This window comes from Rhodococcus sp. PD04, assembly GCF_035918275.1.
Taxonomy (GTDB): Bacteria; Actinomycetota; Actinomycetes; order Mycobacteriales; family Mycobacteriaceae; genus Rhodococcus; species Rhodococcus rhodochrous.
In genome coordinates this window covers 115,343-230,685 of record NZ_CP142145.1, presented here as the reverse complement: position 1 = coordinate 230,685, position 115,343 = coordinate 115,343, and the positions used below count along the sequence as shown (strand labels likewise).

Here is a 115,343-nt window from a genome sequence, read left to right as displayed (position 1 = left end):
CGCGACGACCGGTGTGATGCGGGAGGTCTGGTCCTCGAAGCTGCGGGGAAACGGCATGGTGAACGCGACGTCGATCAGGGCGGGGCCGTCGATCGGTCGCCACTGCACACCGAGTTCTCGGAGTGCTTCGCCGGTGATGTTGTCGCGCCAGGCGTACATGGTCGGGTCGGAGGCCTTCACGCGGCCTGGGGCGACAGCGACCATGGAACCTTGCGATTTCGGGTCACCGTGGACGACCAGCCAGATGGTGCGATCGATGCGCCCGGTCATGCCGCCGAGTGCGGCGTCGGTAAGGACAGCGTCACCGCGGTGATCGTCGGCGGTGGTGGTCTTACTGGCGGGGGGTCGTTGACGATCCGATGTCCTAGGGGCGGATCTGGTCGGTGTCGCGGTGTCGCGAGTGAGACTGCGTCCGCACTTGCGGCACGCGGGACCCGCCACGACGAGCCAGTTGCAGCCCGGGCAGATCACGCGGGCACCGCTGTCGAGTAGGTCTTGCGCCGAGAAGTGCGTCATGCGGCTGACGTTAGGGATCTGCTTCTCCGCTACGGCCGCGCACGTTGTGATGTCAGTTCGCTGATGACCAGTTCAGACGTCGCTCCGGATATGTGGCTGTTCACCGACTTGTCGATTCGCCGGAACATTCGCCATCCCTGCGCACTCGAACTAGGGAGCAGCACTCAACGCTGCGAATCAGCGCATGCCATGCGTGGCATGCCCGACCGTGAGAACACATGAACTGCAGGAGGATCATCGCCGCCGCGATGGCCGGCACCGCTCTTACCCTCGGGGCGGTTGCGACCGCCGCACCGGCATCGGCCGAGACCGTCACCGATTACCAGAGCAACGGCGTCAACATCCGTTCTGCTCCGGACGGCCGTTCAGCGGTGATCGGCCGTGGCTACATCGGACAGGGCGTCACGATGATCTGCGGGACATACGGACCCGACACCAGCGGCCCGCAATCCAACTTCTGGATCTTCTCCCGCAACCACGTCACCGGTGTCGAGGGGTGGAGCGCCGGCAGCAGCTTCAAGGGGGTCATCAACCGGTTGCCCGACTGCTGACAGGTCGACGGCCACGCCTTCGGGCATTGGTGCCCCCGCTCCGAACCTTCGGGGTGAGGGCATCGTCGCACGCAGGTGCTCGGGCGCTGGCTGGAAGGCACAGCGGTTCCAGCCTCTCGGGTTCGGTGGAGAACGCGGCGGTCACACTGCGCGGTGCGGAGTCCGCCACCAGTGGCGCAACGAGTGAAACACTGTCGGTGAGCGTCTCTAGCGTTGCAGTCACCAGTTCACGACGAGCACCAGGAGAGAGCTCCATGTCCCCCATCGCGTCTCGACCCAGCGCCAACGTCGCTCGTTTCGTTGCCTACGATCGCAACCCGATGCGGATCGGGAACCCGGAGGATGGCACCGCCATCACCGTCCGAGCCGAGACGTTCGTCGAGGAGTACGCCTCGATCGCGATCAAGGAGTTCGTCGAAAAGTCCACTGGTGACGGCTTCGACACCGTGTACGTCAAGTTCGACGCCTCGAGCGGCGCGCAGGGCATGCAGCACGACTTCGGTGCCTCCGCCGAACCCGGTGGGCCGCTCGCCCACCGCCTGCGCCAGGCCTACGAGACGGGCACACCGGTGTATGTGGCGATCGAGACCCGCCGCCGTAAGCACGTGGAGAAGAAGCGGGACGAGCCCATCGATCCGCGCACCCCGATCCACACCCTGCGTGGCGCCACGGGTGAATCCCTGTCGGGGCAGCCCCAGGCGACCAAGGCGAACTGCGTGAAAGTCATCGTCGCGGCCGGTTCCGTCGACGATCCCGCTGATACAGCGATCGCGTCGGATAAGGACCTGCGTTCCGACATCAGTGAGTGGACGCAGTTGCGCGGCAACAAACTCGGGGATCTGCCGCCGGAGGGCTGGCGATGCTTGGTGGCCGACGGTAAGCGCACCGGTGGCATCACCAACGCGACTCCGTCCGGTAGCGCTCCCGATGTTGACGCGATTGCCGAGGCGATCGCCGGGAAGATCGCCGGTGGGAAGAGTGCCCAGACCCGACAGTCGTCGTCTGCCGCCAACCCTGTCGTGCGCGGTCGGCCGGGTCTGGTCGCGGAGGCGAAGGCCTGGGAGCCGGTCAACAGCGATGGTCGCCCGAACATGGGCTCGTACCTCGCGGCGAAGCTGCGGGCCACCCACCAGTCGGCGGTGTACCTGTTCCAGGACGCTCTGACCGCGGTCGAGGAGCCCGAGCAGCCCGAGTTGACCGAGGAGGAGTCCCTCGAACACGTATGGCAGCTGACCGAATTGCTGCTGTGGCTCGCTGACCAGGTGCAGAAGCACGTCGTCGGCGCGGTCAACCGGAACGAGACGTCCCACAAGGAAGCGGGCCAATGGGTGCAGCAGGTGATCACGACCCGCTACCCGTACGCGGTCGAGCACATCACCGACGACCGCGCACGCCGTGAGTGGGTGAAGGTCGTCGGGAAGGCGGCAACAGAGGACTTCGCGCGCACGCAGCGAATGATGGCGGCTTACCTGAAGATTGACCTCGAACCGGCCACGGAGCCACAGAATCCACGTGCAGGGCGCGGGCAGAACACCGCGGCACAGCCGTCCCAGAATGGCGGCGACTCGCCTGCGCAGCGGCAGCCGAGCGGCGGCGAGAGCGCACCGGTACAGCAGATCCAGCAGCCCCGGCCAGTGACCGCCGGCGAGGATCCGGACGCGGTGACCGCGTGGAAGAACCTGGCGGACGCGTGCGGCATGAGCGACTACATCGACGACCTGCGCTTCATCCTCAAGGCCACCTTCAAGGTACCCACCGGCGTGCTCCGCGAGATCGAGGCCAGCGCCTTCACTCGCCAGGTCGCGCAGTGGGCCGCCGACCCGATGGCCTTCCGCCAGCAGGCGGGCCAGGCATTCAACAACGACCCGGAGAACCGCAAAGCCAGCTGACAGCAGCACCTTCCGGGCGTAGGTCGCCGGATCTGAAACACCCGCCACCTGCGCCCGGGACGCTCGACCCACTACCACCGCACCATCACACGAAAGGCACCACCATGGCAGGCGACACCGTCCTCACCATCGTCGGCAATCTGACAGCCGACCCCGAGCTGCGATTCACCCCTGCGGGCGCCGCAGTCGCGAACTTCACCGTGGCGTCCACGCCCCGCAACTTCGACCGGCAGTCGAACGAGTGGAAGGACGGCGAGGCACTGTTCATGCGCTGCACCATCTGGCGTGAGGCTGCCGAGAATGTCGCCGAGACGCTGACCCGCGGCTCACGGGTGATCGTGCAGGGGCGCCTCAAGCAGCGTTCGTACGAAACCCGGGAGGGTGAGAAGCGCACCGTCGTCGAGCTCGAGGTCGACGAGATCGGCCCCTCCCTGCGCTACGCCTCCGCGAAGGTCACCAAGTCCGGCCGCAGCGGCGGAACCGGGGGTGGTTTCGGCGGCGGGCAGTCCCACTCCGGTGGCGGTGCGCCGACCGACGATCCGTGGGGCAGTTCCCCGCAGAACGGCAACTACGCCGGCGCCAACGCCGGTGGCAGCGACGAACCGCCGTTCTGATCCGACCAGCCATTGCGAGGCGGCAGGCGCCGATCCTGGTGTCTGCCGCCTTTCCATGCGAAAGGAGCAGTCGTGACACGCACCACCAACACCGACACCGGGTGCCTCCACTGCGGCAGTACGGTCCAGGCACTGCCCGAGGGCATCGACGATGAGGACGGCCAGACCTGGTTCGCCGACGGCGACATCAGAGTCGACAACACCGGGCCCTGGGGACCGGCCGTGTACATCCACGGCGTCGAGACCACCGCGAACGCGCTCCGCGCGGAGGCGATGGAGAGGCTGGCCGCCGCTCAGGCCGTGGACCTCGCCGCCAGAAACCGCCGGTGAACCACCCAGCGGACAACCCGCCCCGATGAGCGAGCCCCGGTCGTCCAACGGATAACCGGGGCTCGCTTCGCCGGGATGTCAGCGCTGCACTCCCCTGGCGTGTTCGGTCAGCAACCGATCTCCTCATGTGACAAGGAGACGTCGCCGGCCGCTGGACGGACAGATTCAGTCGTCCTCCCAGACCAGGTTGTGCAGACGCATCGCTTCGATCAAATCGGGGTCGTGCTCCTCGACCGGGCCGTAGTCCAGCACCGTAACGTTCTTGCTGACCGGTCCGTCACCGGGACGCTCGTACAGCGCCCAGAGCACCAGCCCGTCACCGTGCCGGGACTCGAACTCGATGCCGGCCACCGGCTCACCGTCGGGATCGGGAAGAGTGTTGACCCACTGCGAGATCGCCTGGGTCAGGGCACGCGGGCGGCCGTCGCGGATCGCCGCGGTGTCGAGATCGAGCAGACCGAGCCGGATCGCATGCGGCCGGAACAGGGCTCGCAGGGTGGCCACCGACTCAGGGTCGCCGGGCACGACGAACCATCCGGTGATCGTGCCGCTGCCGGTCACCCGGGACGACATCCACGATCGTGGGACACGACCCGGCGCGATGGTGGGGAACTCACCCTCGTCGTCGTCGTCGATCTCGTCGAGCGCGGCACTGAGCTCGTCGCTCGTGCGGGCGTAGGCGAGGACCTCGAGATAGCAGGACAGGCGGGTCGCGCCGACGTACAGGGTTCGCCACACTCCCGCCGGGTCGTCCCAGCGGCCGGTGAAGCGCCCGTCGGTGGCGAACTCCCACGGTGTCCACTCCCACGAGGTCGGCGGGTAGCCCACCCGGTAGGCGGCCGCGCCGTCGACGTGGACGCAGCGGACATCACCGCGCGGAGTGGAGATCAGCGTTCGATCCGGTGCGCTCATCCGACCGCCGCGAACTGCCGGGCCGCGGCGAGGACCTTCGGGCCGACATCGGACAGCTCGCCCTCGCGCAGCAGCAGCGCCGGCGGGCGGTCGTCGAGGATCGGGTTCAGACCCTGGAACCAGGTCTGCGCCACGGCGGGGGTGTCGCGTTCGGCGATCAGCCGGGCGGCGCGGTAGGCGATGCGCAGGCGTTCGACGTCGGTGTCGTTGTTGATGGTGCGGGTGCCCTCGGCCCACTGGCGCACCGCGCGGGTTTCCTTGACCTTGCCCAGGTAGGCGACCAGCTTGGCGCCGAGCAAATCGCGCAGCGCGGTGACAAGCTCAGATTGGGTCATGCGGGCGGCGTCGTTGTAGGCGGCGAGGTCGGGGCGTGGGTGTGCGGTTGTCATAGCATCCACCTCCTGATCACATGGTAAATCACACGGTCAATGCCGTCCATGTTCCCGTCCGACCGACGGCTCGCAGGGAGGCATCGACCATGGGCCCAAACCGGAGAGGCCCGAATGGAAGAAATCAGCCCGTTCGCGGGAACCATTCCGGCTTCTCGCACCTCTTACCTAACGACACAGGCAAGCCCGCTCACAGTCCGCCGGGCCGAAGCGCTCGCTGGGCAGCGAGAAGACCTGCCGGTGTCACCGGCAGCGACCGCGCCGGTCCTCTGCCTCGGCTCGCCGGACCGAGGAATCATCGGATCTGCCCTGGATAGGCGTACGAGCTCGGCCCACCACCAAGTGGGGGGCCGAGCTCGTCGTTGCTACCCATGCTCCGGGCGGCCGTCCGAGGCCGGCGTCAGGCTGCCACGGCGCGCCTGCCACCGCGGCGAGCGTCGGCCCACCACTGATCGAAACGCTCGTGTTCCTTCTCGTGCGCGAGGGCGGGGGCGACTACGAAGAAGCGTTCGACCGTCGGGAACACCGGGCCGCGGCGGTACTGATAGATGCGGAGAATGCCATCCTCGCCGGTCTCTGCCTCGATCAGCCCCCTGCGAACGCCCTCATCGGCGAGCCGACGCAGCATGCCTTCCATCGCACTACGTGATCCTCGGCAACGGATCCGGACCGAACGTGCGGTGTGGCCCAGCTTCGTCGGGTCGGTTTTGCGGGGCCGCAGGATGCGCCGCACCTCGTAGAGGGCATGTTCGCGTTCGTCGAGATCGGCATCGAGTGCGTCCAGGACCACGTCGAGTTCGCCATGCGCGCGCCCACCACGTCGATCAGTCGGCGTCCGCCTACGAGTCCTTGGGTGGGATTCAGGGCCAGCGCTAGTAGGACTTTGTTAGGTTCACCACTTCCTGGTGTGAGGCCTCGAGATTCGGCGAGATGTCCGAGACGATAACCAGGTGGATGCCGCAGCCCTGACCGATGTCGGTGAACGTCTCGATGCGTTCATCGGCGAGGTGTTCTCCTCGCTCAAACGCAAGGACCAGCGAGCAACGGCCGGGGTATATGCGCGAGGGTTGATGCTCGACGGGCGCCGCAAGTCGATGCAGCCGATGGCCGACCGCCTCGGGATCGATCACCAACGCCTGCAGCAGTTCGTCACCACCTCACCGTGGGATCCGGTACCGGTCCGGAAAACACTGTCCCGCAAAGCGTGTGATTTGATCTCCCCGGATGCGTGGGTGATCGACGACACCGGATTCGCCAAGGACGGTGACGCCTCGCCGTGTGTGGCCCGGCAGTATTCGGGCACCCTCGGCAAGGTCGGAAACTGCCAGGTCGCGGTCAGTGTGCACGCCGCCACCGATACCGCGTCCGCACCCTTGGATTGGCGGCTGTATCTGCCTGAGAGCTGGGACGATCAGCGGTGCGACGATCCGGAGACGGCCTCGGCGATCACCGCTCGCCGGCGACGCAACGCGATCCCGACCGAGGAGCGCTATCGCACCAAGGCGGTGATGGCTCTCGAGATGCTCGACGAGCTGATCGCGTGGGGCCGGATCCCGCCGGTGATCGTCGCCGACGCCGGCTACGGCGACTCGGCGACCTTCCGGCAGGGCCTGACCGACCGCGATCTGGTCTATGTCGTGGCGGTCAAGGGCGCCACCCTCGCGCACCCCGCCGATGCAGTCCCGGCCGCCGCCGCGTACTCCGGGCGCGGGCGGCCTCCGACCCGACGCTACCCACCGGCCGTGACCTGCAGGGATCTCGTTCTGGCGGCCGGAGTAGGCGCGCTGACCGAGGTCACCTGGCGCCGCGGAACCAAGACCGGTCCGGGCAACCCGACCGCGGTGATGCGCTCACGGTTCGTGGCGCTGCGGATCCGCCCCGCGAACCGCACCATTCCCCGCGACGAGGACGGAACCCTGCCGCAGGCGTGGCTGCTCGCCGAATGGCCGGCGGGCGCGGCGCAGCCCACCGACTTCTGGCTGGCCACCCTGCCCGAGGACACCCCGCTGTCAGAGTTGGTGCGCCTGGCCAAGATCCGCTGGCGCATCGAACACGACTACCGGGAACTGAAAACCGGTCTCGGACTCGACCACTTCGAGGGCCGCTCCTGGCTCGGCTGGCACCACCACGTCATCCTCGTCACCGCCGCACACCTGTTTCTCACCACCCTGCGGCTGACCGACCCAAAAGCGGTCGGGCGGGACTGACCCTCTACGGCATTGTGCGCGAACTCCAACGCACACTGGCCTATTGGATCGGTACCTGCCCGACCTGCCATCACACCTTCCCAACCTAACAAAGTACTACTAGGCCGTGTTTCAAATGTGGATCTGCCGAGGAATTCACTGCCCCGCCTGGCGTGTCATGACAACTGAATGAGCGAGGTCTCCGGTAGAGGGTTAATCGACCAAGACAAACCTGAATACCGGAGACCTCGTGCCCAGCGTAGCGGTACCGGGGCGGGCGGATCTGACCGACGCGCAGTGGGCACGGTTGGAGCCGTTGCTGCCTTGGGGAAAGAAGGCGGGTCGGCCGCCGAAGTGGACGAAACGCCAGCTCATCGACGGGATCCGGTGGCGCATCCGCACAGGATGCCCGTAGCGGGACATTCCGGACCGGTACGGACCGTGGCAGACGGTCTACGGCCTGTTCCGGCGCTGGCAACGCGCCGGGGTGTGGGCGCAGATGCTCACCCGAGTGCAGGCGCTCGCCGACGCGGCCGGCGAAGTCGTGTGGGACGTCAGCGTCGATTCGACCATCGCCCGAGCACACCAGCACGCAGCCGGTGCCCGCAGGGACGGTGATCAGCAGGCCGAGCCGCCGGGCGGTGTCGACACCGAGCCCGATGATCATGCGTTGGGACGTTCACGCGGCGGTTGGACAAACCAAGATGCATCTGGCATGCGAGCAGGGCCGCAAGGTCCTTTCACTCATCGTCACTGCAGGTCAGTGCGGTGACAGTCCGCAGTTCGAGGCCGTGCTCGACGCGATTCGGGTGCCGCGGCGCGGTCGTGGTCGACCGCGCCGCCGCCCTGATGCGGTCCTGGCGGACAAGGCGTACAGCAGTGCCGCCAACCGCGCCTACCTGCGCACGCGAGGAATCAGGGCGACGATCCCGACCAAGACCGACCAGGTCGCGAATCGGAAGAAGAAGGGCTCGTCCGGTGGTCGCCCACCCGTCTTCGACACCGAGCACTACAAGCGGCGGCACGCCGTCGAGTGCGGCATCAACCTGCTCAAGCAGAACCGTGCTGTGGCAACGAGATACGACAAACTCGCGGTCCGCTACACCGCCACCGTGCGTATCGCCGCGATCAATCAGTGGCTGCGATCAGCCACCTTTTGAAACACGGCCTAGGTGTATGAGGCCATGACGTTGGTGACACCGCTCCGGAGCTTGCTCGCGGGCGGCCGGTTTCCGACGGCAGTATGCGGACGATGGTAGTTATAGTGCACATTCCACACCTGTAGTGCCTCGGCGCGTTGGTGTTCGCTGGTCCAGGTCCGGGCGTAGAGGAACTCCTCGGCAAGGATGCGGTTGTAGCGCTCCACCTTCCCGTTGTGGCGGGGCGTGTAGGGGGTGATCCGCTGATGCCGGCCACAGTGCAGCACCTTCGCGAAGTCCTTCGCGCGGTAGCACGACCCGTTGTCGGTCACGACGCGATGGATGTGCCCGATCCCGTGTGCGGCGAAGAACACCCTGGCTCGATGCATGAACCCGATTGCCGTTATGGCTTTCTCGTCGGCCAGAGCCTCGGTGTAGGCCAGGCGGGAGAACCCGTCGACCGCCGAATGCAGGTACACGTAGCCGGCGCGGGCACCTGCGGCCTTGGCGCGGTCGACCTTCTTCGCCTGCTCGCTACCTCGACCGTGGACCCGCCAGCCACCACCGGCGGGGATCCGGCCGACTTTCTTGATGTCGACGTGCACCATGTGCCCGGGCCAGCGGGCAACGATCCGGCGTGGTTCCCGGTTGCCTTCACCGCTGCGGTCGAGGAACTTCCGCCGATTCAGGCCGAGGTGAGCCAGATGCCGGCTGACGGTGCGCACCGAGATGGTGATGCCGACGAGGCCCAGTTCGTGAGCGATGCAGGCGGCGGACCACTTGTGGGTCCGCCGCAGCGTCTCGATCCGCGCCACCGTCTCGGCCGGGGTCGCGGTGGGCTGATTGTGCGGCACGCTGGGACGGTCGAGCAGGCCGAGCTCGCCGTGTTCGCGGTAGCGGGCCATCCATTTGCTCGCGCAGGCGCGAGAAATCCCCATCTCGGCGGCGACGTGGGACAGCGGACGGGTCTGACATCGCTCGACGAGACGGCGGGACAGCGGGGCGTTACGGTGCGCCGCTGTCGGGTTCTTTCGGTCGGCGGATGAATTGGTACTTCCCATCCTGCCGCCGGAAGACCCGTCCGCCTTCGTCAACCCCTGAGCTGGTGTCTACAACGTCATGACCCGCAACAGCTAGCCCGACACGGTGCCGACGTCGCCGTCGCCGCAGTACGCACCGTCATCCAGGACCTGGCCGACCACTCAGTGCCGAGCGGAAGCAGGGGATCGCGGTCTGGGGAGATCGACCACGCCATCCGGGTGTCGATCCGGTCGGTGCACACCGAACTCCACAGCGGCCAGCAGCCCGCAGACTCGAATAGCCTCTCCCCCACCGCACGGCTTTCTGCCGCCGATGCTGCGGTCGAGCTCGCCGATGTCCGCGAGCGCCTCGACGCCGTCTTGACCGCGCTCGACGGTCGGAGCCTGCTGGACACTTCGTACCGGCTGCGTGCGCTCGCGCCTACCCACAGCACCACCTCCCGAACGCCGAGGTGGTGATCGAGATCGAAAAATACAGCGACGGCACGCTCCTGGTGCTCCCCGCCCGTGCCTCCTGAATCAAAAGCCCTCTCGAACACTTCACCGGCACAACGCACCGCGGGCGGCTTACCGTCCCGCACCCCGCCGTTGCGGCCACCGCCCGCGCCGTGATCGGCCTCTGACCCCCACAAGTCCACCAGGGTCGGTCTGCACACACCACCCGGCCCAGCAGGGACGGCAGCCAGCACCGTCTCCGTCCGCGCGGAGACGTAGTCCGCGATAAGCCAGCGATGCGGGACTGACATGCAGGACAAGTAACCGGGACAGGTGCGGGATCGTTCCGCAAGGTCGAAATTTCCCGCTCGACCTTCGCAAACCGTCCCGTTTAAGGATCGTCAAACAGCACACCCCACGAATCCGCCATAGCGAGCCGTGCCGACTTCCGCCGCAACGGTCTCGCGGTTCGCAAGATCGCCCGCTTTTGCGTTTGTTTCGTTTGCTGCGTATATTTCATTTGGAGGAGGTGGTCATGTCCGCGATCGAACATCCCAGCGCCGTAGAGCAGGAACAGGCACGACAGGCGCTGAACGCTCTACGGGACGTGAAACCGGGCACCGACACGTTCGACGTCACCGTCGACGAGACGTCGGGATCCGTGCACTTGCCGAGTGCGGCCCTGGAGTTGATCAAAGACGTCTTGGCGAACATGGCCGCCGGCCAGGGCGTGACCGTAGTCCCTGCCCATGCGGAGCTGACCACTCAGCAGGCCGCCGAACTGCTCAACGTCTCACGCCCGCACGTGATCAAACTTCTCGACCAGGGCCTCATCCGGTACCGGCTGGTGGGCCGACATCGCAGGATTCTGGCATCGTCGCTTCTCGAGTACCGGCGCACCCAGCAGCACGATGCGCGTCGGGCTGCGGACGAGCTGGCCACGCTGTCCGAAGACCTCGGACTGTACTGACGTGACCTTCACCGTGCTCTACGACGCGAACGTGCTGTACCCGAACGTGCTGCGCGACGTTCTGATTCGCCTGGCGCAGACCGGGCTGGTGCACGCCCGGTGGACCGACCGGATTCTCGACGAGACGTTCCGCAATCTCGCCGCCGACCGACCGGATATCCTCACCGACACCCTGGCCAGGCTGCGGGAGCTTATGAACCGAGCGGTCCCGGACTGCCTGGTCACCGGATACGAGGCACTCATCCCGGCGCTCACGCTGCCTGACGAGGACGACCGGCACGTGCTCGCCGCGGCGATCCGCTGCTCAGCGCAGGTGATCGTCACCGCGAACCTGCGCGATTTCCCCGATGCCGAACTCGCCCAGTTCGGCATCGAGGCCCTGCACCCGGACGAGTTCGTCATGGACCTGTTCACGCTCGACGGTGCGCGGGTGCACCAGGCAATCAGCGCGACCGCCGCAGCATGGCGCAGCCCGCCAGGCACGCCGGCCGACGTCTGCGACCGCCTCGCCGCAGCGGGCCTACCGATCTCTGCGGCCGCGTTGCGCCGCTGAGAATCTACGCCCACGACCGCGTGGTTCCGAGAGTTGTTCTCGTACCGATGTTTTGACACATCGTTCCGGAATCAACTTGTGAGATGCTGCGAGCTGGGTCGACGCGATCCCGCCCACACTCCCGGTAACCGTCTCACTGCCAAAGAAAGTGAGACGTGGACAACGCCCTGTCGATGATGCCGAGGCACTCGATCAGACCTATCGTTCATTGGGGTGCCGCTCGCCCTCCCCAGCAGGCACTGTGGCTGACGAAGTCCACCCCATACCTCCGGTCGCAATAGCTGTGGTCATGCGGTCATAAGCTGAGAGAACGAGCCGTCGGGTGCGGTACTCGCCGAAGTCGCGTTCCTCGTACTTGCGGACGACCTGGAACGAGTCGAGAACATGCTCAGCTTCGGTGCGTGTCAGGCTGTACACGTGCAGGAATGCCGCATCAAGATCAGCGCGCAGCAAAGCACGGCGACAGGGGTCCCATCTAAACGGCGCTCCTTCGTCCCCGAGCTCGACCGCGTATGGCTTCAAACGCCATGATGTGTAAGACAGCTCAAGCACGTACGGGCGTAGCCAATCGGCGAGAGACTGCTCCCGCGCCCAGCGAGTGGACTCATCGAACAACCAGGGTGCAGGGCAAGCGAGCTGCTTGACGATGAAATACGTCATGCTCGTTCCACTGACTTTCTGCCGAGCAACGTAATCGAACACCATGCTCGACCAAAGCGCATGCAACACAGGCCCGTAGGCCGACACCGAAAGAAAAGCCAAGGGAAGTTTGTGCCCCACGGCAGATGAAGGAATCACGGCGGGGATGAAGGTGCGCTCGTTACTCGCATTGGTGGTGTCGCGCCATCCGAGCAACCAGTTGTGGTCCCAAGTTCCTTCCAGTTTCCTGGATACCTCGCGGCGGTCAACCCAGTACCGAGCGAGAGGCTCAACATCAATGGGCTTGTCATGCTCCTCTGACGTCACCCGAGGCAACGTGCCCTTGTTGAGTTGTGCTTGCGTGGCCCCGCGGTAGGTTGCGAATCGGTGGTCGAAGGGGCCCACCATCTTCCCCTCATACAGGGGCACATACACGGTACCGCCGCGTTCATAGGACCAGCCGTTGAAGTCCGCATCGATGAGGTCCTTGGGCTGGTGGAACAGTCCCGAGTCGTTGGCCATGTGGAAAAGAGTTCCGAAGGTCAGGCCCCACGGGTTGCCGTCAGGGTCGTCATCTCGGATCAAGACGGGGTGGCGCTTGTAGATGCCGAGGGTGAGATCCGCGTCAGTGCGGGTACGGAAAGTCGGCAACGTTCCCGTGTTGGGATTGAGGAGTAATACCTCACTTGAGGAAAGCTCGAATCGGCGGTTTGGGACGTCGGCTAAGTGGCGTGTATAAAAGGCGAATCGTGTCCGATCGACTGTTCGTGCGCTACCTGCCATCACAGTGACAGCAAATCTCATTTGGTTGTGAACCTTGAAGATCTTTGCTTCGTTCTCGAAGTCGTAGAACGCGATTAGTCGGTTCGACTCAAGAGTGTCGGCGAAGAACGGTGCTGTGGTCTTCCCTGTAGCCAACTGGGTTTCGGTGATGACGGCGGATGTTCCCGCCGGCGCACACATGGTGCGCATGGTTTCAGCAAAGACGCTGTAGGTGTTGACGTCGCCCTGCCCGGTTAGTGGGTACCGACCGCTCTTGAGCAGGAAATGTGCGGTGGCATCAGATTGACGTAGCGCATCGCAATAGGCGCGATACAGGTCCGGTTCGGTATCGGCGAGATCGGCGATCATCTTCTTGCGGATTGCGGCTGTGGCGGACTTTTCGATGTCGGTGCGGCCGAGGTTGCCGAAGAACTCCTTGTCTTGGATCTTCACCCGTTCCCATGGGGGATTGCCGACAACGCAGGAAAAACCGCCGGTCCACCCCGTGGCGGGGTCTGCGCTGCCGTCGGCGGGGACGGTGAAGATGCCGGGGAATTCGAGGTGCCAGTGGAAGAACCGGTACTGGCGCGCGAGTTGGCGAATCCGCTCGATGATGCTGTCGGGGAGGGTCTCCGGGTCTTCGGCAAGGCGCCGTAGCGTGTCGTGAGTGATGCCCTGACCGGAGGTTTCGAAATCGTCGAGCTGCGGTCCGACCTTCTTGGTTTTGGGTTGGACGAAGGCGGCGCACCACGCGTCGGCGACGAGTTTTGCAGCGACCAGATCGGGGTTGGCTTCCAGCGCCCGCCACGCGTCGGCGCGTGCTCGCATGGCGCGTAGGGTGCCGGCGTGGTCTGTGTCTGCTTCGCGGGCGGTTTTGGTGAAGGCTGTGGTTTCGACGTTGAGGGTGCGTGTCCCGAAATCGAGGGTGAGCTGGTCGAGGTCGGCGGTGCGTTCGGCCTTGTTGCGGGCTTTGAGTTTGCTGGTCCAGGTCTTGTCGTCGTCGCCGAGTGCGACGAATGCGGTGTCGGGGATGTTATGGCGCAACAACTCGGGGGTGGTTCCGAGCAGGGCGTTGCCGACTCGGAAGTGGGCGTCGAGGAACGGGAAGGGTCGGTCGGCGTCGAACGCTTCGAGCCAGAGAGCGACTTTGGTGATCTCGATGGCCAGGTCGTTGAGGTCGACACCGTAGACGCAGCGTTCGACAACATCCGCGGTGGCGGTACGTAGGGCTGCCGGGTTCGGTTCGGTGTCGCCGGTACGGACGGTGGCCAGCGCGGAGGCCAGCCGCCGGGCTGCGGCAACGACGAAGTGACCGGACCCGCAGGCAGGGTCGACGACGGTCAGCTCGAGGAGGGCGTGTTCGGGGTCGGGGCTGCGGAGCGCGTCGTCGATGAGGGGATCGAGGGCTTCGTCGAGGACGAGGTCGATCAAGGCGGAGGGGGTGTAGTAGGAGCCGGAGGTCTTGCGGTCGTGGCCGGCGGCGGTGTCGAGGGTGAAGGTGAGGGCGTCGGTGTTGTAGCGGGGGGTATAGGCCAGCAGCCCTTCGTACATGCCGCCGAGTTCTTCGCTGTCGAGGTTGCGGTAGTCGACGGCGCGGGGGGTGCCGGTGACCGGGTCGTCGATCTGGGAGAGGGCGCGGATCGCGGCGAGGAAGGCGTGGTTGGGCAGTTCGGCGCCGGCGAGGATACTCAGGTACTCGCGGGAGTACAGGCTGGCGCCGAGACCGTTCAGGCCCAGGTCGGGAAGGCCGTCGCCGGCGAGGGCATCGGTGACGATCTGGTGGGCCTGCCACAGGTCGGTGTGCCGGCTGCCGGCATGGGCGGTGGCCATGCGGCGGAGCCGGGCGGTGGAGAAATGTTCGGCATACAGCGCTCGTGCCTTCGGGTCGGCGTCGGAGGGGTGCAGCAGGCCCCGATCCTCGGCGACGAACAGCACGATCAGGCGATAGGCGATGCGCAGCAGGGCGCGGTGCAGGTCCTTTTCGGCCCCCGGTGTGGCGGCGAGGATCTCGCGGAGGGCGGTGTTGTTGCGGTGGGCGACGAATCCGGTGCCCAGGTGTTGCAGGGCCTGGGCGACCCCTTGTTGCAGGGTGGCCAGGGCGCGGGCGCCGTTGTCGATCGCGGCCGTCCGCCACTGTTCGAGCCAGCAGGTTTGCGCGGACAGGGTGGGGGCCTCGACGGCGGCATCTTTATCTTCCTCGTCGGCTTGAGGTGAGACGGCGGGTTGGTCGAGGTGTGGGGTGAATCGGCTGGCGTGTACGGTCAGGAACAGGAGCCGGAAGTCGGCGTAGCGCTGGTTGGTGAAGATGTCGTCGAGGTCGAATTCGACGTAGGACTGGCGCGCCAGGGCGGACGCGTCGCGCAGCAGCCGCAGGGTGTGGCCGTTGGACAGCACCGCCCACAAGGCGCGGTGTTCTCGGTTGAGGTAGTCCTGCAGCATCGATTGAGGGGCGCGGGCGCTGTGCCCGGCGGTTTTGGTATCGAGGTCGATGCCGGCACCGACGAGGTGAATCGGCACCCACACCTCTGGTGCGGATGCGTCGGGCCAGCACAGGCGATGCGAGATGGGGAAGTGCGGGGCGGCAGTTTCCCCGAGTCCGGGGGCAACGTCCAGTCCGCCGGGTATGACTTCCGGGCGGCCCCAGCCGAGTTCGTAGAGCAGCGGCAGCAGCCACTTGTCTCGGGTGATCTTGATAGCGGCGTCGTGTTCGGGCAGCCGGGTCAGGGCGTGTTGCCATTCGCGGTAGGTGGCGAGCATCGCTTCCCAGGCGCGGGCGATCGCGGCGCTGACCGTCATGCCGGGGGGCAATTGGTAGTCGACGGCGCTTTGCCCAGGCATGCGCAGTTCGGCGCCCAAGGTGAGGGCTTCGCTGGGCAGGACGGTGCCGACGGTGCGGGCGGACCGGAAGGAGGACAGCCCACTCATGATGCACTCCTGTCGGGAAGAAACACGTACACGCCCAGCACATCCGGTGGGGGGAGGAGTCGGGCTTTGGCGGCGCGCCCCCCGGTTTTGGAGGCGGCTCGGACGGCGCGGTGGTCGGAGACGATGTTGTCGGCGACCCGGTGACCGTGGTCGAGAAGATGCTCACGCGCGGTGTCGAGGCGGTGCAGTGCGCGGTCGAGTTGGGTGCGCGCCAGTGCGTCGGCGACGTTGCCGGTCGGGGGCAGCGACAGCAGCGCGTCCACGGCCTCGGTGGGCAGCCAGGTCAGCTCGTCCCCGGTGGTGTAGGCGAGGAACTGGGCGTCCTCGGCGACCTGGGTGATCGTGGCGCGGGAGCCGGGCAGGACGAGTTCGAGACGGAACCGCACGACCAGCAGCGTGGTGACCTTGTCCACCCCGGTGGTGCGTACCACCGACGCTCGGCGGGCAGGACGCAAGGCCTGGTCCAGGCCGGTGTCGAGTGCCGAATCGAGCACATACCGTGACAATGCGTCGACGGCCGCATCGGTGCGTGTGAGCACGCTGTGTCCGGGCGGGACCGGGAAGGACCGGTGGAAGACCAGCGTCCCGTCCTTCGTGGAAGGTAGTTGGTCGCGGGCTGCGGCCGGGACAGTGTCGAGGTGGGCGGTGAACCCGTCGCTGATGTCGCTGATCTGGGCGGACAGCAGCGACAGTGCGTCGCGGGTGAAGGTTTCGGCGTCGGCGGGCCCACCGAGTGAGCGGCGGACCTGCTCGAGGATGGGGGCGATGGTGTCGGGATGCAGACCAGCCTGCCGGAATCGGGATCGGGAGGCTTTCTCTCGTTCGGCGGCGTCGACCCACTGCAGGTCCACGGCCTCGGCCAGGGAGGCGGAGGTGGCCTCGGCGAAGTCGAAGGTGAGTTGCTCGGTGTCGGTGCCGCGCAGCAGCAGCGATTCCCAGATCGCTTTCATCACGGTCGTCGAGTCGACCGGGACCGGCACCGACACTCCGGTGCTGCGGCGAATGTTCTCGTGCCGGCGGATCAGCACCTGCAGTACGACGCCGTCGATGCCGTTGTCCTCGCCGTAGTAGGTGACGGTGCGCACCGTGTCGGCGCGCTGACCGAACCGGTCGACGCGGCCTTCGCGTTGTTCGTGTCGGGTGGGGTTCCAGGCCAGGTCGTAGTGCACCACGGCGGTGAAGCCGTCTTGGAGGTTGATGCCCTCGGACAGGCAGTCGGTGGCGATCAACAATCGGGGCCCGTCGTGGCCGGTGAGTTCGGCGACCCGCTGTTCGCGTTCTTCGGGGGGCAGGGTTCCGGTAATCGCCTCGACCCGCAGCCCGGGGTTTTTCTTGGCCAGAGCGGTGGTGAGGTGTTCGGCGAGGTAGTCGGCGGTCGGGATGTAGCGGCAGAACACGATCGGGTGGTACCCGTCGGTGAGGAGTTGCTGCAGCAGCGGGATCAGCCGTTTGAGTTTGGCGTCGGTCTTCGGGCCTTTGAGCGCGGCGGCGGCGGCGGCGAGTTCCCGGAGCCGACGACGTGTGGTGCTGGTGGCGGTGTCCGGGTCGGTGGTGTCCGAGCCCAGGGTGGTGTCGTCGCCTTCGAGGACGTCGTCGAGGTCGGTGTCGAGCACCCGCGGCGCGGCGAGCGCGTCGACCTCGTCCGAGTCGTCGGCGGTGGGCAGGGCGGAGCGGTTGAGCAGGGTTTGCTCGGCCGCGGCCGGGCTTGAGGCCAAACAGCGCAGCAACGCGATCGCCGACCACCAGCGCACCCGCTGATGGACGGTGTTCAGTGTCGGGTCGGCAACCTGCTCGCGCACGAATTCCATGACGTCGTCGAACAGAGCGCGGTAGGCGGGGGTGAGGGTGTAGCTGGTTTCGGTCGATTCCCGGGTGGGGAACGGGGTGTCCTCGTGCAGGTATTCGCGGATGTCGGCGCGTTGGCGCTGGATCATGAACTTTGCGAGCAGCTTGCGGTCGTCTTCGCGGTCGCGGCCGGACAGGTCCGCTGGCAAGGACGCGAGCCGGTCGTCAAGCAACCCGATCAACGATTGCCAGGCGCTGTCGTCGCCGCTGTGCGGGGTGGCGGTCAACAACAGCAGGTGCCGGCTCGGGTCGTCGGCGAGCTTGCGCAGCAGCGCATGCCGCAGGTGTGCCTGGCTGTGGCCGAGGGTGGTGGCGGCGACGCAGGTGTGAGCTTCGTCGACGATGACCAGCTCGGGGCAGTGCAGGGCGAACTCGTCGCGGCGGCTGCGCTGTTTGATGAAGTCGGTGGAGATCACCAGGTGCGGATAGTGCTCGTAGATGGTCGATCCCCACGGCACCTTCAGACGGTTCACCGTCGAGGGCAGCAGCAGCTGGGCGTCGATCCCGAACTTGGTGCGCAGCTCGGCCTGCCACTGGGGCGCAAGCTGCGGTGAGCACAGCACCGCCATCCGCTGCGCCTCGCCGGTGGCCAGAAGCTCGGCGGCGATCAGGCCGGCTTCGACGGTCTTCCCGACACCGACACCGTCGGCGATCAATAGTCGGGTGGTGTCCTGCGCTGCGGCCATCATCAGCGGCACCAACTGGTAGTTCCGTGGGGTCACCCCGAGGGAACCGAACGAACGGAACGGGCCGCCGGTGGCGCGGAACGACAGCCGCAGGGCGTCCCGGAGCAGGCGGGCCCGGGCAGCATCACCGCGGTCGTCGACGGTCGGTGGGGTGAACACCGCCGGGCGCGGATGGTCGAATGCGGGGAGCAGGACGGTGGTTTCGTCCTCGCGGCCACCGAGCGGACGCGCCAGGATCGTCCCCTCCGGGGCTCCCGGTAGCACGAGCCAGTCGCGGCCGCGGGCGTGCACGAGGGTGCCGGGAGGAAATTCGGTGGTGACGGTCATGCGCTGAACCTTCCGGGACCGAACACCTCGGTGTTCTCCTTGATCGTCTGCAACCAGCGGTCCTCGGCATCGGCGTGGTGGAATCGCAGGACCAACCATCCCGCCTCGTCCTCGAGTTTCACGCGGGCCTGTTCGTCCTTCTCCGCCTGATGCGCACTGTCGTGGACGGGGCCGTCGATGAACACCGCCACATCCATGTCCTTGGTATGGAATGCGAAGTCCGGGCGCACGTAGAGGCCGTCGACCAACTGCTGGGCCTGGTCCGGGAGCCGATACCCGTGCTCGTCGAGCAGCTCGAGGAAACGCTGTTCGAGGCTGTTGCTCTGCGCCGTGAGTCGGCGTAGGTGGTCGGAACGATCTTCACCGCCGGCACCGACGGAGACGGTGGCTCGGGTCAACCGGCGCAGCAGATCGGTGACGGTGTGCCGGTCCAGATGTTGGTGGTCCCACTGGTTGCTGTAGGACAGCAGGCAGTCGTAGCAGGCTTGGGCGCAGTCCTCCCGGGCGTGCTCGGCGCGGCGGCGGTCCGCGCCGGTGTCGGGATCGAAGTGCAACAGTTCCAGGGCGGTGCGGGCGACAGCGCGAATCTGGTCGTCTTCGGTGGCCAGGCGGCGCAGTACCCCCGCGCCGCCTTCGGCGGCTTCGAAGAACAACAAGCATGACCATGCCTGGTCCCCGGTGCCGCCGGGGAGGGGTTCGGCTGCCAGTTCGTTGCTTTCCAGCTGGTACACGGCCTCGATGGCGCGTTTGAGGGCGTACATCGCCGCCATCCGCACCTCGGTGGAGATCGCCGGATCCAGATGCACCAGCAGCGCATTGCGGTGGTCCTCGACATAGGGCACCACTCGCTGGATGCGAGGCACTTCCCCGGCGGTGTTCTTCTCCAGGTCCGCTTCTCGCGCCCATCGACCTTCGAGGGTGTCGAGCAGGTGCCCCTTGATGTCCTTGTTCTTGCGGCGCCGCAAACCGACGTTCATGCGGCGGATCAGCGCGGTGTCCCCGTAGGTCATGGTGCCCAGTTCCTCGCCGTCGACGACGATGCTGCTGGTCAGCTCGCCGGCTCGTTCGCCGTGCGGAACGAAGCGCACCGCGGTGACGATCTCGTGCCCGGCGCGCTGACGTTCTTCCTCGTCCGCGCTGATCCGGTCGCGGCGGCGGGTCTTGACCGAAACCAGCCGCATCATCCGGTCCATCGTCTCGAGTGACCTGCCGGTGCAGTGCTCGCAGACCTCCACGCTGGTCGGGCCGTTCGCCTCGTGCAGGTACCCGCAGTGAGTGCAGCGTTTGATCTCGGTGATGTTCACCCCGGTGCCGTCCTCGCGGGCGGGCAGGCTCACCCGGGTGACCTCGTAGCGGGCACCTTCGTGGTAGATGAAGGCGCCGGGTCCGAACTCGCTGATCGCCAGGAACCGTGGGCGTTGAACGTAGTCGCCCTGCCCGTTGCGGGTGCGGCGCTCGGCGGGGATAAAGGCAGCCAACGGTAGGCGCGGGAAGGAGTATCCGGGCAGGAACCCTTCGGAGGCGAAGTACCGGTAGGGATAGAAGTCGCTCTGGTTGATGTCGTCAATCTGGCCGCGCAGCAGGTCCAGGGCGGCGCGGGCCTCGGAGATGCGGCTGCGGGCCTGCCGTTTGGCGGGCTCGGACGCCCCGATGGTTTTGAGGACGTCGTTGGCGCCGTCGAGTTCGGTTTGAGCTTCGCGGTAGAGGGTGCGCCAGCGGTCGGCTGCCCGATCGAATCGGTCGGGTGCCTTGTCGACGGTGTCCGCGATCCAGGTGTCGGTCCACCACAGTGCCGAGGTCACCTCGTTGGTGGCTTCGAGCACGGCGGTGATCGCCGCGATCGCCTTGTCTCGGCTCGTCGGGTTGTTGATGGCCGAACGGACCTCGGTGCGCAGCGGCTGGCCGGGTTCGTCGATGTCGAGCAGGTCGACCATGCTCGCTTTGAGGTCGAGGTCGCACACCACCAGCCAGATCGAATGGGCGTGCGCGCGCACCAGATCCTGGTTGCCCAGTTCCAGGCGCGGGGGCGCCACGGCGCCGGCGACCATGTCTCGGCTGCGGCCGAAGTAGTAGGCATCGTGGGCGTTGCCGGTGGCGCAGTAGGTCAGCACCACGGCCGGTTGACCGGAGCGCCCGGCTCGGCCGGATCGCTGTGCATAGTTCGCCGGGGTGGGAGGCACGTTGCGCATCCCGACGACGTTCAGGCTCTTGATGTCGACACCGAGTTCCATCGTCGGCGAGCAGTACAACACCGGCAGATGGGCATCGCCGAAGCGTCTTTCCCGGTCCTGGCGCAGCGACGATTCGACCTGGGCGGTGTGCTCGCGGGCTTCGAGGCCGACCAGCGCGGCCGCGGTCTCTGCATAGAAGTCGCGGAAAAACGGGTTGACCCGACCCCGGGTCTGATTGCCGCGGATCGGGTCCGGAGCGCGGTACTCACCGCTGCCGGCGCGCCATTCGATCAAGCTCGCCTGAAGTCGATAACCGGTGCGGCGGTTCTTCTCCTCGATCTTGACCAGGATCCCGGCGTGGGCCATCACCGTCAGGAGCGTGTCGATGACGGTGTCCGCTTCTGCGGGTTTGAGCGGATGCTCGTGCAGCGGGAACCGGTCGGGGCGACGCAGCCACCGTCCATAGGCCCCCAACCCCGACAAGTACAGATCGGCACCGGAGCCGGGTTCGAACTTCGGCCGGCTGCCCGGATACGCCGTACCGGCATAGACCCCGGTCTCATCCGACAGCGCCCACGGAACCTTCAGCCAGTCCTGGCTCGCACGTTTGATGCTGTCGTACTTCTCCTCGGTGAGGAACTCCGATTCGATGCACAGGTTGCGGCGCAATTCGTCGAGCAGAACATGCATCAACTGGCGGCGGGTGGACGGCTCGGCGCCGGCCAGCGGTTGACCGACCGCCGTCCACTTCGACTCGTTCGCGGCGAGCTCGTCGATGCCGAAGTAGTCCAGCTGCAGCTGACCGGTCTGCTCGAGGTTGGGCATGGTGATCCGCCATCCCCGCTTCAGATCGGCCCACAGCCGGTAGGTCACCGCATCCCGCAACGCACGGGTGATCTTGCGGCGCGGCACCGGCTCGTGCGCGCTGTCGGGGTCTTTGGCGAAGTCGGCGAGATCACCGCCGAGGGCCGCCACCACCCGCGCTCCCAGATCCTCGTCCCCCAACGGCTCGTCGGGGTCGCGTTGCTGCTGGTCCCGAGCGGCGCGGTATTGCGCCGATCGCACCAAGCCGACCAGCACGAAGTCGTTGAAATGCCCGGCCTGCAGGCTCGCGTCCTGACGGTTGTCCGAGAACGCCAGGAACTTACGGGCCACGTCGTCGAGGTCGGTTTCCTGCCGCAGGGTGCGCACCACCGCTTGGGAGAGCACCGTGACCGCACTTGCACGGCCTTCCGTGCCCAGGCTGGCCACCCGGGAGAACTCCGACTGCTGGGTGCTTTCGTAACTGGTTTTGCAAGACGGGCAAAAATCCAGGCGCTCGAAGAACGCCACCGGCAGCCCGTCGTCGGTGATCGTGCCGAACACATCGACCCGATAGGCATCAGGGAGGCGGCTACGGCGAGCTTTGTCCAGCACGCGGCTGGTGCCGGCCTCGATCACCCAGTCCTCGGGGACCAGATCCAGCAGCGTCGGATCATTCGGTGCCGGCCACGGCTTGTCGGTCACCAGCAGCAGACCGGTCGCTTCCGCCTGCTCGCCCTTGCCGCCGCTGAGGATGCGGGGGCTGAAGTTTTCCCCACCCTTGTCGAGGTTGACCACGAGAAAGTCCTGGCCGCATTCGCGGCAGAACGCCAACGGGAACAGCGGCTGACCGGTCGTGCCGACCGGTGCGCTGCGCTGATACTGGGTGGTCAGATAGCGGTTCTCCGGTCGCTCCAAGGTGGCGTAGGCCGTGTCGCCCTTGCCGATGAATTGGTGCAGTTTGAAGGCGAACAGCGGCCGCCCTTGATCGTCGCGTACCCGTGATCCGGCCAACAGCAGCTCCCGCAGTCGGTCCTCACACACCGTCTGGTCGACACCGGTCTGGTCGGCAAGGGCACCGGCGGCGTCACGCAGCCGGGTCGGTAGCTGCCGGGCCAGACGGCCCTCGTCGTCCTCGCGCAGCCCGAAAGTCTGCTCCGTCCAGATCGCCAGCGGGTCGGTGTGCAGTGCCTCCCAGGTCGACGGTGCCGACGAGCCCAGCCTGCTTGCCAGAGCGGTCGGATCCATCTGCCCTGTGGTGGCGCGGCGCAGGGTCTCGCCGATGATGTTCTCCGGTGGGATCACCGTGCCGAAGATCTTGGTGGCCAGCTCAGCGACCTGTCGGCGCTGTTCGGCTTTCGTGCCGGGTCCGGCGAGGGTGGCGCTGGTGCCGATGCACTGCAACTCCCTGGCTCCGACGGCGCCTCGCAGGCGCCGGATGAGCATTGCCACATCCGCGCCCTGCCTGCCGCGGTAGGTGTGCAGCTCGTCGAGCACCAGGAACGACAGATTCGCGGCGCTGGTGATCAACGCCGATCGCTCCCGCGGGCGAGTGAGCATCAGCTCGAGCATCACGTAGTTCGTCAGCAGGATGTCCGGCGGGTTCTGCAGGATCTGCTCCCGATCGGTACGGGATTCCTGACCGGTATAGCGCCCGAACGTCACCTTCGGATTGTCGGTGCCGAGGAACTTCTCCAACTCCCCCAACTGGCTGTTGGCCAATGCGTTCATCGGGTAGACCACAATCGCCCGAACCCCGCGCCCGGAGCTTTCCCGCAGGACGCGATCGACAATCGGCACGATGTACGACATCGATTTACCCGAGCCGGTGCCGGTGGTCAGCACATACGACTCGCGGCGCTGGGCCACCTCGAACGCATCACTCTGATGGCGATGGAACGATATCTCCCGGCCGAACCGGTCCGCCTCGGTACGGACCCGGAAGATCTCACGGTTGTCCGCGTGCAGCACACCGCGGTCGACGAGATCGGTGACGCTGCCGCCCGGTTCGAACGCCGGGTTCAACGCCAACCACGGCTCCGGCCAGAGCAGGCCGTTGTCGATCTCCGTCTCGACCTTGTTCCGGACCTCCGGATCCTTGATATTCAAGAATCCGGACACAAACTCCCGGTAATCGTCGAGGATCCCGTCGAGCACCCCGAACGCGTCCACCGCTGCACCTCACAAATACGACGTTCTCCCCGACGTCTTGATCACCCTAGTACCCCGCGTACCTGCCAGTGGCAATGAGGAGCTCGGAGACTGTCGGAATCCCGTTCGGGACTGTCGGAATAAAGGTTGATCCGGCTTTGGCCGACACGCCGAGCTTGCTTGGCGAGAAGGCACGATCATGACCGAAACACTCGATCCTATGGATCAGCCGAAGATCGATCCCCAGCAGCTGGCGCAGCAATTGCTTGCCCAGGCCAAAGCCGACGGTGTCGAGCTGGTCGGCCCGAACGGCCTGCTCAACCAACTCACCGCCACGGTGCTCGAAACCGCCCTCGAGGCGGAGATGGACGAACACCTCGGCTACGAGAAACACCAGGTCGAGGGCAGAAACAGCGGTAACTCCCGCAACGGCCGGCGCAGCAAGACCGTGCTGACCGAGATCGGCCCGGTGCAGATCCAGGTTCCGCGAGACACCGATGCCTCGTTCGATCCGCAGATCGTCAAGAAACGTCAGCGGCGTTTGACCGGGGTCGACGAGATCATCTTGTCGCTCTCGGCGAAAGGCCTGACCACCGGCGAGATCGCCGCGCACTTCGACGACGTCTACGGCGCCACGGTATCGAAGGAAACGATTAGCAAGATCACCGACAAGGTGCTCGCCGAAATGACGGAGTGGTCCGTCCGGCCGCTCGATCCCAGCCCCACTCGATCAAGGGGTACTCGCCGGTCCGAAGCGAGGTGTTGTGCAACGCATCCTTAGCGGTCCGTGAGGTCTCCCCCGCTTCGAATCCGATCACGTGGCGGTATGGATTGCCTCGGGTGACACGGGAAATCACCGGGTCCAGCGCATCACCCTTGGAATGGACCGAGCTTCTCTGCACTAGTCAACCAGGCTTCGAGAAGGGCAGGCTTTAGCCGTGGCGGGCAGCGTCGTGTATTCAGCATCGGCTAGAGGGCGGCATCCTCAGACTTGTCAAGCAGGCCTAGAATCAGCGACTTGACGTCGTCGTCGGCTCGTATCGTGGGCCGCCAGGGGAACGGAGCGACCGCCGAATGGCAGGTGATGCCGGGCAGTCAGGTCGATACCTGTACAACCGACTCAGCGAGAAGCAATTTCAGCAGCTGTGCAATTCCCTTCTTGCGCATAGCTTCCCTGAAACGGCGTGCTACCCCGTAGGGCACAGCGACGGTGGGCGAGACGCGGTCCGCCGCACTGGTCGCCGATCGGTCGTCTACCAGGTCAAGTGGACTAGCAAGCCCCTTCAGAGCCCGCTTTCGTGGCTAACTGAGGCCATCCGGGGCGAAGCGGATGACATCCGACGGCTCGTCGAGGAGGGCGCCGAGGAGTACTACCTCATGACCTCGGTGGCTGGGACCGCTGTGCCGGTACGGGGCACGATGGACAAACTCGACAAGCGCCTTGAGGAGTACTCCGCCGAATTCGGAATACCGATGCACTGCTGGTGGCAGGCAGACATCGATGCCAGGGTCGACGCGGCTCCCGCAGAGCTCAAATGGACCTACCAGGAGATGCTCGCCGGGGTTGATGCTGTCCGCTATCTCAGAGAGGCTGACAGCCTGGCGGCGAAAGACCAGGAACTACGAACTCTGCTACTAGCGGTCCTTGCCACCCAGTGGCAAGAAGACGTGAAAGTGAAGTTCAAGCAGGCCGAACTTGAGGCGCACCGTCTCACTGACCTTTTCATTGACGTCGAAGCAGTGCAGGTGTCGCAACCTGGTCGAGCTGGCATGCTTTCGCACCTGAAGTCTTCCGAGGCCCTGGGCGGTGCCGCGGCGTACCTATTGGCGACGAAGAAGCCGCTCACGTTGGTACGAGGCGAGCCGGGGCAAGGTAAGTCGACGCTCGGTCAGTACCTCTGTCAGGTGCATCGTGCGGCGTTCCTCCCTGATGCTGGCTACAGGCCAGGAGGCACCCACCTGCCGGCACCACAGCTTCCTCGGCTGCCACTGCGGCTCGATCTCCGTGACTACGCTGCGTGGCTTGGCGGCGAGGATCCGTTCAGCGACTTTGATGAGGATCCGCGGAAGAAGGCGCGTCGAGCTCGCAAGCAGGGCTCTCTTGAGGTCTACCTGGCTGAGTTTCTCTCCGCTCGAAGTGGCGGGTTGTCGGCCACGGTCGAGATGGTTCGGGATGTCCTTCTCCGATTTCCGATGCTGATTGTGCTCGACGGTCTCGACGAGATTGCACAGATCCAGACGCGCACGCGCGCGGTAAAGGAAATCGACCAGTTCGCTGCTCGACTCGGTGTGAACAGCTTGAACGTTCCGCAGGTTGTGGTGACGACGAGACCGAACGCTTCTGGTATGGCCGAACCATCGATGGATACGTTCGAAGCGATCGCGCTCACGCGTTTGAGTCCGTCGCTTCGAACTGAGTACCTGCGCAAGTGGGCTGAAGCGCACTCCATTCGTGGTCGAGATCGCCGCGACCTCGAACGTACTTTCCGGCAGAGGTCGTCGGAGCCGCACATCGTCCAGCTCGCGGACAACCCCATGCAGTTGACGATCTTGCTGTACCTCATGCGCAAAAGGGGCAACTCGGTTCCGGCCGCACGCACTGAGCTGTACACCTCCTACATGGAGACCTTCCTCGACCGGGAGGCCGCGAAGACGCCTGCGGTGGACGAGTATCGGGTCGATTTGGAAGAGGTGACGGCCTACCTGGGGTGGCACCTTCAGTCGCTCGCAGAATCGGCCGGCGGAAACGGTCAACTCGCAACGAAGGCACTGCGGAAGGCGATCCTCGACTACCTTTTCGGCGTGGAGAAGCAGGTCGATCTCGTCGACGCGCTGTTCACTGCCGTCACGGACCGGGTTTGGGCGCTTACTAGCAAAGTGCAGGGAACTTTCGAGTTCGATGTTCAACCGCTGCGAGAGTACTTCGCCGCTCGGTTCCTCAACGATTTCGCCGGCGCCGACGTCAGAGCTTTCGACAAGTCAACAGTTCTCCGAGCGCTGGTGCGCCGACCGTACTGGCTGAATACCAGTAGGTTCTACGCGGGCTTCGCCAAGCCCAACGAACTCGCAGGACTCGTGGAAGCACTAGAAGAGGAACTTGAGGAGGGCGTCAGACCTCTGCAGGTGAGACTAGCCGCGTGGACGTTGTTGGCCGACGGCGTGTTCAGTGCCCGCACACGTACTCAACGGAATGCTGTGGACCTTATCAGCGACGACCTGAGTATCCGGCTTCTGGCACACGCTCTCGTATCTGACTCTGAAACACCAGTTCTCGCACCTGACCGCGGCGGCGAGGAACTGGCTGAACGTTTGAAAGAGCAGTTGGCATCTGATCCGGGCTCTGCGCTCTCTCTGGAGCGTGTCGCGATCGTGAAGCGACTTCAGGACCGGGAAAAGCTCAACTCTTGGTGGCAATCACGATTGTTCGCCGACAGCGAGCGCAGGCAGGTTGCATGGCTTCAACTCGGATCGTCCATTCAGGCAGGGGTCCATGTGGACCCCGACGGGGTTGCGAAACTCAAACTCTCGGAAGCTCGCGCTGTCGTAGCAGCGATTGATGCCGGAATAATGCCTGAACATGGTTCCCCCCTCGAGGATCAGATGGTCCAGGCCGTTCTCGACGGCCAGTGTTCGGAGTCTGAGGGGGCAGGTTGGAGCATCGCCTCTGACCTCCTCAAGCTCTGCGCCCCACAGCACCACATACGGCGGGCGTTTGAGGACGAACGGGCTTACCAAGCAGACGTAGGGCACCGAGACACGCCGGTTTCCGGCAGCACCCGACAGACAGCCATGAGACGGCTCAAGGAACGCGACTCAAGATTCGAACACTTGCAGCGAGCCCTCCGCTTCAATAAGGGGCAATCAGGCACAAGCTCACCGTGGGGCAACACTGCCCGCGCGTTAAGCGACATCTACGGACCATGCTGGCTTGCTGCGGAGATCGCGATCATCGGGGCTTCCTTGCCAACCGACAGGTTCAGGACCGGGGTCGATATCACGCCGGGCTCCGAGCCATTTGGGAAGGCAGCCGACTACGGGCGGCTACTTCAAGACATACGCTTCAACCGTTCGAAACCAGAGTGGTGGGCAGAGAAATTCGTAGCACATGATGATCCGCTCTCAAGAGCGACGTGGGCGTTGGCGCTGCTAGCTGGAGCGACAGACGAAGTCGTGCTTTCCAATCTCTCCAACCTCGACACCGTCGCCGAGACCTTGTCGGACCGCTTGTTTCGAACCATGGTCGAGGCTTCCAGCCGATTGGGCGCCTCCGGGATGACACGGAGACTTACGGACAGAGTTTTGTCTGCGGGAGTGGACATCTCGCCGGACGCTGGCCTTCTGGTCGCACATCACGCCACTGCGACTGAGCTCCCTGCCGATCTTCCCCAGTTCACGACCCAAGCACTCGGTGACGTGGGCAAGTACGGGACGAGTGGGTGGCCTGCGCTCCGTGCATTGTCGGTTCGAATGCTTACAAGCCCTTCAGAGGAAGTGCTAGCAGGCATTCGGGCACACGGCGCTGCCTCAGTCTTGCCACCTCTGACGATCCCACGAGCCACGGAGTTCGACAGCGAAATCCTCTGCAGCCCGGCGGACTTCCCATTGGATTGGGTCCTCGCCGCTGAACGACGAGTATCTCAAGATGCCGGCAACGAGCCACTGGAGCAAGTAGCCGCGGCCAATGGGTGGTTTTCGTTGTAATCTGCTGCAGTGGGCGGAGCGCCGCCCGGTGCGGCCAGGAGCTACTCCGTAGAGGCAAGAGTTACGCATTCGCCGCAGCGGCAACTGTTGTCAGGCAATTGACCCCGAACAGGGCCTTGAGATCTCCCAGTAGGGCCGGCGTCTTGTGGACCCGGAACGTCGGGTCCGTTGCCCATCGTGTCGTCGTTTTGCCAGTCAGCACGATGTGCACGTCGGTGTCCCCGGGGTGACGCTGTAGGACGTCACGAAGGGCTTCGATGTTTGGTCGTGTGCAGGCGTGGACTGGGAGGGTGAGGGTCATCGGGGCGGAGGATGGTCCACTATTTCCCAGGTCGGGTGTGGAGATGTCGACTGCGACGATCGACGTCCTGCCTTCGCGGATGTTGGCGTTCGCGGTGACGAGTAGGACGGAGTCCTCGGTGAGGGCGTGTTGGAAGCTGGTGTAGGTCGAGGAGAAGACGAGTATCTCGGTGGCAGCGTCGAGGTCGGCGATCTCGACGATGGCCCAGGGCTCGCCCTTCTTGTTTACGCGGCGGTCGACCGATGCGACGAGGCCGCCGATCACGATCTTCTGGCCGTGGCGAATCTTCCCGGCGTGCACTGCCGCGATCGATGTGTCAGCGAGTGCAGAAAGTGCGCCGGCGACATCGTCGAGGGGATGCCCGGACACGTACAGGCCCAGCATCTCGCGTTCGAGAGCGAGCTTGTGCTTGGTGTCCCATTCCTCGTCGGGGACCTTGACGTTGAACACCGACGCGATCGACTCGTCGGCGTCGTCGCCGCCGAACAGGTCGAACTGACCCATCGCCTCGGCCTTCTTGGTGCCCATCACCGCGTCGATCGCGTCGGCGTGCACCAGCATCAGACCCTTGCGTGGATGCCCGAGTGAATCAAATCCGCCCGCCTTGATGAGGGATTCGGTGACCTTCTTGGAGCACGCGAGCGCGTCGATCTTGTTGAGGTAGTCGGAGAAGTCGGTGAACTTCCCCTTCTCCTCGCGGGCCGCGATGATCGACCCGACCACGTTGGCGCCGACGTTGCGGACCGCACCGAGGCCGAACCGGATGTCCTCCCCGACCGAGGCGAAGTCGACGCGGGACGCGTTGACGTCCGGCGGTAGCACGGTGATGCCTCTCTTGCGGCAGTCCGACAGGTAGATCGCGGTCTTGTCCTTGTCGTCGCCGACAGAGGTGAGCAGCCCGGCCATGTACTCGGCCGGGTAGTTCGCCTTGAGGTAGGCGGTCCAGTACATGACCAGGCTGTATCCAGCGGCGTGCGACTTGTTGTAGGCGTAGCCGGCGAACGGCAGCACGGCCTCCCACAGCGCGGTGACAGCGTCGTCGCTGTATCCGTTGCCGCGCATACCGTTGCGGAAGTTCTCGAACTCGGCGGCGAGCACTTCGGGCTTCTTCTTTCCCATCGCGCGGCGGAGCAGGTCTGCCTGTCCGAGCGAGTAGCCGGCGACCTTCTGAGCGATCTGCATGATCTGCTCCTGGTAGACGATCAGCGCGTAAGTCTCGCCCAGAATGTCGCGAAGCGGTTCGTCGAGTTCCGGATGGATCGGGGTCACGGCCTCACGGCCGTTCTTGCGGTCCGCATATGACCAGTGCGCGCCGACGCCCATCGGACCGGGTCGGTAGAGGGCATTCGATGCGATGAGATCGTTGAACTCGGTCGGCGCCATGCGGAGCAGAAGTTCGCGCATGCCCGCCGAATCGAGTTGGAAGACACCAAGGTTGTCGCCGCGGGCGAGCATCGCATAGGTCGCAGCGTCGTCCAGCGCGAGCGTGTCGAGATCGATGTCGACACCGCGGTTGGCCTTGATGTTCTCGATCGCGTCACCGATGACGGTGAGGTTGCGCAGACCGAGGAAGTCCATCTTCAGCAGGCCGATGGCCTCGCACGACGGGTAGTCCCAGCCGGTGATGATCGCGCCGTCCTGCGCACGCTTCCACACCGGGATCGCGTCGGTGAGCGGCTCCGACGACATGATGACCGCGCACGCGTGCACGCCGGCGTTACGGATCAGGCCCTCGAGCCCGAGCGCAGTCTGGTAGATCTTCGCGACATCCGGGTTGGAGTCGATGAGCGCCCGGACCTCGACCGCTTCCTTGTACCGCTCGTGCTCGGGGTCGGTGATACCGGCCACCGAGATGTCCTTTGCCATGATCGGCGGCGGCAGCGCCTTGGTGATCTGGTCGGCGATCGCGAAACCGGGCTGGCCGAACTGGACTCGCGCGGAGTCCTTGATGGCGGCCTTGGTCTTGATGGTGCCGAACGTGATGACCTGCGCGACCTTGTCGCTGCCCCACTTGTCGGTGGCGTAGCGGACCATCTCGCCGCGGCGGCGGTCGTCGAAGTCGATATCGATATCGGGCATCGACACGCGTTCGGGGTTGAGGAACCGCTCGAACAGCAGGCCGTGCGGGATGGGGTCGATGTTGGTGATGCCCATCGCGTACGCGACGAGCGAGCCGGCGGCCGAGCCTCGACCCGGGCCGACCCGGATGCCGACCTCGCGGGCGTGGTTGATGAGGTCGCCGACCACGAGGAAGTAGGCGGGGAAGCCCATCTGGTTGATGACGCCGATCTCGTACTCGGCCCGCTCGATGTACTCGCGCGGCGGGCCGTCCGGGAAACGCCGGTCGAGGCCCCGCATGACCTCCTTGTGCAACCAGCTCGCCTGCGTCTCCCCCTCCGGCACCGGGAAGATCGGCATCCGGTCCCGGTGCTGCCACACGTCCTCGTACGGCTGCACCCGCTCCCCGATGAGCACGGAGTTGTCGCACGCGCCGGGAACCTCAGAGTCCCAGATCGCCCGCATCTCCTCGGCCGACTTGAGGTAGTAGCCGTCCCCGTCGAACTTGAAGCGCGTGGGGTCCGAGAGCGTCTTACCGGTCTGGATGCACAGCAGCGCCTCGTGGTTCTCGGCGGCGTCCTTGGTGACGTAGTGGCAGTCGTTCGTCGCGAGCGGCGGGATCCCGAGCTTGTTGCCGATCTCGAGCAGGCCCTCGCGCACCCGGCGCTCGATCGACAGCCCGTGGTCCATCAGCTCGAGGAAGAAATTGTCCTTGCCCCAGATCTCCTGCCACTTCGCGGCGGCCTCGAGCGCCTCGCGGTCGTGGCCGAGCCGCAGCCGGGTCTGGATCTCGCCCGACGGGCACCCGGTGGTGGCGATGATGCCCTCGGCGTGGGTGGCGATCAGTTCCTCGTCCATGCGCGGCCACTTGCCGAGCTGGCCCTCGATCGACGCGAGCGAGGACAGCTTGAACAGGTTCCGCAGACCGGTCGAGTTCTCGGCGACCATCGTCATGTGCGTGTACGCGCCACTGCCCGACACGTCGTCGGACTTCTGACTCGGATCGCCCCACAACCCCCGCTTGGTGTTGAACCGCGACTCCGGCGCAATGTACGCCTCGATCCCGATGATCGGCTTGATCCCGTGCTTCTTCGCGACATTGTAGAACTCGCTCGCGCCGTACATGTTGCCGTGGTCGGTCATGCCGACCGCGGTCATCCCGAGACGCTCGGCCTCCTTGAACAACGGGCCGACCTTTGCCGCACCGTCGAGCATCGAGTACTCGGTGTGATTGTGCAGATGCACGAACGAAGACCGACTCATGATCACCACCCATCAGCGCCGCAACGTAAATCGGTTGTCGGGGGTGAAGTCAGCCCCGACAGCCCGGCAGGTATATGACCAGCTACAGTGCCGGTTCGTCGAACAATCGACACGCTCTGGCCGACAACCAATGGATGTGGAGGCAGGTGGTGGGGTTGGATCTCGATCTGTCCGCGGTACGCGCGATGGTCGCCGTCAGCGACGAAGGCCAATTCGGTCTGGCCGCGTCGGAGCTGGGCATTAGCCAGCAGGCGGTGTCCAAGCGGATCGCAAAGCTCGAGAGCCAGCTCGGTTCGCGACTGTTCGAGCGGCGGATCGGCAGCATCGCGTTGACCGCCCACGGCGCGCGCTTCCTGCCGCACGCGCGTTCTGTCCTCGCGTCGGCCGACAGAGCCGTCGCCGCGGTGCGGGACTCACAGGTACTCCGCGTCGCGGTGCACGGCGCCCAGATCGCCGACGCGAATCTGATGCGGTTCTACCTCGAGCAGCACCCGGACGCCGAGATCGAACTCATCATGATGGGCCCGTCGACGACATCACGGGACGCCGTGATCGACGGTCGAGTTGACGTCGCCTTCGCCCGCAAACACTGGAGCACCCATCCATTGCCGGCGGATGTCACTGCGGCACCCGCCTACCTCGACGCCCTGCATCTGCTTGTCGGTAATGGCCATCCACTCGCGGGCCGTGACCATGTCGAACTCGACGACCTCGATGCCCTGACCGCGTGGGTGCCCGGCGCGGGGTTCGACTCCGAAGTAGGCGACTTCTACCGTGAGCTCAGCGACAGTTGCGGCATCACCATCGATACCGAGCACCATCCCGGCGGCATCGGATTCGCGAACATCATCGATCGCATCGCGAACTCGACGACGCTGGTCACCTTCGGCGGTGAAGGAACCACGACGCCGTGGCATCCGAACATCCGCCGCATACCCATCGTCAACCCCACGCCCTCCTACCCCATGGCACTGCTGTGGCAGGAGAAGGCCACTGGCCATCCACAGCTCAACTCTCTGCACGACTTCGTCACTGGAAGCTACAACAGCAACGCAGTCAGCGACGTGTGGGTACCAGAGCCAGATCGTGCATTGTTCATACGCTGATCACCGCGCACCTAGCAGGGCCGGTTCGACCAAAGACCGGCGTTGCACCACAGGGCATCTCGATCACGCGGTTTAAGTCGAACCGGAATCGGAGGATATAGAGGCTACGCGTTGGCCGTTGCTTCCTTCACCGCGCTGTGCTCGCTCGCCCGTCTGTGCTTGTCAGCCAGGGTTCATACGCCGGTCGCAGTCTCAGTCGGGCCACCAATAGTCACGTTCCAGCATGAACGGTGGGAGTTCCTAGACCGACTGTACGGTTTCCTTGGATGAGCCGCCGGGCGTCATCGCGCTTGCCCCGTAGGCACATCAGAGTGCGATCGATCCCCTCGATTTCACCCTGCCAGTGCTCGTCGATGGCGCGTCGTTTGCGGGCGAGTAGGTCGGCTTCGAGTTCGTCGAGGCGGTCGATCATCTTGGGGTTGACGTGCAGCTGGCTGCATCGCAGGCACGCGTGTTCGTGTTGGCAGCTGGTTCCGTAGGGGCGTCCGCAGGATCCGAGTTCGACCTTGCGTTTGTCGAAGTGTTCCTCAAACTCTGTCCACTCCTCATCGGTCGTGGGGCGGTATTCCTCCTGGGGGCGCAGGGTTCGTCGGCGGTCGAGGAACTGTTGGACGTGTTGGATCACGTGTTCTTCGAAGACTGCGACGTATCCCTGTGTGGTTTGGAGGTTGAGGTGGCCGAGCAGTGCCGCGCCGATGTGGATTGGAAGGCCGTTGTTGACGAGATCGGTTGCGAACAGTCGCCTGAAGTCGTGCGGCGTGAAGTGAAGGTCCTGGAAGGCCGGGTTGGTCTCGGCGAGGAGTTGACACTGCTTCTTGATGTTGTTGAGGACGGTTGCCGGGCTGGTTACCCGGCGGACCTCTCCGATCTGGCGTTGGAACAGGTAAGGCATCGGCGGCGTCCAGAGTCGTTCGTGTCCGTCGTACCGCGGGAGTGATGGGATCGGCCCCTGAGCGGTCTGGCGGGTGATGACTCTCGCGATGACGTGGAACAGCTCAGCCGACATGGGCAGGACCCGTTCGCGGTCGGTCTTGGATGGCGCGATGACGAGCAGCGCGATGACTTCGCCGTTCGGGCGTTGGTATTGGCGGATGCTGGTGTGCGCGAGTTCGACCAGTTCTTCGACGCGGATGCCCGTGTGGCGTAGTACCTCGACGTGCGCCCAGTCCCAGAAGGCGGATTCTTCTTCTTCGTGGATCTTGCGGATGCGCCCGGTTGCCTGGTCGCGGCCTCGCACGATCGGGAAGGTGTCGTCCTTGGTCTGCCGGTCTTGGCGTTCGTCCGGGCGGGTGTATGTCCGACCTGCGTGGGTGAACTCCGTGCCGAGTGGGGTATCTCGCGCGGTCTCGTAGAGCTTGCGAATGTCGGCGTACCGGTCGTCGAGGTGCGCGATGAGCGCCGGAAGCAGTGGTTGGCGCTGGCGGGTCCGGTCGGTCATGCGTTCTTTGATTCGTCGTCGTTGAGCCCCTATTCCTCGGAGGTCCGACGGTGGGATGGGGCACGGTGCCGCCCATCTCCCCCAGCGTTCCGGTTCCTCGAGAGCCCAGCTCTGGATATCCAGGTAGAACGCGCGCACCGGCAGTAGGACGCTCTGACCGCCATCGACCCGAGGGGTGCCGTCACGGCGCAGGCGGATGTGGGTTCGCCACTGGTCGTAGAGTTCGGGTGGGATCGTCAGGCTTCGGTGTCCTGGTGAGAGTCGTTCGATCGTGGCCCAGAAGCGTCCGGCGATCGCGCGAGCGAGCCCGTCTCGGGTGTTGTAGTCGGTGTCGTTTTGCCGGCGCAGCAAGTAGTCGATGATCAGTTGCCGGATTTCTGGGTCGCGGACGCCGTAGTGGTCGACCATCTGTTCCGGGGTGCGTTGTCCCTTGTAGATGAAGCTCCGCAGCGTGGGCGGCGTGTCCGGCGGGAAGTGTCCCATCTGGTGCAGGATCTCCCAGGCCAACAGGCCGGCAAAGCGGTTGCTGCCGGTGCGGGCGCCGACGACGAGGTCGTGTCGACGGCATTCGTTCGCGTAGTGGAGCAGCCCTTCTGGTGTCAGATCCGTCAGAGAGATGCCCTGGGTGGTCAGTGCGCAGCACACGTCAAACAACGCTCGGTCCTGGTGGCGTGTACCGGCTCGTGTCTGTCGGGCCTGATCGAAGAGCTTGTCCAGCAACGGATCTTGCTGTGATCGACGAAAGAGGGTGGCGTAGTCGACGAACTTGTTGGCGCGGAATGCCGGCAGCGATGGTTTGATCAGTCGCATCAGCAGCAGTGATTTGAGCCCGTAGGTCATGTCGTAGCCGTGGTGTTTGGTATCGGCAAGTTCAGAGACCGGTCGTGGGAGTTCGTTCAGCCCGCTCGCATCCCATCGTTGCTGCCAGGTCTCGCCGGTGAACTCGGAGAGGTGGTTCAACATCTGTCTGGTGCCTCGGCGACGCTTGCCGAGCGATTTGCCCATCGCTCCGAACGTTGGAGATCCGGCCAACTCGACGAGTTCGTCGATCGACGCCTGGGCGAGGTCGCCGAATGGGAGCACTGGACCGGACGGCGTCGATGTGCTCGGGGAGATTGTGTCGACGGCGAAGCGCGATCGTCTCGCACGGTCTGCGTCATCGTCCTGGCGCGACGGGGACCGCCGATTGCGCATGGTGTAACTCTCAGCCACCGAACACCACCTTGATGTCCTCTTCCGCGTATCCCGCGGAGTACGCCGGCGTTGGTCGGGGCCCCGGTTGTAGTGCTCCTGCAATTTGTCGAAGATGTCCTCTACCCTCACGGCGGTGTAGCGTCCGGTGGTCTCGATGCTGGCGTGCCGCAGCACTGCTTGCACATCCGTCAAGGTCAGGCCCGGGTCGTTGGCCATTCTTGTTGCGGCGGTGTGCCGTAGGTCGTGCAGTGTCCAGTTGGTGCCGAGCTTGTCGTTGGCACGCTGGAGCACCCGCCGCATGGCCCAGTACGACAATGCGCGCTTGTCACCTCGACGGGTCCGCCACAACGGCTCACCGGCAGTCGGGATACCGTCGGCGTCCAGATACCTGGCCAGGTAGCGCAACGCTTCCGCAGAGACAGGAACAGGCTGCCGCAACCGCGTCCCCTTAGACGTCACATACATCTGGCTGGCTGCCCAATCGACGTCGGCGACTCCGACGCCGAGGAGTTCACTGGCCCGGGCACCGCTCGAGACATAGGCCAGCAGGAGGGCGCGATCGCGATCACACGTCATCGCCGCAACCAACTCGTCCCACAGAGCGTCCGGAATCGCACGCGGCGGGGCCGGAACGACCCGTTGCCGCAATCTGGCACGCCTGATCTGCGGCGTGACCTCGAGCGGGCTGCGGTGAGCGAGCGCCGAACGACGTGACCGCGACGAGGGCACCGGATTGACGACTGGCCCCCGCCCACAATGCGCATGGAACGCATAAAAGCCGTGGACCACGCTCAGCGCATGGTTGATCGTTCTGGGCGAATAGCCCTCCCCCAGTGCTAGTTTCCCCGTTCGAGCGTTGACGGTTCCGGGAACTGATCCGGAGCGTCGCGGCCGCTGTCGTTGAGGATTGGGCGCGGACTTCAGCCAACCGACGAGAACATCGACCTCACTCCCCGTCGCTCGGTCCCACTCGACGTCGAGCATCCATAGCAGGCGGAACCACCGCAACAGGTCATAGCCGTAGCTCCGGCAGGTCAACGGGCTCACATCACTCAGCGCCAGATCACGCAGATACTGGGTGATCGGCTCGACCTGCGCACCAGCACCGTCCACCACGATATACGGCGGAAATCTCGTCTCAGCCGCGGACACCGCGCCGATCCGATCGCAGTCGACGTGGCCCTCCATCAACTGCCTTCGTAGTTCCGACATGCACCAACTCCTACGATCCGGGACGCGTGCCATCTTGGGTCGACGGCGCTTGGTGCAGTCAACTATGCAAAGCCTCGCCCCGCCAGACTGCGGAATCGTTCCAGCAGAAGTCATCTCGTCCCACAGGGAATAGTCACCCTCGAGGTACAACCGTGTCGGCGTACGGGAATCGTCCAGAATCACAACACCATCACCGGCGATGGTGGTGTGGCGCTGCGATCGCGCAACCTCGATGAGCCTGACCTGTGCGTCCGCGATCCGGGGCAGGACGTGCTGTTCGAGGACGGCCCGACTGGCTTCCCACTCGTTACCGGTCATCGCAACCACGATGACCAATTCGTCAAGGTCGAAGTCGCGGCTGGTCGGATCCTCGAGCCACCGCAGGATGATGGCCGTCGAATCTTCGCCAAGGCCCCAGGAAAGCACGACCTTGGGTGCTGGGCCTTCAGCGATGGGCATTGCAGTGCATGAAATCGGCATGGGTGTGTGTCCTTGTCGCAGAGCAGATCCGATGCGACGAAGGTATGAACCGGCACGAGAAGGTGTTTCAAGCCGAAGACCGGTCCCGCACAGACACCCTCGCCCCTGGCGATCACCGCGCCAATGCAGTCAGCACGCGAGCCCAGGTGCTCGAACATCACCGCGGTGCCGTTCGTGCCGCGAGGTGGATTGCACTGTTGACGCAAGTGGCGACGTCAACCTCCAACGAGACGTTGCTTGCAGCCGGGGTAGCGACGTAATCGACCGGACTGTCGGCGTCCGCAGGACTTGCGGCGCGCTACGGACCACCTGTGACTGGCAGGAACGCAACTTCCGGCTGAGTCCTGCCGTACGGTGCCGGGCATGCAAGCGCGAACCCCCACGACCCGGAGCAGCCGGGAACGACCCGGATTTGGCACGCATCTGCTACTCGCGGCGCTCTTCGGGCTGCTGTGCATCTGGAACCTCGCCTCCGACTCCGTGGGCCCCGGGATTGGCTTCGGCGTCGTCGCCGTGTCCTGGCTCGTAGTGGGCTTCATTCGCAGGCACCGACCTTCCTCCGGCAACAGAGACACCACGAGGTAAGCGGCAACCGGTGTTCTGGCTCTCCCGAACGGAGGTGCTGCACCAGACGATGACGGCGCCACGTGCCCGGCGGTGGCGGAACGAATCGCCGGCTACGTACTTTCGCGGCATTCGGTACCGGAGCTTCCCCGACGACCATCCTCATGGACGAGTGGCCTCGCTGATTCCCGCCTGAACCGCGATCGCCGCGACCTCCAGGACGGCACGTACAGCCCGAAGTAGACCTCCTCGCACGGCGGCCACGTCACCGCCGAGACCGTTCAGACGATGTCGAGGAGGGCGGATAACTGCCCTCGTACGGTGTGGCCGTCCTGTTCGTCGACTGGGAGGCCGGAGCAGATGCCCACCCGATCCAAATTCGGTGCCCGCGCGGGTGCCGCCGCCAAGGCGAAGGCGAAGCAGAAGGGAACCGAAGTCCTACGAGACTGGCTGACCCTGACCTGGTTCACCGACTCGACTCCCCTGCTCGGCTTGCGCCGGTCGGTGTGGAACTGGCTTCTACTCGTCGCCACCGCAGCGACCGGCTACCTATCCGGTGCCACGATGCCGCTCCTGATCGCAGGCCTGCTGCTCCTCGGCGGTGCGGTGACTGTCGGGAGGGCTATGCGAGTGATGCCGGCCCGTCGGCGGTTCGTCGAGGGCCTGGTGGAGGACACCCGACAGGTCGCCGGGCATCCCCGCTCCACCACTGCGGTACGGGTGCCGGCCTCCTCGCGGATCAAGGTGTCGCGATGGGGTGCGAAGAACCGGCCGCTCGTGATGGACGTGACATTCGCGAAGACCGCTCCCGCGGCGCCACCCCTGGCCCGCGGACTACTGGAAAAGGCACTGGACCAGGTCCCCAGCCCCTACACCGAAAGCGGCGGTGGGTGGGTGTACTCCACCAATCCCAAGACTGGACAGCTCCGCGCCGAGGCGGTGCCGGCAGGGGACGAGCGCCTGTATCAGCAGCGCGAGATCGCATATCTACGCAGCAAATTCACCGACTGGTTCAAGCTGACGCCGAAGCACCTCACCGACGGGATGTACGACCTGCAGGTCACCGACTGGGCAACCCGAGAGCACCCCACCGAAGGACCCGTCCCCGTCCCCGCCGCCATCGCGTTCGCTTTCGGGTCGCACAACGTCGCTGCCCAGGACACCCGTGACGGCATCGAACGGGCCTGCGACGCCGAGTATCTGCGCGGGATCGAATGGATCTATACCTGGTCCGACGGCACCCTCGAGATCACCGGTGTCGATCCTGACTCCATCGGCGCCAAGCGCAAGCGGTCCGCTCGGTGGGTTGCCGATCTCATCGCAGGACAGGCCAAGGCTGCGCGTACGAAGGACTCGGCTACCTCGCGGGTCACCGGTTGGCAGGAGGAAGTCCACGGGGATCCGTGGGTGCCGATCGCGTTCACCGCGGACTTCGGGTCCGGCGCGTTCACGACCGGCCGCGACCAACGGGCGGTGGAGAACGTGATCGACGACGCCATGACCGCGTCCACTGCCGGCGTGGTGTGGGCCTACGAGTGGACGGTCGGTGCGACGACCACCGTCGAGGCGCGTGCCTTCCCGTCCAACCACATCGCAGCCCTGCGAAAGCTCGAACTCAAGCGGCTCCGCAGTGTCGTCGAGCAGAAGTTCGGCGGCCGTCGCAGCGATGTCGACGTCGAGGTGATCTCGTGGGAGCCCTGCGATGACGAGGCGCCCGTCGCATTGCCGGCGCAGGTCCGGGTGCGGTTCGGCGCGTTGGACGTCTCGAAGGCCGAGACCAAGGATGCGTTCGAACAGCACTACGACGGCCTATACACCGCGTGCGACTGGCACTACGACTGGCGCTCGGCCGAGGGGCTGGTCAATCTCACTGCAGTGCCACGACTGGCCAATGCAATCGCGTTCCCCGAGAACGGGACCCCGCTGTTCGAGGAGATGGTGGAGAAGTTCCGCGAGGGCAAGATCTACATCGGTCCGCAGAAGGGTGGTGGCGAATTTTACTGGGATCTCAATAAATGCGCGCATGGCCTTATCGGCGGCCGCACCGGCGCCGGCAAGAGCTGCAGCCTCGACATCATCCTGTTCTTGACGTTGTGGTGCAGCGACGTCGCCGAGATCATCGTCTGTGACCCCAAGCGAACCGACTTCACGTGGACTCCCGAGTTCCCCTCGGTTATCCGCTTCGCCGCCGGAGCGCTCGAGATCGTCGATGCCGTCGGATATGTGCGCCAGGAGATGGACCGCCGCCAGACGATCCTGAACAAGCGGGGCGTGCGGAACCTGCGTTACCTGCGGAAGTTGTATGCCGAACATCCCGAGTTCGAAGCCGAGGACGGCCCCGCCCCGAAGCGGCTGATCCTGTTCTTCGACGAGCTCGCGAACTTCTGGATGAAGTCCGACAACGAGGACATCGAGGCGCAGAAGGTGACTGCCCGGACGCAGATGGAGGAACTCGGACAGCTCGCCCGAGCACTGGAGATCAACATGATCCTGGCAGCGCAGAAGCCCGACAAGGACCGCATGTCCACTCAGCTCAAGGAGATGTGCGAGTTCCGGCTTTGCGTCGGGCCGGTCAACGAGTACACCTCGAAGCAGATTCTCGACACGAATCACGGCACCCGCTTCCCAGAGGAGGGAACACCGAAAGGACGCGCCTGGGCGACCACCAGTGAACTCGGATTCCGCGTGGTGCAGGTGCCGTACCTGCCGAACTCGACCGAGGACGCGCCCTGGCCCGCATCGGTGGCGCCGCGGCCGCCGCATCCGATCACCGGGTCGAAGGACCGCCTGCGTGCACTGCTCGCCGCGCAGGGCTACCAGCAGGTGATGGTCCCGAATTCCGATGGTGGGCGGGATCCGCGCTGGGTGCTGACCGACGAGCCCGTCGCTCCACCGAAGGTGCAGGCCGTGCCGGTGGTGGTGGACAAGCCCGCGCAGGAGCCCGTGGTTGCCCCTGTGCCGGCCTCGGTGGGCGCCGCGGCGGGAACCGGTCAGGACGAGTGGGATGGCGACGAGTGGTGAACCAGGCGATTGCCCCGCGGGTGGCGACCGCCAGGGTCGCCACTGCCGTACCGAACGAGGCAGGCCGTCCGCAGTCACACGTCGAGCCGCATGCTTTGCGAAATCGACGTGGTGAAGGCCTCCCGTACGTTGACGTGACTTCGATCGAAAGGACTCCGATGTCTGCTGTACAGGAAACAGGAGGCTCGCCAGGTGTTTTCGTCCACGCTCGTGAGCGTTGGCGGACGCTCCCGTTCTGCACCAGGGTGCGGTCGGGGATCGTGGTGGGCGTTCCGCTCGCCGCTGCGATGTGGATGATGCTCGCACCACGTGAAAGAGGAACTGTCCACGCCGCATGGCAGACGGCGGACAGTCTGGGTCGAGCAGCCATCGTCGTGTTCTGCATCGCCGCAACCGCGATGCTCAGCTGGCTACTGTGCGTGATCGTGACGGGCCGGTCACGCCACTCCCCGAGCTGCACCTGTCAGGACCTGGACAATGGATCGTCCGGCATCAGCGACGCGACACAGGGGCACCGCTGATGGTGCCGCCGAAAAAAGGACCACGCGAGGGAATCGTCTCGCGCGTTGTGTTTTTCGTCGTCGTCATCGGGATCGTGTTCGGGATCTTCCAGTACATGACCGGGGGAACCAAGGTCGGCGACGAGGGATGGTTCCGCACCGGCCAGCAGATGATCAGCGAGCTGTTCGATCGGGGCAGTGACACCGCCAAGGAACAGCTTGAGAAGGTCACCGACGGCGCCGGGACGCAGCTCGGCGAAACGATCCGCGACCAACTGTCGACCACCGCACCGGCATCGGAAGGGAACGACGGGTGAGCATCCTGAAGTACGTGCTGTGGGTGGCGGTCGGCCTCGGCGTGTTCCGCGGCTGGGTGAACTGGTCGGAGTCCGAGGGCATGGACTCGACAACCATCGTCCGGCTCTTCGAGACGGTTGTGAACACGATCGCCGACCTGACCTACCAGTGGCTGCCGGCCCTTTTCGACCTGATCGGCGGGAACCCTGTGACAGCACCGGACAGCGAGCCTGCCGTCGAGAGCCTCGCCCCGTCGATGGTGGGGGTGTCGTCATGGTGATGGGTCCGACACACGCGATGTCCGGCGCCGCGGTCGGACTCGCGGCCGCTGCGGTCCTCCCGACCGGCTGGGGTGGTCCGTCCTCGCTCGCCGAGACGTTCGCCTGGGCGGGGGTCTGTGCGGGATCAGCGCTGTTGCCCGATCTCGATCACCCGCAGTCGACAGTGGCCCGGTCGTTCGGCGTGGTCTCGCAGATGGCGTCCGAGTGCATCAATGCGGTGTCCGCGGCCTTCCACGGGTTGACCGGCACCCGGCGCGACGGAACCCGTTCGGACGGACACCGCACCCTCACTCACACGCTGCTGTTCGCAGTGGTCCTGGGCGTGGTTGTGTCGATGTTGGTCGCGACGTTCGGGAAGCCGGCGATTGTCGGGACGCTGTTCGTCACCCTCGGGCTCGCGATTCGGGGGCTGGCCGGGGACTGGTCGAAGAAGCAGGGTTGGCTCGCCGTCACACTCGCGGCCGCGTTGCTGTCGGTGATCGCGTGGCAGGCATTCCCCGCCGAGACCGGTTCGGTGTCCCTCGGGGTCGCTGTCGCGCTCGGGTGCATCACGCACTGCATCGGCGACGGCATCACCCGTGAGGGCATTCCGTTCCTCGCGCCGCTGGTGACGGTGAACGGCAAGCGTTGGTGGGAGTTCACGCTGCCCTCGCTGCTGCGGATCCACGCGAACGGGCCGTTCGAGAAGATCGTGCTGCTTCCGGCTCTCACGGCCGCGACGGTCGTCCTGGCGGTGCTGACGGTCCCGGGGTTCGAAGCGGTCGCCGACGCCGCAGCCGTCCGCTGATCACGGTGAGCACTCCGGGAGCGCCGATAGGCGTAGAAAGCACGAACGCAAGAAGGGTGTCACCCAGAGGAACCTCTGGGATGACACCCTTCTCGTGTATCAGGCGGCGAGTTCGCGTCGTACTGCTCGACGTTCCCGGCGGTTGGCGCGTTCCTTAATCCGCTTCACTTCTCCGGGCTTCCAGTTGGTGGCCCGGCGGCTCACGCGGGTGAAGGCGTCTCGTTCGTCTCCGCCGACGGTCTTGCGCTTCATGGCTGCTCCTGCCGTTCGCTGTGCTGTTGTGATGACACAACTTTCGCAACCGGTCGCCGTGGGTGTTTCAAACCGATAGGCCGTGCTCTGCCACGTCAGTTGGTGTCGCTGTCGTCGGCGGAATCGGCGACGCCGGCGCCTGGTGCCGGGCTCGATGAGTTGCCAAGGACGATCGTCCCGTTCATATCCGTGGGGAATGGTTCGACCTCGACCACCAGGGATTTTTCCGTCCCGTCGGGATCACCGTCGAACGGGTCGTCCCATGTCCGCCCGCTGAGGTGCAGGGCACTGGTGTTCTCCAGTGCTCGTCCCAGCCGTGCCCGTCGACTTCTCGCCACTCGCCTTGTCCTCCATTCGAATCGACCGTGCATTACGAGCCAAGTCACCCCAGATCCCGGACAGAATCTACGAGCGAGCCGACGCGACGGTGAGTGAAACACCTCGACCATACTTGGGAGACCGTCGTGACGCCCCACTCGCCCGACACTCATGGAGGTTCCATGACCACGACGCCGCCCACCGCCGACGCAGAGCCCGGCGTACGGACGGAGATCGCCACGCATGCGTGGCACTACGGCTTCGTCCCAGCTCGCTACGAGCGCGCCAGCATCGAATGGGTGCGTGAATACGCGGCGGTCTCGGACGCTCACGCCAAGTACATGAGGTCGATCGGCTACTACCGATGGGCGGCCTACCAGGGGCGGACGTCGTACTACTCGTCCCGACCACTGCCGTTCTCCGCCGGCGGGCAACGCTCGTTCGTGTTCCTCGAGGACGGAACGGTCGTCGAAGTGTCCTCCTGCGGCTCTCAGCCGTACCGACGGGTCAGCGACGGATCCGTCGTCGGGGACTGACAACCCCGAGGCTCTACATCATCTCGGCGCGGTCCTGGGTGCACTCCTGGATGGCGCGGATCGCCTCCCGGATCTGCGGGATCTCGCGAAGTAGCATGTCGACGTCGTCAAGGGCCTCGGAGAACGCGGTCAGTTCGGAATCGTCGCAGGCGTCGAGGAACTCAGGGAGCTTCTCGGCGACCTGGGACACCTCGGGCAGCTTGCGGCCCATCTCGTTGATCAGACGCAGGGTGTCGGTGAACCGGATGAAGTCGTCGGTACGGGCGAGGGTTTCAGCCCATGACTGTCCCCCGTCTGGGGCCATCGATCCGGTTGCCTGCGCACCGAACGCCCCGAACGGATCGTCCGCGTTGACGTCGACGCTGGTGTCGCGTTCGTGGTGGGGATCGGTGTTGGGCCAGTCGGTCGGATCGTCGCCGTCCGCGGCAGTGGAGTGCGCCCCGGTCGATGCGGACGGCGCGGGGGCAGGTTCACCTGGCGCGGGGACTGCGCACGCGTCCTCACCCTGTGCGTTCGTCTCCGGGGTCACCGGTGCGGCGGCTCGGCCGGCGGCCTCGGCGATGACCGATTCGACGATCTCCTGCACAGCCTCACCGTCGGGTTGCTCACCGCTCTCGGTGGCGGCGATGACACGGTTCTCGATCTGGGTGAGCATCGTGACGTCGTCGACACCGTTCTCCCGGGCGGCGCGCAGTGCCTTCTCCGCGACGTCAAGCTCGGTGGCGTCCACCCCGGTGCGGGAGGACACCTCGTGGAGGAACAGTGCGGTGCGGGCCATGCGGTAGATGTGCGCGCGCCCATAGGGTTTCCCGGTGCGTGGGTTGATCAGGCCACCGTCCTTGAACTCACCAAGGATCAGGTCCTGCGGGTTGTCGTAGCCGAGGGGCTCCCACGCTCGCCTTCGGAATATCTGCTGCATCGCGTCCTCGAAGCGGACAGCAGCCTCGGCGACCTCGCGGACGAGTTCGCGGGCTTCCTCCTCGGTGCAGGGGCCGGCGTTCGGGTCGACGACGTCGTGATCGTCGATGGTGTCGATGGCGCTGCTCACGAGCGGTCTCCCTTGGTGATCCGGTGGTTGCCGCGCACGGTATCGAGGTAGTTCTCCAGCACGCACTGATATGTGTAGCGATCCATTATGTGCACAGAAACGTTTTGCTCCTATACACTGAACTCGGTTCGATGGCCGGGCGAGCTGCCAACCCGCTGAGGTCCGGAGCGTCATCCGGCACAATCGAAAGGAGCAGCACATGCTGCCGACACTGTCCTACCGCGAGAACACGACCGAATACCCCCACCTGAGCCGGCGACAGGCCGCCGACCAGCTGCAGATCTCTCCGGGCGGGATTGACCGCCTTCTTGATTCCGGATACCTGCCCGACCTGTCGGTCCAGCGAATCTGGGACCTGTCGAAGCGTGGCATCCTGATCGCCGACGGCTGCCAGCCGGTGCTGCGACAGGGGTTGATGGCTCCCGCGGACGACGACCCGTCCACGAAGTACCCGCGCGAGTTCATGGGGGAATCCAAGGATCTCAACCCCAAGCAGGTTGTCGAGGCAGACCAGCAGTGGTGGCGGTGCGAGCCGCAGAACGTGGAGAACGCGCGGTTCTTGCCTGTCACGATCTCGGGATTCCCCGTGACTGTGCTCAAGATTCACAGGGTTAGGGACACACTCACTCAGCGCTTCACCGCCCGCAACGGACGAGAGATGACCGAGATCAGGTATTCATTCGAGGCGGAACTGGCTGGTCGAGTGAACGAGCTCGGACACCTCCGCGCGAACGAGGATTCCCCCGAGGCCTTCTACGTCGATCCCACCCTGTCAGACGCTGAGCGGGAACGTGTGCTGCACCTGCTGAAGGGGCGGTCCACCGCGCAGTCCGGTGGACCGATTGCGTATCTCCCGAACGCATGACCTTGAACAGCAGTGAATAGACCTGTGGCCCCGAGGTTTTCCTCGGGGCCACTGGTGCTTTCTACGTCAGGCGACGGTGTAGCGGGCCGCCCGGATCGGCGGCGGAGTGTCACCGTACGACCGCGACAGCATCTCGTGCCGCCACGACGTGTCCGCCGGGATGTACACGCCGTTCGCGCGGGACAGGTGCGCCGGAATGCCGAGGGTGTCCGCGAGACGAGCTCGCTCGGCGAACGGGATCGTTCCGTCCTTCGCGCGCCGTGCCTTCGGGATGGTGATGCGCATCCCGCCGTCCTTGTCCCGCAGCACCGAGTAGTGCGTGCGGGTGCGGGCGAACAGGGCAGCTCGGATCCGGTACTGCACATCTGCAAGGTCGTGGAGGTCGGTGGGGCGGTCGGAGTTCGCGCCGCCCTTGCCTTCCCGTTCGAACGTTGTCGGCCAGGCAACCGCTTGGCCTTCGGTGTTCTTCGGTGGCTTCACCGACGGGGTGTTGATCGGCTCGCCCCGACGCTGCTTCTCGAACAGACCCTCCTTGTGGGTGTCCTGGCGTTGGGCGCGCAGGTTCTGGATGCGTGAGTAGTTCATGCGCTCGAGCGGGGCGCGGGGCGCGTCGTAGGCGGTGTCGGACGTGCGCTCGCGGCGCAGCTCCGCCATCGAGACCCCGGGCCGCAGCGCGGTGTCCCCGGTCGGTGCGGCCCCGTACGCGTCACCGAGGCTGTGCAGCGCCTTCCCGATGTGCTCGCAGCGGCCACCGCTGCTGAACTTCCCGCAGGTGCAGCGCATCCCGTTACCACCGGCCTGCGGGAACGGGGACACGACGTCGACGCCGGACTCGTCGCGCCAGACGGTGGCCTGCCCGGAGACAGTCGCCTCGGGGTACCGGAAGCTGACCGACGGGGCGGCCGCGCGGCCAGCGGCGACTTGGTCGCGGACATCGCGCGGCGGCGGCACGTTCGCGATGCCACCGCCGGGGAGCTTGAACTGCCGCTGCGACATCAGGTGGACCCGTTGCATCGGCGGCGCCGGTGGTTCCAGACCGGCTTCACGCGCCGCACGAGCTTGGGCTCGCCAGTGCGTTTGCTGCGCGCGATCGGACGTGCTGTTGTCGGCGGCCGCCGAGCCGGGGACCGGGCAGGCATGGGAGGACGTCATCGACGCCCACCGTCCGCAGGTCGGGCACTTGCGTTGTTCCTGGGCGGCCTGGGCGTCGGCAGCGTTCTCCCAGTGGTAGGCGTCGTTGGTCTTGCCGTTGCCGCGGCGCATGACGGTGTTGGAGATGGCTCGGCCGACCTCGTCGGAGGCGAGGATCTGCGCGGCCTCTTCCTTGGACACGCGGTACGGGTAGGTCTTGCCGGGCGAGACCTGGCCGTCCTTGCGGGTCCGCGGCGCGGTCGTGACCATCATCAGGCCGGATTCCTCGTTGTACGCGACCTCTTGCACCCACGACGACACCCCACCGGTGCGGGCCGCCATCTGCTGCTGCAGCTCGGCGTCGCTGTTGGCGACGGCCTTCAGTCGCGCGTTCGCTTCGGCGACCGTGGTGATCGGCTGTCCGCCGGCGAAGCTGTCGCGGTCCTGCTCGAGGAGCCGGCGCGCTTCATCGCCGCCGACCTCGACGCCGTCGCGGCGCAGATAGACCGGCTCTTGCCCCGAGTCGAGAACCTGCTGCACCGACGCGGCCTTGAGTGCGTTGGTCGCGGTCTGGTGCTCGGCCTGCAGTTCCTTTCGGCGGGCCGCGAGGTCGCCGTTCGGGCAGGCAGGCTGCTCGTGACCGAACTGACCGCACTGCTCGCAGCGCACGTTCGGGTTGTCGGACTGCGCGTAGACACGACGGTGCTCGGGCCGGATCGTCGGCCGGCTCGGCTGTTTCGCGAGGTGCGCGAGGCGCCGCTCTTCCATCTCCGCGAGGGCATCCCGGGCTCGCTTGGACTGCCCGATGTCAGACTGTCCCTGCGCGGACAGGCCGGCGACCGCGAGATCGTCGCGCCACGAATCCTTCAACGAGATACCGACATTGCCGCGGCCGGTTCCCTGGCGCGCCATGATCGAATCCCACTCGGCCTGCACTTCGCCGATGCTGCGGCCGGTGTGCCGAGCGTTGATCTCGAAGTACGTGGCCTTCGCGGACTGGATGCGCGGCACCATGGTCCCGAGGTACTGGATCGCCTGCAGCTGGTTGCCGGCGTTCTTCTGTGCGTCCGTCAGCGGCGTCTTGTTGCCGAAGCGGTCGGTGTACATCCCGGTCTTGAGGCGGTCGAGTTCGGTGTCGAGGCGGGTGATGACCCCGGGCTGATCCCAGCTCTGCCGGTACTTCTCCCGATCCGGGATCGACGGATCGTTTTCGATCTGCTGGCGCAGGCCTTCGACGAACGCGATCTGCTGTTCGGTGGTCATCGGTGGGGCACCGTCGAAGTGGTGCTGCCGCTCGTGAATGGCGGACTGCAATTCGCGATCGTGCAGTGAGCCCAGCCCCTGCCCCTTGCACATTTCCTTCGCGAGGCGGATCGCTGTCGACCTCGCTTTGTTCTCTCTGCAAACCATGCTCCTACCGGCGGCGGCTTCCTGGCCGCGCCGACTCCTTCCTCGCTCGGGGTGTGTGGCAGATCCGATTGCTGTTCATCCTGGCGACATGCACCGACAGCACCGGCGTCGCGGAGGTCGAATCACCGTGTCCAGCAGTGGAGATGACCTCGGCGGACAGCGGTCAGCTCAGGTTGATGCCCCGGAAGATCGGGTCGGGCTGCTCAGCCGGCAACACCGACATCGTCAGCCAGCCGGCCTTCTCCAGCGACTCCAGATAGGCGGCGCTGTCGCCGATGTCGAGGACCACCAGGTTCGGGTCCCCCGGCACCACCACACCGTCGCGGGTCATCTCCGACAGCGGAAGCGGGGTGTTCGAGTAGGGGTCGTAGTCCCCGGTGTTGAGGACCAGCGACACCCGCGCGGACCACACACCCGCCATCCGGGTGCGCAGGTTGTCTTCCTCGTCGACGTATGGGATTTCCTCGAGGACCCCCACCGGGTAGGGGCCATCGGGATCCGCGGCCTTGGTCAGCTGCTGCTGTTCCTCGTCGTCGAGGTGATCCCAGCTGCCGTCACGCTGGGCGAGGTCGTTGATCTGCTGCTGCAGGGCCAGCCGGAGCCGGTCGGCGTGGGCGTGCCGGAGGCGGGCCAGGGACAGCCATGCCTCGTCGATCGCGGTGTCGTCGATCGACGATTCGAGATCGCGCAGGGCGGCGAGCTTCTCGGCGTAGTCACCGCCGACTATCACCGCGACAGCATCTTCGGGGGTGTCGGCGTAGACGCGGCGCTTGTCGGGCAGGGACACGTCGTAGACGTACGGGCGGCGATGGCCGATCAACGGCAGGACGCGGCCGTGGGCGGCACCGATCTCGGTGTGCTCGCCGTCGATGACGACGATCGGTGGAGCGATCTGGGCGGGGTCGAGACGGGTGGCGTCTTCGATGCTGATCGGGTGACGCACGGTCGGTTCGGTCACGGATGGCCTCACATTCTGCGGGAAGCATTCAGGTGCTCGGCATCATGCGCGGCAGCTTCTCCAGGCCCTGTTTGACCGATAGGTCGCCCGTTGGCAGCTTGTAGCTACCGATCAGTGATGCTGTCGGGCCAGCTCGCCTCATCGAGTGGCACCCTGTGGTGCGCTGCCCACTCTTTGACGGCTCGAAGTCGTTCGTTGAGCACCGGGATCCGTCGAATCTCGCCCGACTCAGTCAAGAGAGCCGGCTCCGTGAGACCAAACATCTGCACCAGCTCAGCCGCAATCGAGTAGACGACTGTGAGTTTGTCCTGCATCGCGGCGGCCTCTGCGAGGTCCGCAGCTGCGACCGGCCGACGAGACCGTTTCGCTGATCGGGTACCGAATACCTTTCCGTTTCCTCCATCCTTGATTCGGACCGCCTTCGTGAAACCTGAGTGCGTGCCGGCGCTGTCGACGAGTGCCGCCGAGACCGTGGCATTCCCCCACTGCCCGATCCGGTCCGTCGTCCAGGCCATGAGGTGGGGAATACACGCAGTGAGCGCATCGATCAGGAGATCCTCGGTCACGATCGTTACGGAGTCGTCCGCGAGGTGTTCGGCAATCCGGACGGCGGCGAACCCCGAACCGTCCACGTGAAGTGCCCGATACGTGAGCGCCGCTATGGGTGTCGTCTCAGAATCATCAGTCTTCCCGACCTGGGTGAACTCGACGGCCCCTGGGGCGGGAAAGTGTGAATCATTGCTGGGGGTCAGCAGTCCCACAACGCCCTCGGGAAAGACTTGCCTGTCTTCCCAGCTGGAGATCTCTCGCCGGGCATCGCGAGTCAGCGTGCTATCCCCAGGAACATCGGGGACGACGCTGACCGCCAACCAGAGCCCCTCGGCCCCATCCTTCAACCTTTCGACACCACGTGACCAGACCTCGTCCGCGTGCTGGCGGCGCTCCTCGGCGTCACGGAAGCGTGTCCGGTAGCGGTCCGCGACCTCATACTCTTCGAGTTCTCGACTGTGCGAGGTGCCGTCCGTGCGAACGAAGTAGGCGAGGGCGCGGCGGTTGTCACCCTTCTGCATGATGACCGCGTGAGGGGCCTGCGGGCTGGGCGGGATGACCGCGACGAGATAGAACGTGCCGGGATTCGCGGCAGGCACGGGGAACATGTCGTACTTGGGGATCGGTCGGGCGAAATCGCCAACATCCTTGCGGAAGGCGGCGATCAGATCGTGTCGATCACCTGAATCAAATGGCTGGGGACGCTTCTCGACGTCAGGCTCCTTGCTCTCGTCCTCGACGCCGAAGACGATCAGACCACCACGGGCGTTGGCGAACATCGTGATGTCCTTGGCTCGCTCCTGGCGGGCATTCCAAGTCGGGTTGGCATTCTTGTCCTCGAACGCGAGCTTGCTCTTGAAGTCGATCAGCTCGGTCTCGTGCCCAAAGCTGCGGACCAGGGAGCGCACTGAGTCCTCAGTCATGGCATCCCCGTCCAAGGTGCCACCGATGGTTCGCTCGATCTCGTGCTCGCGCCATGCCGCCATGCCGTGCACCCTACTGACACGCCGCGCTGACTATCGGTCCCGACCGTGGTGCGCCAGTTCGAGTGCGGTGGCGATGGCGTCGGCGACGAGTCCTGCGAATGCGTTCGGGGTGACGTGGTCGACGACCGTGGTGTCCTCGGGGATGACCGAGGCTCGCTCGCGGTCACCGGTCAGTGCCCACACGACCTGGACGTCGTGGCGGCGTAGGTAGCGCACGCGATCATCGATAGCCGAGGCTTCGTGGCTCGGGAGTTGTCCGTCGGTGAGGACGACGAGGACGCGGGCCCCGAATGCGGCGGTGAGGTCGGCGCCGGCGGTGACGGCGGACATCGCTTCGGCGCATCCGGTTGAGGATGAGCCGCCGGGGACGACGGGCACGCGGTTGGGGCCGGTGCGAGGTCCGAGGAGTGCGGTGACGGTGCCACCGAACCCGGTGGCTGCGGCGGTGCCGTTGAGCTCTGCCGCCGCGGCCGCGAGTGACCAGATCACCGTGCCGGCCGCCGGGAGCCAGCGGTCCATCGATCCGGAGACGTCGATGACGACACCGACGTGCAGGGGTGGCTTCTCGGCAACCTTGCGCCGGTTGCGGCGCCACGGTGTCGCCGTGACGACCTGCCCGTTGGCGCGTTGCGCGGCGCGTTGGACGAGTCCGCTCGTTCGGGCCTTGCCTGCCGGGTAGGCCACGTGTTCGGTGACCTGGCGGGGCGCTTCGTACTGGGCGCGCTTGAGGCGGCGGACGATCGCAGCCCGTTCGGCGATGTCAGTGTCGGTGGGCGGGCGGTTTCGGATGCGGGTGAGGGCTTTCGCGTCGAACACCGATCGCGCTGCGGCCGTGGCGAGATCTCGTTGGGTGTCGTCGGCGCGCTTCTCGGGCGTCGGTTGCGGGCCGAGTGCCTGGTGGAGTTCAAGCTCTGCCTCGCCGGAGGTCTCCGCGGCGAGATCGCGTAGCAGGTCTGTCCAGCCCGAGTCGATCCCGGTGCCGGGGTCGACTCGGTCGCTGACATCGCTGGCGCCTTCCCCCGGGGCCGCTTCCGGGTCGCTCGGGTCGGCCCCGGGGTCACCGCCGACGCCGTCGCCGGCAGCCCCGGAAAGGTCGTCGCTACCGACCGACTGCAGTGCGCCCTCCCCCGGACCGGCGCCTGCCCCACTTCCACTGTCGGGATCCGCATCCGGAAGCAGCCGACACCACTGCTCGGACAACGCCAACAACTGCTCCTCGTCGCTGTCACGCAGAGCGAGGACCTGACGCCAGATCTGCGTGCACTCGGCGACGACGTCGGCGCCGAACTCCTCCTCCACGACCGGGCGAGTCCGCTCACCCACCCACCGCGGAAGCACCCCGGCGTCGACCTGGGGCAGCGCGCGTTCGAGCAACACGCGCGGCGACCCCACGACCGACATCGTCACCGGGGCGGCCGCCCGGAGGAACAGCCGTGACCTCGGGCTGCGGATGATCAGCCTGCGGTGCGCACGCGCGGCGTCGAGCGCCCACGCGACCTCGAGCACCCCCGCCGGGACGTCGTCGCCGACCCGGCCGCGCCACCGCGAATGCGCTGCGCGTGAGGCTCCGTCGAGGACGAGGCCAGCCAGGATCGGGTGGGACAGGCGATCGATGAGCGTCCTGGTCGTCGGAACGCGTCCGCGATCGTCGACGGACAGCTCTGCCGCGTGCGGGTCGATGCGGATCCGCCCGGATGTCGGGTCGACGTCGACTCCGCCCGGTGTCGCGTCGATGGTGACGGTGACGTCGCCGCGGCTGGCGATCTGCCGTGCCCATTCGGTGGCCGACCATCCGGTCAGCTCCCAACTCTGCGGCCCCACTGCGGATTCCCTTCTCGATGCACCCGATTCTGGTGCGGATGTGTGTGTTGGTCAGGACTGGGCGACGAGTACGCCGAGCTCGCCCGAACCCAGGCTGAGGTGCTTTTCCAGCTCCTGGGCGACTCGGCCGCGCAGGAGCGGCTCCGGGCAGGCCGACACCAACGATCGTGCTGCGAAGCCGATGCCGAGTACCGGGGCGATGTCGCGGGCCTTCAGCAGAGCGCGCAGCGACGGCACCCACACCGACTCAAGGCTCTTCGCTCGTGCGACGTCGTTCGCTGTCATCAGGGCGCGGGCGGCGTCGACGAATGCCTTCGGTACCCCGAGGTTCTCCGCGGTCGACAGGTCCGTGGGAACGGTGACGGTGAACGCGATCCGGTCGTGCAGCGCCTCGGGGATCCCGAACCCGGAGCCGGGGTTGTACGCGATCAGCACCGCGAAGCCGTCGGCGGCGTCGACCTGACCGACATGGGGGTTGGAGGTGTCGATGTAGGTGCGGCGGTGATCGCACACGGAGAGGAACACTGATTGCACTTCCTGCGGCGCGCGCGGCAGCTCGTCGGCCAGGAACGGACGTCCTTCCCGCATGGCCTGCAGCAGGGGCCCGTCGACCCAGGCAAACCCCGACGGTGCAGTCGGATCGGGGTTATAGCGGCCGACGATGTCTTCGACGGTTGTCTCGCCGTGGAACGTCAACTGCAGCAGGTCCGGCGCTGCGACCTGCGCGAGCGTGGTCTTGCCTGAGCCAGGTTCGCCGGCGAGGCCGACGGTCCACCCGTGGGCGATGGCGGCGCGCACGACGGTGACGTCGACGATGCCGCCGACCATCCGCGGGAGGTAGGGGTCCCCGGACGGGGTGCTGTACGTCTGGTCGGGGTCGGAGGCGGTTGCCGGTTCCAGGTCGGTGCCGGCGGGGTCGCTGTCCCAGTCCACCGCGGGGGCGTCGCTACCGGCGGCCAAGGCGGCGCTGGCGAACTGTTCGATCTGCTTGTCGGGGTCGTCCGACTTGAAGTACGCGACCATGAAGGCGTTCGGGACCCGGTCGTCGGTGACGGTGTCGGCGAGTTCGATCACGCGCATCGGCAGCGAATCTGGGTCGCCGATTCGGTCGCGGGTGTCTTCGACGTTCGACCCCAGCTGCAGGATCCCGTCGAGCAGCGAGTCATATCCAGTGGGTGTGGACTCCCAGGCAGACGCGCCGATCGTGCCGTGGCAGCGTCGCGGCGTCCCGTCACGCAGCAGCACCAGGTCTATCGCTGCACTTGACGAGTTCCCTGACCCTGCAGGGAATCCGACGTATCCGTAGGCGAGCACGAGGTGGTGATCCTTTCGAAGGGTGGTGGAGCGGTCGAACGGTAGACGAGCGATGGTCCACCCCGGCTGTCTTGACATCGCGATCATCGACAGCCGAGGTGGCCGCTGATCACGCGGCGAGCTGGGTGGATCCGAGTGGCGGGCGCTGCAGGCGGATCACCCGCGACGCGATGTCGAGGACGTCGGCGGTGTGCGAGACGACGATCATCGGCATTTCCAGGGCGCGCAGCATCGTCAGCATGTCCCGCCGGAATGCTTCGTCCTGCGAGGCGGTAATTTCGTCGGCGAACAGCATGCCGGGCTTGCCACCGCCGGCGAGCTGGCGGGAGAACCCGATGAATGCGCACACCGCGGCGCGGGCCTTCTCGCCGCCGGAGAGCTGCCGGGTGGCGCGGGTTGTCCCGTCGGGCAACACCACCTGCGGTACGAACGTCTCGTCGATCACGAACCCCACATGTTCTCCGCCCAGTCGGGTCAGGATGTCGGTCGCTGCTGTGGAGATCGTGGCGCAGTACTCGGCGAGCAGATCTCGGCGCAGGGCGATTCCGATGTCACGGGCGATGCGGGCGATTTCCGCCTTTTCGGCGGCCTCTCTCTTGAGCTCCCATCGGGTGGCGGCATCGTCGGCGATGCCGTCGAGTTGCATCGCTGTGGCGCGCGCGGCCTGGGCGTGCGCTGCGGCGTCCGCGGCGCGTGCCTGTGCAGCGTCGAGGGCGGCGCGTGCGTTTGCTTCGCGGGACTCGGCGGCCGCGACGTCGGTGGGGCTCGGTGCGTCCACCACCGCGGCGCGTGCCACCTCGACGCGCTCGCCGGCAGCAGCCGCCCGGGTGAGGGCGTCGGCCAACGCATTCCATGCCGTCGTGACCGTGCGTGCGGTGGCGAGCTGTGCGGTCAGTTGCGCGTGCACGGTGAGCGCTGCCCGGTGGATCTCGTCCCGCCCGGCTGGTGCCGGTGCGTTCTGGTGAGTGGCGACCAGCTCGGCCAGCGCCCCGGCGGCCTGGTCGGCGTGCAGGGTCGCGGCGCTGGCCGCGGCCTCCGCGTGCTCGGCGACGCGCGCGAGGCTGTCGACGTTCGCGAGAGCGTCGTGGGCCTTGCGCAGCCGGGTCTCGGTGTCGAGCAGGGCCCGGTCCAGCGCGGTTGCCCTCTGGTGGGCGGCCGTCGCCTCCGCACGTGCCTGGTCCAGGATCGTGCGCTGCTCGTCGATCAGGGCGGCGACGTCGCCGACGTCCTGTCGGCAGGTCGGGCATGCGGCAGCGTCCATCGCGCGGGAGAGCGTCGCGATGGCCTCGTCGCGTTGGGCGACGGCGGCGTCGGCGACGTGCGCTGCCCGCAGGGCCTCCTGGTGTGCACTTCGCGCGGCCTCCACCTCGGCCTGCCCGGCGGTCACCGCGGCGGCCAACGCATCCGGGTCGACGGCCGCGTGTGCTGCGCGGGCCTGCTCGGCGGCGGTCCGGGCACTGCTCTCCTGCCCGGCGGCGGACTTGAGTTCCGTGCCGCGGCGGGTCAGTTCGCCGAGCGCGTGTTCGAGATCGGTGCACGCCTGGCGGGCGACGGCGCCCCGCGGTTCGTGATCCCCGCTGGTTGCCTCACCGAGATCGTGGAGACGTTGGCGGGCCGCGTCGACAGCCTGCCCGGCGTCCGCTGCAAGTGCCTGGGCGCCGACTACGGCTTCGCGGGAATCGCGGGCGAGGCGTTCGGCGCGCTGCAGTTCCTTCGCCTGCTGGTTGGCGGCATCCCAGATGGTCCGGGCTTCGGCAGCGTCAGCCGCGGCTCGGTTGCATTCCTGCTGCAGGCGATCACTTTCGGCCCCGGCTTCCTCGGCGTCGTCGGCGGTTCGCTTCACCTCGGCCGGGTCACCGGGCAGTGCCTCGGCCCGGACCGCGGCGTCCTTGCACTCTTCACGCAGTCCCTGGATACGCTTGGTCAGGTCGTCGAGGCCGGTCAGCTCTTCGAACGTTTCCTGCACCTTCGCAGGGGTGCCCGTCATCAGTTCGGTCAGTTGCCCCTGCGCCATGTAGAACGCGCCGCGGAACGTCTTCGCGGTCAGCCCGGTCAGCTCGGTGATGATCCGGGTCAACGACGCCGGCGTGACGTTCGACTGCTTGACGCCGTTGATCCACAGTTTCGCCGACGCGGATTCGACACCGGCCTCGGAGCGGGTGATCCGGCGTACGGCAACGACCTCGTCGCTGCCGATGAGAACGGTGGCGGTGACCTGGGCGGGTTCGGTGGATCCCTCGCGGCGCAGTGCAGCTGCCGATCCGGCTGACCCGGTGTCTCCCCACAGGCACCACGGCAACGCGTCGAGGATGCCCGACTTGCCGACCCCCGAGGGGCCGTACAGAGCGGTCGTGCCGTCCGGGTCCACATCGAGTGTCATGTGCTCGACGGAGCGGATGTTGGTGATCTCCAGCGACTTCAACCGCAGCATGATCCCGGTCCCTTTCGTGATGGTGCCTGTCGATGCCTGTGACGCTACGAACGGCTCGGGGTGGGTGTTTCAGTCGTGACACCGACATCGAGTATGTCTCGCCGACCTGCGGAAATGCCCGTACGATCGGAGGGGCGTGGCCGGAGGAAGGTGGTGGGCAGTGTCGGTGGACAGCGGTCTGATGCTCGACCTCGAGGGAGTGCCCGACCGCGGCGAGCAGCTGGCTCTACTCGGTGATCGTCGCCCGGTGCGGGTGCCGGCCGACCTGTGGCGGCAGTGGTTGTCCGATCCGGTGGTCGTCGCTCGGTTCGAAGCCAAGCGCTACCGCCGCAGTCCCCAAACCTGCTGGCCGTTCATCGGTGCCATCAGCTCCACCGGCCACGGTTCGTTCCGAGCCGGCAACATCGGACTCGAACGCCGCGGGACCGTCCCGGCTCATCTGTTCGCCTATCAACTCGAATACGACGTGATCCCCAGGCTCGGTTGGGCCGCCACCGACGACGTCACCGTCTGTCATCAATGTGACTACGCGGCCTGCACCAATCCCCGGCACATGCGGCTCGGTACGAACGGCACCAACCGCATCGAGTACCTGCGTCGGCGCCGCAATTTCAATTCGCCTCTCGCCGATGTGCGCGGCTCGGCCGGGCGCAGTCGTGCGATCGCCGAAGCGGTACGGGCAGGGCTGCGCAACGGCGACAGCGCGGCCCGAATCGAGGCACGCATCCGGGCCGCAGAGGACGCCGGCACGCCCCTGGCACTGTGGTAACCGTCGACGGAGTCCACGGAACATGGCAGCGAGCAGGCGGTCCTGCACGTCACTTGCTCCAGAGAACAAACATGCGCCCGAGCGCTGGTGGGCGGCACACCTCGCAACCGTCCACCACCGACTCTGCCGGACTGCGTCAGCGTGGACACCTCCGAGCAGGTCTGAGGATCGGTTCCGAGGCACAGTCCGGCTGGATACAGACGCCGATCTCACCCTCGGTTTGCCCAGCGCGGCGAGCCTGCGAGGCACAGCGGATGACTACGATCCGGTCCTTGCCGATCAGAGACCTGGTCGAGGTCGTCTCTCATCAGGACCGACTCATGCGACGCCAGATTCTGGCACCCAGGACGGCAGCGACCGCGAAGGCCAGCACGGACACTGACACGAGCACGGTCGTCAACGAGTCGCCCCACGACTCCGGGGACATCGGCGCCGCCACAGCCGATTGCGTCTCACCCGCTGCTGCGACAGGTACATCGACGACCGCGGCACCGTTGTGGACGACTCCTGAAAACGGCGTCCAGTCCACATCTGTGTCACTGCTCGACCAGTCCGAGGGCATGATCACGATCTCACCGTCGGGGCCGGTCCCGATAGCCAGACCGTTGAATCCTGCGATCGGTCTTCCGTGTGCATCGGTCGAAGGCAGGACCGTTCCGTCAGGAAGCACGAACACGGGTAGGCCGTGGTCCGTCAACGGATCGTCGACTGTGGGCGACATGGCTGCTCCTCTGTGGTGGTCGGATGTCGATTGTGCGCATCGGCATGTCTTGGTGGTGGGAGGGTAGGTGCCTGCTTCTCCGAATGTCAGCCCGCGCAGGGTGCGCCAAGTGCGGCGCGGGCCTGGGTAAGGGCGGCTTCGCGGAGAGACTCGGGGGCATCGCGCAGGGTCTTGCCGACGTTTCCGTGATCGGTGCGGTGGTCGAGCGCGACTTGCAGGTCGACGACGCGCTCGGTGATCGAGATTTGTTCGTGGGTGGGCTGCGCGAGTGAGATTCCGCTGAGCGGGTTTTCGAAGGTGGTGGACCAGTACGCGGCGTCGCGTGCTGCATTCGCCCATTCCCCGGCGAGTTCGTAGATGCCTTGCCGCTGCTGCGGTGTGGCGCCGACGATGCGCTGACGCAGGATCCATCCGCCGTCGCCGGTGAGAGCTTCCGACTCGGCGTCGATCCAGCGCTGTGCAGCGAGGCGATCGCGCACCAGGTCGTTGATCTGCGTGACCGTCATGGTGGTGGCGTCGATCGGGTCGAAGTCACGCTGTGGGCGCTGCCAGATCTCGCGCAGTGTCACGTGGGGTGCGCCGGCGTCGGGCAGGTCGACTTGGAGCCATCCTCGGGGCGACTCGTCGTCGGAGAACCCGCGGCGGACCGTCGAGCCGGTGTACCAGACCTGACCACGCCCATCGGGGTCTCCGAATCCGTTGACGGGGCCGGGCGTGTGGAAGTCCGACAGGAGGGTGAGGTCGAACCCTCGGGTTACCCACTCGGTCGGGACGAGGCGGTCGGCGCCGTGCCGTTCGGCGGCCTTGTAGAGGCGTTCGTCCCCGACGAAGATGCCGTGCGAGCACAAGATGTTGATGCCGTGGTCGAGAGGCTCCGGTTCGATGTGGATGCCCTGGTTGCGGAGATCCGGGTCGAGACCGTAGTGGCTTACGACGTGCAAGTAGATGGCCTGATCGGGGTCGGGTTGGTGGATCTCGTAGAGGCCGGGGTACGGGCCGACGCTGTCTTCCGGCGCGCGGCGGCTGTCGGGATAGACGGTGAAGGCGTTCATCGTGGGTCGGTCGAACATGGCAACGGCGGAAAGGTCTGCACCCGAGCCTGCGCAGTGGTTGCCGCTGTTCTTCCCGTTCCAGAGTCCCGCGTCAAAGATGAGGTCGTCGAGACGCTGGACTGATTCGACGTCGCGCGGCAGTGGGCGGGACCAGTGAGTGACGTCTCCTCCGTGCCACAGACCTCGGCAGCCGGCGTCGATGATCTGAGTGACGGCCTGGCTGTATGCGAGTTGGCCGTCGACGACGCGGAGATTCCAGCCGGTGGGGCGGTGCATCCGCATGCCGCGGGTGCTGTAGCCGGCGTGCGTGCATCCGATGGTGGCGAATCGGTAGGTCATGGTCCAACGGTGACATTTCGCTTCTCCGTGTGTTGCAACGCAACTCGGGGCCACCGAAACAGCAGCGCATCCCACCACTTCGCTCGCAGTGCGCTAGAGTGATCACCATCGGATCTGCCACACAACTTGCATAGGACACACCATGAGCACAGCTGTGCTCGGCGACCCTATTGGTGTCGCCGATTCTGCTGACCGTCTTTGCGACGCCATCCTCGACGTGTTCGAGTCTGACGAAACGTCGGATCGTCAACGCGCCGTTGCTGTTTGCGCTACCTGCCCACTCGTGCAAGCATGCCGCACCCGGACCCGAGTCGAAATCCTCGACGGCATCGGCCCGTGCGCAGTCGTCCGCGCCGGGGTGGCATGGGACTACGACGGATACCCCGACGCCGACATCCACGCCGACGACACCGCCCTCAAATGGATCCCCGACACCGCCAAGCGACCGGAGGCCACTGACGACAACAGATCTGACCTGGACAGGCCAGACGAGAATGTTGTCGAGCTCGCCTTCCACGACCCCGGGCTGCTCCGCGAGCACGAATTCAGCGCCGCCGAAAGTGAAGCGATCGTCCTGCGGGGTGCCAAGCAGGGCAAGTCGATGAACTTCCTCGGCAAGATCCTCCGCATGCACTACCGCAACGTCCACAAATTGGCGCTCAACCTCGGGGTCCGCGACGCATTCGAAACGAAGCCGCCGCGCAAGAAGGCGCTCGATGAGGTTGTCGTCGAACTCGAAACCCTGGACGTCGAGCACGACATTGAGACCGAGTCCCAGGATCGCGCCGTGGACAACGGTCAGCTGTCCTTCGACGACCTGATCGTCCCCGACACCGCCGAGCCGAGCATCCCGGCCGACGCTGTTACCGCAGCTGCCTTCTCTCGTACACCTCGGGCGCTGCTACGCCGACTCACCGGCCGCATCCCCCGTCGATTCCGAGCCGGCAAGGTCGACATCGCACGAATCGTGCAGCAGAAGACGCCGTCGCTGCGCGCGGATTCGCCGGCAGGCGCGCACGGGCTCTATTCGGGTTCGTCGACCCCTCCCGTCACCAGCCGGCTACGGAGGTCGAACAGGACCGGCTCTCCGTTCTCCTCTCCCGGCACGTCCGCGAGAGTGCACTCCCGATCGATGCGCGCACCTAGTACGGCTACGCACCCTGGCCGAACGCGACTGTGCACGGTGAGATTGTTCACGAGACTCCGTGACGCCACTGGCATCGATCCTCCACGCACACAACTGGATCCAGTCAGCACATCTGTTCATGTGGCGATCCCTCTTCATGGCCGCAGCCCCAGAGCTGAGCACGCTGACCGCGCCGTGCCATCTGTCACGAGACCCCGCGCGTCCGAGGCCATCGCCCCACACTGCTTCTGAGCGACCCCAGCTTCTTTCGCTCTGCAGCAACCACCTCCCCGTTCGATGAGCACAATTCGAACGGGGTACTCGTCGTGCTCATCCACCGACAGGCCGACCGGCGCCAGCTCCGGCATCTCTCCCCTGCGGGCGGTCGGCTCACACTGGATGCGGCACCTGCGGACTTGTCGACTTCACGCCGACCGAGGTCTCCCTGACCACCACCCCGGCAGGCATCAAATCGACACGTCTGCCCCTGGTGCACAACGAAATACGCCGGTGCACCCACAGTGACTGTGGATACACCGGCGTATCGGTGTGGCCGAACGAGTCAGCCTGCTTCGGGCACCATCCAGTCCCGCTCCGGACCGAGGATGGCCACCACCGGAGCCAACAAAGCGGAGCGCACCCCATGGCCTGCAACCAGTGCCTCGTTTTCATAGAGGATCGCCGCGGACGCGCTCACCGCCGCTGCCTCCGCGCCGTAGGGAAAAACCCCAGGCAGCCGGGCATCTCGACACACGGCCTCATGCGCCAGAAATGCACGCGGACGCGACTCTCGATAGAAACCCATTGCAAAGCCTCGGCTTTCGATTGCCTCTGTGAGCTCGTCCAATGCGTTGCTCTGAGTATCGGACGCTGCTGCCGCGGTCTCTGCGAACAGCCGGGACTGGTCGGGATCGAGAGCCGACAGCCGCGCACGCATCGCCTGGATGCGGGCTGCCTTCGTCGCGAGCCCTTGACCTGCTGCATCCATCGTTGCGGTCATAGGTCAGTTTCCCTGCCCGTGCATGGCCAGACCCTCGTCGAAGAGGACGGCGGCCTGCTTCAACTCGTTGACCAACGCGGCCTTGCCCTCACTCTCGGGCAGCGCCTCCAGCAACTGGAGGTTCTCCTGTGCCGCGTTCCGCGCCTTCTCGAACTCCTCGGAGGTCTTCGGTCCCGACCGCGTCGACTTCATGGCCGCGCTGTTCTCGGTGATCCGAGCATTGAGCGCCTTGATCGCCTCCTTGATGTGGTCGTTGTTGGTGGCGGCCGTGACCACGGCGGCCTCACTCTCGGTGAGGACCACAATGCTGTCGCGCTGGGGCATACTCGTCTCCTGTCGTTGGGGTCACCGGTAGGGAACGATCCGGTGTGCTCGGTGCGAGACGCTACGTCGCTGGTTATCCAGTCGGCGGCGTCGCAGAACGAGAACGGGCCGGTGGCAAGCAATTCGCTCGTCACCGGCCCGCGTATCTCACAGCTTGACCCAGCGCTTTCCGTCCCAGAATCGATCGAAGTCGTGGTCGGGCTTCCTCAGGAATGCCTTGACCTCGGGCGAGTCAGGGAGACCGCGAAGTGCGGTGAAGCCGCCGGAGGAGAGGACGGATTCGCCGGGTCGAAGCACGGGCGTTTCGCGCCGTGTCGCACGTCGGAGCTTCGCTGCAACCTCGTACTCGTCGATCAGCGACTCGACGGCAGTGCTCTCGGGTTCGTAGGCAGCGTTCTCAGGGTGCAGGCTCTGGTAGTCGGCGACCCACCGGTTCCAGGCCTGGCGGTGTTCCTTCGCGGCCGTAGTCCAGAACACCATCACGGTGCCGCCGCGGCCGTCGTGCTCGACGCTGGCGACCTTCTTGCCGTTGCGCCGCAGACTCGCGACGTACGCGAAACCGTCGGAGGTCGGGTGGCCTTTGTAGGACGCGATTGACCAGTCGAGGTCGGGGATGGGCAGTTCCGTCGCGGGCAGAGTCGCAGGTGTCATGAGTGGTCCTTTCGGGAGGTTGTTGGTTCGTCCCGAACGTTATGGGCCTGCGATGGCGGGTGTTTCAGAGTTTGTGCGGCCGTCAGGCCGTGGTGTCGAGCAGTGTGGATACCGGCTTCAGTGCCCTGTTGACGAGATCGCACAGTGTCGCGATCACGTGGTTGATCTGGGCGGCAGGGTCGTACAGGTGGTGCGCGGAGAACATGTCGGTATCGCGGGTGACGTTCGGGAGTGCGAGTCGGAGGGTGTCGATGTTCGGGAGGTCGAGGTACACGACGCCGCTGAGGGATTGCTCATTCGGTTCGGGTCCGACGAGGTCCACGGTGACCTCGACGGCAGCGCCGGCGACCGCACCGTGCAGGGCGAGGGCAGGCTCGGTCGAGGTCAGCGTCTGCCAGTCTACGGCCAGGTATTCGGCGAGAATGCCGTATGCGCTGTCGAGGTAGGCAGAGCCGTGGTGGAACCACGGGTCTTTCGGGAGGAGGCGGTCGATCCGGTCCTCGTCGGCGATCAGGTGGGCTGCGAAACTGGCGACCGTTGCGGGTTCCGCACTGACGGTGATCATGGGTCTTCCTTCGGTGGCTCGTGGTGTGGTCCGGCCCGCCCCAACGCATCGGGGCGGAGCTGTGTGTGGTTCTCAGACCTTGGCGCGCAGGATGCCGAACAACGTGTTGACCAGGTCTTCGACCGGTCCGTCGGTGGCGGCTTCCTTGAGCGCAGTGATGGTGTCGAGGACGGCGTGTGCGTTGTCGGCGCGGGTGGCGGCGTCGAGGTCGAGCACGTGGATCGAAGAGCTGGCATAGCTGACGGTCCCGTTCGAGACCACCACGAGCGGCGTGGCGGGGGTGGGGTGGCCGGCGGTTCGCGAGGCTTCCCTGGGGAGAGGCGTGGGCTGCTGGTCCTGCTCGGGCTGGGCGACCGGGACTGCGGGCTGCTCCGGCTCCGGGGTGGGTGCGGTGGTCCGCGGCTTCGCCTGTGCAGCGGGGCGCGGCTGCTCGCGTACCGGCGCGGCCGGTGCTTCGGCAGTCGACGCCGAATCGGGCGCGGAACCCGACGGGACGCCGCGAGTCGGCTCGGGGACTGTGGCTTGCTCCTCCCCCTCGGGAGTGAACTCGGCGGCGGGTGAGGGTGAGGGTGCGGCGTCGCCGGTCGCGGCCGGGGTTGGCTCGGGCGGGGTCGGTGTCGGGTCGCCGGTGGGTGTCGGCTCCTGGGCCGGCGCGGCGGCCGCGGGTCGCGTCGAACCGATCGGCTTGACGGGGCTTCGCCGTCCTCGACCGCGCGGCGCGGTGAATCCTGTCGTCATCGGTAAGTCCTTCCGGTTGGTGTGTTTTCGATCGTTGTTCCGAACGTAAGCAACGATGCCGACACCAATGCGCCGGTGTTGCAGTCTGTGTCGAGACTTCGCTTCGAGACGATCGAGCTCCTCTCCGTCGGGCGCTGCGAGAGCGCCGAGCGCGAGGCAGCGGGGCACCGCCGGGTGACGCGGACCTCACTCCGTGAGGTAACGACGCGCAGTCCAGTCCAGATAATTAGCGGACGAAAGGAATCAACAGCGCATGACCACCCCGCCGCCCGGCTGGCACCCCGATCCCGACAACCCCCACCTCGTTCGTTGGTGGGATGGACATCGGTGGACAGAACACACCCACCAGGCCACGAATTCAGCACCACCTCTTCCAGCGGCGGGGCACCCAGAATCTCAACAGCCTCAGGAGACCAATTCACGAAACTGGAAGACCACCGCGGCGAAGGTCGTGGGCGGAATCGTTGTCGTGTACTTGGTTCTCGTCGCGTGCGATCGCTTCGTGTTCGGTCCCGACCGCGACGAATCCGCAGCTCCGGCAGCGACAAGCTCATCGACCGCCCCCGTCGCAGAGGTCGAGGTACCGCCGTACGAGATCGCCAGCGACGACGATGACCTCATCATCGCCCATGTTCACCTCGGCAGCGATGACGCGCTTGGCCTGCGCCGAATCCATGTCAACCTGATGCAGCGCATCATGCGCGAGAAGCCCGACGGCGGATACTTCATCTACTACGACTGCGCCACTCCCAACCCCGACGGTTCTGTGAACCGCATTGGCACCGGCAAGGTTGCTGTCGGCCGGCTAGGCGCCGCACAAACGGGCCTCGAGATCAACGGCAACGAGCTACGCCCCAACTCAGGGCGCGTCTGCGAACCCGCGTAATTCTCCTCGTCTGACCGGGACCGATGCTCTGGATCGGTCCCGGTCAGCGTTGAACTGCCCTCGCTGCGAATCTGCTCTGCACCTGACTTGATCCCTCTGCTGTGGAACCTAACTCACCAGATCACTTCATGACACGGGATAGCCCGGCCGCCAACTGAGCGAACCTGCCAACCGAGTCGGGGTCGGCTGTATCCGCCCGCACCGCAGCCAACCGCGCCGGGCCGTACGCCCGCGCACATTCGCTCACCGCTCTCATCGGCTCCCGCTGCAGCGGTGCGCCGGCCCGCAACGCTGTCACCGCAGCACGCGCTGCCTCATCGGGAGCCGTGGACAGCAGCCAGGCCCATCGGTCCGGGATCTCCGGTGGGGCCACCGCGGCGCGCTCGACGACGGCGCAGTACCGGTCGGGAAGCAGATCTGCGAGTTCGAGCACCTCGGGTAGCTGCAGGCGACTCCACAGTGTTGGGTCGTCGACGAGTTGGGCCGCGAGATCTCGAATGCAGTCCAAACGCTCGATCGGAGTGACTTTGAGGGACGGCGGTGGTGACGGTGGGGCGGGGACCTGAAGTTGGCCTTCGGGGATCCCGAGTTCGCCGGCCAGCCATCGTCGGTACCGCAGGATCAGGACGTCGTCGGTGAGTTCGCCAAGCATCGCTGTTGCCCGGCGCGCGGCCACGGCTGCCTTCTCGGGTGTGTCAGCGTCGGAGAGGAGGCGGCCGAGGATCTGCCGAATCAGAGGTTGACGTGCGTTTACGGCGTCCCTTACGGCTTGGTCGCCGTGATCGGCGCGCAGCTGACACGGGTCCGAACCGCTCTTCCCCGGAACTGCGAGGGTGACCGTCGCGAACTGGTGGCAGGCGACAGCGATCTTCCAGGCGGCGGTCTGTCCCGCGTCGTCCGCGTCGAACATCACGACGATCTCTCCGTCGGACCCGAGGAGTCTGGACAGCAGTCGTGCGTGTGTCGCGGTGAAAGCGGTGCCGCACACACCGACGACCTCGGGATGTCCGGCGGCTGCCACTGCCATGACGTCGGTGTATCCCTCGACGACGATCACGCGTCGCTGCCTGACGATGGCGGGTCGTGCGGCTGCAAGCCCGAAAAGCGTGTCGGACTTGCGGAACAGAGCACTGTCGTCGCTGTTGACGTATTTGCGGTAGCGGTCGGGGTTGTGGCCGGGGTCATCGAGGCTGCGACCGGCGAGCCCGACGATGCGGCCCTGCGGGTCGCGCAGGGGCCAGATCAGTCGGCCGGCGAAGGTGTCGTAGGGCTGACCGGCCCGGCCCCGACGGATGAGCCCGGCATCGTGTCCAGCATTCGCGGGCAGCCCGCGGGTGGCCAGGTGTGCGCCGAGGACCGTGGTGCGGCCGCGAGGTGCGAAGCCGATCCCCCACTGACGGATGTGCGCGTCGGTGAAGCCGCGCTCGGTCAGGTACTCACGGGCAGACGCGGCGGCGGGGTCGTCGGTGATCGCGGTTGCGTACACCTCGGCGGCGATCTCTAGGGCTGCACGCAGCAGTTTCGGTGTCCCTTCTGTGCTGCTGCGGTGTGCCTGCTCGCGGTCGGTCAGGATCGCCGCCCCAACCTGTTCGGCGAGCTGTTCGACCGCTTCACGGAAGGTGAGCTGCTCGACGAGTTCGAGAAAGGTGATGACATCCCCGCCTCGGTCGCACCCGAAGCAGTGAAAGACCCCGGTTCCGGGGTTGACGTAGAACGAGGGCGTCCTTTCGTCATGGTCCGGGAGCGGACAGCAGCCCTTCGCCTCTCCCCTGGATGCAGGAACCAGACGCGTATAGCGGGCGACGATCTCGTCGATCCTGGCCCGCTCCCGGATCTGTTCGAGGGTGTCATCGGGGATCCTCATGCAACGCTCCTCACGGTTACCGCGCCGAGAGCCAGCTGGTGGCCCCGCTCGACGCTCGCTTGATGGTGCTCCAAGCGGCGGAGGCCACCGTACGGTCGGGCTTCACCACGCCGACCGATTGCCAGAGACGCCTCCGCGGCCGGCAGCGCAGCACTGGCAGTGTGCAGCAGGGATGGGGTGTGAAACACCAGGCAGGTACGGATTCGACGATGGTGCCGTCATTCTCGATCACTACGAAATCTGGAGGACCCATGCCGGTGAAGGCATTGCCCACGTTGCGGGCTGCGGAATCTGTCGAGGATCTCGCGAAGGCGATGGTCCTTCACAGTCAGACGCCCCGTTGCTACGAGATCGAGGATCCGGCGGAGGCGAACGCGGTGCGGGCGCTGAACGTCGTGGGAGTGCTCGCCGACTACATGCGGCTGGTCGGCGATGCCGGTGAGGATCTGAAGATCGGGGTCCTCGATCTGCTTGTTGATCTGCACCATCTCACGGATGCGGTTGGGGTCGACTGGGATGAGGTTCTCGACGACAGCAACAGGCACTACCGAGCCGACGTTGCGGGCGAACTCTGATCGTTGGAGGTCTCGGGCTGGCTGCGCGTGATCCCGATCCCGTGGCCAGCCACCACCGGCTTCGCGTGGGTGAACAGCGGTCAGTTGAGGTGCTTGGTGAGGTGGATCAGGGCGTAGCCGGCGGGGGTCGGCGTGCGCCCGGTTTTGCGGTAACCGTGTCCTCCGTACAGGCGCAGGTTGGCTTCGCTGTGTTCACCGGTGGACAGTCGTAGTTCGGTCACTCGCGGTTGCAGGTGCATCTCGGCATGGTGAAGAAGTTGGGTGCCAAGGCCGCGACCTTGCTGGTCGGGTGCGACGACGAGGCGGCCAAGTTCGGCCGCATGGGGTTCGTGGTTCATGCGGGGGAGGCGGACGGCAGCGATGAGGCGTCCGGTGTCGTCGCGGATGCTAATGCGGTGACCGCGGGCTGGACGAGTTGGGTGATCAGTTCGTCGAGGGTTTCGGTCAGCGGTGGGAGTTCGAGGTCTCGGTGGGCCTGCGCTTCGGTGACGTAAGCGGCGCGTTGGAGGGTCAGCAGTTGCCCTGCATCGGCGGTGGTCAGGGTCATGGGTTCGTATGGCATCGGTCCATCGTCCTCGCTGGTGCTGGGGTTCTCGCATTGGTTGGACAGAACCCATGGCCAATCCCGGTTGTCGGCGCTGGTTCATCAATTGGCGGCCAGGCCGGAGGTCAGGCGTTGGACTCGGTGGCTGACTTCGACGCGACCTCAGGTTGGGGTTCCATATCCGCGCCGGTGATTCGGATGAGGGATACCGCGGTGAGGGCGAGGCCAACGAGGATCAGGAGCAGCGAGAACGCGCCGTAGCCCTGCAGACTGGGACCGGTGCCGATGAACCAGCCAATGAGGGAAATTGCGGCGAGGATGCTGGAGGCGATGGGGCGAGCGTTGGCGGCGTAGCGGCGAGCGAGCCAGACCAGGGCAATCGAGGCGAGGACCGTGGCGACTGCGGGCGCGGGGATCGCGAGCAGCACCAAGGGGACGTAGAGCCACTTGCGGGCTCCGATGCCGGCAGCGGCGACGAATGCGGCCATCGGGATGATCAGCGACAGGGTCATGGTCGGCTCCTGGTGTTAGGGCGGCGGTGCGGTTTCACCGTCTCGTGCGCCGAGTTCCGTTGTTGCAGCGTCGATCTGTGCAGTGCTGGTTTGGGCATTCGCCACGTGCGAGGGTGTCGGACAGCGTGAGTGCTGGCCGGGAGGGTGCCGGGCGTGAGCCCCGGGACGGTTAGTCGTCGAGCCAGGCGCCAGCGTCCGGGCACCACGTGCCGGTGGTGCGGGTGCTGTCGAGCAGTGGGTTCAGGCATGCGCCCACCGTCGCGAGGGCGTGGTCGAGATCGGTGTACTCGGAGGGGAGTCCAGCGAGTCGAGCGGTGCGACGGTAGCCGTCATGCCAGCGGTCGCCGGGTACGGATATGGCTGTGACGGCGGGCATCTGTCGACGGCGGAATTCGCTGGTGAGCGCCGCATGGGTGTCGGCGGCGGGGATGGCGCAATGGGTGACGATGAACAGCAGATCGACCAGGTCGTGGAAGCGGGTCGACGGCGAGCGACGCGGGCCGTAGCGGAAGTAGGTCGCGGCGATCTTGTCGGCCAGCTGGTCCGCGATGGGATAGAGGGCGATCGCGGGCGTGGGGGTGATGCCGTCGAGGTCGAGTACCGGTGCCGGAGCGAGGCGTTCGATGCGTCCGACGGTGCTACGGCCGACGACCAGGTCGACGGGGAAGTTCCCGGCGGGGGTGGTTCCGAGGTGTGCGTTGACGCGCACGGTGGCGCCGCCGGTCAGGCCGTGGAGCGTGGCTGGCACGCTGATCGTGAACCGGAACGGGTCGAGACCTTCGGTAGCGGCGATGGTCGCTCGCAGGTCGTCGATTGCCGTTTCGGCGTCGGTGCCTGCGCTGGTGTGGAGCAGGTCGAGGTCCTCGCTGTGCCGTGCGCCTGCGAGACGGACCAGGAGCCCGGTGCCGCCGGTCAGGATCCAGGGAGCGGTGGGGTCGGCGAACACGCGGGCAAGGAACCGTTGAGCCAGGAACTGGCGGCGGACCTGTGCGGCTGGTGCGCCGGTGGCAGCAGCTACGGACTTGATGCGTGCGTTCAGGGCCATGTGGAAGGCGCCGGTGCTGCGGTATCGCTGGGTCATGCAGGGAATCGTCTGCGGCGGTGGTTCCCGGTGTTGCAGTGCAGTTTCCGGTCCGGGAGGTCGACGAATAGCCGGCGTCTCCTGGGAGCGTGAGCGTGTTCGCGGACAGCGGGGACCGACAGTTCATGACGCTGCAGTGCATTCCCGCGTCGCCGGTAACAGCAGTTGAACGTCTGCTTTTGGGGCGAGCCTGCTGGGATTCACCATGGCATCCCGTGGCACTCGTACCGGGATGTCTGGGACAGGTTGGAGGACGATCGCCGGGCAGAGTTCGAGGAGATGGTCGGTCTACCGTTGTCTCCCGGCGATTGAGTAGACCCCGTGTGCCCCGAGGATGAACCTCTGGGTGTTGGTCAGGCGAGGAGATGCTCGAGCAGCCGCTGGCCGTTGTTGCGGGGGTGGCCGTAGCGGCGGGAGTGCCGGTCGAGGATTGTGGCGGCCGCGTCGTAGGTGAGTCGTCCGGTGCTGATTGCGGTGTGGATGATTCCGGCGAGGTGGCCACCGTCGAGGAGGTCGGCGGCGAGGTCGTCGATGGTGCGTGCTGCGGTGGTGACGGGTAGGCCGTCGACGAGCTCGGTGTTGTCGGAGGCGAGGGCGCCGACGTGGAATCGCTGGTCGGCCAGTCGGGTCTGGCGCCGGCGCGGGAGGGTGAACTCGAGGTGGTCCGCATCGACGTCGCCGAGCTGAAGGACCTTGGCGGCACTGCGGTGTGAGACGGCTGCGGTGATGGGGTCTTCGGTGAGGCGCTCGTCGGCGCTGCGGGTGGGGTCGAGTGCGAGCCAGGCTGCCCGGAGGTCTTCGTGGGGGTGCCAGGGGGCGCCGTGGATGCGGTGGATGCCGTGGCGGACGTGGTGGATGGCGCCGGCGTCGGCGAGGGTGGCGAGGTGCTTGGGGTGCATGCCGGCGGCGCGGGCTTGGGCGGTGGTGAACAGGCCCCATTGGGTGGTGGCGAGTTCGGCTGCGATTGTCAACCAGCGTGTCCCGTTCATGCTGCAAAAGTACCCCTTTCATGGAACGGGTATTTCAGTCACATATTTCGGCATCCGTAGCGTCCTCCGCGCCTAACGGACAGCCCCATTGCCCCGTCCCGCCATGCACACCAGCGGCCTCACCCCACAGAGGTCGGGTGAGGCCGCGAGGTGGATGGTCAGGCGAAGCGATGACGACCGTAGAGGTCGTCGGCGCACGAGTCGTCCTCGTCATAGGTGCGACCGCACGCAGCGCACCGAGGCGCGCCACCAGGCAGCGTGACGAGATACGTCTGGGCGTCACGGTCGTAGGCGGCAGCACCCGAAGGGAGCGCCGAGACAACGTCGGTGAGGTCATCGTCGGGATCGATGCCATCGATGTCGACCGTGCCGTCGATCATGTCGCGGCCGCCATCGGCGAACATGCCCATGAGGTAGTACCCGTCACCGTCACAGCCCAGGTGCAAGGCCCGAGCATCCGGGTGCACCACGGCAGCAACCTGTCGGACGCGTTCGACCTCCAAGCGCGCGATCTGATCGGTGGCGTCGTTCCGAACGCTCTCCCATACGTCGATCTGAGCGCAGATCGTGTCGAGAACAGTCATCACCTCACCTGCTCGGAGATCGCACGGCGGCGGGTGGCGGAGCGGTCGCCCCGCCACTTGCCCTTCGCGGCGCGTGCGCGGCCGTTGGGCTGAAGCCGCCCGGACGCGTGGGCGACGTTGAGCTTGTGGCGGAGCTGCCGGGCACTCATTTTCCCGGTTGGCTGCACGATGGTCATCACGGGTGTCCTTTCTGCTGGTTGGAGTGATGACTCGACCCTGCTCCCCTCCGACCTGCAGTGTTGCAGTCCTAGTACCCGGAAAACACGCGATACCCGTGATACCCGTGATACCCACGGTTCGCGGTAGGTCGGCTGAATTAGGGGCGGACAGCACAACGCGCCGACGAGAAAGGGCGGGGAGGCCTGCAGGCCTCCCCGCCCTTTCCAGCGAGCGATCAAACGCCGGCGAGAATCTTCATTGCCCGGTCCTTGGCGCCTTGGGCGGTGCCGTCGAGTTGACGCGTCGCCCGGGCGTCGTCGCCGCCCCGGACCGGTGCGAACCAGTCGACGTACTCGGTCAGCGCCGAGTACGCGCCCCAGCGGCTTCCCCGGCCGAGATCGTTGGTGTCCGCGAAGCGGAACAGTTCGACCAGCTCGTGACGACGGCGCTCCCACCGGCCGAACTCGCGCGCGTTCTCTTCGTCGGGCCGCGGGTACATAGCGTCGATGAACGCGCCGAACTCAGTCAGCGTCATCGGGGTGTCGAGCATGTGATCCGCGATCGCGCTGAACTCCTTCGCGAAGCGGACCGCGCCCTGAACCATCGTCGTAGCGGCAGCGAGTCGATCGTGCGCGGAACGGGTGTGACCGATCGCGAACGTAGCGGGAAACCCGATGTTTGCGGTCATCCCATTCGTGCAGACCAGACGCTTCACTCGGGCCTCGCCCGAGACGCGGCCGGACCCATCGTGGGCAGTGCGAAGTAGGAGCGTGAAGGCCACCAGATCCTTGCCGCCGACCTTCACCGCCGCATCCGGCAGATCCAGCTCCAAGTACGTCTGTCGACCCCCGCGCAAGGCGCCGCCGGTGGCGAACCGGGCGCCCATCGCGACCGCAGCGTCGGCGGCGGCGAATGCGTCCGCGTTGGTGACAGGTGTGTACCGGGCACCGCCGAGGTGCAACGCCTCCTTGGTGTCCGAACGCAGGAAGAAGCGCATCCCCGGCATGCCGGTCATGGTGACCCCACCTGGGGTGGTGAGGGCGAAGCTATCGGCCGGGTGCTCTTCGATCCCCCAGGCCAGCCCGGCGAGTTCGAGGGCATCGTGGACGTTGCGTGCGGCGCTGATGTCGGCGCCGAGTGCGCGGCTGGCGGGGATGCGGGTGGCGGCGGGAGCGGTCATGTGAACCTCCGATGTGGCTGGGATGCGATGTCGGATTCGACGCTATGAACGGGCCGCTGCTGTGTTTCAGATCTCACGCGAATCGAGCGTCCACAGTTAGTTCTCATGAACCGTGCCTGTACTGCGAGAAGCGGTCGCTTCACGTCGGACAGCCGGGAGAACAAGTGTTTCTATCGGACATAATGCTGCGCATCCGTCCCGTCGTGCAGCTTCAAAAGTGACACCCTGGCATCATTCGAACAGAGGACATGTCCAAGACAGATGTAATAGCCGCAGGTCATGTGGCGAATAAGGAGGCATGTCGATCGTGAACTTTTTTCGCCATCAATTAGCTTTGATGTCGCTTGGTCCCCTAGGCTGTGAGGCATGAAGGCGTCCAACCGCGTCCGCTTCGGACGTATCGTGCGCGAGCGCCGCGAAGCACTCGGGATGACGCAGGACGACGTCACAGCAGCTGGTGGCCCCTCGGACACCACACAGACGCGCATTGAGCGCGCGGAAGGCAGCGAGCCGACCGCCACCACCCGCAATCGCTTCGATCATGCGTTGCGATGGGAGCCGGGCAGCGCGGCACGTGTGTGGGCCGGCGGACATCCCGCCCCTCTGCCCGAACCTCCAGTCCGTCCAGCTTCCCCTGCGCCAGCGTTCGAACTCGGGCCGATGGAAGTCCCTGTTTCGCTCGAGCAGCTCACGGAACTGTTGGAGATCCTGAATTCGTTGACTGTCCTCGCCGAGGAAGACGACGGCAATCATCGGCTGGCCAGCACCACCGAGGCGTTGCAGCGCTTTGTTTCCTCCCTGACCGGGACCTGGGTCACCGACATCCTCGAACGGAACCGTAGTTCGAAGAACGGCATCCCTACCATGATCGAATTCGCGTTCAGCGCGCATCTTGCTGAACCGGTCGATCCTGAGGAACCCTCTGCCGAGGAGCGCTACTACCGGCGCTGGTTGATTGGCCGCGCAAACGGCATACCGGAAGAACTAGCGGCACGATTCGAGGAACGATTCGCTAGCCGCAGAGGAGGCATCGACTCGTGACAGCTGCCGAAGTGGCTACGCGTGTAGACCGGCTGTTCCAGCTCGCCCATGAGTTCGGACAGTCCGAGCGGTCTGCTCAGTCTGTCGCCGCAGCGGTATCCGCTGATCTGGGTACAGAGATCACCGCCGATGACATCATCGCGTTGCGCAGCGGTACCCACCCGGGCGCGGGCGATGACCTCCTCGCAGCCATCGCTCGTGAGTTCTCTGCTCCCGAGAACTACTTGATCGACCTTCCGGGGACCGCGAACTACGACCTGCAGTTCCGCGCGCTGATCGCAGCCCGCGACGCCAAACTCAACGGCATCTGCTTCCGCGGCGGCGATGGCGCCCAGAGCAGCCTCGAATCGCTGGTTACCGAACTCGAGGCGCTGGTGGACGAACACCGCCGCCGCGGCTCCATTACCTCGGACGGAACTCCAGTTTGAGCCCTGCCGGCCGCAAGGTCAGCAGTTCGGCAACCTCCAAGGAGTAGTCCGAGTCGGCCACCAGGTCGTACTGGTGCACGATCGTCGCCAGCGCGAGCTGCATCTCGTGCAACGCGAACTGCCGACCGATGCACGACCGAATCCCGGTGCCGAAAGGCTTGTAGACGTGACCGGGACGTGCCTTGACGTTCTCGGGCAGGAACCGATCCGGGTCGAAGCGCTCGGGGTCAGGCCCCCAGACCGGGTCCCGGTGCAGACGCAGCAACAGGATGAATGCCCAGTCCCCTGCCTTGAACTCGTAGCCGCCGGCCACGGTGGTGTCCTCGATTGCTTCCCGGAAGTAGCCTGGCGCTGCAGGCCACAGACGCAACGTCTCGTCGATCACTCGGCGGGTGTAGCGCAGCTTGGAAACCTGGTCGAAGGATAGCTGCGGCCGGGACCGATCCGGCCACACGGCGTCGATCTCGGCGCGAACTTGGGCGGCAACTTCCGGATGGGTGGCAAGCAGATGCAGCGCGAACGACAGCGCATTCGACGTGGTCTCGTTGCCTGCGATCAGGAAGGTGATCACCTGGTCGCGGATGTTTTCGCGGTCGAGGTTCTTCCCGGTGTCAGGGTCCGGGTTGTTGAGCATCAGGTCGAGCAGATCGGAATGTGTCCCGGTGCCCTGCAGTCGGGCGTCGATCACGTCGTCGACGACCGAGCGCAGGTAGGCGATGTCCTCGACGTTCTGGCGGGCCTCTGCGCGGCCGAGCAGCTTGCCCAGGATCGGCAGTGGGATCGACGAGCGCTGTGAGTAGTCGAGAGCGCGTTGGATGGCTGAGACGAAGGGGTCGACTTCGTCGCGGTCGAACGAGCCGAACGAGCGGCCGAATCCGCACCTGCCGATGACCTCGCTGGTCAGCTTGCTCATCTCGGATGTGACGTCGAGGGCCTGGCTCGGGCGTTGGTCCCAGGACTTGAGGAGTTCGGCGAGGGTGTCGCTCATCGTGTCGTGGTAGCCCCGCATGGCGTCCTTGGTGAACCCGGGCATGAGGACGTTGTGGGCTGCGGTCCAGGCGCCGGTTCCATTGTCTGCGGTGAACAGGCCGTTGCCGGCAAGTTCACGCAGCTGGGCGATCGGCCGGCCCACGTGCTTGCGGAATCGGGTCTCGTCGTTGAGGTCAGCCACGACGTCGGCGCCGGACGCGAAGGTCAGGTGCATGCCCATGATCGTGCGGCGGTAGATCGGGCCGAGAAGCTCGTGCATGACGAGGGTCTTCTGGTTGGGCTTGGCGCGATCCATGCCGAGTACGTCGCCGACGATGGGAAGTCGTTTGGGGGGATGCGGAATGGTGTTGTGCTCAGCCATGTGGTGTGGACAGCCCGGGCCGCCCATGTCCTTCCGTGGTTGTCTGTTCTTCGGTCTCGGTGCGGAGAGTGTGAGGAGCTAGTACCCATCCGCGGGCCAGTTCTTCAAGATCGAGATGGTTGAGGTCGGAGGGAGTGGCGGAAGACGACTCGGGAGGAGTCCCGGTGCGATAGCCCTCGATCGCCTCCTGCACCACAAGCGCTGCTGTCACGCCGACCCGGTCGCGCTCACGGATGTGCGACAGGTCGGGGGTGCGCCGGGGAATCAGTCGCGGCGGAAGATAGTCGCGAAGCCGGATTAGGGTGTCCCAGATTTCGATGCTCATTCGCTGAGCGAGCTCGTCGGCGCGGTCGGGGCGCTGTTGCAGGATGACGGTCGGCACAGCGCCGGACAGGTCGTTCCACATGGGGGTGAGACGGCGGACCTGACGGCTCGATTTGTCCAGTCCCATTCGCTCTGCCAGTCGGTTCACCAGCGGGCCGGTCAGTACGAGCGCGATGAGGGTCACTTCGGGCAAGAACAGCACATCGTTCGATTCGCTACGCCAGATTGTGAACGCGTTGCGGTGACCGCCGTAGAGGAAACAGGCGTTGATGATGCGGGTGGTGGAGTCGAGCAGGGAGATCGCGCACGCCACGACGGCCAGCGCGAATCCGACGGCCGCCAGCGCACTCTTCGTTTGCCGTGCCGCTTCGATGAGGAGCACCGCCACCGCGCTGATCGCGACGATCGTAGGGGCCGCATAGACCACCATGTAGGCGATCAGCTGCCATCCGCCATGTTGTTCGAGCGTCTGTCCGGCGGCACGGGCAGGTGCAGAGAGCGGGAAGAGCGCGAGTCCCATGGTCAAGACCACGGTATAGACGATCGGCTGCGTTTCGGGCCGGTGCCATGCGGCGGCGAGACCGGTCGTCGATCGTTCCGCAGGGGCGGCCCAGAGCGCGCATGCGCCGATGATCGCCGCACTGGCGAGCATGGCGAACATGTGGGTTGTCTGACGGATAACTGACGGATCCACGAGGTGCTCGGCCAGCTGGTCCTGGATGTGGGGGTCACGCAGGAGTGCACAGAATCCCCAGAAGACGAGCATGGTCGTCAATCGCTGGTCGAGGCGCGAGTGTAGGAACAGCGCCCGTAGCAGGGCGACGGTGAGAAGGATGATCATCATCGGCCACTCGATGGCGGCCGGCAGTGTCGAGGTCATCTATCGACCCCGAAGCAGCCGTAGCGCCCGACCGACGCGCGTGGCAACTTTCGGGTTGCTGGATCGGACACCGATGCCCAGGTGTTCGACGTCATTGCGCAGTAGGTGCAGGGCAAGGAGCTCGGCCTCCTGTTCTTCGGGTCGGTCGTAGTTTGTGCGGCCGAAGACCTTCTTCACGAGTTCGGGGTCCACGTCGGGAGCGAGTTCGCGGGCCAGGGATTGGCGATCGGTTTCACCGTCGTCGTGGTTGAACAGCAGGTGTGCGAACTCGTGGTAGGTGATGAATCGTGATCGGGTCTCAGGTGTGTCGAGGGGGTAGTAGACGATGTCGCGGTCCTCGCAGACAAGGGTCCACCCACATGGAGCGTCGACGTGCTGATCGTCCGGTCGGGGCCGAATCTCGATGGGGACGCCGCGGCGGCGAGACAACCACGTCCTGAACTCTTCGAATGACCACGGGCCGGGCATCGACTCGTGGATTTCGACAAGCAGTTCGTCGACGCGCTTCCGTGCGTTTGGGTCCGTCTGCTCACCTGGGTCGTACTGCGCCACCCCTGGTTACCTCCATCTCGCGCGCCCCCCCGGGCTATCGCTACGCGGATTGCATGGCTCGATCGTCGCTCCACCATACGATCACCGCTGCGCAGGGCATGAATCGAGGCGGGTTCGTGGGGTTCTTTCGTTGCTCCGTCAGCAGCACCTTTGGGCAATCCGAGGGCAAATTGTTGCTTTGTCCCGAATCGTTGGCGCACCCGATTGAAACATAAACTTGTGCTGGTTAAGGTGCATATGAGCCACCAGGGATGACAGGCAGCGCCATCACGAAGCAACTTTTAAGCAACATTAGGGATTTGCGTAAGCCACATCTTGTGCCATACTGATCCCGCGCCCCGAGGGGAAGCACACATACAGACCCCGGCTTGCCGGGTCGGCCGACACAGCCGTACGTGCCGCAGACGCTGAGTTCATGCGAGCGCGAGTCTTAAGAGTCCCAGCCCCCACCACACGGTGGGGGCTGAGCTATTTCCACGACCTGTCACTTCTCCGACCTCAACGCAGTCACCGCCGCAGCACCGATAAGCTGCCCGATGCGGCTCGGGTCCTCGATCACCGCGACCTCTGCCCCCACAGGCGGTGTCATCCCACCGTCCTCCGTCACAAGCCACAAGACCCGCACACCAGCAGCGATCAACCTCTCCACCTCCTCGCGCACCGCGACAGGGTTCGGAAGATCACCGTCCGTCACCACAACGACCATCCGAGCGCCCTGATCGCGACCGAGGACGAGCTCGCGGTCGAGGACGCGCAGCGCAGCCGGCAAGCCGATGGATCCCCCGCCGATCGCCGGCACAGGGACCGATCCACTCACGGCTGTGACCGGCAGCAATGACGGAGTGTGATTCCAGGTCACTGTCGCGGCCTTGCCGCCGACCTGTCGTACGGCCCGGGCCAGCGCCCATGCGGCCACCGCTGTGGGCTCAGCGAAAGGTTCCATCGACCCGGAGATGTCGAGCGCGACCCCCACGAGCAGGCTGGGTGTGTCGACCGTCCGTCGGCGGGCGTTCTCCCATGGGGTCGCGGTCGGCCGCACTCGGGCATGAATCTGTCCCTGCCTCCGTACCAGTTGCGAGGTCCGCAGGCGTCCCGGTGGGGTCGACGACGGCGTGCGGGCCACATCGACAGCACGCAATGCCGCCGACTCGAGGCTCCGAGTCAGTGCCTTCGCGTGCTTGTGATCGTCAGCAGTCGGTTGGCGTCGACGAGACTCGTGCAGTCCCTGGCGGGCGATGCGCTGGTCCTCGGCGGCCCGTGCAGTGTGGGCCTGCCGCGCTGCGCGAGCAGCCGCAGCCGCAGGGGACGGATCGACGATGCCGGCAGCCGCACGCAGCTCTCGGGCAGCGACAACAGCGACAGCAGTCAGCGCAGCCGCGAGCGGGCCGTCCCCGGGCGGGCCGTGATGCGCACCGCAGTCACCCTCACCGTCACCGTCTCCGTCGCTCGCGCTCTCGGCGTCGTCTCCGAACAGCGAGGCGATCGTCTCGGCGGCGGCGGTGATTGCCTCGGTATCACCGTCGGCCGCGGAGACCGCCCGGTCGGTCTGCTCGGCAATGACGGCGATCTGCTCCGAGGTCAACCACGGCGCCAACGCGGCGTCCAGGTCCGGCAACGACTCCTCGTCGAGCACACCAGCCAGAATGCGGCCACCGAGCAGGACCAGGGTGCGGGCGGCGTGATCGGTGCTTGTGGGATCGATCTGCCCGAGTAGGTGCAGCGCCGAGGCCTGCAACCAACGGCGCGCCTGGGGATTACTTGCGGCCACCCGGCCCTCCATGCGCGGCTCCTCGAGCAACGCTGCCCACTCTGCGACAGCGCCGTTCAACCCGTAGCGACGCGTCGTGTGGGTGGCGTGGCCTGCCTCGTGAGCGAGGACGCCGGTTAGAACCGGGAATCGCGCGCGGTCCCGCTCGTCGCGTAGATCGATGCGATCGGGGTCGGGTCGACCGGGCATCGCTTGGGTGGCGTCGAGGGTGATGCGAGCGGTGCGGTGGTTGAACACCCCTGCGGGCTGGCCGCTGCCCGGATGATGCGGGAGCACCGACACGAGGACGTCGCGGCGTGGGGTGAGAGTGTCGACCCAGTCGGTCAGCCGGGAGCCGAGCTGTCGCCACTGTGGGTGGGCCGGACTCTCCCACGCGGTGCGGGCAGTGGTAGCAGTGGCGGTGGCGGGCATTCGGTGCTCCTGGCGGTCGTGGGTTTGTGGTTGCACCGATCGTCTCGACGTCGGTCCTACAGAGTTGCAAGCGAGCGTTCCGGAGGCAGCCGGTCGGTTCCCATCGCAGGATGTGCGCCGGCGGAGGATCCACTGCGGGCGGACAGTCTTCTCGGCAGGGAACCACTATCGGCACGTCGTCGCGGCAGCCGCGATGACTCCGATTGGTCTCGTGACGCCCCGTCCCGGAACGGACTCGTTCCGGGACGGGGGACGAAGGGATACGCCCAACCGCGTCAGAGGTCCGCGGGTGCCGTGATCGTCAGCACCGGCTCGTAGTTGTCGCCGGGACCGACGGAGATGCCGAGGTTGACCGGCTCCGGCTCGTCGGCACCGCGACGGTTCGGGACGACGTACACGGTGAAGATCTGCAGGCCCGTCAGACCGAGCCGACGGGCGCGACGCAACGCCATGGCAGCCATTGTCAGTACGTCCCACTGGCGGCCGGTCTCGTCCTGCATCGCACCGTGCGCGGGGTCCCAGGCCACGGCGGCATCCCACGCGTGGGTTGCGATCGCGACCGGGTACCGGATGCCCTGTTCGGCGGCGAGCTCGGTGACATCGTGCAGAACACCGTCTGCGATCGCGTCGGCGCGACTGTAGGTGTGGATGACCTCGAGCTGGTCAATGACTCGTGCACTGCTCATCAATTCCTCCGTGGATCCGTCATGATGTCGATGGGAACGACGTTATGACGTTGTCTGCAAACGTGTTTCATAGTGAATTGGCTGCTTGGCGCGTGCCGCGGCACAGCGGATCGCGTCGATTCGGGCTTCGCCGTCGCGTCAGTGACGTTCACTTTGGCGAGGTCGGGCGGACAGCGGCAGCGCGCCTCCGATGACACATGGATCGTCCAGATCGGCCATAGCTGCTCACCGTGCACGGGTGCAGATCACGAACAGCTGAGGGCCCGAGGTGCGGCTCCGATGATGAGGTACGCCGGCCCGCGCAGCGCTGACATCGAACGCAACGCCTCCGACCCGCATGGCCGGAGACGTTGCGTTCATCGGCTCAAGCAGCCGGGGCCAACAGGACCGGACTGTCGACGGTGAACTCAGCGATGCGTGCTGCGAACAGCTCTGCCCACGCCTTCTTGCTCAACGGGGCGCGCTGACCACGGCGAATCTGCCGCTGATGCCAGTCGTTGTCGAATGCCTGACGTTCGGCGATGACGGTGCGGGCGTGGCCGACTGCCTCAGCCTCGGCAGCATCGCGAGGAGTGAGAGTGCGCGGATATCCGGAGGCAGGGCACGCCTCGATAACCTTCCGCGCCGCGTCGACGGCGCTCTTCGAATGCGGAACGCCCAGCTCGGGGGCCAGGTAGCGCATCTCGGTCATCGTGCGGGTGTCGACGACGATCGGTTCGCCAGCGGTTAGAACCCACACGGTGTGCATCTTCGGGCCGGGCGACCAGAGATCACCCACGGCGGGCTCGCCTTTGAGATCGGTGTAGTACATCGCCTGCTCCTCGTCATCTCGCGATCGTGAACGCTGCCGACGCTACGAACCACACGCGAAAGGTGTTGCACCACCGAAATTCCGGGTATACATCCGGTCATCACCGCGCCCGGACAGATCTCGTCGAACGTGGGAAAACACGCCTGGAAGTGGCTGAGAGGAAGCGCGGTCAGAGTGCCGGCAGAGCCTACGCAGCCGACCGCACCACCTTCGAGGGCTGAAACACCCTGGCGTGACCGTTCATACGTTGGTGGCACACCGATTACGACCAACACCATCAGGAGAACACGCCATGACCACGACCGTCGCCGGATTCGCCGTCCAGGATCCGAATAGCCCCGAGCAGAAGGTATACGCGGCATTCGTGTACCGCGACGGCTCGTCCTTCCGATTCGCCACGGCCTCCGGCGGCTTCGCCAACTGGGTCGGCAACCGGATGCGCGTTCAGTCCAACAAGCAGTACGCCTCGATCGACACTGCGGTCGCCGCGATGGCCGATGTATGGACGAAAAAGTGCTCGAAGGGCAGCTACGACACGGTCCTTGCAGGTCCGGTCACCTTCGACGTCGCAGCCACCGGCGAGATCGATCCCGCCGAGCTCGTCGCCGTTGCTCAACATGAGAACGCGGTGTTGTCGGCTGACGTCTCGACCGTCGAGGCCGTGGTCGCTCAGACCCTCTCCCCCGTGCCGACATCTGCCACCGCTGCCACCGCGGCGCCGTCGGCCTCGCGGGTGACCGGACTGACCGTCGACCCCAGCGAGCGCAACGGGATCGTGCTGCCGAACGGGCACACGATGTACCCGCGACAGGTCGCCGGGCATACCGACGTCGCCCTCATGCGGCATCTGCGCGCCAACTCGCCCGATCTGTTCGTACGCCTGCACGGACCCGCGGGCGGCGGTAAGTCCACCGTGCCCTACGGCGCGTTCGGCACCGACCTGGTCGTGATGCAGGGCCATGGTGATACCAACGTCTCGCACTTCGTCGGCCAGTACCTTCCGCTGCCCGATGGTGGGTTCGAATGGCGCGACGGTCCGCTGACCCGAGCGATGCGTGAAGGCAAGGTGTTCTTCCTCGACGAGGCCTCTCGCGTGCCGTCCGAGACCATGGCCGTGCTCATGTCGGTGGCCGACGGGCGCCGCACCCTGAACATCGACGATCTGCCGGGGTCCGAACCGGTCGTCGCCGCTGACGGGTTCTGGATGGTCATCGGCTACAACGAGTACGGCCAGGGCGTTCGCCCACTCGATGACGCGATCAAGCGGCGGTTCCCGATCGCGATCGAGGTTGCAGCGGACTTCACGGCCGCGGAGGCAGCCGGCGTCGACCCGAAGCTGATCAAGGTCGCCCGCAACCTGCACACCCGCAACGCCGAGGAGAAGAACGACGGTGGCCTCGGTTGCTGGGTGCCTCAGATCGCGGACCTGCTGGTCACGCAGAAGGTCCTCGACGCTGGCCTCGGATTGGAGGTTGCACTCGCGACGATGCTCTCGGCCTGCACCGACCTCGACAGCATCGAGTGCGTTCAGGACGCGATCCATGACGTCTACGGGATGGGCGTGCAACCCCTCGCGCTCGGCGGCCGCGCATGACAGTCATTCGACCGAACATGCGGCAGCAGCTTCCAGCCTGGCGCGGTGGCGCAGTGTTGCGTCCGCTCAGCGCATCCGGTGTTGACTTCGACAGATATACCCGGTTCGGGGTCATCTTCGACGACGAGCCCGACGAGGATGCGGTGGCCTACCTCGAGCAGGTCGTCGGGTACGCGTGGGCAGCGAACATGACGGGCGTGCCGACGATCGATCAAGGCAGGGTGTCAGTGCACGACACCACCGTCGTGTTCGACGCCGACATTCGGCTGCGCCGCATCAGAACCCGCACTCGCGAGGAGGCAACGCGGGCGCTCGCTGCGCAGGTACTGACGTACTACAAGGAAGGCTCACCGGTGCGCCGGGACGGACTACGGCTCGTCGACCGCCCCGATGGTGTCGACTTGCCGCCGATCGCGGGATTCGTGGTCGGGTGAATCGGCTAGCCGACCGTCCTGATGTGCAACACCCTTTGAGTGTCAGAGCGAGAGTGGTTGCACCGGTTCGGAATCGCCGAACCACCGTTCTTCAGGAGGCAGCATGTCGGTCACCTTCACCCCCGAAATCGAGCCCACCGGCTTCGACGTCACCGACGGTGAAGGTGGCCGGGAACAGCACGCCACCCGTGAGGCCGCGTACGCCCGCGTGGCCGAACTTGAGACCACCCGGGAGCCGCTACCCGGTTGCACCGATCCCAAGGCTGTTCGCACCTACGGGGCGTACCTGGTCGAACCGGTGCACGGCGACCAAGAGATTCCATGGGTGAATGCGTCGAACGCGAACGCCCGTCACCTGCTGCGGTTACTCGGTCTGCTCCCCGGGCTCGACGCGGGCGACGTCGTCGGCACGAACGACAGCCACGAGGTGCAGACCGCTGGTGAGGACGATCTATGGGGTGAGGAGTCCTGCGAGCAGTTCCTCGGACGCACACTCCTCGCACTGGCCACACCCACGTCCGCTGGTGTACCGGCCCGCACGATCGGTCCTCGGATGATCGACTGCGGTCGCGCCGAGGGCTACGACAGTCGTCGACTCACCCAACTGCACGATCTCGCGGTCTGGGCACTCGAGCACGGTGCCAGCCGCATCACCTGGGCGTGACCCCTGTAAACGGGCGTGCCCGCCCCTTCCGGGGCGGGCACGTTACGGGGACGTCGGGGCCGCTCAGATAGTGACGGCCTCGACGGCGACAATGACGACGATGATCCAAGCGACTACCGAGATGTAGCCGAGCACCAAACCTGCGATGGCCAGGCCGCGACCGTTCTCACCTGTTCGGTTGATCTGGCTCAGTGCGATGTGCCCGAACACCACCACAAGAACGCCACCGAGCAGGCCGAACACCAGGGCGAGAATCGCGAGAATATTGGTGGACTGTGAACGCATCGGAGCGCCGTACACGGGCTCTCCCTGTGCCGTGTACCCGACGATGGGAGCGACCAGCGTACTGGCAGACGATGTCGCCGGCCGACTCGATGCCTGCACGATTGCGATGATCCCGCCCACAACAAGTGCCAACAAACCGCCGAGCCGGACGAGGAAAAGCAGAGTGAACAACACGGGGGCGCCTGTGGCGGCGTAGAAGAAGGAAATCGCGCCGACAGCGAGAAACGCGGGAGTGAGCAGCTGCCACCATTGCAGGCGGCCGTCTTCTTCCCGATAGGTTGTGTAGGCGTAATAGCCCAGGACAGCAGCGATCCCCAGTGCGATGACCCCAGGGACAGCCATCAGGGGCTCGGGTATACCCCTGTAGACCAAGAGCATGACGATAGATCCTAGGAAGGCACCCAATCCGAGGAACAGCACGATCTTCCCGAGTTGGGCAGCACGAGGCGGAGCCGCTGCGGCATCAGCATCCGACCGAGGTTGCGCTGCGGGATATGAAGGATTCGAGGATATTCGAGCATCGTGCAGGCATTTTAGAGTCCCGGACGGGGGACACACTCGGGATGTAGTTCGATCGAATTACATCCGAGTGCATCACCTCAAGCCGATATGCCGGTGGGCCGCCCTCGCACGAGAGCGGCCCACCGTAATTGCGGGCATCAGAAGCGAGCAAGCTCTACCCGATAGATCCCGCCCTCGGGGTTGATCGGTTCGAAGCGGTCGGCGATGGCACCGCGCAGGTTCGTCACGTACACCGCGACGTCCTCGGCCTGGTCCTCAACCTGTTCCATCAGCGACGTGCCGTCGGCAGCGGTGACATCGGCAAGGGCGTGGTGCGGGCCCTGGTCACTCCAGTCGAGCAGCAGGTGCGCTGCGGCCGGGACTGCTTCACACAGCAGCGCGGCGATCAGCGCCATGCTGGTCGTCTCGATCTCGAGATTCGCCTGAGATTGCTCTTCGTAGAGGTTGCGGAGGTGGGTTTCAAGGTCAGCGATGGTGGCCATACGGTTCTCCTGGGCGAACTCGGCGGATTGGATTCGACCGCCACGCTATGAACGCGACGGCGCCGTGTTGCATCGCTACTCATCGACACGGACCAGGGGTTTATATCGCTCTTCGGCAGGGAACTTTGGAAGGCCGTGGCGGTGTCGCAGCCGAAAACGGTGCTCATTGCGCCCCAGAATCGTCACCGTCCGGAAGCCGGACAGCACGAGAGAGTCTCGGCCCGCGCAGAGTAAACACTGCCCAATGCCGCGGTACCCGCGGTCGACCTCGCCAGCCTGGTCATTGGCGGTACGAAGGATCTGGTCTGCGGCATTGTCACTGTCAGGTCGCATTCAAGTGCCCCTGGGGTCACCGATGCCGGATGGGACGGTAGCGCGGCGGCGAACACGGTCCGCGCCGACCCGATGAGGTCCCGGATCCGGGGTACGACCAAGGGCAGCGAGAACGGTCAGCAGGGAGTAGGCGACGGCGGTGCCAACGAAGTACCTGCCCGGTGGGGGCCGCTCACGACTGGGCGCGTCGTTGGCGGCGCTCCCTCTGCCGCTGCTTCATTCGGGCTACGTGTGCCTGCTGCCATTTCTTGTGCTTGCGCTGGTGTTCCGCTTCGGCCTCGTCGAATATCGGGCGTGCTTCGGCGCGCTGCTTGGCGAGTTCCTCCGCGGGGCGGGGGCCGCGCTCGATCGTCGGCAGCAGGTTGCCGGCGAGGTGCTCGACGACGAGCTGGTCGAACTTCCAGACCGGACAGCCCTGCTCGGCGAGCATCGCCACGGCCTCGGGACCATCGTCGATCCAAGCCACAACCGGTGACTGGTCCTCGTACTTGTCGACCCACTTCCACCAGTGCCGGCGCTTGATGTCGAGGGACGGGCGGACGGTGCCATCGGTCCAGAATTCGCGGCACTCGATATGCCCCGGAGGCAGGGACTTCTGCCGAATCCAGTAGTCGGTGGTCGGCATGAACGTGTCGAGACGCGTGGTGGTGTACGCGATGGTGAAGCCTGCGTCGACGAGGTCGCGGACGAGACGGCCGCCGGCTCGGTTGAGTGCGGCGTCGCCGAAGTGACTGTGGAAGGCCTTCCAGTCCCGGTCCTTGTACTTGGGGGCCTGAATCAGGTGGGCGAACTCATCCATGTTGGCCAGCGGGCCATCGATGTCGATGACCACGGTCGGGCCAGGCGCGGGCGGGTCTACCCAAGGGGTCGGGCGGTCGAGAAACCGTCCCTTGTTCGGCTGACCCACTCTCATCCTCCAGCTGTCGTGTCGTAACGCACCCATGAGAGTAATGGGGTTGACGCAACAAACCGGAAACGGCCCGCGCGTTTCTCCAATGGCAATGCGCTGCGTCTTCACGCCCGGAGTGGCCGCGGGACGATCTGGTCCAGCCACTCGATCAGTCCCGGGCGGGAATGCCATTACCCGCGGCTTCGACCGATGCTCTTGGACGACACAGGCACTCACCGGGAACCCTCGGGACAGCGCACCAGCAAGTGCGGCCAAGTCTCAGGTCGCAAATACCGCTTCCCACGAGCATGGCGGGCTTACCCCTACGCCCCGGTTCCACACGCCGGATCTGCGTGTCGGTGCGGTACTCCTGAGATTCGCCCCCGCCACAAGCTGAAATCCGGCTATCGGTCGAGTCGCTTCAATTGGCCGTGGAACGATTCCTTCGACTTTTGACGTCCTCCTCGGTCCGAAGTCCGAGGATTCCTACCAACGCCCGTGGCGCTCTCGGTGGGTTCCTGTTTCATCGAGTCGTGCTCCCCGTTATGTGGGAGGCTTACCGTCTCTCCGCAGGCGTTTTGCCTCTCCGCCCGTCCGGCGGCGAGGATGTTTCGTGCAGCGTTCAGATCCCGGTCATGAACTGCTCCGCACGGGCAAGTCCAGGTCCGGACCGACAGCGGCTTCGGTCCGTCGATCCGACCGCACGTCGAGCAAGTCTGGGACGACGGGAAGAACCGATTTACCTTTCCGACCACTCGTCCGTACCGGGCGGCTTTCTCCTCAAGCAACCGGATAAACGTGGCCCACCCAGCGTCGTGCACCGATTTCGCCAGGTGGGTCCGCGCCAACCCCGTGACACACAGATCCTCGACGTACATCGCTTGGTTCTCGCGGATGATCGTCGTGGAGTGTTTGTGTGCCCAGTCCTTGCGGGCATCAGACACCCTGGCATGAGCCCTCGCAACGCGCAATCGCGCCTTGGCTCGGTTCCTGCTGCCCTTCTCCTTCCTGGACAGATCCTGTTGCGCCTTGCGGAGTTTACGTTCGGCGCGGCGGAAGAACTTCGGAGAATCGATGATCGTGCCGTTGGAAAGGACCGCGAACGTTGTCAACCCCAGATCGATTCCGACCTCGGCGTCGAGTTCGGGCAAGGGCTCGACGCCTGCGGCACGACGCTGCCGACGATCCAGGGTGTCGGCACTGTAACCGCGTGCCGCATCCTCGCCCGCACCGGCAATCCGATGCGGTTCCCGAACGAGGCCGCGTACGCCAACTACACCGGCACCGCGCCCGTCGAGGTCGCCAGCGCCGACAAACAACGGCACCGGCTCTCCCGCAGCGGAGATCGGGCACTCAACTCCGCCATCCACATCGTCGCCGTCACGCAAGCCCGGACCCCGAGCAGCCCCGGCTACGAATATCACCGCCGCAAGCTCGACGAAGGAAAGACATCCCGCGAGGCGATGCGCTGCCTCAAAAGACAAATCGCGAAGAGGCTCTGGCGGACAGTGCGCGCCGACACCGAAGACCGGCTGAGACAACCGGTGGCCGCCTGACAGCGCCCATCAGGCCGCATCTGGTTGGTCTGCCGGCGGATTCCACTGCCTCGCATAAGCGTCGACGTATTGCTGCCCTGTTCGGGCACCGATCATGCGCATCAACTCGTCCGTGGCTGCTCGGACACCGGTCGCGCCCGCGTCGCGGAACGGGTCCAGGTCCAAGGGCTCGAGGACCTCGACCACCACTCGGCGGCGCCACCATGGAACGGACGGGTCCGGCCGGGTCCCCGTGATTGCCACTGGCACCAGAGGAACGTCGGTGTCCATCGCGACACGGACAGCGCCCGTCCGCCCGCGATACAGGCGACCGTCAGGTGAGCGTGTTCCTTCAGGGTGGATTCCCCACGCCCCGCCTTGCTCGACGATCCGAGTCGCGGCTTCGAGCGCTGGCGACGCTGTGGCCCCTCCTCGTCGGTCGACCGGAATCTGGCCCACGGCCGAGAAGAAACCCCGCTGGAGACGGCCGGTGACACCACCTCGGTCGAAGTACTCACGCTTCGCCAGGAAGGTGATCTGCCTGCGAGCGGCAAGAGTCAGATAGAACGAATCGAGAACGGCGAGGTGATTGGCCGCCACGATGACCGGGCCGCGCCGCGGAATATTGCCACGCCCTACGATCTTCGGGCGACCCCGCAAATACAGCGCGGGCCCGATCAAGGCGTAACGACACAGCCGATAGAAGCAAGCACTCCACAAGCGCATAGACAGTGTCTACACGACGATGAGAGACACTGTCTACGTGACTGTGGAAGATACGAGGTCGGCCTTGGTGAGAGCTGGCGTCGAGCTACTCGAAGAGACAGGCTCAGCCGACGTCGGCCTACGGGCGATCGCCCGGCGAGCTGGTGTTTCCCACGGCGCGCCGCGACGATGGTTCCCGACCCACCGCAGTCTTCTTGCCGCGATAGCCGAAGTCGGCTTGCGTGACCTCGCCGCCGCGCTCGCCGGCGCAGCCCAGCAATCACGGAACGGACTTACCGAAATTGCGGCCGCCTACGTCGATTTCGCTCGCCGCCGGCCAGCAATGTTCACACTGATCTTCCGCCACGACCTACTCGAAGGGTCCGGGGCGCAGTTGCGAAACACGTCACAGCCACTGTTCAACTGGCTGGTAGCGATGATCAAGGAGTCCGCCGACGTCCGCGACCCCCAGCAGAGTGCTGCCGCGCTATGGGTCGGAATCCACGGGATCGCCGTGCTCTCGTCGACCGGCTCACTAGGGGTCGCAGCCGGAGGCGTGGACGTGAGCGAGTTGATCACCCGAATCGTGCACGGCAGTCTTCGTTGATCGGGTGAATCCAAAGAGGCGAGGGGCAGAAGAACGGTGCGGGCCGATGCTTCCCTCATCGACCCGCACCAAACTCGACCGCCGGCCTTCGAACGAATCTCCACTTGACGAACACAGAGGAACCCTCGCTGGCCGACACCAGGCTTTGGCCTGCTGCGATGTTCGAAGGATCCTGCAATTGACAAACACACAGGAACCCCCAGGACGGTCGTAATCGAGGGCACACGCGGCCGGTCCCCCACAAACCGGCCGTACATCCGCCCCCACTCGGTGGCGTGTGCGAGCTTGGGCTGGGTCATGATGCCGCCCGCGGGATCCGAATCGGTTCGGACGTCGGGGTTAGCAGGGGAAGCGGGATGGGCGGTGCGAGGGGCGCGGTGAGGGCGGCGTCGACGTCGATGACGTACCGGCCTGTTGGCGGATGCGCTGCGGAGAACGCTGCGATGACGTCTGCGTCGAGTTCCAGCGCGTCGAGTGCTGCGTACTTTCCCATGGTGAGCACGACCATCGTGTCCCAGGTGGGCGTCTCGGTGAAGTCCGCGAGCTCCAGGGTGATGGTGGTTGCCTCGGGTACGACGAGAAGCACCGCAGTAACAAGATCAAGTTCGGTTTTGTCGGTAGGTGTGTGCACCGTGACTCTCCGTTCAATGCGGGGGGTGTGAGCAGATCCGATGCACAAAATGTAGGGCCGCCCCTCTCCAAATGTTGCACAGCCACAGACGCCGAAGCTTGTGCCCGTTCCCAGGCAAGACGACGCCTCAGGAACCGACGGACAGCGCCTGGCCGGCCGTGCCCATGCAGCAGTTCCCTGCGACGGGCGGCAGCGCCGGTCACTCGTCGATGAGCACCGCCTCAACGATTGCGCTGATGACCTCGTTGTGGCGCTCCATGTCCTCGTACAAGCGCCCCTCACTGTCCCCGTGCTCGTTAATGAGGGTGGTGATCGCGTCGGGAGGGCGGCCGGCCAACCCGCGGTCGACCTCGACGATTTCCTCGGGTGTGTAGTCGCGCTTGTAGACGACAGTCTCGGTGATGGTGACGCGGATCAGTGGCTGATCGCTCATGCGGACTCCTGGGCGGGTGAAGCGAGACGGGTGGTTGGAGGCCGCTGCGCCCCGCCCCGGGGGGCCGGGCGAGGCGCAGCGGGGTCAGGCGGCCAGAGCGGCGACGGAACGCTCGGCGAGGCGGATTTCGCTGGCCAGGGCCTTGAGGTAGACGGCGTTGCGCGGGGGCAAGGGCTGACCGTTCTCGCGGAGGCGACGCTCGACGCGGGCCTGGTCGATCGCGTCGCGCAGCCGGCGGGTGGCGTCGTGGTGGACGTGGCCGCGGAGCTGCCGGAGATCGATGTTCATCGCGTCCCACAGGCGCTGGTGGCTGCGGCTCCACACGGTGGCGGTGCCAGCGGAGGGGCGGGCGCGCAGCAGACGGGCGGCGGCGGTCGCCGCGGCGATGAACAGCTTGTGCTTGGAGGCGGTGATGGCCGGGTCAACCCCGAGGAACGCACCGTCGACGTCGACGAGGTAGCCCGTCTCGGTGTCGATGCCGTGAATTTCAGCGAAGTCAGACTTGGTGGGGATCACGGGAGCAGGCATGGTGGGCAACTTCTTTCGGTCGTTCTCGGTGCTGACGGGAACGACTTTGCCGACCAGGGTGGAGAGTGTTGCAGTCGGGATTGACCGCACTACGGTCGGGATACGCACGCTGACAAGCAGGTTCACCTCGGGGTACCTGCCTCTTGGATGCGGGCAACCGTCATCGTTGGCGGCTCTTTTGGTCTCGGTGGACGCTGCGATGGTCCCCGCGGTGGTGGTGGTGTGAAGATACCGGAGGCTACGTGGATTCACGTGTATCGGTGCAGGTGCCGCCCTGTTCTCACGCGGGCGTAGTTGTGTCAGACGCTCGACGCGACCACGGCATAGGCCGCCAGGAACATCAGGGCGACGACGCTGACGCCGGCGACAATGCTCGCCGAAGTCGGGTGGTGCGCCATCCACTTATCCAGACGCGCGAGCAGCTCCTCTTCGAGCGTGGGCCGGGGAGCCACCGCGGGCCTCACCACGTTGATGTGAGTTCGGCGGTGTACGGCGAGCTCGGCAGGTCGGCGGGTTGTGGTGTAGGGCAGGTGCGCCATCGTGGATTCCCCTTTGGGCTCAGTCGATCTCGGTCGATTGAGACGTTAGAAACGGGAATCCGCGGTGTTGCAGCTGCAACAGCCGGGTTTAGGCGGTGGCGCAAAGACCCAAGATCAGGTGCCGGTGCTCGGGATCGGCGCGGTAACCGTGGCGGCCCTTGAGTCCCCCATGGGAGCCCCCGAACACCGATTCCATCCCCATCGACAGCACCTCGGTGTGTACCGACGACTGGTACTGCTTTCCGACGTAGACGTCGACGAAGTCATCGGGGCGCACGTACTCCCCCTTCGCGTACTGCTGCAACGTATGCGGGATCCCGTCTACTGAGGTCGTGCGGCGTTCCCGGAAGCTCAGGCACGCAGCGGTCGCCGCGACGTTGAATGTCTCGACGCGGTGTGACATCTCGTGGATCGCCGTGCGGTGGGTGTCCTCGGCGCTCGATGCGGAGCTGGGAACCCGCAGCTCCGACATCGTCACGGTGCCCTTGTAGGTCATGCGCAGCTTCCATCCCCAGCGACGCGTTTCCGGGTCCCGGACAGCGACCCACTTCGGGTCGCCGTCGGGCCAATCGAGTTCACGCATCCGGTCGACGGTCGACTTCTCCGGTGCCGGCGGCATCTCCTTGCGGGTTGCCCAGGTCTGCTCGGACGTCGGGTCGTCGCTGTAGTCGTAGTCGGTGTTCTCGGAGACACGCACTCTCGATTGGTGCTGGTAGTACGCGCGGTCCTTGGACTCCTTGACGATCATTCGGCGGCTGTTGTTGGACGCGGTCATCCAGTCTGCTGGGAAGACGGTGGAGGCTGCGGCGGTGACCTGCTGTGCCCGTTTCGTGGTGCTCTGGTGGACATCGGGTACGACGGTGCCGTACTCGCGGTAGCGGCCGAGCACTTCTGCAGCGACGCGGCCTTCGGCGGCACCGTGTGCGAGCCGACGCCGTTCGATCTCCGCGGCAGTGGCCTGCAGTGTTCGGCTTCGCTGGTTGAAGTCATTGACGAGCTCGTCGATCTCGTCGAGGTACTGGACGCGTTCCGGCGGCGGTAGTCGTCGTAGCTTGGCCGTGAGGTCATGCACTCGCTGCTCTACGGCACGTTTCTCCCGGGCGTGCTCGATGACGGCTGCCTCGAGCGCGGCGGCGTCGGCGTCGAGTCGGTCGAGTTCGGTCGGGTCGAGGCGGGCAGCGATCTCGGCGTCGACCTGGGTGGCCACGAGCTCGCCGGCGTAGCGGACAGCAGATTCATACCGGCGGAGCGTCTCGACGTTCTGGTTGCCAGCGAACGCGTCGAACAGGGCGCTCGCTGCGGCGCATGCCTCGCGCACTTGCTCGTCTGTCGCGATCGCCGAGTGGTCGCCATGTGTGGGTTCGGGTCCGGCGGGATCGGCGATGGTCGCGGCCTTCTGCGCCGCGTAGAGCGCACGCCGGTATTCGCGGCGCCGTTCGCCGCGCTGTGAGGGGCATCGACGTGGCCCGCCCGGATCGTTGATCCCGTCACACACGAATGTCTCTCCCTGTTTCCCGACCGGCTCTACCTGTGCTTTCGGTGTCCCCACCGTCTGCGGGAGGAGGTCGCGAGGTGATGGAGTAGGTGCAACGCGCGCAACGGTGCAAGATTGCGTAACCACCGCTACGAGCCGTCAACGAAAGGACCGCATGCCGCCGCGCGACCAGCTCGCCGACCTCAGCGATTCGGAGTTCGTGCGCGCAATACTCACCGAACTCGACCGCCGCCCAGCCTTCGCGACCGTCCGCGACCAGCTCGCGACTCTGCTGGCGATGGGCCCGACGCTGACCGCCGTCACCGAGGCCGGCGTCGGACAGCTCGTCGAGCAGGCCCTCGCAGCCGCCCGCGCCGCGATCGCGGAACAGAACGTCGTGCTCGGCCAACCCATGCTCACCGCGGTGGACGTCGCCGAAGCGGTCGGTGCGCGCGGATCGAGCAACCGCGCTGTCGCGTCGCGCCTGCGTTCGCGCGGCGAGATCGTCGGTGTGGAGGTACAGGGCCGATTTCTGTTCCCGGCGTTCCAGTTCGATCTCGCCCGGGCGCGGGTCCACCCGGTGGTGGCGGAAGTAAACCGGCAGGTCACCGAGCACGGCGATGGATGGGCGGTTGCCCGTTGGTGGATGACCACAGTCGACGGGCATACCCCTGTCGAGCTCATCGAGCGCGACCCGGAGTTGCTGCGCGCGCGGGCGGCGCAGTTCTGCGGGTAGCCCATCCCCGCCGGCGCCCACAAGGTTCCGGCAGCGTGGGGCACAGCCCTGCTTCCGGCGCGGCGGGCGTCGACGATTCATGGGCCGAATAGGACCATGAACGTTCTCCACCCTTCGCGGACAGAGCGATCAAGCGTCGGACCAGCGCGTTTTCTGGGCTCCGTGGATGCCACATCGAGTGGTCCCTGAGGTGCTGCCGCCCAGTACAGCCCCTTTGCCTCGCTCTGGAGAGCTCTCACCCGGTCGCTGGGTAGACACTCCCTTTCGCAGGTTCACGCTGAATAGGTGAAAATCTCACTCTCGGAAATGGCTGCCTTCGCTAAACGAGAAGGAGTGACGCTACGAGAAGTGCCCGCAGCGCCTGAACGATTCCTTGCTGACCTGCCGGGTCAACTCACTTTCTGTCGGTCCGAATTTCCCGGGCTTCTGCCATGTATCTGGGCCGGGAATCGCCGCTTCGTTCAACGACGCACCGCACGTCCCGACCTTCGCGTTCGTCGTACCGGCCGGCGGCACCGGCCCTGTTGACATCACGATCAGGACCGACAGGGATCGGATCGAGGCCTGGTGGTTCTACGACTGCTCGATCCTGCAGCTCTGAGGCGATCGCCATCGGCGGAACCGGTCTCACTTGCACGGTCGGACAGCTGAGGCGGGGCACCATTGGTCGACTTCGAGGTAGCCGCGGCCGTTGCCGGTCGGGATCTGGAACGAAACGCGACAGATCCAGCCCCCCGTATTCACCCGCGCCCACGCCGACAAGGCCCCCGGTACCTGGAGGTCCAGGGCGAGTCCTTCCGCGCGCACTCGAAGTGGCAGCTCGTTGGCACGGCGTCCGTCGGTGGAGCCGATAGCGGAGGCGATGTGCACGATCACTGGCGTCGGCGGGTCCACGACGCGGTACGGCGGAGGACCTAACCCAGACGGCCAGTGATCGAACATGTATTCGATTTTAATTCTCGACCTCGGCCGGGGATGACAGCCCAGCCGAAGACGCCGCGTCAGTTCGTCAGCTGCGGGGTTGAAGGCAGAGCACCCGGGCTGGGGCGGGTGCATTGCTGCGTCGTATCAGTCCAGGAGTTCGACGACTTCGGTTGTGTAGAAGTCGCTCGGGTGCCGGGTGAAGTACTCGTCGATCGCTGCACTCGGACTGTCGGGGACCGGGCCGGGCTCGTCTGCGAGTTCATGCCACCACGTCTCCACGTGTTCGCGCAGCACGCGCTGAGCGCCAGCCTCGGTGCGGTGGGTCGACACGGTGGTGCCGTGCCGGTGGTCGATGGTCACGACGGTCACCGATTCACGTTCGGTGGACGGGTCAGTACTGGTCATGACAGAGAACGCTACGACCGCACCCATCGGGTGTTGCGCCGGAAAGTCGGCCGCCTGGCGGTGGTGAACGGCGTTTCTACGGTGTGCGCGACCCGCACCCACAGACCAGGAGGACCCGCAGTGTGCCGTGTCGGCAGACGGTGCTTCCCCCACACCGCTGATCGTCTCGACCGCGCCGAGCAGGAGGTTCGACGGCTGCAGCTCACCCACGATGCGCGACTGGCGACCGCAGCACGGCAACCGACGTCCCAGGCATGGCTCGACCAGTCCGCCGGCGAGCTCGACCAAGCACGACGCAAACTTCAGCAGCAACGCATCGACCTTGCGTCCACCGCCCGCGGCGTGCACAACCTGATGCTCGAGGCCCACGCCCACGAACAGTGCGGACAGCCAGAGCAGGCCGCCGAACTCCGCCGGCTCGTCACGCGTGGGCTCGCGCGCCGCCGAGCTGCCGACATCGCGGCGAACCCGGCAGCGGCCGATGGATGGACACCTCCGCAGGTCCGAGGTGGCGGCGATCGCTGTCCCGCGTGCGGCCAGTTCGCCGCGGCCTCCCACCGTTGCCCATCGGTCATCCTCGACGCCCGCCGCCTCGCCCTTACCGCCAGCACCCACCTTCCGCCCCCGACACCAGCGACCACCGCAGCCGGAACCGCTGCTGCGCAATCCCTGTCGACCAGCCTGTATCAGGACATTCCGCTGACCGCCGCCGACGCCGACGCGATCACCACCGTGTGCCGGGACGACCGGTACGGGCCACTCCCCCAGGGCTTGCCGGAGATCCCCCGCCGGGCGGACGGGTCACTGGATACAAACAGCGCCGAGTTCGCAGCGCATCGGGACATGGCACTCGATCGGGCACAGCGGGCGTGCATCGAGGACGACCACATCGACGGCGAGCCTGTGCCGGTCGTGCTGTCGCAGGGCGCGCTCGAGCCGTTCGCGGTACCGGTCAAGCGTGACAATGCTGCCCGACTGGGGGACGAGCTGGCCGCCGTCGAGGACCGCGAACTGTTCGATGACGCAGAGTGCGCAGCGCTGGCGGCACCCGATCGAGCGCAATGGGGTCAGTCTGCGGCCGGGTTGTGCTGGCGGACAGCCAACGACGAACCGTGGCGGCAGATCGGGACCGGCGAGCGGGTCGATCACCGCATGGTGACCCCGAGCGAGACGGGATCTGTCGCGGTCCTTGCTCGGCGCACGGTCGCCTCGCAGGCGATGTCGGCGTGGGCTGCGCACACAGAGCGCGACATGTCACCCGCGGCGGTGCATATGCAGTCCGCGGTCCGGGATGTATTCGTCCATCCCGACGCCGACCTTCCCCAGTCGGTGGAAGCGCGGCGGGCCCGGGCGGTGGTGCAGGCCCAGTACGCGCTCACGCAAAGGCATCTCGCCGCGCGTGGGATTTCCGAGGTGTCGATCTCGCGTGGGATGTGGTTTCCGACCGGCTCCCCTGCTCCTGCGTGGGTGCCGGCGGTGAAAGGTGATCGACAGCCGGCGGATCTGACGTTGAACCCGGCGGCGTCGTTCACCCTTCGCGGTGAGGTGTCGTCCTACTTCGCCCGCCGCGAGTGGGACGACGATGAGTACGTGTCGGTGCGGCTGCACGGCACCGTCCATGCCTCGCGGATCCTGTCGTTGCCCCGAACGGGAATGGGATGCTTGTCCGAGGAAGAGGTCATCGTGGTCGGTGGCCGTGCACAGTGGGAGGTTGAGCGTGTCTGAGCGAGCGCGGCGCCCGTTCCCGACGTTCTGGGACATGCGGGCCTGGGATGTTCGCACGGCGGACGGGACGCTGGTCACCACGGTTTCCGCGCTGGGACAGGTGTTGGGGATGTCCCCTTCCGAGGCTGTGCAGTGGGTCCGCGCGCAGGAAGGGCAGCGGGCGATGCCCCAGGAATTGATCACCGAGGCCCGAACCGCCCACTGACCGGAGACCGGACTATTTCGGCCCCGTCGGCCTGTAGTCAGAGAACAGCTCTCGGTGGATCATCTCGGTCATGTTCGGCCCGGTGGCAGGGCGGTCCGTGGTCGCCGGGCGCGGCGCGCGGGGGCGGTCTCGAGGGTCGCGTCGACGATCGACTGCGTGGGTGCTGCGATAGTCCATGTGCGAAAGCGCCTTCCGTTCAGTGAATGATTTCTCCGCCAGCGTCAGCGTCGGGGTCGATGATGCCGTCCCACAGTTCCGGGTCGTCCTCAACCACGATGCCGCGACCGCGGGCCGCGCCGAGCATCGCCACCATCGCCCCTTGCCTGCTGTCCGCGCCCGCGGTGGCGTACCCCCCGGGTGGGGCGACCTCGACCTGCGCCGCGATCGCTGCGAGACCCTGGGCAGTCGAGACGAGTTCGGGGTCCCCGGCGAATGCTCCTCCGGACCAGGAGACCGCACGGTGTTCCCCGGGCAGCCTCACGGTGACTGTGTCTTTGGCCTTGGCCATCAAATCCTCCTGCCCGCCATCGTCGGCGGGGGCATCGGTATCGGTGCGTCGAGGATACGGCCGGGGTTCACCGCTGCCGGGGTTCATCACGTTCATGGCGCACCCACCATGGCCACGAGGTGCATGGCGTTCGACAGGGCCTCATTGATGAGGTCCACGATCTCGTCGAGGAGTTGCTCGGCCAGCTCGTATCCGTTGCAGGTCGTGTCGGGTGTCCACTCCCCGAGGTCGGTGACGATGAGGTCGGTGGTGACCACGCTGCCCGGTTCGATTCGGCTGATCGATGCGACGATTTCGGCGATCGGGTCGCCGTCGCCGACCAGTCCCACACGGACCGAGAGCACAATCGTCACTTCCGGCACGATCGAGGCGAACACGTGCTCGTGCGCGAAGATCAGGTAGCGCACTTCATCAAGGTCGGTGAAGTGCTCGGGGGTCAGATGATCGACCTTGTCGGCGTCGAGGGGTTGCTCCGGATTGCGGATGATCTGCAGCATCGTCGCGACTCCTTCTACTGGATGGAAGATGCCGCCACGGTCTCGTACGCGACGTTCTGGTGTTGCACGCCGACTGCCGACCCACCGTGATGATGGGCCAGCAGCCGATAGCCAGATGTCAGCTGGCGAACCGCTGCAGCAATGCACCTCGCTGGTTCTGGCCAAGACCACGGATACTCCGGTTCTCCGCGATGTCGAGATCGACCATCACTGCGGACGCCTTCGTCTTCCCGAACTTCGGAAGAGCTGCGATCAGGTCGATGACCTTCATCTTCGCAAGGACCTCGTCCGTTTCAGCGCGCTGCATCACCTCATGCAACTCGACCCGCCCCTTCTTGAGGTCCTCCTTGACCAGTGCGCGCGTGCGTCGAGCCGCGCCGGCCTTCGCGAGCGCCTGCTGACGCGCTTCCGGGGACAGCTGGGGAAGAGCCATCGGTGTTCTCCTCGAGATAGTGATTCGGTTGCGCCGTGGGGGTACGGCAACTGCGAGCAGATCTTGCCCTGCGGGTTCTCCACCGCAGACGAACGCGACGGACCAGGACAATCATGCGGATGACGACACCACCGGTTACTGGTGTTTGGCCAGGGGTATCCACGGCTGGAAACGACACCAGCGAACCGACACGACACGGAGCCGTCATCATGCGTAGATGGACGAAGCGAACCGTCCTGCCCGCCGCAGTCGCGATACCCTTCTGCTTCGCCGCACCCGCCATAGCAGCACCCGGAGACGTTACTGCCACATTCACTACCGTCGTGAACCCCAGCGGCGGCAACAGCGTCACCGGGACATTCACCTCCGCGAACGGTGCTGCAGGCTACTGCCGATTTGTGGACCTTGGCACCGAGACTGGCGACGAGACCTCCCCGTACGAACTCCAGGCTTTCGCTAGTCCTCCGGTGGTAGGGAATTCTGTTAGCGCGACCGACGACTATGTGCCTGCCGGCACCTACACAATCGACTGGATTTGCTACACAGTTGATTTCGAACTGATCGAGGCCACTACAGGTTTCGACGGTACTGCAGAGCCCGTGTTGCTGGAAGTCCCAGCCAGGCCAGAGCCGGTCTGCATCGGTTTCGCATGCTTACCCACTGGATCCTTCGGATCCTGACCTAGACCAGCGGCCCGAACCTCTCGGGTTCGGGCCGCTGGCCATGATGTCGGGCCTAGTCCTGCCAGACCAGCCCCTCCGCCTGCATTTGGGCTTCCACCAGCGCGGCGAGTCCGACGACCTCGCGCTGCAGGTACTTGCAGCCGGTCGCGGTGTCACCGCAGTCGGGGCAGAACGAGTCGATCGCAATGTCGGCGGTGATCGTCGGCCACGCTGCGACTGTCACGGCCGGAACGTACACGGCGACGACGGCCGGATCACTGTGGGTGGCGCAGCACCCGATGACCGCCAGGTTGTCCTGTGGAGCACCGTCGGCGAGCTCCTGGGCTGTGAGCGGGCGTGCACGAACGATTCCGTGTCCGCAGGACGGGCACAGGTGCAGATCGGAAACGGTACGAGTGCGCATGCCGCACTCCCCCTTTCGAGGGTCGGGCCCCAACCCGGATGGTCGGGGCTTCATGTCCTGTTTCGTGGCACCAGATTCCCTTGACGGGAGGGTGGTGTTTCACCGATGACCGGTACGGCTGGCAGATCCATCCTGTCTGGCCGACCTTGTGCACGCGAACCGGCCGGACACCTCTGTGCACCGACACGCGCGTGTGAAACACCCCGCACCCGGCGTTCATAACGTGCTGCGCATCAACCGATCCGAACGGAGGGATGCGTCATGAAGGACACGTCACTGCTGATCACCGCGACCATCGCCATGCACCCGAGCGCGTGCGACAACACGATCGATCTGACCGCGGTGGACGCCGACAGCCACCCGAATGATCCTCCCGCCTGGGAGCAGGAGATCCCCGTGGGCGACCACCCGACCCCGGCCTGGGGTCAGCAGCTCGCCGACGACGTCCTGGCAACGAACAGTTACCGGCGCGACGGGCAATGGTGGTGCAGCACCGACCTCACCGGTTACCCGTCGTGGACCGCCGATGTCGTACACGAGTAATCGACCGCCTCACCAGCTTCGCCGTACACCAACGATCCTTCGCTAATCTTCACTTGTGACCAGTTCGCATGACGACAACGACAGTTACGTTCCGCTCCCAAAGTGGGAAACGAATGACCGAATCGGCGACCGCTGGGTTCTGAGAAAGAAACTCGGCGGTGCACATGTATGGTCCATTGATAGTGTTATTCCTCGTCCCCGGCAACCTCCCGAACGCGCAGTAGCCAAACGTATGCGGAACGACGATGCGTCGAAAACCGCCCGGGAACGCTTCTTCAACGAGGTCAAAGGGTTGGAAGCGTTGGGGAGAATCAAGGGCGTGGTTCCTCTCCTTGATCGAGAGCCTGGAGAACGCCCCCGATGGTTCGTCATGCAGACCGCGACGCCCCTGCAGGACTATGTTCGCGGCAAGGATTTCCGCTCGTTGGTCAGCCTGTTCGCTGAGTTAGCGGACACCCTTTTTAAACTCCATCAGGAGAAGGGAATCACGCATCGCGATATCAAACCGGACAACCTCTTCTGGCTTGAGAACACCCCCGCGTTTGGCGACTTCGGAATCGCGGGCTGGGAAGACAGAGTGAGACACACCCAAGAGCTCAACAAGCTTGGGCCGTTCGCTTACTTAGCACCCGAGGCGCTAAATCCGAAACCCACTACATATTGGCCCGCTGCGGACGTGTACTCACTCATAAAGACAATGTGGTCTCTAGCTGAGTACCAGTACGAGTGCGCTTTGGCGGACGCGACCGAAGAGCCGGACGCCACCGAAGAGCGAGCCGAGGTACCGATCTTGTTCCCACCACAGGGAGAGATGAACTCAACCACGGAGTGGGCCTATTCGTTCCGCCGCTTTTTCGGGCCAGCGGGTTATCCCCTCGACCCACTTCTCCGGGATGCCACATCGAATGATCCATTCCGAAGACCGACCGCACGGGAAATTCGGGACGAATTCCAGTCCTGGCTTCGTTTGACGCAAGGCATAGAGCCCGCACCCTCTCCTCGCAGCGTCTACGGAACATTGGTGACCAACCACGAGAGGTTCAATCAGGCCAAAGCACAGTATTTCACAACCCTTCAGTCGGAGATCAAGTCTGCATTTAAGAACGTGGTCTTCGACTCAAGCGTCAAAGTTGATTGGCGTTTCGATGCCGATGATCAGGTCGATGGCCCAGCCGTTTTGGCGTCTCACGGCCGGAATGCGCCCATCGGTGATTATGAGGGAGATGGGCCTCCTCCGCCCGAGCCGTGGGAGGGAGCGCTGATCCTCCGACTCGTGCCAGACCAGGGAGACCTTCAGACGATTGTCGGCGGCGTGATGGGGGACGACTCGGCTCGCCCGACGGTCGACCTAGTCGCGGAGGTCCATCGGACCGATTCTGGAGGGAAACGGACATTGGTCAGAGAATGGACCAGGAACAACATCAACGCCGAAGGGGCTGTCATTGTGGAAGCGCTCCGCGACATCCTTCAGGAACTGACCGCTCAGATTCCTATCTCCCCAGACAGTCGGTGGACCAGCAGCAGGGTGGTCTAAGTATGCGGCTGTCGATCTGCACCCCTGCAGGACTGCCAACGTCGTCCCCGCATAGCGCTCAACTTCGCCGCAGGTAGTGGGCGTCCTCCCCCAAGGCGCGTTCGACTTCGGCGCGCAGGGTCGGTCGGCGGAGGAGCTGTGGGTCGGCCGCGAGCATCTGCTGTGCGTCCGCGCGGGCGGCGTGCATCAGCTCGGCGTCGGCGAGCAGGTCCGCGACGAGCAGCCCTGCGCGGTGCCCGGCCTGGGCGGTGCCGGCGAGTGCGCCGGGTCCGCGGAGCTCGAGGTCGACGTTGGCGAGCTTGAAGCCGTCCGTCGTTTCGCACATCGCGTCCATGCGGGCCTGTCCGATGTCGGACACCTCACCGGTGAGGACGCAGAACCCGGGGTGCTTGCCTCGTCCGACGCGGCCGCGGAGCTGGTGGAGCTGCGCGAGGCCGAAGTTGCCGGCGTCGAGGATGGTGATGGCGGTGGCGTTCGGTACCGACACACCGACTTCGATCACCGTGGTCGCGACGAGCACGTCGAGTTCTCCGATGCTGAAGGCGTGCATGATCTCGGCTCGGTCGGCCGGCTTCTGCCGACCGGTGACCACCGCGATCCGCAGCCCGGACAGTGCACCATCGGAGAGCGCTGTCGCGGTTTCCATGGCGGCAGCGGACTGCGCTTCGGATTCCTGGCCGGCCTTCGTTTCCGGCTCGGCAACGAGCGGGCAGACCACGAACGCCTGTCGGCCTTCGGCGATCTGGGAGCGGACGAAGACCCAGTGTTCGTGGGCCGGGTCATCCAGGGGGACCACCGGTTCCCACCGGGTCTTGATCGGGGTCCGGCCCGGGGGCAGTTCGTCGAGGATGGAGATGTCGACGTCACCGAACTGGGTCATCGCCGCGGTACGCGGAATGGGTGTGGCGGTGGCGCCGAGTTCGTCGGCGATCGCACCGCCGGGGCCCTTGGCGAGCAACGCTGCACGCTGGTTCACTCCAAACCGGTGCTGCTCGTCGATCACTGCGAGACCGAGGCTTTTGAACTGCACGTCCTCGGACAGCAGGCCGGTGGTGCCGACGGCGATGTGGATCTCCCCCGAGGCGAGGCCGGCGAGCGCCTCGCGTCGGGCCTTGGGCTTGTTCTTGCCCGGGACGAGGACGGCTCGAAGGCCGAGCTGCTCGCAGGTTTCGGCGATCTCCTCGTAGTGCTGCTGGACGAGGACGCCGATGGGTGCCATGAGGGCTGCCTGGTGGCCGCCTTCGACGGCCATGAGCATGGCACCGATGGCCGTGGCGGTCTTCCCGCTACCAACGTCTCCCTGCAGTAGCCGCTTCATCGGCGACGGCGCCCGCAGATCGGCGGCGATCTCCTTCAGGACGCGGGTCTGGGCGCCGGTCAGTGGCCACGGCAGCGAATCGAGCCACGGGCGGGTGAGCGTGCCGGTGGGTGCGTGCACGACCGCGGGTCGCTGCCGGGCGGCGTTGCGCTGCACACCCATCGCCAACTGCATCCGCAGCAGCTCGTCGTACGCGAGACGGTCCCTGCCCGAGGTGGCATCTGCGGCATTGTCGGGGACGTGCACGGCGCGCAGCGCCTCGAGCCGACCCGGCAACTGCCGGGCGGTGCGGATCTGCTCCGGGAGCGGATCGTCGAGCGCGGGCAGACGGCGCAGCGCGTCGAGGACGGCGCGGTGCAGCGTCCACGTCGAGACCTGGTGTTTGTCGGACTGCGGGTACACCGGCACGAACGGGGCGGTGGCATCGCGCATCGGCGCGATCAGCGCACCGCCCATCTGGATGAACCCTTCCCATTCGGTGACGTCACCCCACATCAGCACGAGGTCGTCACGGCGGAAGCGCTGCGCCAGCCACGGCTGCTGGAATTGCATCGAGGTGACCCGGTAGCCGCCGGCGCCGATCTCGATGCGGGCGTACTTCTTGCCCCAGTCGGCTTTGGTGGACAGCACCTTGCCGACGGTGGCGACGTTCTTCATCCCGGGCCGCAGGGCCGACATGGGGGTGATCTCGGAGCGGTCGATGTAGCGCAGCGGCACCCGCATCATCAGGTCGTAGACCGTGGCGATGCCGGCGGCGGTGAGGCGTTCGAGTTCCTTGTCGCCGATGCCGGCGTCGTCTCGGATGCCGGCGAGGTCATCGATGGGGACGCCGCGCAGTCCGTCGAGAGTGCCTTCGAACTCGAGCGGTGGCTTGTGGGAGGGCTGCCCGAGGACGGCTGCGGCCGACAGCGTCGGGATGGTGCGGATCTCGACGTCGTGGCGGGGGCGAGCGTTTCGGGTTGTGTGCTGCGGGTTCGGTGTCCCCTGGTGCAGGGCCGGATCGGTGGCTGGCGCGGCAGGGCCGGCACCGAAACCACGCCGCGGCGCAGCGTGCTGTGGAGCGCGCAGTGCCGGATCCAGTGGGACACGCGGTGGGCCGGCGCCGAAGCCATGCCGCGGCGCGCGCTGCGTCGGGGGCTTCGCTTTCTGGGCGGTGGGACCGAGGAGCTGGGTGAGGTCGAACCCGAGGGCGCCGAGCTGGTCGGCGAAGGCCGGCAACTGAGCTCGAACGCGCTCGACGACGGCGGGGTGCCAGTGCGCCGACCGTGCGGCGGCCGACAGAATGGCTGTCGCCGAACCCGACTGGTGAAGCGCAATCACCGCGGCCCGCAAGGTATCGACCTGCTCGACTGCGGTCACCTCACCTCACCCTTCCCTGCCCGACAACGGTGGACAGCTCGCATCTGCGCGCATCTTCCCTGTACACCCCGACAAACTCCGGCGTGCGCCGCGAGCGGCACGGTACCGGCCGGCTTCACCAGTGGAGCGGCAGCTGAAACACCACGTGCCTGCGGTCGATACCGTCGCTGCACACCACATGAGGACCCGGGGCCACCGTCGGTGGCCCACCGCCTGCGCGGCCTTCCGCTGCGCCCGAGCCCCCGCAGGAGGGCCTCATGTTCGTTTCTGCTTCTGCTGCTTCGCAGTCGTTTCCGCCCGGCATCCGTGGCTGGGAGCACATGACGTACGGCTACCGGCGCTGGAACGGCACCGTGTGGGCGCCTGCCTGGGTCGACCGGTACAACCAGCAGCTCGACCTCATCCGCCGTCTGTTCGAGGCCGGTTACGACGTCGAGCACCATGTCGAGGACTGGTACCGGATGCTCACCGAGTTCGACCTGCTCGGCAAGGAACTCGACGCGCGTGAACGCGTCGCTCGGTAGACGATGACGGCCCCGTCCCTCGCGCGAGGGACGGGGCCGGGGCCGGTGCTGACGTCGCTACTTCGCGGCCGCGTCGATGATCTCGGCGGGCAAACCGCATGTGTCGATCGAGTCGAGGCGTGGTTCGTCGATGTTCACAGTGGCAGGGGTGACTCCTGGTTGTGAACCGCGGTCGAGTTCGACGACGTCGAGGGTCGCCCGGATCTGTTCGGGCGTCAGACCGGCGCGGTGCTGGTCGAGGACGTACTCGGTGTAGGGCAGGCACGCCCACTGTTTGACGGCGCTGGGGACGGTGACAGCCGACTGCTCGGCGATCTGTGCAAAGACGACGCCCGCGAGCACCAGCAGAACGACGCCGGTGACCGCGGCGACGGCGGTGATGATCTGCGCGATGGTGCTCTTGGGACGGGTGGCTTCGGACATCAGTCCTCACTTTCGGTGTTGAGGGCAGGCAGATACGGCGGCTGCCCCGTCAGGTGCACGGGGCAGCCGCGGTAGAGGTGTCAGGCGATGTTGAGCCCGGCAGCGACGTAGTCGGTCGGGGTCGGTTCCCAGTCGTCCCTGAACTCGTCGACCGCGTCATCGAATTCGTCGTTCTCGATGAAGTCGCGGGTGCGGCGGTCGCAGTGAGGCTCGTGAAGCCGATCCCAGGTCCCGCACGTGCATTCGGGTCGAATCCTTCGCGGCATGGCGTGTCCTCCTCGCGTTGCAATCTCCGTGATGGCAATTGCAACGCTAGAAACACATCCGATAGGTGTTTCATCCGTTACGGCACGGGTGTTCCGCCATGAGCGGCTGCACCGACTCGTCTGACATACGGACAACTTTCGAACGGCACGCGGATTCTTCAAACGATCAGCCTCGCCGATGCGACCGTCGATCCCGGAAATCCCATGCCATCCCCTCGTCATCACGTGACAGGCAGCATGAGGGCCGGCTTCTCCACCCTCCCCCAACTTGGTGCGGGCGGACAGGTTCCAGGTCGCACGACGACAGTGCGAACGACGGTGCGGTGCACCCGGTGGCTTTTCACAGTCCTGGGAAGTCCTCCGAAGACCTCCATGGCCGAGACCGTTCACGACCCGGGTCACGTCGGATCGGAGGGGTCGACTTGTCGGTAGCCGGTGCGGACCGGGTGTAACCGGTCGACGTCGATGCTCACCACCCGATCAATCGGCACGCGGCCACCGGTGGCGCGGTCGGTGCCGTGGGTGATCCGGCAGATGGCCTGATGGTGGCCGTAGGTCTCCTCGATCGCCTCGATAGTGAAGTGCCGGATCGGATCCCGAGTCGGGCTGTTGTCGCACCACTGTTGACCAACGCGGATGAAGGTGCCTCGCTTGTTGGCGACCTCGGTGAGGTTGGTCGGATCGTGCGGGTTCGTGGTCATGAGTTCGTCTCCAGTTCGGTTCGGTCGCCGGCACACGAGCACCGGCGTGGATGGGTCGACGATGGGTCAGCGGGTGCTGCGGACAACCGACGAGCTGAAAGGAAGGCGCACGGCCCGCCATCCCCGGTGCGGGCCGTGCGCGGTGATCAGTCGATCGTGATGCCCTGTGCGGACCGGGTGATCACGATGCGGGTGTTGCGACCGAACTGACCCTGGTATTCGTGCAACTCTGAGAGGAAATCCCCATCGGCGAACGCCTCGAAGTACACGTGCTCGCTGTCGCCATCGGTGAAATCGACCTCCACCGTGGTCGAGGGGTAGAAGCCGTTTTCGAACTCCTCGCTGGTGATCTCAACCTTGCGGATCGTCTTGCCGGTCTGCTTCTCGAGCGCGCCAAGGACCCGCTCTTCGACAGTCTGGAATGGGTACCCGGCGGCCGGGACGAGCGCAGCTGCGATGTCCAGCTCAGCGGTGGATTGGGCCCGCCTCCACGGCGCGCACGCTTCGCCAGGGCAAAGGGTCGCCAGCGCGGCGCTGACGACGCTGAGCACCTCGACAGGCAAGCCCTTTACCACGCGCAGCGAGCCGTCGGGTCCCGTGCAGGTGACGTCCGTGAATGCGAACCACGAGTCGATCTCGTGCACCGTGACGGTGTGCGCATCCGGATTCACCGTGGGCAGCAAACGCGAGAGCGCGGGCGGCGAGAGCGCGCTGCGCGGCCGCACGCTCGGCGATCTCCTCGCGGAGCGTGCGGTTGTAGCCGGCGATGCGCTGCAGCAGCGGCTGGTCGAAGGTGACGGTCACGGTGGCCTCCCGGCGAATCGAAGTTGATGCCCTTGACCTTCCGGTGCCACCGGTGGTCGTGTTGCAGTCCGCCGCAGACCATCAGGCCTGTGGGCTGCGGTGGGGGGTGTGGACAGCCGAGCGGAGCAACGAATACGGGTCGGCCCGCCCCTCCGGAAAGGGGGCGGGCCGACCCTGAGTTGGTATGCGGTTCAGGCGCCGAATGGAATCGGGGCCCGATCGTGGAAGACGCGCAGCAGGTTCGCGGCGTAGTGGATGTCCTCGGCCACCCGATGGTTTGCGGTGCCGTACTCGTCGACGAGCTTGAGGCGTTCGGCGGTACGCCCGGCGTCGAGGATCGCTCCGGCTTCGCAGAACGACCGCGCGTCGATCATGCGGTACGAGAACATCGCCTCGACCTTCGGCAACCACCGGTCGAGGAACTCACGATCCATGCGGTGCGAGCACCCGCACAGCGGGGTGGATTCGTCCACTCCCCACCGGGCGAGGATGTCGACGATCTCGGATTCGTACCCCGACAGGTCCTCGGGGACGTTGTCGCCGAGGGTGACGAGTTGCTTTTCGAGCTCCGCGAACAGGCCGTTCTTGGTGTGCATCCGGGTAATGAAGTCGTAGGCCGGGTCGTTTCGGACCCGCTCGATCAGGACTGCGGTGCCGGTGGTGACCGCGAGCATCTCGAACCGCTCGACCGGCTCGAGGTCCACGGAGTACAGCGCGAAGCCGATCTCGAGGATCTCGTGTTCGGCTGCTCTGGTGCCGGTGGTTTCGAGGTCGACGAATACGAACCCATCCACGCTCATCTGGTTTCTCCCTCTTCTCTCGGATGGTGCGGCGGCGCACGCTACGTGAGTCGTTCGCCGCCGCCGCACCGGTTTCGGCCGACGCGGCGGCCGCAGTCTCTGTGGGTGATCGTCACCCCTGGGTGTGACACGCCTCCCGCGCCTGCGCGGCCCGCAGCATCTGTTGCGCGTGGCCGTGCTGCCGCTGGAGCTGGGTGTAGCGGGCCAGCCGTGTGTCCTCCTGCTGTTGGACCCTGCGGGTTCGCCGCGGGCCCAGCGCGGCGCCTCCCGCCGCGGCGCGGTCGGTGATGATCGGCTCCGCCAGCGTCTCCATCTGCGCGCCGACCTTGTTCACGCGGTCCTGCCAGTACGACGCGGGACGGTAGCGCCGCGGCCGCGGCCGGTGCTTGGGCGTCGCCTGCGGAAGCTGTACGTGCGCGATGTCCGCCTCCAGCACGAAGTCCGGCAGCAGCGGCGTGATGATCCGTGACAGCTTGAGGCCCTTCGCCTCTCCCACGGCGCGGTGCTGATCCGCCCACGCCGCCTGCCGCGCGAGCAGCACGCGCTCGACGTACTGGTCGCCGGTCAGCGGGTCACCATGGTCGGCGAGCGCCGCGGTCAGGTAGGCATCGGGCGCGTCGGTCGCCGTCATGGTTTCTCCTCGGGGCATCTACGGGAAGCTGTCGAGGATGGACGCTATGAAGCCGGGGCCCTGCGTGTTTCAGCCAGACCGGGCCGGCGGACGATGCACGCCCTGGCTGCCGCTACTGCTGTGACTGTCCCGGCGGTCGTGCACGTCCCCGGCTATGCCGCGGTGCGTGCGGCTTCGGCAGCGAGCGCGGTCAGGTCTCCGAGGTCGGCCCAGGGCACCACCAGGTCACCGTCGACGAGGACAGCACCGTCCCGGCCATCACCACATCGAGCGAGCAACCGGCCAGGACGCTCGCGAGTCGTACCGACAATCGGGTCGAATACCGCCTGCACCACCCCCGCCGGCAGGAGGTCACCGCGACGCCGCGACAGAACAGTCACGCCGAACCGTGCGACCGCCGCGACGAATGCGTCGACGTCGTCTGTCGCGGCGACCAGCAACGCTCGGTGCGCCGTGATGCCCACGGCCTGGCAGGGCGCGGCGAGCCGTCCTGTCGTGTCGGCCACGACAACCCACACGGGCAGCGGTTCTGATTGGCGGACAGCATTGTTCATGGCGGGCACGGTACGAGCCCCCTTGTCCGGCTCGCCCTGCCCGACGAGTCTGCCGGTCAGCACTGTCCACCCGGGTATCCGTAGCGGTCGGCGAGCATGCGGATGACCGCCTCCCCGACCTGTCGTCCTCCTGCGGCGCCGCGTTCGCGGTCGCGACGGATGCACTCGTCGACTGGGGTCGGTACGTCGACCACGACGACGGGGACGCCGAACGGGGCGAGGAACTCCTCCCATGCCGTGAGGTGCGCGGGGTCGAGCAAGGTGTCGTCGCATACAACCGAACAGCCCTGCCTGAGCGCGACTGCGGTCCGCGCTCGTTGGGTCGCGGTGATGACCTCTTCCTGTTCCTCGGTGAGCCTTCCGGCTGCCGCGAACAGTTCGGCGCGGAGATCGTCACGGCTGATTCGAACCCGACGCTCTGGGTCCTGCTGCACCCACAGCCGTGCGAGGGAGCTCTTGCCCGAGCCAGGCAGTCCGCGGGTGAGGGCGACCCAGTTCTCGCTTCCCGCCGAATCAGGCTGGATGCAGGCCAGGTTGGTCGGGAGATCGAAGATCTGCACAGTCGGTCCTTTCGGTGGGAGCGGGATGTCCACCACCGTGCGTGGCGTGGTGTCGGGGTGTTTCACCCCGACACCCACGTCCGCGGTAGTCACTTCGGCTGGTAGACGTCCCACTTCACGCCGCCGACCTCGGCCCACCTGTCAAGGAACGCCGAATCGTCCACATCGAGGTCGATACGCGAGGCGGCCAGCTCGCCGCGCTCGATGAGTTCGCGGGCGTCCCTGCGCGCCCAGCCGGCGAGAATCGGCTCGGCGTCCTGTTCGGCGCCGACGACGGCGACGTGGTCGAGATCGCTGTCATCTGGGTGCTGCATCTGCACAAGCCAGACCCCTGTGATCGGGCCCCCCGTGTAGATGGTTTCGCCTGCATCACGGTGAACGAGCCCGGCGTCGTCGATCCGGTACCGCCACCGGTCGCTGTGCTCGTCCTCACATTCGATCTCGCCCACGAAGCCAGCATCGGCGAGCACCCGCAGGGTTTCCTCCATTCCTCGGAGGCGCCCCCACCCGGAAACGGAGAGCACGAACGTGTCGCCGTCCTTCTCGATTTCGTCCGTGCCGGTCGCTTCGTACATCGTCGACATCAGCGCCGACACGACGGTGTCGAAGGGCGTGTCGGACGCGTCGACCTCGTCGAGCTCGGGGATCTCCAGCAGCCGGTCGACGATCTCCTTGAACGTCGGCGCGGTCGACTGCTCTTCAGTGATGGTCAGTCGGGCGGATGAGTAGACGTCGGTTCCCATAATTCGGTTCCTCACTGTCGGGGCCTATCGGGCGACGCAAGGTTCGCGAGCGGGGATCGCGGGTGTTGCAGCGCAGCACCGCAGGCGGAGATCAACGGAGCGGGCGGACAGCCGGGGTCTTCATGGAGACAACACGGGTCGGCCCCCGGGGAGTGAATTCCCCCGAGGGCCGACCCATGTCCGGTGACTACGCCGCGAGCTTCGGTGCGGACGACCACACCACGTCGACCGCCTCGTCGAGCACGTACCCGAACTTGCCGCGCTGGGAGTACCGGTCGTGGGCGACCAGGAACCTGCCGCGGGCGCCGTCGCCGCGGCGGAGCGCGGTCACCCCGACCATCCCCTCCGGGACGTCCTCGTGCCAGTCCCCCAACGCGCTGTCGGCGACGAACTGGTCGGCCGTGGCCACCTCGAAGGTCTCCTTGTCCCGCAGGTACGACTCCCCCGGCTCGAGCGTGCGACCGAAGTGCGCTTCCCACTTCGTCGGGAACCAGTCGGCCACCGATTGCGCAACCTGAGCCCGGCGACGATCGTCGAGCCCAAGGTCATCGGCGAATGCGAGTCCCACAAGAGCGGCCTCGCAGTCCTCCTCGAACCAGCGCCGTCGTCCGATTCGAAGTGCGGCGGGCATCTGCTTGAACCGCTCCGGGCTGATCCGCACACCCCCGTGTCCGGCCGTGGAGACGGTGATGATGCCGTCGGCGACGACGCTGCCGTACTGCACAGCACCCCACGGGGAGCTGGCGGGGATTCGATTGTCTGCGTTCACGTGTACTCCAGAGTGTCGGTGAGAACTGCTGCAACCGACGATGCCGCCGGCGTACAGCGTGTGTTGCAGACTTCGCTACTGGTGCACGGCGCTGAACTGCCGAGACGAAAATCGCCACGCGCTCGCCCATCTCGGCGTGCCGCAAGACGCGGTCGACGATCGGCCGGCCAGCTATGCACCGCCCAAGAACGCGAACCGGCACCGGACAGGTCTGGCTCCGAGCCACCCGGCATCCGACGCACGTTCAAGACCGAGTCCGCGAACGACGGCCCAGCAAGGTCACGACGATCAACACCAAACCGACAGCCGCACACCCCGATGCCACCGAGGACAGCAGCAACAACATGGCCACCGAATCCGACGAGTCGCTCACCACAGGGCCCACGTCACCGAGGCCCACACCGATCGGCCCCGGCGGCAGGCCGACCGTCATCCCCGGGATGGCGCTCGCCGACTCTGGGAATCCGATCACCCCACCGACAACGATGCCCGGACCGTCGCCCACCAACCCAGGAATTCCTTCGACTACGACGCCCGGCTCGTTGCCGATCAGCCCCGGAACCCACCCGAACGTCACACTCGGCGCGATACCCGGCACCTCCGGAACTCCCGGACCCAACACGTCAGACGTCGGCGACATCGCCATGCTCCTCCCTCGCGTACTGCTCAGCGCACAGGCTGCACAACCACACATGGCCGTCGCTGGCGCGCGGTCGTCCAGCCTCTGCGATGGACTCCTCGGTGGCCATCAGCTCGAGATCCCACCCGGACCGAAGGTCACGGCCACACAGCGCCGCCGTTCCGGCAGACAAACCCGCGGGCGAACCAGGGTGCCCCTCGGTTGACCGAAGGTGGATCTTGCCCATCGCCGCAGCGGTGACGGGCTCACAGAACGCATACCGCTGCGTGACCGCACTCTCGCCAACAAGCCTGCTCATCGCTCGTGTCACCCTTCCCTGGCCTCGATCATCGGTGTACCGCTACCGGTTCCGGTCTCACACAACGCACCGTCGGCCGCGGCCTGCACGGCGGCCATCTCTTCGAAGCTGTCGAACAGCAGCGGCCACCCCTCACCGGGCTGCAGCGCCGCCGGGTCGAGATCCCCGCGTACCACCGCGATCCGGACGCCGAGATGGTCGGCCCCGACGGTGGCGAGCCACCCCGCGCACGCCTTGTCGGAGCCTTCCCGCGACTTGTGGCACGCGAACATCGGAGCGCCGACGCCCACCTCACACCCCGGGCCTCCCGCGGTGCCCGCCAGCGCATCGAAACGGTCCCGCCCGAACTTCCCCGCCGCGACATCACGGCGCCACGGGCACTCCACGCACGGTCGACGCCGCCGCGGTAGCCCTTCCTTGAACTGTCGATTCAACTCCCCCGACATCGCCTACCCGTTACCTTCTTCGTAGTCCCGCACCGCGGGGCCACGGTCGCCAGGTTCGGTATGACTTTCTTCCCCTGTCTCTCGAATGATCCCGGGGGGGTGTCGCCGAGCCTGGTGGCATCGGTAGACCGCTGATAGGGACAAGGCCACCTGGTTCGAGGTAGGTCTCTTCGTAACGTGGGTGCCGGGTATCGATGCTGGATCGGCGACCGGTAGGACCGGACGAAAGACTGCTTCATGGACACGAGTTACGCCGTGTTTTGCGGCATCGACGTGGGTAAAAGCGATCATCACGCGGTCGGGCTGGACACCGCCGGCGGCCCGACTGTTCGACAAGGCACTGCCGAACGACGAGGCCCGACTACGGGCTGTGTTCGCGGATCTGGCCGTACACGGGCCGATCCTGGTGGTCGTCGATCAACCGAACACGATCGGCGCGCTGCCGGTCACCGTTGCCCGAGACTGTGGTCACGACGTCGCCTACCTGCCGGGGTTGTCGATGCGCCGGGTCGCCGACCTGTATCCGGGGCAAGCGAAAACCGATGCCCGCGATGCGTTCATCATCGCCGATACCGCCCGCACCATGCCGCACACGCTGCGCCGGGTCGACGTCGGTGACGAGACCCTGACCGAACTCGGTGTGCTCGTCGGGTTCGACGACGACCTCGCCGGCGAGGCGACCCGGGTCAGCAACCGCATCCGAGGACTGCTCACCGGCATCCACCCTGCCCTCGAACGAGTACTGGGACCTCGGATCAACCATCTGGCTGTCCTCGAGATCCTGTCCCGCTATGGCGGACCGGCCGGGATCCGACAGGCCGGCAAACGCCGAATCACCACCCTCGCGGTCAAACACGCACCGCGGATGGGCGCCCGCCTGGCCGAGGAAATCTTCGCCGCCCTGGACGCGCAGACCGTGACGGTTCCCGGCAGCAAGGCCGCCGAGATCGTGCTGCCGAAACTCGCCGACTCGCTCAAAGAGGTGCTGCAACAACGCAGAACCATCGGTGACGACGTCGAGAGGATTCTCGACGAGCACCCTCTTTCCCAGGTCCTGACCTCGATGCCCGGCATCGGAGTCAGGACCGCAGCACGCATTCTCATCGAGATCGGTGACGGCTCGGACTTCGCCACAGCCGGGCACCTCGCCGCCTACGCCGGCATCGCCCCGGTCACCCACCGCTCCGGCACCTCGATCCGCGGCGAGCACCCGGCCCGCTCGGGCAACCGGAAACTCAAACGCGCCCTGTTCCTGTCCGCGTTCGCGGCCCTGCACGACCCGACCAGCCGCGCCTACTACGACCGCAAACGCGCCGAGGGCAAGAGACACAACGCCGCCCTGATCTGCCTCGCCCGACGCCGCTGCGACGTCCTGCACGCGATGCTCAAGAACAAGACCTTCTACCAGCCACCAACCGCAGACGCGGCGTGATCACGCCCAGCAGGCGTGCTAACGCACTCGCTTCGCCAGATGGACCAGCGCATAGCCGCCTGGAGTCGGAGTTCGGTGCGTTTCCTGATAACCGAACCGAGAGTAGAGCCGCAGGTTGCCGAGGCTGCGCTCACCCGTGAACAACTGCAGATCAGTGATCTGCTCAGGTAGTCGCTCTTCCACCAGTTCGAGCAGTCGACTGCCCCGGCCCCGGCCCTGCATGTCCGGGGCCACGACCAGCCGTCCCAACTCGGCGATGTGAAGCTCCGTCAGAGAGAGATACACGCGCACGGCGGCGACGAGACGCCGGGAGTCGTCGCGCAACCCGAACGCGAGAACGTCGGGCTGCGTCAGCTCGCTCACCAACTCGGCGAAGGACTGCATCAACGGGGGAAGGTTCACGTCATCGTGGGCCTGAGCCTCAGTCACATACGCAGCCCGCTGCAACGTCAGCAGCTCACCCGCGTCCCCACCCGACAGCGTCACAACGGATTCCATGCACGTCGACTATTCCAGCCCCTACCGGACCGCACTCCAGTGGCATCCCCGAGCGGTTGACATCAACATAGGGACACCTCCCCACGACTTCACGTGGCGAATCGCTCACGCATCACAAACCCTGCCCACCGGGACCGACACTGTTGCAGCGCCGACGACGCGGCCGGCTACCGGAATCTGGCCGTCACCGTCGCCGCCAGTTCCGCGTAGGCCACCTTCGTCCCCGGCTGAAGCTGGCCGAAGTCGAACGCCGCACCTGCTGCCAAGAGCGGATCGTGCGGGATCCGCCGCACCGCCCGCACACGCCGCTTGAGATCAGCGTGGATCTTGTCGACGTCCACCGAGGTCGACTCGTGGATCCCGTTGATCACCGCCACCGCATCGCCGAGCAGCTTGGAACGCCGCATGTCGACCAGCTCATCGAGTGTCTCCAGCAGCGCGTAGAACCCGTCGATCTGGGCCGGCGTGACGACCACCAACTGCGTGGCACGGGCCAGGACCTCACGGGCCACATCGGACGTTGCGCTGGTGCCGCAGTCGGCGACGACCACGCGGTAGTCGGCGGTGAGGAAGTCGAGGATCTCGGCGTACACCGGACCGTCCGAGGTCGTGTCCCGGTGCCGCGTCGAGGTGAGCGCGTCGAGGCCGAGGTCGTTGGACAGCAGATACGGCCGCAGGTCCGAGTAACTATGGAGCACCTCGGTACGGCCGGCGAGCTGCTGCAGCGGGAGCGCGGACTGCCCTTTCGGGAACTTGAGTCGCAGCGTGCCCTTGTCCGGGTTGGAGTCGACAACTGCCACCCGGTCACGCATCACCGCGGCGAGCATCGACCCGATCCCGGTGGAGGTGGTCGTCTTGCCCGCTCCCCCCTTGCCTCCGAACACCGCCACGTACTCGGGTCGACGACTCGAACGCACCGCGGCGACCGCGGCGTCCATCTGGCCAGCAAGGTCCGGTGCACTGCGATCGAACAGGCCCCGCAGCCATCCGCGGGCCGGGATCTCGAGCGCCTCGGGGAGTTCGATGCCGGTCTGGCTCATCGGTTTCGCTCCTCGGGTCGTTGGGCGGCGAGCAGGTCGTTGCGCCACTGCTCATGCGTTCTACCTGTGCGGCGATCGGTCCACCCCGGGGACGCCAGCGGCATCCATCCGGACAATCGCGATGCAGCCTGCGCGCCAACCCAACCGGTCAACGCCGTCCACCCCTGCAAGTTCGTGGTGATCACGACTGTCACTGGGTGAGTGGCACGGGCTACTGCGTCGGCCAATGCCTTCCAGGCGAGCATTCGCTCGTCGGGCCGGCGTAGGGACACTCCGACGTCGTCGATGCCGAGGACTTCGACTCCGGTGATCCGCGCGGTGATCGCGGCGGTGAGTTCCCACGGCGGCACGTCGACGGCGAGGATGGTGTCTTCGCTGCCGACGAGCGCGCGGCGGCCGGGGGCGAGCGCATTGACGACTGAGAACATGGCGCGGGTCTTGCCGATCCCGGTGGGTCCGATGAGCGCGATGCCACCGCGATGACCGCCGTGCGGATCGGCCGCGGTGTGGGTATCGATGAGGCGACGGCATGCGGCAGCAGTCTTGGTCGAGTCGATCTCGTCGACACTCGCGTGCTCGTATCCGGCGACCGCGTCGAATGCGCGGACAGTGTCGAACCACGTCTGACGGTCGCGATCTCGGGCGGACGCGGCGCGGGCAGAGGCGGCGTCGACGCCTGCTGCGGCGGCATGCACCCGACACCGGACAGCGTCGCGCCAGCC

Annotated in this window: 101 protein-coding genes and 4 pseudogenes (2 of these 105 running past the window's edge); 36 read left to right on the top strand and 69 right to left on the bottom strand. The window is 65.9% G+C overall.

The window, feature by feature from the left end:
• Positions 1–270: the 5' end (the start) of a hypothetical protein gene (locus tag U9J23_RS27685; RefSeq protein WP_217580344.1), read on the bottom strand. The gene continues 372 nt to the left of window position 1, outside the view; only the first 270 of its 642 coding nucleotides appear in the window; the start codon lies at positions 268–270; the stop codon falls past the left edge of the window.
• Between the two features lie 464 nt (positions 271–734).
• On the opposite strand from U9J23_RS27685, the gene U9J23_RS27680 reads away from it, so the two are divergent.
• From U9J23_RS27680 to U9J23_RS27665, 4 genes are all read left to right on the top strand, one after another.
• Positions 735–1,067 carry a hypothetical protein gene (locus U9J23_RS27680; RefSeq protein ID WP_138845930.1) on the top strand — a complete coding sequence of 111 codons (333 nt, stop codon included), beginning with the start codon at positions 735–737 and terminating at the stop codon, positions 1,065–1,067.
• A gap of 125 nt (positions 1,068–1,192) precedes the next feature.
• Entirely contained in the window at positions 1,193–2,956 is a 1,764-nt protein-coding gene (locus U9J23_RS27675) for a hypothetical protein (RefSeq protein WP_193904178.1), read from the top strand.
• A gap of 104 nt (positions 2,957–3,060) precedes the next feature.
• A complete protein-coding gene (locus U9J23_RS27670; RefSeq protein ID WP_138845932.1) occupies positions 3,061–3,570 on the top strand; it encodes a single-stranded DNA-binding protein in 510 nt (169 codons plus the stop codon).
• Between the two features lie 72 nt (positions 3,571–3,642).
• The gene (locus tag U9J23_RS27665; RefSeq protein ID WP_138845933.1) at positions 3,643–3,900 is read left to right on the top strand and encodes a hypothetical protein; all 258 of its coding nucleotides are present in this window, start codon (positions 3,643–3,645) and stop codon (positions 3,898–3,900) included.
• A 165-nt stretch (positions 3,901–4,065) separates the two neighbouring features.
• On the opposite strand, the gene U9J23_RS27660 is transcribed toward U9J23_RS27665, so the two are convergent.
• The 3 genes from U9J23_RS27660 to U9J23_RS27650 form a co-directional block, all read right to left on the bottom strand.
• Positions 4,066–4,812 carry an RES domain-containing protein gene (locus U9J23_RS27660; protein ID WP_138845934.1) on the bottom strand — a complete coding sequence of 249 codons (747 nt, stop codon included), beginning with the start codon at positions 4,810–4,812 and terminating at the stop codon, positions 4,066–4,068.
• Positions 4,809–5,201 carry a hypothetical protein gene (locus U9J23_RS27655; protein WP_326603473.1) on the bottom strand — a complete coding sequence of 131 codons (393 nt, stop codon included), beginning with the start codon at positions 5,199–5,201 and terminating at the stop codon, positions 4,809–4,811. Before U9J23_RS27655 ends, U9J23_RS27660 begins: the two co-directional genes overlap by 4 nt.
• Positions 5,202–5,601: 400 nt before the next feature.
• On the bottom strand, positions 5,602–5,991 hold the full coding sequence (locus tag U9J23_RS27650) for a hypothetical protein (protein WP_326603471.1): 390 nt from the start codon (positions 5,989–5,991) through the stop codon (positions 5,602–5,604).
• Between the two features lie 160 nt (positions 5,992–6,151).
• Here U9J23_RS27650 and U9J23_RS27645 point away from each other — a divergent pair, with 160 nt between their 5' ends.
• Positions 6,152–7,408 (top strand): IS701 family transposase, encoded by a 1,257-nt coding sequence (locus U9J23_RS27645; protein WP_326603469.1) that lies wholly within the window; start codon positions 6,152–6,154, stop codon positions 7,406–7,408.
• Positions 7,409–7,637: 229 nt separating this feature from the next.
• Positions 7,638–8,547: pseudogene (locus U9J23_RS27820) on the top strand (IS5 family transposase).
• A gap of 8 nt (positions 8,548–8,555) precedes the next feature.
• Here the strand turns inward: U9J23_RS27820 and U9J23_RS27630 are convergent.
• Complete coding sequence (locus U9J23_RS27630; RefSeq protein WP_326603467.1) at positions 8,556–9,587, bottom strand: IS481 family transposase; 1,032 nt, start codon at positions 9,585–9,587, stop codon at positions 8,556–8,558.
• A gap of 949 nt (positions 9,588–10,536) precedes the next feature.
• On the opposite strand from U9J23_RS27630, the gene U9J23_RS27625 reads away from it, so the two are divergent.
• On the top strand, positions 10,537–10,971 hold the full coding sequence (locus U9J23_RS27625) for a helix-turn-helix domain-containing protein (RefSeq protein ID WP_326603465.1): 435 nt from the start codon (positions 10,537–10,539) through the stop codon (positions 10,969–10,971).
• A gap of 1 nt (position 10,972) precedes the next feature.
• Entirely contained in the window at positions 10,973–11,524 is a 552-nt protein-coding gene (locus U9J23_RS27620; RefSeq protein ID WP_326603463.1) for a PIN domain-containing protein, read from the top strand.
• A gap of 198 nt (positions 11,525–11,722) precedes the next feature.
• Here the strand turns inward: U9J23_RS27620 and U9J23_RS27615 are convergent, their stop codons facing one another.
• Genes U9J23_RS27615 through U9J23_RS27605 form a run of 3 tightly spaced genes read right to left on the bottom strand, consistent with a single transcriptional unit; the run spans position 11,723 to position 23,852 of the window.
• A complete protein-coding gene (locus tag U9J23_RS27615; protein ID WP_326603461.1) occupies positions 11,723–15,850 on the bottom strand; it encodes an Eco57I restriction-modification methylase domain-containing protein in 4,128 nt (1,375 codons plus the stop codon).
• A complete protein-coding gene (locus tag U9J23_RS27610) occupies positions 15,847–18,708 on the bottom strand; it encodes a helicase-related protein (RefSeq protein ID WP_326603459.1) in 2,862 nt (953 codons plus the stop codon). Before U9J23_RS27610 ends, U9J23_RS27615 begins: the two co-directional genes overlap by 4 nt.
• Positions 18,705–23,852, bottom strand: coding sequence for a DEAD/DEAH box helicase (locus tag U9J23_RS27605; RefSeq protein ID WP_326603457.1), 5,148 nt, complete (start codon positions 23,850–23,852; stop codon positions 18,705–18,707). The genes U9J23_RS27610 and U9J23_RS27605 overlap by 4 nt, the downstream gene beginning before the upstream one ends.
• A 178-nt stretch (positions 23,853–24,030) precedes the next feature.
• Here U9J23_RS27605 and U9J23_RS27600 point away from each other — a divergent pair.
• Positions 24,031–24,546 (top strand): annotated as a pseudogene (locus U9J23_RS27600) (transposase); the annotation flags it as partial.
• A gap of 359 nt (positions 24,547–24,905) precedes the next feature.
• Positions 24,906–28,532, top strand: a complete 3,627-nt coding sequence (locus U9J23_RS27595; protein WP_326603455.1) for an NACHT domain-containing protein — start codon at positions 24,906–24,908, stop codon at positions 28,530–28,532.
• A gap of 61 nt (positions 28,533–28,593) precedes the next feature.
• On the opposite strand, the gene dnaE is transcribed toward U9J23_RS27595, so the two are convergent.
• Entirely contained in the window at positions 28,594–32,154 is a 3,561-nt protein-coding gene (gene dnaE, locus U9J23_RS27590; RefSeq protein ID WP_326603453.1) for a DNA polymerase III subunit alpha, read from the bottom strand.
• Positions 32,155–32,303: 149 nt separating this feature from the next.
• On the opposite strand from dnaE, the gene U9J23_RS27585 reads away from it, so the two are divergent.
• Positions 32,304–33,260, top strand: a complete 957-nt coding sequence (locus U9J23_RS27585) for a LysR family transcriptional regulator (RefSeq protein WP_326603627.1) — start codon at positions 32,304–32,306, stop codon at positions 33,258–33,260.
• 211 nt (positions 33,261–33,471) lie between these two features.
• Here the strand turns inward: U9J23_RS27585 and U9J23_RS27580 are convergent, their stop codons facing one another.
• The gene (locus U9J23_RS27580; RefSeq protein WP_326603451.1) at positions 33,472–37,563 is read right to left on the bottom strand and encodes a tyrosine-type recombinase/integrase; all 4,092 of its coding nucleotides are present in this window, start codon (positions 37,561–37,563) and stop codon (positions 33,472–33,474) included.
• 945 nt (positions 37,564–38,508) lie between these two features.
• Between U9J23_RS27580 and U9J23_RS27575 the strand changes: the two genes are divergently transcribed.
• From U9J23_RS27575 to U9J23_RS27560, 4 genes are all read left to right on the top strand, one after another.
• A complete protein-coding gene (locus U9J23_RS27575) occupies positions 38,509–41,169 on the top strand; it encodes an FtsK/SpoIIIE domain-containing protein (RefSeq protein ID WP_326603449.1) in 2,661 nt (886 codons plus the stop codon).
• Positions 41,170–41,503: 334 nt separating this feature from the next.
• Complete coding sequence (locus tag U9J23_RS27570; RefSeq protein WP_326603447.1) at positions 41,504–41,986, top strand: hypothetical protein; 483 nt, start codon at positions 41,504–41,506, stop codon at positions 41,984–41,986.
• Positions 41,983–42,246 (top strand): hypothetical protein, encoded by a 264-nt coding sequence (locus U9J23_RS27565; protein ID WP_193904173.1) that lies wholly within the window; start codon positions 41,983–41,985, stop codon positions 42,244–42,246. Before U9J23_RS27570 ends, U9J23_RS27565 begins: the two co-directional genes overlap by 4 nt.
• Positions 42,240–43,034 (top strand): metal-dependent hydrolase, encoded by a 795-nt coding sequence (locus U9J23_RS27560; protein ID WP_193904172.1) that lies wholly within the window; start codon positions 42,240–42,242, stop codon positions 43,032–43,034. Before U9J23_RS27565 ends, U9J23_RS27560 begins: the two co-directional genes overlap by 7 nt.
• A 99-nt stretch (positions 43,035–43,133) precedes the next feature.
• On the opposite strand, the gene U9J23_RS27555 is transcribed toward U9J23_RS27560, so the two are convergent.
• Positions 43,134–43,286: a hypothetical protein gene (locus tag U9J23_RS27555; protein WP_169918160.1), complete on the bottom strand. Its 153-nt coding sequence runs from the start codon at positions 43,284–43,286 to the stop codon at positions 43,134–43,136.
• Between the two features lie 500 nt (positions 43,287–43,786).
• Between U9J23_RS27555 and U9J23_RS27550 the strand changes: the two genes are divergently transcribed.
• Complete coding sequence (locus U9J23_RS27550) at positions 43,787–44,140, top strand: hypothetical protein (RefSeq protein ID WP_326603441.1); 354 nt, start codon at positions 43,787–43,789, stop codon at positions 44,138–44,140.
• Positions 44,141–44,153: 13 nt separating this feature from the next.
• On the opposite strand, the gene U9J23_RS27545 is transcribed toward U9J23_RS27550, so the two are convergent.
• Positions 44,154–45,188: a hypothetical protein gene (locus U9J23_RS27545; RefSeq protein ID WP_326603439.1), complete on the bottom strand. Its 1,035-nt coding sequence runs from the start codon at positions 45,186–45,188 to the stop codon at positions 44,154–44,156.
• Positions 45,189–45,387: 199 nt separating this feature from the next.
• Between U9J23_RS27545 and U9J23_RS27540 the strand changes: the two genes are divergently transcribed.
• Positions 45,388–46,053, top strand: coding sequence for a transcriptional regulator (locus U9J23_RS27540; RefSeq protein ID WP_326603437.1), 666 nt, complete (start codon positions 45,388–45,390; stop codon positions 46,051–46,053).
• A gap of 66 nt (positions 46,054–46,119) precedes the next feature.
• Here the strand turns inward: U9J23_RS27540 and U9J23_RS27535 are convergent, their stop codons facing one another.
• The 6 genes from U9J23_RS27535 to U9J23_RS27510 form a co-directional block, all read right to left on the bottom strand.
• On the bottom strand, positions 46,120–48,447 hold the full coding sequence (locus U9J23_RS27535) for a hypothetical protein (RefSeq protein WP_326603436.1): 2,328 nt from the start codon (positions 48,445–48,447) through the stop codon (positions 46,120–46,122).
• Between the two features lie 310 nt (positions 48,448–48,757).
• Positions 48,758–49,552 carry a hypothetical protein gene (locus tag U9J23_RS27530; protein WP_326603434.1) on the bottom strand — a complete coding sequence of 265 codons (795 nt, stop codon included), beginning with the start codon at positions 49,550–49,552 and terminating at the stop codon, positions 48,758–48,760.
• A 104-nt stretch (positions 49,553–49,656) separates the two neighbouring features.
• Positions 49,657–51,087 carry an ATP-binding protein gene (locus tag U9J23_RS27525; RefSeq protein ID WP_326603432.1) on the bottom strand — a complete coding sequence of 477 codons (1,431 nt, stop codon included), beginning with the start codon at positions 51,085–51,087 and terminating at the stop codon, positions 49,657–49,659.
• 30 nt (positions 51,088–51,117) lie between these two features.
• The gene (locus U9J23_RS27520) at positions 51,118–52,908 is read right to left on the bottom strand and encodes a vWA domain-containing protein (RefSeq protein WP_326603430.1); all 1,791 of its coding nucleotides are present in this window, start codon (positions 52,906–52,908) and stop codon (positions 51,118–51,120) included.
• 51 nt (positions 52,909–52,959) lie between these two features.
• Positions 52,960–54,153: an AAA family ATPase gene (locus U9J23_RS27515; RefSeq protein WP_193904160.1), complete on the bottom strand. Its 1,194-nt coding sequence runs from the start codon at positions 54,151–54,153 to the stop codon at positions 52,960–52,962.
• A 178-nt stretch (positions 54,154–54,331) separates the two neighbouring features.
• Positions 54,332–56,653 (bottom strand): AAA family ATPase, encoded by a 2,322-nt coding sequence (locus tag U9J23_RS27510; protein WP_326603428.1) that lies wholly within the window; start codon positions 56,651–56,653, stop codon positions 54,332–54,334.
• Positions 56,654–56,813: 160 nt separating this feature from the next.
• Between U9J23_RS27510 and U9J23_RS27505 the strand changes: the two genes are divergently transcribed.
• Positions 56,814–57,422, top strand: a complete 609-nt coding sequence (locus U9J23_RS27505) for a hypothetical protein (RefSeq protein WP_138845949.1) — start codon at positions 56,814–56,816, stop codon at positions 57,420–57,422.
• Between the two features lie 807 nt (positions 57,423–58,229).
• Here the strand turns inward: U9J23_RS27505 and U9J23_RS27500 are convergent.
• Positions 58,230–59,534, bottom strand: a complete 1,305-nt coding sequence (locus U9J23_RS27500; RefSeq protein WP_326603426.1) for a hypothetical protein — start codon at positions 59,532–59,534, stop codon at positions 58,230–58,232.
• Between the two features lie 142 nt (positions 59,535–59,676).
• Between U9J23_RS27500 and U9J23_RS27495 the strand changes: the two genes are divergently transcribed.
• Positions 59,677–60,912: a hypothetical protein gene (locus U9J23_RS27495; protein WP_326603425.1), complete on the top strand. Its 1,236-nt coding sequence runs from the start codon at positions 59,677–59,679 to the stop codon at positions 60,910–60,912.
• Between the two features lie 310 nt (positions 60,913–61,222).
• Here U9J23_RS27495 and U9J23_RS27490 read toward each other — a convergent pair whose 3' ends face one another.
• The 5 genes from U9J23_RS27490 to U9J23_RS27470 form a co-directional block, all read right to left on the bottom strand.
• Positions 61,223–61,660, bottom strand: coding sequence for a hypothetical protein (locus U9J23_RS27490; protein ID WP_326603423.1), 438 nt, complete (start codon positions 61,658–61,660; stop codon positions 61,223–61,225).
• Between the two features lie 3 nt (positions 61,661–61,663).
• On the bottom strand, positions 61,664–61,984 hold the full coding sequence (locus U9J23_RS27485) for a hypothetical protein (protein WP_193904154.1): 321 nt from the start codon (positions 61,982–61,984) through the stop codon (positions 61,664–61,666).
• 147 nt (positions 61,985–62,131) lie between these two features.
• The gene (locus U9J23_RS27480) at positions 62,132–62,635 is read right to left on the bottom strand and encodes a hypothetical protein (RefSeq protein ID WP_326603422.1); all 504 of its coding nucleotides are present in this window, start codon (positions 62,633–62,635) and stop codon (positions 62,132–62,134) included.
• 82 nt (positions 62,636–62,717) lie between these two features.
• Positions 62,718–63,200 carry a hypothetical protein gene (locus tag U9J23_RS27475; RefSeq protein WP_326603420.1) on the bottom strand — a complete coding sequence of 161 codons (483 nt, stop codon included), beginning with the start codon at positions 63,198–63,200 and terminating at the stop codon, positions 62,718–62,720.
• Positions 63,201–63,272: 72 nt separating this feature from the next.
• A complete protein-coding gene (locus U9J23_RS27470) occupies positions 63,273–63,938 on the bottom strand; it encodes a hypothetical protein (RefSeq protein WP_193904151.1) in 666 nt (221 codons plus the stop codon).
• Positions 63,939–64,191: 253 nt separating this feature from the next.
• Between U9J23_RS27470 and U9J23_RS27465 the strand changes: the two genes are divergently transcribed.
• The gene (locus tag U9J23_RS27465; protein WP_138845959.1) at positions 64,192–64,824 is read left to right on the top strand and encodes a DUF2510 domain-containing protein; all 633 of its coding nucleotides are present in this window, start codon (positions 64,192–64,194) and stop codon (positions 64,822–64,824) included.
• A 121-nt stretch (positions 64,825–64,945) separates the two neighbouring features.
• Here U9J23_RS27465 and dnaG read toward each other — a convergent pair whose 3' ends face one another.
• Positions 64,946–66,688 (bottom strand): DNA primase, encoded by a 1,743-nt coding sequence (dnaG, locus tag U9J23_RS27460; protein WP_326603415.1) that lies wholly within the window; start codon positions 66,686–66,688, stop codon positions 64,946–64,948.
• Between the two features lie 38 nt (positions 66,689–66,726).
• Here dnaG and U9J23_RS27455 point away from each other — a divergent pair, with 38 nt between their 5' ends.
• Complete coding sequence (locus U9J23_RS27455) at positions 66,727–67,263, top strand: hypothetical protein (RefSeq protein WP_229568626.1); 537 nt, start codon at positions 66,727–66,729, stop codon at positions 67,261–67,263.
• Positions 67,264–67,343: 80 nt separating this feature from the next.
• Here U9J23_RS27455 and U9J23_RS27450 read toward each other — a convergent pair whose 3' ends face one another.
• The 8 genes from U9J23_RS27450 to U9J23_RS27415 form a co-directional block, all read right to left on the bottom strand.
• Entirely contained in the window at positions 67,344–67,625 is a 282-nt protein-coding gene (locus tag U9J23_RS27450) for a GNAT family N-acetyltransferase (RefSeq protein WP_326603625.1), read from the bottom strand.
• Positions 67,598–67,825, bottom strand: coding sequence for a hypothetical protein (locus U9J23_RS27445; RefSeq protein WP_326603631.1), 228 nt, complete (start codon positions 67,823–67,825; stop codon positions 67,598–67,600). The genes U9J23_RS27450 and U9J23_RS27445 overlap by 28 nt, the downstream gene beginning before the upstream one ends.
• A gap of 107 nt (positions 67,826–67,932) precedes the next feature.
• On the bottom strand, positions 67,933–68,319 hold the full coding sequence (locus U9J23_RS27440) for a hypothetical protein (RefSeq protein WP_138845962.1): 387 nt from the start codon (positions 68,317–68,319) through the stop codon (positions 67,933–67,935).
• A 169-nt stretch (positions 68,320–68,488) separates the two neighbouring features.
• Positions 68,489–69,400, bottom strand: a complete 912-nt coding sequence (locus U9J23_RS27435; RefSeq protein WP_229568621.1) for a nucleotidyl transferase AbiEii/AbiGii toxin family protein — start codon at positions 69,398–69,400, stop codon at positions 68,489–68,491.
• Between the two features lie 353 nt (positions 69,401–69,753).
• Positions 69,754–70,389 (bottom strand): type IV toxin-antitoxin system AbiEi family antitoxin domain-containing protein, encoded by a 636-nt coding sequence (locus U9J23_RS27430; protein ID WP_326603411.1) that lies wholly within the window; start codon positions 70,387–70,389, stop codon positions 69,754–69,756.
• Positions 70,390–70,547: 158 nt separating this feature from the next.
• Positions 70,548–70,973, bottom strand: a complete 426-nt coding sequence (locus U9J23_RS27425; RefSeq protein ID WP_326603409.1) for a hypothetical protein — start codon at positions 70,971–70,973, stop codon at positions 70,548–70,550.
• Complete coding sequence (locus U9J23_RS27420) at positions 70,973–71,149, bottom strand: hypothetical protein (protein ID WP_229568619.1); 177 nt, start codon at positions 71,147–71,149, stop codon at positions 70,973–70,975. Before U9J23_RS27420 ends, U9J23_RS27425 begins: the two co-directional genes overlap by 1 nt.
• Positions 71,150–71,367: 218 nt before the next feature.
• Positions 71,368–72,312, bottom strand: coding sequence for a DUF932 domain-containing protein (locus U9J23_RS27415; RefSeq protein ID WP_326603406.1), 945 nt, complete (start codon positions 72,310–72,312; stop codon positions 71,368–71,370).
• 366 nt (positions 72,313–72,678) lie between these two features.
• On the opposite strand from U9J23_RS27415, the gene U9J23_RS27410 reads away from it, so the two are divergent.
• Entirely contained in the window at positions 72,679–73,353 is a 675-nt protein-coding gene (locus tag U9J23_RS27410) for a helix-turn-helix domain-containing protein (RefSeq protein ID WP_326603404.1), read from the top strand.
• Positions 73,350–73,781 carry a hypothetical protein gene (locus tag U9J23_RS27405; RefSeq protein WP_326603403.1) on the top strand — a complete coding sequence of 144 codons (432 nt, stop codon included), beginning with the start codon at positions 73,350–73,352 and terminating at the stop codon, positions 73,779–73,781. Before U9J23_RS27410 ends, U9J23_RS27405 begins: the two co-directional genes overlap by 4 nt.
• On the opposite strand, the gene U9J23_RS27400 is transcribed toward U9J23_RS27405, so the two are convergent.
• From U9J23_RS27400 to U9J23_RS27375, 6 genes are all read right to left on the bottom strand, one after another.
• Positions 73,756–75,132 (bottom strand): cytochrome P450, encoded by a 1,377-nt coding sequence (locus U9J23_RS27400; protein ID WP_326603401.1) that lies wholly within the window; start codon positions 75,130–75,132, stop codon positions 73,756–73,758. The genes U9J23_RS27405 and U9J23_RS27400 overlap by 26 nt on opposite strands.
• Positions 75,125–76,336 carry an MAB_1171c family putative transporter gene (locus tag U9J23_RS27395; RefSeq protein ID WP_326603399.1) on the bottom strand — a complete coding sequence of 404 codons (1,212 nt, stop codon included), beginning with the start codon at positions 76,334–76,336 and terminating at the stop codon, positions 75,125–75,127. The genes U9J23_RS27400 and U9J23_RS27395 overlap by 8 nt, the downstream gene beginning before the upstream one ends.
• Positions 76,337–76,888 (bottom strand): hypothetical protein, encoded by a 552-nt coding sequence (locus tag U9J23_RS27390; protein WP_326603397.1) that lies wholly within the window; start codon positions 76,886–76,888, stop codon positions 76,337–76,339.
• Between the two features lie 484 nt (positions 76,889–77,372).
• Positions 77,373–79,067, bottom strand: a complete 1,695-nt coding sequence (locus tag U9J23_RS27385) for a VWA domain-containing protein (protein WP_326603395.1) — start codon at positions 79,065–79,067, stop codon at positions 77,373–77,375.
• Positions 79,068–79,342: 275 nt separating this feature from the next.
• Positions 79,343–79,753 carry a DUF6573 family protein gene (locus tag U9J23_RS27380; RefSeq protein ID WP_326603393.1) on the bottom strand — a complete coding sequence of 137 codons (411 nt, stop codon included), beginning with the start codon at positions 79,751–79,753 and terminating at the stop codon, positions 79,343–79,345.
• Between the two features lie 364 nt (positions 79,754–80,117).
• Positions 80,118–80,564, bottom strand: coding sequence for a hypothetical protein (locus U9J23_RS27375; protein ID WP_193904140.1), 447 nt, complete (start codon positions 80,562–80,564; stop codon positions 80,118–80,120).
• A 292-nt stretch (positions 80,565–80,856) separates the two neighbouring features.
• On the opposite strand from U9J23_RS27375, the gene U9J23_RS27370 reads away from it, so the two are divergent.
• The 3 genes from U9J23_RS27370 (at position 80,857) to U9J23_RS27360 (ending at position 83,256) form a co-directional block, all read left to right on the top strand.
• Positions 80,857–82,158, top strand: coding sequence for an AAA family ATPase (locus U9J23_RS27370; RefSeq protein WP_326603390.1), 1,302 nt, complete (start codon positions 80,857–80,859; stop codon positions 82,156–82,158).
• On the top strand, positions 82,155–82,592 hold the full coding sequence (locus U9J23_RS27365; protein WP_326603388.1) for a hypothetical protein: 438 nt from the start codon (positions 82,155–82,157) through the stop codon (positions 82,590–82,592). Before U9J23_RS27370 ends, U9J23_RS27365 begins: the two co-directional genes overlap by 4 nt.
• A 103-nt stretch (positions 82,593–82,695) precedes the next feature.
• Entirely contained in the window at positions 82,696–83,256 is a 561-nt protein-coding gene (locus U9J23_RS27360; RefSeq protein ID WP_193904137.1) for a hypothetical protein, read from the top strand.
• 63 nt (positions 83,257–83,319) lie between these two features.
• Here the strand turns inward: U9J23_RS27360 and U9J23_RS27355 are convergent, their stop codons facing one another.
• The 4 genes and pseudogenes from U9J23_RS27355 to U9J23_RS27340 all read right to left on the bottom strand — a co-directional run.
• Positions 83,320–83,919 carry a DUF4190 domain-containing protein gene (locus U9J23_RS27355; protein ID WP_326603385.1) on the bottom strand — a complete coding sequence of 200 codons (600 nt, stop codon included), beginning with the start codon at positions 83,917–83,919 and terminating at the stop codon, positions 83,320–83,322.
• Positions 83,920–84,200: 281 nt separating this feature from the next.
• Positions 84,201–84,545 (bottom strand): hypothetical protein, encoded by a 345-nt coding sequence (locus U9J23_RS27350; protein WP_138845978.1) that lies wholly within the window; start codon positions 84,543–84,545, stop codon positions 84,201–84,203.
• Between the two features lie 505 nt (positions 84,546–85,050).
• Positions 85,051–85,785, bottom strand: coding sequence for a hypothetical protein (locus tag U9J23_RS27345; RefSeq protein WP_254707621.1), 735 nt, complete (start codon positions 85,783–85,785; stop codon positions 85,051–85,053).
• Positions 85,786–86,171: 386 nt separating this feature from the next.
• Positions 86,172–86,924: pseudogene (locus U9J23_RS27340) on the bottom strand (RNA-guided endonuclease InsQ/TnpB family protein); the annotation flags it as partial.
• Here U9J23_RS27340 and U9J23_RS27335 point away from each other — a divergent pair.
• Positions 86,838–87,323: a transposase gene (locus tag U9J23_RS27335; protein WP_326603623.1), complete on the top strand. Its 486-nt coding sequence runs from the start codon at positions 86,838–86,840 to the stop codon at positions 87,321–87,323. The pseudogene U9J23_RS27340 and the gene U9J23_RS27335 sit on opposite strands and share 87 nt — an antisense overlap.
• A gap of 9 nt (positions 87,324–87,332) precedes the next feature.
• On the opposite strand, the gene U9J23_RS27330 is transcribed toward U9J23_RS27335, so the two are convergent.
• On the bottom strand, positions 87,333–88,028 hold the full coding sequence (locus U9J23_RS27330) for a lysophospholipid acyltransferase family protein (protein WP_326603380.1): 696 nt from the start codon (positions 88,026–88,028) through the stop codon (positions 87,333–87,335).
• A gap of 37 nt (positions 88,029–88,065) precedes the next feature.
• Between U9J23_RS27330 and U9J23_RS27325 the strand changes: the two genes are divergently transcribed.
• Positions 88,066–88,614 (top strand): TetR/AcrR family transcriptional regulator, encoded by a 549-nt coding sequence (locus U9J23_RS27325; protein WP_324256242.1) that lies wholly within the window; start codon positions 88,066–88,068, stop codon positions 88,612–88,614.
• Positions 88,615–88,909: 295 nt separating this feature from the next.
• Here U9J23_RS27325 and U9J23_RS27320 read toward each other — a convergent pair whose 3' ends face one another.
• The 5 genes from U9J23_RS27320 to U9J23_RS27300 all read right to left on the bottom strand — a co-directional run bounded on the left by U9J23_RS27320 (position 88,910) and on the right by U9J23_RS27300 (position 92,240).
• The gene (locus tag U9J23_RS27320) at positions 88,910–89,245 is read right to left on the bottom strand and encodes a hypothetical protein (protein WP_326603377.1); all 336 of its coding nucleotides are present in this window, start codon (positions 89,243–89,245) and stop codon (positions 88,910–88,912) included.
• Positions 89,246–89,444: 199 nt separating this feature from the next.
• Positions 89,445–89,678: a hypothetical protein gene (locus U9J23_RS27315; RefSeq protein WP_138845981.1), complete on the bottom strand. Its 234-nt coding sequence runs from the start codon at positions 89,676–89,678 to the stop codon at positions 89,445–89,447.
• 84 nt (positions 89,679–89,762) lie between these two features.
• A complete protein-coding gene (locus tag U9J23_RS27310) occupies positions 89,763–90,206 on the bottom strand; it encodes a hypothetical protein (protein ID WP_138845982.1) in 444 nt (147 codons plus the stop codon).
• Between the two features lie 299 nt (positions 90,207–90,505).
• On the bottom strand, positions 90,506–90,745 hold the full coding sequence (locus U9J23_RS27305) for a hypothetical protein (RefSeq protein WP_326603374.1): 240 nt from the start codon (positions 90,743–90,745) through the stop codon (positions 90,506–90,508).
• An 88-nt stretch (positions 90,746–90,833) separates the two neighbouring features.
• Positions 90,834–92,240, bottom strand: a complete 1,407-nt coding sequence (locus U9J23_RS27300) for a hypothetical protein (RefSeq protein WP_229568601.1) — start codon at positions 92,238–92,240, stop codon at positions 90,834–90,836.
• Between the two features lie 154 nt (positions 92,241–92,394).
• Here U9J23_RS27300 and U9J23_RS27295 point away from each other — a divergent pair, with 154 nt between their 5' ends.
• Positions 92,395–92,955: a hypothetical protein gene (locus U9J23_RS27295; protein ID WP_138845985.1), complete on the top strand. Its 561-nt coding sequence runs from the start codon at positions 92,395–92,397 to the stop codon at positions 92,953–92,955.
• Between the two features lie 1,068 nt (positions 92,956–94,023).
• Here U9J23_RS27295 and U9J23_RS27290 read toward each other — a convergent pair.
• Positions 94,024–94,284 (bottom strand): hypothetical protein, encoded by a 261-nt coding sequence (locus U9J23_RS27290; RefSeq protein WP_229568599.1) that lies wholly within the window; start codon positions 94,282–94,284, stop codon positions 94,024–94,026.
• Between the two features lie 120 nt (positions 94,285–94,404).
• On the opposite strand from U9J23_RS27290, the gene U9J23_RS27285 reads away from it, so the two are divergent.
• Both U9J23_RS27285 and U9J23_RS27280 read left to right on the top strand, forming a co-directional pair.
• Positions 94,405–96,009 carry a hypothetical protein gene (locus U9J23_RS27285; RefSeq protein WP_326603370.1) on the top strand — a complete coding sequence of 535 codons (1,605 nt, stop codon included), beginning with the start codon at positions 94,405–94,407 and terminating at the stop codon, positions 96,007–96,009.
• A complete protein-coding gene (locus U9J23_RS27280; RefSeq protein ID WP_326603369.1) occupies positions 96,002–96,214 on the top strand; it encodes a hypothetical protein in 213 nt (70 codons plus the stop codon). Before U9J23_RS27285 ends, U9J23_RS27280 begins: the two co-directional genes overlap by 8 nt.
• 196 nt (positions 96,215–96,410) lie before the next feature.
• Here the strand turns inward: U9J23_RS27280 and U9J23_RS27275 are convergent, their stop codons facing one another.
• The 3 genes from U9J23_RS27275 to mihF all read right to left on the bottom strand — a co-directional run bounded on the left by U9J23_RS27275 (position 96,411) and on the right by mihF (position 97,652).
• A complete protein-coding gene (locus U9J23_RS27275; RefSeq protein ID WP_326603367.1) occupies positions 96,411–96,818 on the bottom strand; it encodes a hypothetical protein in 408 nt (135 codons plus the stop codon).
• Positions 96,815–97,219: a hypothetical protein gene (locus tag U9J23_RS27270; protein WP_326603365.1), complete on the bottom strand. Its 405-nt coding sequence runs from the start codon at positions 97,217–97,219 to the stop codon at positions 96,815–96,817. Before U9J23_RS27270 ends, U9J23_RS27275 begins: the two co-directional genes overlap by 4 nt.
• A gap of 118 nt (positions 97,220–97,337) precedes the next feature.
• The gene (gene mihF, locus U9J23_RS27265; protein ID WP_229568593.1) at positions 97,338–97,652 is read right to left on the bottom strand and encodes an integration host factor, actinobacterial type; all 315 of its coding nucleotides are present in this window, start codon (positions 97,650–97,652) and stop codon (positions 97,338–97,340) included.
• Between the two features lie 119 nt (positions 97,653–97,771).
• Between mihF and U9J23_RS27260 the strand changes: the two genes are divergently transcribed.
• Positions 97,772–98,332: a hypothetical protein gene (locus tag U9J23_RS27260; protein ID WP_326603362.1), complete on the top strand. Its 561-nt coding sequence runs from the start codon at positions 97,772–97,774 to the stop codon at positions 98,330–98,332.
• Positions 98,333–98,387: 55 nt separating this feature from the next.
• Here U9J23_RS27260 and U9J23_RS27255 read toward each other — a convergent pair whose 3' ends face one another.
• Positions 98,388–98,738, bottom strand: a complete 351-nt coding sequence (locus U9J23_RS27255) for a hypothetical protein (RefSeq protein ID WP_326603360.1) — start codon at positions 98,736–98,738, stop codon at positions 98,388–98,390.
• 261 nt (positions 98,739–98,999) lie between these two features.
• On the opposite strand from U9J23_RS27255, the gene U9J23_RS27250 reads away from it, so the two are divergent.
• On the top strand, positions 99,000–99,281 hold the full coding sequence (locus U9J23_RS27250) for a hypothetical protein (protein ID WP_326603358.1): 282 nt from the start codon (positions 99,000–99,002) through the stop codon (positions 99,279–99,281).
• Between the two features lie 55 nt (positions 99,282–99,336).
• A complete protein-coding gene (locus U9J23_RS27245) occupies positions 99,337–100,815 on the top strand; it encodes a protein kinase domain-containing protein (protein WP_326603356.1) in 1,479 nt (492 codons plus the stop codon).
• Positions 100,816–100,873: 58 nt separating this feature from the next.
• On the opposite strand, the gene U9J23_RS27240 is transcribed toward U9J23_RS27245, so the two are convergent.
• Positions 100,874–103,492 carry an ATP-dependent DNA helicase RecG gene (locus U9J23_RS27240; RefSeq protein WP_326603354.1) on the bottom strand — a complete coding sequence of 873 codons (2,619 nt, stop codon included), beginning with the start codon at positions 103,490–103,492 and terminating at the stop codon, positions 100,874–100,876.
• A gap of 257 nt (positions 103,493–103,749) precedes the next feature.
• On the opposite strand from U9J23_RS27240, the gene U9J23_RS27235 reads away from it, so the two are divergent.
• Positions 103,750–104,016 carry a hypothetical protein gene (locus tag U9J23_RS27235; RefSeq protein WP_326603352.1) on the top strand — a complete coding sequence of 89 codons (267 nt, stop codon included), beginning with the start codon at positions 103,750–103,752 and terminating at the stop codon, positions 104,014–104,016.
• A 57-nt stretch (positions 104,017–104,073) separates the two neighbouring features.
• Here U9J23_RS27235 and U9J23_RS27230 read toward each other — a convergent pair whose 3' ends face one another.
• The 11 genes from U9J23_RS27230 to U9J23_RS27180 all read right to left on the bottom strand — a co-directional run bounded on the left by U9J23_RS27230 (position 104,074) and on the right by U9J23_RS27180 (position 111,651).
• Positions 104,074–104,439, bottom strand: coding sequence for a hypothetical protein (locus U9J23_RS27230; RefSeq protein WP_138846022.1), 366 nt, complete (start codon positions 104,437–104,439; stop codon positions 104,074–104,076).
• A gap of 80 nt (positions 104,440–104,519) precedes the next feature.
• The gene (locus U9J23_RS27225; RefSeq protein ID WP_138846023.1) at positions 104,520–104,705 is read right to left on the bottom strand and encodes a hypothetical protein; all 186 of its coding nucleotides are present in this window, start codon (positions 104,703–104,705) and stop codon (positions 104,520–104,522) included.
• Between the two features lie 398 nt (positions 104,706–105,103).
• Positions 105,104–105,406 carry a hypothetical protein gene (locus tag U9J23_RS27220; protein ID WP_326603347.1) on the bottom strand — a complete coding sequence of 101 codons (303 nt, stop codon included), beginning with the start codon at positions 105,404–105,406 and terminating at the stop codon, positions 105,104–105,106.
• Between the two features lie 146 nt (positions 105,407–105,552).
• The gene (locus U9J23_RS27215; protein WP_326603345.1) at positions 105,553–106,131 is read right to left on the bottom strand and encodes a hypothetical protein; all 579 of its coding nucleotides are present in this window, start codon (positions 106,129–106,131) and stop codon (positions 105,553–105,555) included.
• A gap of 270 nt (positions 106,132–106,401) precedes the next feature.
• A complete protein-coding gene (locus tag U9J23_RS27210) occupies positions 106,402–107,010 on the bottom strand; it encodes an exonuclease domain-containing protein (RefSeq protein WP_326603343.1) in 609 nt (202 codons plus the stop codon).
• Positions 107,011–107,122: 112 nt separating this feature from the next.
• A complete protein-coding gene (locus tag U9J23_RS27205) occupies positions 107,123–107,641 on the bottom strand; it encodes a hypothetical protein (protein WP_193904258.1) in 519 nt (172 codons plus the stop codon).
• A 152-nt stretch (positions 107,642–107,793) separates the two neighbouring features.
• A complete protein-coding gene (locus tag U9J23_RS27200; protein ID WP_326603341.1) occupies positions 107,794–108,195 on the bottom strand; it encodes a hypothetical protein in 402 nt (133 codons plus the stop codon).
• A gap of 56 nt (positions 108,196–108,251) precedes the next feature.
• Positions 108,252–108,755, bottom strand: coding sequence for an AAA family ATPase (locus U9J23_RS27195; RefSeq protein ID WP_326603339.1), 504 nt, complete (start codon positions 108,753–108,755; stop codon positions 108,252–108,254).
• Positions 108,756–108,844: 89 nt separating this feature from the next.
• Complete coding sequence (locus U9J23_RS27190) at positions 108,845–109,498, bottom strand: hypothetical protein (protein WP_193904255.1); 654 nt, start codon at positions 109,496–109,498, stop codon at positions 108,845–108,847.
• A gap of 187 nt (positions 109,499–109,685) precedes the next feature.
• Entirely contained in the window at positions 109,686–110,267 is a 582-nt protein-coding gene (locus U9J23_RS27185; protein WP_193904254.1) for a DUF7007 domain-containing protein, read from the bottom strand.
• A gap of 946 nt (positions 110,268–111,213) precedes the next feature.
• Positions 111,214–111,651 (bottom strand): DUF6283 family protein, encoded by a 438-nt coding sequence (locus U9J23_RS27180; RefSeq protein ID WP_193904252.1) that lies wholly within the window; start codon positions 111,649–111,651, stop codon positions 111,214–111,216.
• A 237-nt stretch (positions 111,652–111,888) separates the two neighbouring features.
• Here U9J23_RS27180 and U9J23_RS27175 point away from each other — a divergent pair.
• Positions 111,889–113,083, top strand: a pseudogene (locus U9J23_RS27175) (IS110 family transposase).
• 18 nt (positions 113,084–113,101) lie between these two features.
• Here the strand turns inward: U9J23_RS27175 and U9J23_RS27170 are convergent.
• The 3 genes from U9J23_RS27170 to U9J23_RS27160 form a co-directional block, all read right to left on the bottom strand.
• Positions 113,102–113,581 (bottom strand): GNAT family N-acetyltransferase, encoded by a 480-nt coding sequence (locus U9J23_RS27170; protein ID WP_068165734.1) that lies wholly within the window; start codon positions 113,579–113,581, stop codon positions 113,102–113,104.
• A 167-nt stretch (positions 113,582–113,748) separates the two neighbouring features.
• Positions 113,749–114,621: a MinD/ParA family ATP-binding protein gene (locus U9J23_RS27165; RefSeq protein WP_193904251.1), complete on the bottom strand. Its 873-nt coding sequence runs from the start codon at positions 114,619–114,621 to the stop codon at positions 113,749–113,751.
• On the bottom strand, positions 114,618–115,343 hold the 3' portion of the coding sequence (locus U9J23_RS27160) for a hypothetical protein (protein ID WP_193904250.1). Its footprint extends 126 nt past the window's final position; the window shows 726 of its 852 coding nt (coding positions 127–852); its start codon lies off the right edge, out of view — the gene reads right to left on this strand; the stop codon is at positions 114,618–114,620. Before U9J23_RS27160 ends, U9J23_RS27165 begins: the two co-directional genes overlap by 4 nt.

Coding starts and splice junctions, on each gene's coding strand:
- U9J23_RS27680 (WP_138845930.1), top strand. CDS start 735: ATGAACTGCAGGAGGATCATCGCCGCCGCGATGGCCGGCACCGCTCTT.
- U9J23_RS27670 (WP_138845932.1), top strand. CDS start 3,061: ATGGCAGGCGACACCGTCCTCACCATCGTCGGCAATCTGACAGCCGAC.
- U9J23_RS27660 (WP_138845934.1), bottom strand. CDS start 4,812: ATGAGCGCACCGGATCGAACGCTGATCTCCACTCCGCGCGGTGATGTC.
- U9J23_RS27655 (WP_326603473.1), bottom strand. CDS start 5,201: ATGACAACCGCACACCCACGCCCCGACCTCGCCGCCTACAACGACGCC.
- U9J23_RS27630 (WP_326603467.1), bottom strand. CDS start 9,587: ATGGGAAGTACCAATTCATCCGCCGACCGAAAGAACCCGACAGCGGCG.
- U9J23_RS27625 (WP_326603465.1), top strand. CDS start 10,537: ATGTCCGCGATCGAACATCCCAGCGCCGTAGAGCAGGAACAGGCACGA.
- U9J23_RS27615 (WP_326603461.1), bottom strand. CDS start 15,850: ATGAGTGGGCTGTCCTCCTTCCGGTCCGCCCGCACCGTCGGCACCGTC.
- U9J23_RS27610 (WP_326603459.1), bottom strand. CDS start 18,708: ATGACCGTCACCACCGAATTTCCTCCCGGCACCCTCGTGCACGCCCGC.
- U9J23_RS27595 (WP_326603455.1), top strand. CDS start 24,906: ATGGCAGGTGATGCCGGGCAGTCAGGTCGATACCTGTACAACCGACTC.
- dnaE (WP_326603453.1), bottom strand. CDS start 32,154: ATGAGTCGGTCTTCGTTCGTGCATCTGCACAATCACACCGAGTACTCG.
- U9J23_RS27580 (WP_326603451.1), bottom strand. CDS start 37,563: ATGCCCATCGCTGAAGGCCCAGCACCCAAGGTCGTGCTTTCCTGGGGC.
- U9J23_RS27575 (WP_326603449.1), top strand. CDS start 38,509: ATGCCCACCCGATCCAAATTCGGTGCCCGCGCGGGTGCCGCCGCCAAG.
- U9J23_RS27570 (WP_326603447.1), top strand. CDS start 41,504: ATGGCAGACGGCGGACAGTCTGGGTCGAGCAGCCATCGTCGTGTTCTG.
- U9J23_RS27560 (WP_193904172.1), top strand. CDS start 42,240: ATGGTGATGGGTCCGACACACGCGATGTCCGGCGCCGCGGTCGGACTC.
- U9J23_RS27555 (WP_169918160.1), bottom strand. CDS start 43,286: ATGAAGCGCAAGACCGTCGGCGGAGACGAACGAGACGCCTTCACCCGC.
- U9J23_RS27550 (WP_326603441.1), top strand. CDS start 43,787: ATGACCACGACGCCGCCCACCGCCGACGCAGAGCCCGGCGTACGGACG.
- U9J23_RS27540 (WP_326603437.1), top strand. CDS start 45,388: ATGCTGCCGACACTGTCCTACCGCGAGAACACGACCGAATACCCCCAC.
- U9J23_RS27535 (WP_326603436.1), bottom strand. CDS start 48,447: ATGACCACCGAACAGCAGATCGCGTTCGTCGAAGGCCTGCGCCAGCAG.
- U9J23_RS27525 (WP_326603432.1), bottom strand. CDS start 51,087: ATGGCGGCATGGCGCGAGCACGAGATCGAGCGAACCATCGGTGGCACC.
- U9J23_RS27510 (WP_326603428.1), bottom strand. CDS start 56,653: ATGCTGCGGTTGAAGTCGCTGGAGATCACCAACATCCGCTCCGTCGAG.
- U9J23_RS27500 (WP_326603426.1), bottom strand. CDS start 59,534: ATGACCTACCGATTCGCCACCATCGGATGCACGCACGCCGGCTACAGC.
- U9J23_RS27495 (WP_326603425.1), top strand. CDS start 59,677: ATGAGCACAGCTGTGCTCGGCGACCCTATTGGTGTCGCCGATTCTGCT.
- U9J23_RS27490 (WP_326603423.1), bottom strand. CDS start 61,660: ATGACCGCAACGATGGATGCAGCAGGTCAAGGGCTCGCGACGAAGGCA.
- U9J23_RS27485 (WP_193904154.1), bottom strand. CDS start 61,984: ATGCCCCAGCGCGACAGCATTGTGGTCCTCACCGAGAGTGAGGCCGCC.
- U9J23_RS27480 (WP_326603422.1), bottom strand. CDS start 62,635: ATGACACCTGCGACTCTGCCCGCGACGGAACTGCCCATCCCCGACCTC.
- U9J23_RS27475 (WP_326603420.1), bottom strand. CDS start 63,200: ATGATCACCGTCAGTGCGGAACCCGCAACGGTCGCCAGTTTCGCAGCC.
- U9J23_RS27470 (WP_193904151.1), bottom strand. CDS start 63,938: ATGACGACAGGATTCACCGCGCCGCGCGGTCGAGGACGGCGAAGCCCC.
- U9J23_RS27465 (WP_138845959.1), top strand. CDS start 64,192: ATGACCACCCCGCCGCCCGGCTGGCACCCCGATCCCGACAACCCCCAC.
- dnaG (WP_326603415.1), bottom strand. CDS start 66,688: ATGAGGATCCCCGATGACACCCTCGAACAGATCCGGGAGCGGGCCAGG.
- U9J23_RS27445 (WP_326603631.1), bottom strand. CDS start 67,825: ATGCCATACGAACCCATGACCCTGACCACCGCCGATGCAGGGCAACTG.
- U9J23_RS27440 (WP_138845962.1), bottom strand. CDS start 68,319: ATGACCCTGTCGCTGATCATCCCGATGGCCGCATTCGTCGCCGCTGCC.
- U9J23_RS27435 (WP_229568621.1), bottom strand. CDS start 69,400: ATGACCCAGCGATACCGCAGCACCGGCGCCTTCCACATGGCCCTGAAC.
- U9J23_RS27430 (WP_326603411.1), bottom strand. CDS start 70,389: ATGAACGGGACACGCTGGTTGACAATCGCAGCCGAACTCGCCACCACC.
- U9J23_RS27425 (WP_326603409.1), bottom strand. CDS start 70,973: ATGACTGTTCTCGACACGATCTGCGCTCAGATCGACGTATGGGAGAGC.
- U9J23_RS27420 (WP_229568619.1), bottom strand. CDS start 71,149: ATGACCATCGTGCAGCCAACCGGGAAAATGAGTGCCCGGCAGCTCCGC.
- U9J23_RS27415 (WP_326603406.1), bottom strand. CDS start 72,312: ATGACCGCTCCCGCCGCCACCCGCATCCCCGCCAGCCGCGCACTCGGC.
- U9J23_RS27410 (WP_326603404.1), top strand. CDS start 72,679: ATGAAGGCGTCCAACCGCGTCCGCTTCGGACGTATCGTGCGCGAGCGC.
- U9J23_RS27400 (WP_326603401.1), bottom strand. CDS start 75,132: ATGGCTGAGCACAACACCATTCCGCATCCCCCCAAACGACTTCCCATC.
- U9J23_RS27395 (WP_326603399.1), bottom strand. CDS start 76,336: ATGACCTCGACACTGCCGGCCGCCATCGAGTGGCCGATGATGATCATC.
- U9J23_RS27385 (WP_326603395.1), bottom strand. CDS start 79,067: ATGCCCGCCACCGCCACTGCTACCACTGCCCGCACCGCGTGGGAGAGT.
- U9J23_RS27380 (WP_326603393.1), bottom strand. CDS start 79,753: ATGAGCAGTGCACGAGTCATTGACCAGCTCGAGGTCATCCACACCTAC.
- U9J23_RS27375 (WP_193904140.1), bottom strand. CDS start 80,564: ATGTACTACACCGATCTCAAAGGCGAGCCCGCCGTGGGTGATCTCTGG.
- U9J23_RS27370 (WP_326603390.1), top strand. CDS start 80,857: ATGACCACGACCGTCGCCGGATTCGCCGTCCAGGATCCGAATAGCCCC.
- U9J23_RS27365 (WP_326603388.1), top strand. CDS start 82,155: ATGACAGTCATTCGACCGAACATGCGGCAGCAGCTTCCAGCCTGGCGC.
- U9J23_RS27360 (WP_193904137.1), top strand. CDS start 82,696: ATGTCGGTCACCTTCACCCCCGAAATCGAGCCCACCGGCTTCGACGTC.
- U9J23_RS27355 (WP_326603385.1), bottom strand. CDS start 83,919: ATGCTCTTGGTCTACAGGGGTATACCCGAGCCCCTGATGGCTGTCCCT.
- U9J23_RS27350 (WP_138845978.1), bottom strand. CDS start 84,545: ATGGCCACCATCGCTGACCTTGAAACCCACCTCCGCAACCTCTACGAA.
- U9J23_RS27330 (WP_326603380.1), bottom strand. CDS start 88,028: ATGCGCTTGTGGAGTGCTTGCTTCTATCGGCTGTGTCGTTACGCCTTG.
- U9J23_RS27315 (WP_138845981.1), bottom strand. CDS start 89,678: ATGAGCGATCAGCCACTGATCCGCGTCACCATCACCGAGACTGTCGTC.
- U9J23_RS27310 (WP_138845982.1), bottom strand. CDS start 90,206: ATGCCTGCTCCCGTGATCCCCACCAAGTCTGACTTCGCTGAAATTCAC.
- U9J23_RS27305 (WP_326603374.1), bottom strand. CDS start 90,745: ATGGCGCACCTGCCCTACACCACAACCCGCCGACCTGCCGAGCTCGCC.
- U9J23_RS27295 (WP_138845985.1), top strand. CDS start 92,395: ATGCCGCCGCGCGACCAGCTCGCCGACCTCAGCGATTCGGAGTTCGTG.
- U9J23_RS27290 (WP_229568599.1), bottom strand. CDS start 94,284: ATGACCAGTACTGACCCGTCCACCGAACGTGAATCGGTGACCGTCGTG.
- U9J23_RS27275 (WP_326603367.1), bottom strand. CDS start 96,818: ATGAACGTGATGAACCCCGGCAGCGGTGAACCCCGGCCGTATCCTCGA.
- U9J23_RS27270 (WP_326603365.1), bottom strand. CDS start 97,219: ATGCTGCAGATCATCCGCAATCCGGAGCAACCCCTCGACGCCGACAAG.
- mihF (WP_229568593.1), bottom strand. CDS start 97,652: ATGGCTCTTCCCCAGCTGTCCCCGGAAGCGCGTCAGCAGGCGCTCGCG.
- U9J23_RS27260 (WP_326603362.1), top strand. CDS start 97,772: ATGACGACACCACCGGTTACTGGTGTTTGGCCAGGGGTATCCACGGCT.
- U9J23_RS27255 (WP_326603360.1), bottom strand. CDS start 98,738: ATGCGCACTCGTACCGTTTCCGATCTGCACCTGTGCCCGTCCTGCGGA.
- U9J23_RS27250 (WP_326603358.1), top strand. CDS start 99,000: ATGAAGGACACGTCACTGCTGATCACCGCGACCATCGCCATGCACCCG.
- U9J23_RS27235 (WP_326603352.1), top strand. CDS start 103,750: ATGTTCGTTTCTGCTTCTGCTGCTTCGCAGTCGTTTCCGCCCGGCATC.
- U9J23_RS27230 (WP_138846022.1), bottom strand. CDS start 104,439: ATGTCCGAAGCCACCCGTCCCAAGAGCACCATCGCGCAGATCATCACC.
- U9J23_RS27225 (WP_138846023.1), bottom strand. CDS start 104,705: ATGCCGCGAAGGATTCGACCCGAATGCACGTGCGGGACCTGGGATCGG.
- U9J23_RS27220 (WP_326603347.1), bottom strand. CDS start 105,406: ATGACCACGAACCCGCACGATCCGACCAACCTCACCGAGGTCGCCAAC.
- U9J23_RS27210 (WP_326603343.1), bottom strand. CDS start 107,010: ATGAGCGTGGATGGGTTCGTATTCGTCGACCTCGAAACCACCGGCACC.
- U9J23_RS27205 (WP_193904258.1), bottom strand. CDS start 107,641: ATGACGGCGACCGACGCGCCCGATGCCTACCTGACCGCGGCGCTCGCC.
- U9J23_RS27200 (WP_326603341.1), bottom strand. CDS start 108,195: ATGAACAATGCTGTCCGCCAATCAGAACCGCTGCCCGTGTGGGTTGTC.
- U9J23_RS27190 (WP_193904255.1), bottom strand. CDS start 109,498: ATGGGAACCGACGTCTACTCATCCGCCCGACTGACCATCACTGAAGAG.
- U9J23_RS27180 (WP_193904252.1), bottom strand. CDS start 111,651: ATGTCGGGGGAGTTGAATCGACAGTTCAAGGAAGGGCTACCGCGGCGG.
- U9J23_RS27170 (WP_068165734.1), bottom strand. CDS start 113,581: ATGGAATCCGTTGTGACGCTGTCGGGTGGGGACGCGGGTGAGCTGCTG.
- U9J23_RS27165 (WP_193904251.1), bottom strand. CDS start 114,621: ATGAGCCAGACCGGCATCGAACTCCCCGAGGCGCTCGAGATCCCGGCC.